122 protein-coding genes and 1 tRNA gene (2 of these 123 running past the window's edge) are annotated in these 110,712 nt (G+C 57.6%); 34 read left to right on the top strand and 89 right to left on the bottom strand.

Translation table 11 applies throughout. The features are described 5' to 3' along the window. On the top strand, positions 1–368 hold the 3' end of the coding sequence (locus J7412_RS09990) for a phytanoyl-CoA dioxygenase family protein (protein ID WP_209078510.1). Its footprint begins 814 nt before the window's first position; the window shows 368 of its 1,182 coding nt (coding positions 815–1,182); its start codon lies beyond the left edge, outside the window; the stop codon is at positions 366–368. 261 nt (positions 369–629) lie between these two features. Here J7412_RS09990 and J7412_RS09985 read toward each other — a convergent pair whose 3' ends face one another. From J7412_RS09985 to J7412_RS09960, 6 genes are all read right to left on the bottom strand, one after another. Further along, positions 630–2,816 carry a DUF87 domain-containing protein gene (locus tag J7412_RS09985; RefSeq protein WP_209078509.1) on the bottom strand — a complete coding sequence of 729 codons (2,187 nt, stop codon included), beginning with the start codon at positions 2,814–2,816 and terminating at the stop codon, positions 630–632. A 91-nt stretch (positions 2,817–2,907) separates the two neighbouring features. After that, positions 2,908–3,429, bottom strand: a complete 522-nt coding sequence (locus tag J7412_RS09980; protein WP_209078508.1) for a hypothetical protein — start codon at positions 3,427–3,429, stop codon at positions 2,908–2,910. A gap of 967 nt (positions 3,430–4,396) precedes the next feature. After that, positions 4,397–4,473, bottom strand: a tRNA-Arg gene (locus J7412_RS09975). 59 nt (positions 4,474–4,532) lie between these two features. Next, on the bottom strand, positions 4,533–5,921 hold the full coding sequence (locus J7412_RS09970; protein WP_209064914.1) for a HAMP domain-containing sensor histidine kinase: 1,389 nt from the start codon (positions 5,919–5,921) through the stop codon (positions 4,533–4,535). Positions 5,922–5,937: 16 nt separating this feature from the next. Next, positions 5,938–7,356, bottom strand: coding sequence for an FAD-dependent oxidoreductase (locus tag J7412_RS09965; protein ID WP_209078507.1), 1,419 nt, complete (start codon positions 7,354–7,356; stop codon positions 5,938–5,940). Further along, positions 7,356–8,111, bottom strand: coding sequence for a TVP38/TMEM64 family protein (locus tag J7412_RS09960; RefSeq protein WP_209078753.1), 756 nt, complete (start codon positions 8,109–8,111; stop codon positions 7,356–7,358). The genes J7412_RS09965 and J7412_RS09960 overlap by 1 nt, the downstream gene beginning before the upstream one ends. Before the next feature lie 318 nt (positions 8,112–8,429). Here J7412_RS09960 and rpmH point away from each other — a divergent pair, with 318 nt between their 5' ends. From rpmH to J7412_RS09930, 6 genes are all read left to right on the top strand, one after another. Beyond that, positions 8,430–8,564 carry a 50S ribosomal protein L34 gene (rpmH, locus tag J7412_RS09955; protein ID WP_005980833.1) on the top strand — a complete coding sequence of 45 codons (135 nt, stop codon included), beginning with the start codon at positions 8,430–8,432 and terminating at the stop codon, positions 8,562–8,564. 37 nt (positions 8,565–8,601) lie between these two features. Next, positions 8,602–9,051, top strand: a complete 450-nt coding sequence (gene rnpA / locus J7412_RS09950) for a ribonuclease P protein component (RefSeq protein ID WP_209078506.1) — start codon at positions 8,602–8,604, stop codon at positions 9,049–9,051. 211 nt (positions 9,052–9,262) lie between these two features. Next, complete coding sequence (locus tag J7412_RS09945; RefSeq protein WP_209078505.1) at positions 9,263–9,583, top strand: antibiotic biosynthesis monooxygenase; 321 nt, start codon at positions 9,263–9,265, stop codon at positions 9,581–9,583. A 192-nt stretch (positions 9,584–9,775) separates the two neighbouring features. Continuing rightward, a complete protein-coding gene (gene argB, locus J7412_RS09940) occupies positions 9,776–10,639 on the top strand; it encodes an acetylglutamate kinase (protein ID WP_209078504.1) in 864 nt (287 codons plus the stop codon). 169 nt (positions 10,640–10,808) lie between these two features. Beyond that, the gene (locus J7412_RS09935; RefSeq protein ID WP_209078503.1) at positions 10,809–11,459 is read left to right on the top strand and encodes a ferredoxin; all 651 of its coding nucleotides are present in this window, start codon (positions 10,809–10,811) and stop codon (positions 11,457–11,459) included. Further along, the gene (locus J7412_RS09930) at positions 11,456–11,971 is read left to right on the top strand and encodes a histidine phosphatase family protein (RefSeq protein WP_209078502.1); all 516 of its coding nucleotides are present in this window, start codon (positions 11,456–11,458) and stop codon (positions 11,969–11,971) included. The genes J7412_RS09935 and J7412_RS09930 overlap by 4 nt, the downstream gene beginning before the upstream one ends. 55 nt (positions 11,972–12,026) lie before the next feature. Here J7412_RS09930 and J7412_RS09925 read toward each other — a convergent pair whose 3' ends face one another. From J7412_RS09925 to J7412_RS09745, 37 genes are all read right to left on the bottom strand, one after another. Next, on the bottom strand, positions 12,027–12,818 hold the full coding sequence (locus J7412_RS09925; RefSeq protein WP_280637730.1) for an amino acid ABC transporter ATP-binding protein: 792 nt from the start codon (positions 12,816–12,818) through the stop codon (positions 12,027–12,029). Positions 12,819–12,829: 11 nt separating this feature from the next. Beyond that, complete coding sequence (locus J7412_RS09920; protein WP_209078501.1) at positions 12,830–14,179, bottom strand: amino acid ABC transporter permease; 1,350 nt, start codon at positions 14,177–14,179, stop codon at positions 12,830–12,832. Between the two features lies 1 nt (position 14,180). Next, complete coding sequence (locus tag J7412_RS09915) at positions 14,181–15,449, bottom strand: ABC transporter permease subunit (protein ID WP_209078500.1); 1,269 nt, start codon at positions 15,447–15,449, stop codon at positions 14,181–14,183. 127 nt (positions 15,450–15,576) lie between these two features. Next, positions 15,577–16,593 carry an amino acid ABC transporter substrate-binding protein gene (locus tag J7412_RS09910; RefSeq protein ID WP_209064896.1) on the bottom strand — a complete coding sequence of 339 codons (1,017 nt, stop codon included), beginning with the start codon at positions 16,591–16,593 and terminating at the stop codon, positions 15,577–15,579. A 199-nt stretch (positions 16,594–16,792) separates the two neighbouring features. Beyond that, on the bottom strand, positions 16,793–17,503 hold the full coding sequence (locus J7412_RS09905; protein ID WP_209078499.1) for an ATP12 family protein: 711 nt from the start codon (positions 17,501–17,503) through the stop codon (positions 16,793–16,795). After that, positions 17,500–18,171 carry an HAD-IA family hydrolase gene (locus J7412_RS09900; protein WP_209078498.1) on the bottom strand — a complete coding sequence of 224 codons (672 nt, stop codon included), beginning with the start codon at positions 18,169–18,171 and terminating at the stop codon, positions 17,500–17,502. Before J7412_RS09900 ends, J7412_RS09905 begins: the two co-directional genes overlap by 4 nt. A 55-nt stretch (positions 18,172–18,226) precedes the next feature. Next, a complete protein-coding gene (locus tag J7412_RS09895; RefSeq protein WP_209078497.1) occupies positions 18,227–18,730 on the bottom strand; it encodes a VOC family protein in 504 nt (167 codons plus the stop codon). A 103-nt stretch (positions 18,731–18,833) separates the two neighbouring features. Continuing rightward, complete coding sequence (locus tag J7412_RS09890; RefSeq protein WP_209078496.1) at positions 18,834–19,880, bottom strand: RluA family pseudouridine synthase; 1,047 nt, start codon at positions 19,878–19,880, stop codon at positions 18,834–18,836. Continuing rightward, the gene (gene crcB, locus J7412_RS09885) at positions 19,877–20,266 is read right to left on the bottom strand and encodes a fluoride efflux transporter CrcB (protein WP_209078495.1); all 390 of its coding nucleotides are present in this window, start codon (positions 20,264–20,266) and stop codon (positions 19,877–19,879) included. The genes J7412_RS09890 and crcB overlap by 4 nt, the downstream gene beginning before the upstream one ends. Positions 20,267–20,350: 84 nt before the next feature. Next, a complete protein-coding gene (locus J7412_RS09880) occupies positions 20,351–21,673 on the bottom strand; it encodes a replication-associated recombination protein A (RefSeq protein WP_209078494.1) in 1,323 nt (440 codons plus the stop codon). 17 nt (positions 21,674–21,690) lie between these two features. After that, positions 21,691–23,073 carry a trypsin-like peptidase domain-containing protein gene (locus J7412_RS09875; RefSeq protein ID WP_209078493.1) on the bottom strand — a complete coding sequence of 461 codons (1,383 nt, stop codon included), beginning with the start codon at positions 23,071–23,073 and terminating at the stop codon, positions 21,691–21,693. A 111-nt stretch (positions 23,074–23,184) separates the two neighbouring features. Next, positions 23,185–24,357 (bottom strand): FAD-dependent oxidoreductase, encoded by a 1,173-nt coding sequence (locus J7412_RS09870; protein WP_209078492.1) that lies wholly within the window; start codon positions 24,355–24,357, stop codon positions 23,185–23,187. A gap of 198 nt (positions 24,358–24,555) precedes the next feature. After that, positions 24,556–24,975, bottom strand: coding sequence for a 50S ribosomal protein L17 (gene rplQ / locus J7412_RS09865; protein ID WP_209064880.1), 420 nt, complete (start codon positions 24,973–24,975; stop codon positions 24,556–24,558). A 167-nt stretch (positions 24,976–25,142) separates the two neighbouring features. After that, complete coding sequence (locus tag J7412_RS09860) at positions 25,143–26,159, bottom strand: DNA-directed RNA polymerase subunit alpha (RefSeq protein ID WP_209078491.1); 1,017 nt, start codon at positions 26,157–26,159, stop codon at positions 25,143–25,145. A gap of 116 nt (positions 26,160–26,275) precedes the next feature. Then, positions 26,276–26,665 (bottom strand): 30S ribosomal protein S11, encoded by a 390-nt coding sequence (gene rpsK, locus J7412_RS09855; protein ID WP_209064875.1) that lies wholly within the window; start codon positions 26,663–26,665, stop codon positions 26,276–26,278. Between the two features lie 15 nt (positions 26,666–26,680). Next, positions 26,681–27,049: a 30S ribosomal protein S13 gene (gene rpsM / locus J7412_RS09850; RefSeq protein ID WP_209064873.1), complete on the bottom strand. Its 369-nt coding sequence runs from the start codon at positions 27,047–27,049 to the stop codon at positions 26,681–26,683. Between the two features lie 248 nt (positions 27,050–27,297). Next, positions 27,298–28,047, bottom strand: coding sequence for a hypothetical protein (locus J7412_RS09845; protein ID WP_209078490.1), 750 nt, complete (start codon positions 28,045–28,047; stop codon positions 27,298–27,300). Next, the gene (locus J7412_RS09840) at positions 28,037–28,573 is read right to left on the bottom strand and encodes an RNA polymerase sigma factor (protein WP_209078489.1); all 537 of its coding nucleotides are present in this window, start codon (positions 28,571–28,573) and stop codon (positions 28,037–28,039) included. Before J7412_RS09840 ends, J7412_RS09845 begins: the two co-directional genes overlap by 11 nt. Before the next feature lie 25 nt (positions 28,574–28,598). Next, the gene (locus J7412_RS09835; protein ID WP_209078488.1) at positions 28,599–28,973 is read right to left on the bottom strand and encodes a c-type cytochrome; all 375 of its coding nucleotides are present in this window, start codon (positions 28,971–28,973) and stop codon (positions 28,599–28,601) included. Positions 28,974–29,027: 54 nt separating this feature from the next. Then, positions 29,028–29,612, bottom strand: coding sequence for a YceI family protein (locus tag J7412_RS09830; RefSeq protein ID WP_209078487.1), 585 nt, complete (start codon positions 29,610–29,612; stop codon positions 29,028–29,030). A gap of 136 nt (positions 29,613–29,748) precedes the next feature. Continuing rightward, positions 29,749–30,324, bottom strand: coding sequence for an adenylate kinase (locus J7412_RS09825; protein ID WP_209078486.1), 576 nt, complete (start codon positions 30,322–30,324; stop codon positions 29,749–29,751). After that, positions 30,321–31,685: a preprotein translocase subunit SecY gene (gene secY, locus J7412_RS09820; protein ID WP_209064861.1), complete on the bottom strand. Its 1,365-nt coding sequence runs from the start codon at positions 31,683–31,685 to the stop codon at positions 30,321–30,323. Before secY ends, J7412_RS09825 begins: the two co-directional genes overlap by 4 nt. Before the next feature lie 108 nt (positions 31,686–31,793). After that, positions 31,794–32,267 (bottom strand): 50S ribosomal protein L15, encoded by a 474-nt coding sequence (gene rplO / locus J7412_RS09815; protein ID WP_209064859.1) that lies wholly within the window; start codon positions 32,265–32,267, stop codon positions 31,794–31,796. A 338-nt stretch (positions 32,268–32,605) separates the two neighbouring features. Next, the gene (locus J7412_RS09810; RefSeq protein ID WP_209064857.1) at positions 32,606–32,818 is read right to left on the bottom strand and encodes a DUF1127 domain-containing protein; all 213 of its coding nucleotides are present in this window, start codon (positions 32,816–32,818) and stop codon (positions 32,606–32,608) included. Positions 32,819–33,047: 229 nt separating this feature from the next. After that, positions 33,048–33,263, bottom strand: a complete 216-nt coding sequence (locus J7412_RS09805; protein WP_247738831.1) for a DUF1127 domain-containing protein — start codon at positions 33,261–33,263, stop codon at positions 33,048–33,050. Positions 33,264–33,594: 331 nt separating this feature from the next. Then, positions 33,595–33,783, bottom strand: a complete 189-nt coding sequence (gene rpmD, locus J7412_RS09800; RefSeq protein ID WP_209064855.1) for a 50S ribosomal protein L30 — start codon at positions 33,781–33,783, stop codon at positions 33,595–33,597. Between the two features lie 13 nt (positions 33,784–33,796). Beyond that, positions 33,797–34,363 (bottom strand): 30S ribosomal protein S5, encoded by a 567-nt coding sequence (rpsE, locus tag J7412_RS09795; protein ID WP_209064853.1) that lies wholly within the window; start codon positions 34,361–34,363, stop codon positions 33,797–33,799. A 117-nt stretch (positions 34,364–34,480) separates the two neighbouring features. Then, complete coding sequence (gene rplR, locus J7412_RS09790; RefSeq protein ID WP_209064851.1) at positions 34,481–34,843, bottom strand: 50S ribosomal protein L18; 363 nt, start codon at positions 34,841–34,843, stop codon at positions 34,481–34,483. An 11-nt stretch (positions 34,844–34,854) separates the two neighbouring features. Then, positions 34,855–35,388 carry a 50S ribosomal protein L6 gene (gene rplF / locus J7412_RS09785; protein WP_209078485.1) on the bottom strand — a complete coding sequence of 178 codons (534 nt, stop codon included), beginning with the start codon at positions 35,386–35,388 and terminating at the stop codon, positions 34,855–34,857. Positions 35,389–35,398: 10 nt separating this feature from the next. Beyond that, positions 35,399–35,788 (bottom strand): 30S ribosomal protein S8, encoded by a 390-nt coding sequence (gene rpsH / locus J7412_RS09780; protein ID WP_209064847.1) that lies wholly within the window; start codon positions 35,786–35,788, stop codon positions 35,399–35,401. 12 nt (positions 35,789–35,800) lie between these two features. Then, positions 35,801–36,106: a 30S ribosomal protein S14 gene (gene rpsN / locus J7412_RS09775; protein WP_010437098.1), complete on the bottom strand. Its 306-nt coding sequence runs from the start codon at positions 36,104–36,106 to the stop codon at positions 35,801–35,803. A gap of 18 nt (positions 36,107–36,124) precedes the next feature. After that, positions 36,125–36,685, bottom strand: coding sequence for a 50S ribosomal protein L5 (gene rplE, locus J7412_RS09770; RefSeq protein WP_209064845.1), 561 nt, complete (start codon positions 36,683–36,685; stop codon positions 36,125–36,127). Beyond that, positions 36,678–36,989 (bottom strand): 50S ribosomal protein L24, encoded by a 312-nt coding sequence (gene rplX / locus J7412_RS09765; protein WP_209064843.1) that lies wholly within the window; start codon positions 36,987–36,989, stop codon positions 36,678–36,680. The genes rplE and rplX overlap by 8 nt, the downstream gene beginning before the upstream one ends. A gap of 1 nt (position 36,990) precedes the next feature. Then, a complete protein-coding gene (gene rplN / locus J7412_RS09760) occupies positions 36,991–37,359 on the bottom strand; it encodes a 50S ribosomal protein L14 (RefSeq protein WP_005621870.1) in 369 nt (122 codons plus the stop codon). Positions 37,360–37,459: 100 nt separating this feature from the next. Next, on the bottom strand, positions 37,460–37,690 hold the full coding sequence (gene rpsQ, locus J7412_RS09755) for a 30S ribosomal protein S17 (RefSeq protein ID WP_209064841.1): 231 nt from the start codon (positions 37,688–37,690) through the stop codon (positions 37,460–37,462). A 14-nt stretch (positions 37,691–37,704) separates the two neighbouring features. Further along, on the bottom strand, positions 37,705–37,905 hold the full coding sequence (gene rpmC, locus J7412_RS09750; RefSeq protein WP_209064839.1) for a 50S ribosomal protein L29: 201 nt from the start codon (positions 37,903–37,905) through the stop codon (positions 37,705–37,707). Between the two features lie 159 nt (positions 37,906–38,064). Next, the gene (locus J7412_RS09745) at positions 38,065–38,607 is read right to left on the bottom strand and encodes a hypothetical protein (RefSeq protein ID WP_209078484.1); all 543 of its coding nucleotides are present in this window, start codon (positions 38,605–38,607) and stop codon (positions 38,065–38,067) included. Between the two features lie 159 nt (positions 38,608–38,766). Between J7412_RS09745 and J7412_RS09740 the strand changes: the two genes are divergently transcribed. Both J7412_RS09740 and J7412_RS09735 read left to right on the top strand, forming a co-directional pair. Then, positions 38,767–39,393 (top strand): LysE family translocator, encoded by a 627-nt coding sequence (locus tag J7412_RS09740; protein ID WP_209078483.1) that lies wholly within the window; start codon positions 38,767–38,769, stop codon positions 39,391–39,393. 218 nt (positions 39,394–39,611) lie between these two features. After that, positions 39,612–40,661 (top strand): cytochrome-c peroxidase, encoded by a 1,050-nt coding sequence (locus J7412_RS09735; protein ID WP_209078482.1) that lies wholly within the window; start codon positions 39,612–39,614, stop codon positions 40,659–40,661. A gap of 93 nt (positions 40,662–40,754) precedes the next feature. Here J7412_RS09735 and J7412_RS09730 read toward each other — a convergent pair whose 3' ends face one another. Beyond that, complete coding sequence (locus J7412_RS09730) at positions 40,755–42,335, bottom strand: BCCT family transporter (protein WP_209078481.1); 1,581 nt, start codon at positions 42,333–42,335, stop codon at positions 40,755–40,757. A gap of 321 nt (positions 42,336–42,656) precedes the next feature. Between J7412_RS09730 and J7412_RS09725 the strand changes: the two genes are divergently transcribed. Continuing rightward, entirely contained in the window at positions 42,657–43,847 is a 1,191-nt protein-coding gene (locus tag J7412_RS09725; RefSeq protein WP_209078480.1) for an MFS transporter, read from the top strand. A gap of 65 nt (positions 43,848–43,912) precedes the next feature. Here J7412_RS09725 and J7412_RS09720 read toward each other — a convergent pair whose 3' ends face one another. The 3 genes from J7412_RS09720 to J7412_RS09710 form a co-directional block, all read right to left on the bottom strand. Then, positions 43,913–44,527, bottom strand: a complete 615-nt coding sequence (locus tag J7412_RS09720) for a hypothetical protein (RefSeq protein WP_209078479.1) — start codon at positions 44,525–44,527, stop codon at positions 43,913–43,915. Positions 44,528–44,542: 15 nt separating this feature from the next. Beyond that, positions 44,543–44,824, bottom strand: coding sequence for a hypothetical protein (locus J7412_RS09715; protein ID WP_209078478.1), 282 nt, complete (start codon positions 44,822–44,824; stop codon positions 44,543–44,545). 278 nt (positions 44,825–45,102) lie between these two features. After that, positions 45,103–45,723: a 2OG-Fe(II) oxygenase family protein gene (locus J7412_RS09710; protein ID WP_209078477.1), complete on the bottom strand. Its 621-nt coding sequence runs from the start codon at positions 45,721–45,723 to the stop codon at positions 45,103–45,105. A 200-nt stretch (positions 45,724–45,923) separates the two neighbouring features. Here J7412_RS09710 and J7412_RS09705 point away from each other — a divergent pair, with 200 nt between their 5' ends. Continuing rightward, entirely contained in the window at positions 45,924–48,089 is a 2,166-nt protein-coding gene (locus J7412_RS09705; protein WP_209078476.1) for a methyl-accepting chemotaxis protein, read from the top strand. A 275-nt stretch (positions 48,090–48,364) separates the two neighbouring features. Here the strand turns inward: J7412_RS09705 and rplP are convergent, their stop codons facing one another. The 7 genes from rplP to J7412_RS09670 form a co-directional block, all read right to left on the bottom strand. Further along, positions 48,365–48,778 (bottom strand): 50S ribosomal protein L16, encoded by a 414-nt coding sequence (rplP, locus tag J7412_RS09700; protein WP_209064820.1) that lies wholly within the window; start codon positions 48,776–48,778, stop codon positions 48,365–48,367. Between the two features lie 13 nt (positions 48,779–48,791). After that, on the bottom strand, positions 48,792–49,499 hold the full coding sequence (rpsC, locus tag J7412_RS09695) for a 30S ribosomal protein S3 (RefSeq protein ID WP_209064818.1): 708 nt from the start codon (positions 49,497–49,499) through the stop codon (positions 48,792–48,794). Next, the gene (gene rplV / locus J7412_RS09690; protein WP_209064816.1) at positions 49,499–49,879 is read right to left on the bottom strand and encodes a 50S ribosomal protein L22; all 381 of its coding nucleotides are present in this window, start codon (positions 49,877–49,879) and stop codon (positions 49,499–49,501) included. The genes rpsC and rplV overlap by 1 nt, the downstream gene beginning before the upstream one ends. A 3-nt stretch (positions 49,880–49,882) precedes the next feature. Further along, positions 49,883–50,161: a 30S ribosomal protein S19 gene (rpsS, locus tag J7412_RS09685; protein ID WP_209064814.1), complete on the bottom strand. Its 279-nt coding sequence runs from the start codon at positions 50,159–50,161 to the stop codon at positions 49,883–49,885. Between the two features lie 3 nt (positions 50,162–50,164). Further along, complete coding sequence (rplB, locus tag J7412_RS09680; RefSeq protein ID WP_209078475.1) at positions 50,165–51,007, bottom strand: 50S ribosomal protein L2; 843 nt, start codon at positions 51,005–51,007, stop codon at positions 50,165–50,167. A gap of 260 nt (positions 51,008–51,267) precedes the next feature. Beyond that, the gene (gene rsmD, locus J7412_RS09675; RefSeq protein WP_209078474.1) at positions 51,268–51,834 is read right to left on the bottom strand and encodes a 16S rRNA (guanine(966)-N(2))-methyltransferase RsmD; all 567 of its coding nucleotides are present in this window, start codon (positions 51,832–51,834) and stop codon (positions 51,268–51,270) included. After that, a complete protein-coding gene (locus J7412_RS09670) occupies positions 51,831–53,039 on the bottom strand; it encodes an FAD-dependent oxidoreductase (RefSeq protein ID WP_209078473.1) in 1,209 nt (402 codons plus the stop codon). Before J7412_RS09670 ends, rsmD begins: the two co-directional genes overlap by 4 nt. A gap of 84 nt (positions 53,040–53,123) precedes the next feature. Between J7412_RS09670 and J7412_RS09665 the strand changes: the two genes are divergently transcribed. Continuing rightward, a complete protein-coding gene (locus tag J7412_RS09665) occupies positions 53,124–53,612 on the top strand; it encodes a peroxiredoxin (RefSeq protein ID WP_209078472.1) in 489 nt (162 codons plus the stop codon). Positions 53,613–53,662: 50 nt separating this feature from the next. Here J7412_RS09665 and J7412_RS09660 read toward each other — a convergent pair whose 3' ends face one another. The 5 genes from J7412_RS09660 to J7412_RS09640 all read right to left on the bottom strand — a co-directional run bounded on the left by J7412_RS09660 (position 53,663) and on the right by J7412_RS09640 (position 58,892). Further along, on the bottom strand, positions 53,663–53,953 hold the full coding sequence (locus J7412_RS09660; protein WP_209078471.1) for a 4a-hydroxytetrahydrobiopterin dehydratase: 291 nt from the start codon (positions 53,951–53,953) through the stop codon (positions 53,663–53,665). Continuing rightward, positions 53,950–55,137 carry a GNAT family N-acetyltransferase gene (locus J7412_RS09655; RefSeq protein ID WP_209078470.1) on the bottom strand — a complete coding sequence of 396 codons (1,188 nt, stop codon included), beginning with the start codon at positions 55,135–55,137 and terminating at the stop codon, positions 53,950–53,952. Before J7412_RS09655 ends, J7412_RS09660 begins: the two co-directional genes overlap by 4 nt. A gap of 186 nt (positions 55,138–55,323) precedes the next feature. Further along, the gene (locus J7412_RS09650) at positions 55,324–55,785 is read right to left on the bottom strand and encodes a RidA family protein (protein ID WP_209078469.1); all 462 of its coding nucleotides are present in this window, start codon (positions 55,783–55,785) and stop codon (positions 55,324–55,326) included. Positions 55,786–55,857: 72 nt separating this feature from the next. Further along, the gene (locus J7412_RS09645) at positions 55,858–57,162 is read right to left on the bottom strand and encodes an HlyD family type I secretion periplasmic adaptor subunit (RefSeq protein ID WP_209078468.1); all 1,305 of its coding nucleotides are present in this window, start codon (positions 57,160–57,162) and stop codon (positions 55,858–55,860) included. Further along, entirely contained in the window at positions 57,159–58,892 is a 1,734-nt protein-coding gene (locus J7412_RS09640) for a type I secretion system permease/ATPase (RefSeq protein WP_209078467.1), read from the bottom strand. Before J7412_RS09640 ends, J7412_RS09645 begins: the two co-directional genes overlap by 4 nt. 191 nt (positions 58,893–59,083) lie before the next feature. Between J7412_RS09640 and J7412_RS09635 the strand changes: the two genes are divergently transcribed. Both J7412_RS09635 and J7412_RS09630 read left to right on the top strand, forming a co-directional pair. Further along, a complete protein-coding gene (locus J7412_RS09635; protein WP_348539433.1) occupies positions 59,084–59,863 on the top strand; it encodes a VacJ family lipoprotein in 780 nt (259 codons plus the stop codon). After that, positions 59,850–60,458, top strand: a complete 609-nt coding sequence (locus tag J7412_RS09630; protein ID WP_209078466.1) for an ABC transporter substrate-binding protein — start codon at positions 59,850–59,852, stop codon at positions 60,456–60,458. Before J7412_RS09635 ends, J7412_RS09630 begins: the two co-directional genes overlap by 14 nt. Before the next feature lie 42 nt (positions 60,459–60,500). Here the strand turns inward: J7412_RS09630 and J7412_RS09625 are convergent, their stop codons facing one another. Next, positions 60,501–62,666, bottom strand: coding sequence for a transglycosylase domain-containing protein (locus J7412_RS09625; protein WP_209078465.1), 2,166 nt, complete (start codon positions 62,664–62,666; stop codon positions 60,501–60,503). Positions 62,667–62,923: 257 nt separating this feature from the next. On the opposite strand from J7412_RS09625, the gene J7412_RS09620 reads away from it, so the two are divergent. The 3 genes from J7412_RS09620 to J7412_RS09610 all read left to right on the top strand — a co-directional run bounded on the left by J7412_RS09620 (position 62,924) and on the right by J7412_RS09610 (position 65,052). Continuing rightward, positions 62,924–63,262: a P-II family nitrogen regulator gene (locus J7412_RS09620; protein WP_058238401.1), complete on the top strand. Its 339-nt coding sequence runs from the start codon at positions 62,924–62,926 to the stop codon at positions 63,260–63,262. Positions 63,263–63,287: 25 nt separating this feature from the next. After that, complete coding sequence (gene amt / locus J7412_RS09615) at positions 63,288–64,604, top strand: ammonium transporter (protein ID WP_209078464.1); 1,317 nt, start codon at positions 63,288–63,290, stop codon at positions 64,602–64,604. 94 nt (positions 64,605–64,698) lie between these two features. Continuing rightward, positions 64,699–65,052 (top strand): hypothetical protein, encoded by a 354-nt coding sequence (locus tag J7412_RS09610; RefSeq protein WP_209078463.1) that lies wholly within the window; start codon positions 64,699–64,701, stop codon positions 65,050–65,052. Positions 65,053–65,101: 49 nt separating this feature from the next. On the opposite strand, the gene J7412_RS09605 is transcribed toward J7412_RS09610, so the two are convergent. Together J7412_RS09605 and J7412_RS09600 are read right to left on the bottom strand one after the other, a co-directional pair. Continuing rightward, positions 65,102–65,326, bottom strand: coding sequence for a DUF1150 family protein (locus J7412_RS09605; RefSeq protein ID WP_209064788.1), 225 nt, complete (start codon positions 65,324–65,326; stop codon positions 65,102–65,104). 4 nt (positions 65,327–65,330) lie between these two features. Continuing rightward, positions 65,331–65,744, bottom strand: a complete 414-nt coding sequence (locus J7412_RS09600; RefSeq protein ID WP_209064786.1) for an Hsp20 family protein — start codon at positions 65,742–65,744, stop codon at positions 65,331–65,333. 199 nt (positions 65,745–65,943) lie between these two features. Between J7412_RS09600 and J7412_RS09595 the strand changes: the two genes are divergently transcribed. Continuing rightward, on the top strand, positions 65,944–66,168 hold the full coding sequence (locus J7412_RS09595) for a DUF465 domain-containing protein (protein WP_209065011.1): 225 nt from the start codon (positions 65,944–65,946) through the stop codon (positions 66,166–66,168). A 12-nt stretch (positions 66,169–66,180) separates the two neighbouring features. Here the strand turns inward: J7412_RS09595 and J7412_RS09590 are convergent, their stop codons facing one another. The 3 genes from J7412_RS09590 to J7412_RS09580 form a co-directional block, all read right to left on the bottom strand. Continuing rightward, a complete protein-coding gene (locus tag J7412_RS09590) occupies positions 66,181–66,777 on the bottom strand; it encodes an outer membrane lipoprotein carrier protein LolA (RefSeq protein ID WP_209078462.1) in 597 nt (198 codons plus the stop codon). A gap of 78 nt (positions 66,778–66,855) precedes the next feature. Continuing rightward, positions 66,856–69,780: a DNA translocase FtsK gene (locus J7412_RS09585; RefSeq protein WP_209078461.1), complete on the bottom strand. Its 2,925-nt coding sequence runs from the start codon at positions 69,778–69,780 to the stop codon at positions 66,856–66,858. Positions 69,781–69,794: 14 nt separating this feature from the next. After that, on the bottom strand, positions 69,795–70,982 hold the full coding sequence (locus J7412_RS09580) for an aminotransferase class I/II-fold pyridoxal phosphate-dependent enzyme (RefSeq protein WP_209078460.1): 1,188 nt from the start codon (positions 70,980–70,982) through the stop codon (positions 69,795–69,797). 184 nt (positions 70,983–71,166) lie between these two features. On the opposite strand from J7412_RS09580, the gene smpB reads away from it, so the two are divergent. Beyond that, positions 71,167–71,646 (top strand): SsrA-binding protein SmpB, encoded by a 480-nt coding sequence (gene smpB, locus J7412_RS09575; RefSeq protein WP_209065009.1) that lies wholly within the window; start codon positions 71,167–71,169, stop codon positions 71,644–71,646. Here the strand turns inward: smpB and J7412_RS09570 are convergent. Next, positions 71,634–72,356, bottom strand: coding sequence for a hypothetical protein (locus J7412_RS09570; protein ID WP_209078459.1), 723 nt, complete (start codon positions 72,354–72,356; stop codon positions 71,634–71,636). The genes smpB and J7412_RS09570 overlap by 13 nt on opposite strands. Positions 72,357–72,559: 203 nt before the next feature. Between J7412_RS09570 and sseA the strand changes: the two genes are divergently transcribed. The 3 genes from sseA (at position 72,560) to J7412_RS09555 (ending at position 75,119) form a co-directional block, all read left to right on the top strand. Next, positions 72,560–73,414 (top strand): 3-mercaptopyruvate sulfurtransferase, encoded by an 855-nt coding sequence (gene sseA, locus J7412_RS09565; RefSeq protein ID WP_209078458.1) that lies wholly within the window; start codon positions 72,560–72,562, stop codon positions 73,412–73,414. Further along, positions 73,414–74,598: an amino acid aminotransferase gene (locus J7412_RS09560; protein ID WP_209078457.1), complete on the top strand. Its 1,185-nt coding sequence runs from the start codon at positions 73,414–73,416 to the stop codon at positions 74,596–74,598. Before sseA ends, J7412_RS09560 begins: the two co-directional genes overlap by 1 nt. 62 nt (positions 74,599–74,660) lie before the next feature. Then, entirely contained in the window at positions 74,661–75,119 is a 459-nt protein-coding gene (locus J7412_RS09555) for a GAF domain-containing protein (RefSeq protein ID WP_209078456.1), read from the top strand. Positions 75,120–75,122: 3 nt separating this feature from the next. On the opposite strand, the gene J7412_RS09550 is transcribed toward J7412_RS09555, so the two are convergent. Continuing rightward, the gene (locus tag J7412_RS09550) at positions 75,123–75,776 is read right to left on the bottom strand and encodes an RluA family pseudouridine synthase (RefSeq protein WP_209078455.1); all 654 of its coding nucleotides are present in this window, start codon (positions 75,774–75,776) and stop codon (positions 75,123–75,125) included. A 106-nt stretch (positions 75,777–75,882) separates the two neighbouring features. Between J7412_RS09550 and J7412_RS09545 the strand changes: the two genes are divergently transcribed. Together J7412_RS09545 and J7412_RS09540 are read left to right on the top strand one after the other, a co-directional pair. Further along, complete coding sequence (locus J7412_RS09545; protein WP_209078454.1) at positions 75,883–76,293, top strand: nuclear transport factor 2 family protein; 411 nt, start codon at positions 75,883–75,885, stop codon at positions 76,291–76,293. A 3-nt stretch (positions 76,294–76,296) separates the two neighbouring features. Further along, complete coding sequence (locus J7412_RS09540; protein WP_209078453.1) at positions 76,297–77,010, top strand: SGNH/GDSL hydrolase family protein; 714 nt, start codon at positions 76,297–76,299, stop codon at positions 77,008–77,010. 3 nt (positions 77,011–77,013) lie between these two features. Here the strand turns inward: J7412_RS09540 and rarD are convergent, their stop codons facing one another. From rarD to J7412_RS09495, 9 genes are all read right to left on the bottom strand, one after another. After that, complete coding sequence (gene rarD, locus J7412_RS09535; protein ID WP_209078452.1) at positions 77,014–77,922, bottom strand: EamA family transporter RarD; 909 nt, start codon at positions 77,920–77,922, stop codon at positions 77,014–77,016. 110 nt (positions 77,923–78,032) lie between these two features. Further along, positions 78,033–80,483: an FAD-dependent oxidoreductase gene (locus J7412_RS09530; protein WP_209078451.1), complete on the bottom strand. Its 2,451-nt coding sequence runs from the start codon at positions 80,481–80,483 to the stop codon at positions 78,033–78,035. A 93-nt stretch (positions 80,484–80,576) separates the two neighbouring features. Next, positions 80,577–81,479, bottom strand: coding sequence for a homocysteine S-methyltransferase family protein (locus tag J7412_RS09525; RefSeq protein ID WP_209078450.1), 903 nt, complete (start codon positions 81,477–81,479; stop codon positions 80,577–80,579). Further along, positions 81,476–83,926 carry an FAD-dependent oxidoreductase gene (locus J7412_RS09520; RefSeq protein ID WP_209078449.1) on the bottom strand — a complete coding sequence of 817 codons (2,451 nt, stop codon included), beginning with the start codon at positions 83,924–83,926 and terminating at the stop codon, positions 81,476–81,478. Before J7412_RS09520 ends, J7412_RS09525 begins: the two co-directional genes overlap by 4 nt. 11 nt (positions 83,927–83,937) lie before the next feature. Then, complete coding sequence (locus J7412_RS09515) at positions 83,938–84,561, bottom strand: LysE family translocator (RefSeq protein ID WP_209078448.1); 624 nt, start codon at positions 84,559–84,561, stop codon at positions 83,938–83,940. A gap of 50 nt (positions 84,562–84,611) precedes the next feature. Then, a complete protein-coding gene (locus J7412_RS09510) occupies positions 84,612–85,184 on the bottom strand; it encodes an XRE family transcriptional regulator (RefSeq protein ID WP_209064755.1) in 573 nt (190 codons plus the stop codon). Positions 85,185–85,416: 232 nt separating this feature from the next. After that, positions 85,417–86,130, bottom strand: a complete 714-nt coding sequence (locus J7412_RS09505; RefSeq protein ID WP_209078447.1) for a phosphotransferase — start codon at positions 86,128–86,130, stop codon at positions 85,417–85,419. Positions 86,131–86,318: 188 nt separating this feature from the next. Continuing rightward, entirely contained in the window at positions 86,319–87,419 is a 1,101-nt protein-coding gene (locus tag J7412_RS09500) for a class I SAM-dependent RNA methyltransferase (protein WP_209078446.1), read from the bottom strand. Next, positions 87,416–88,792, bottom strand: coding sequence for an amidase family protein (locus J7412_RS09495; protein ID WP_209078445.1), 1,377 nt, complete (start codon positions 88,790–88,792; stop codon positions 87,416–87,418). Before J7412_RS09495 ends, J7412_RS09500 begins: the two co-directional genes overlap by 4 nt. A gap of 84 nt (positions 88,793–88,876) precedes the next feature. Here J7412_RS09495 and J7412_RS09490 point away from each other — a divergent pair, with 84 nt between their 5' ends. Beyond that, on the top strand, positions 88,877–90,091 hold the full coding sequence (locus J7412_RS09490) for an FAD-dependent monooxygenase (RefSeq protein WP_209078444.1): 1,215 nt from the start codon (positions 88,877–88,879) through the stop codon (positions 90,089–90,091). 102 nt (positions 90,092–90,193) lie between these two features. Here J7412_RS09490 and J7412_RS09485 read toward each other — a convergent pair whose 3' ends face one another. The 5 genes from J7412_RS09485 to J7412_RS09465 all read right to left on the bottom strand — a co-directional run bounded on the left by J7412_RS09485 (position 90,194) and on the right by J7412_RS09465 (position 93,873). After that, a complete protein-coding gene (locus J7412_RS09485; protein ID WP_209078751.1) occupies positions 90,194–90,394 on the bottom strand; it encodes a Trm112 family protein in 201 nt (66 codons plus the stop codon). Continuing rightward, positions 90,394–91,038 carry an LON peptidase substrate-binding domain-containing protein gene (locus J7412_RS09480; protein ID WP_209064744.1) on the bottom strand — a complete coding sequence of 215 codons (645 nt, stop codon included), beginning with the start codon at positions 91,036–91,038 and terminating at the stop codon, positions 90,394–90,396. Before J7412_RS09480 ends, J7412_RS09485 begins: the two co-directional genes overlap by 1 nt. Positions 91,039–91,079: 41 nt before the next feature. After that, a complete protein-coding gene (locus tag J7412_RS09475; protein WP_209078443.1) occupies positions 91,080–92,006 on the bottom strand; it encodes a co-chaperone YbbN in 927 nt (308 codons plus the stop codon). A 108-nt stretch (positions 92,007–92,114) separates the two neighbouring features. Continuing rightward, positions 92,115–92,903 carry an exodeoxyribonuclease III gene (gene xth, locus J7412_RS09470; RefSeq protein ID WP_209078442.1) on the bottom strand — a complete coding sequence of 263 codons (789 nt, stop codon included), beginning with the start codon at positions 92,901–92,903 and terminating at the stop codon, positions 92,115–92,117. A 283-nt stretch (positions 92,904–93,186) separates the two neighbouring features. Then, complete coding sequence (locus J7412_RS09465; protein ID WP_209064738.1) at positions 93,187–93,873, bottom strand: response regulator transcription factor; 687 nt, start codon at positions 93,871–93,873, stop codon at positions 93,187–93,189. Between the two features lie 164 nt (positions 93,874–94,037). On the opposite strand from J7412_RS09465, the gene ribA reads away from it, so the two are divergent. After that, positions 94,038–95,129, top strand: a complete 1,092-nt coding sequence (gene ribA / locus J7412_RS09460; RefSeq protein WP_209078441.1) for a GTP cyclohydrolase II — start codon at positions 94,038–94,040, stop codon at positions 95,127–95,129. Continuing rightward, positions 95,126–95,620 (top strand): L,D-transpeptidase family protein, encoded by a 495-nt coding sequence (locus tag J7412_RS09455; RefSeq protein ID WP_209078440.1) that lies wholly within the window; start codon positions 95,126–95,128, stop codon positions 95,618–95,620. Before ribA ends, J7412_RS09455 begins: the two co-directional genes overlap by 4 nt. Positions 95,621–95,686: 66 nt before the next feature. Here the strand turns inward: J7412_RS09455 and J7412_RS09450 are convergent, their stop codons facing one another. Together J7412_RS09450 and J7412_RS09445 are read right to left on the bottom strand one after the other, a co-directional pair. Further along, positions 95,687–96,337, bottom strand: coding sequence for a YggS family pyridoxal phosphate-dependent enzyme (locus tag J7412_RS09450; protein WP_209078439.1), 651 nt, complete (start codon positions 96,335–96,337; stop codon positions 95,687–95,689). A gap of 108 nt (positions 96,338–96,445) precedes the next feature. After that, entirely contained in the window at positions 96,446–97,360 is a 915-nt protein-coding gene (locus J7412_RS09445) for a porin (protein WP_209078438.1), read from the bottom strand. Between the two features lie 343 nt (positions 97,361–97,703). Between J7412_RS09445 and J7412_RS09440 the strand changes: the two genes are divergently transcribed. Further along, positions 97,704–98,177 carry a DUF3576 domain-containing protein gene (locus J7412_RS09440; protein ID WP_209064727.1) on the top strand — a complete coding sequence of 158 codons (474 nt, stop codon included), beginning with the start codon at positions 97,704–97,706 and terminating at the stop codon, positions 98,175–98,177. A gap of 101 nt (positions 98,178–98,278) precedes the next feature. On the opposite strand, the gene J7412_RS09435 is transcribed toward J7412_RS09440, so the two are convergent. Beyond that, positions 98,279–99,541, bottom strand: a complete 1,263-nt coding sequence (locus J7412_RS09435) for a glycosyltransferase family 4 protein (RefSeq protein ID WP_209078437.1) — start codon at positions 99,539–99,541, stop codon at positions 98,279–98,281. 185 nt (positions 99,542–99,726) lie between these two features. Between J7412_RS09435 and leuS the strand changes: the two genes are divergently transcribed. Genes leuS through holA form a run of 3 tightly spaced genes read left to right on the top strand, consistent with a single transcriptional unit; the run spans position 99,727 to position 103,809 of the window. Continuing rightward, the gene (gene leuS / locus J7412_RS09430) at positions 99,727–102,297 is read left to right on the top strand and encodes a leucine--tRNA ligase (protein WP_209078436.1); all 2,571 of its coding nucleotides are present in this window, start codon (positions 99,727–99,729) and stop codon (positions 102,295–102,297) included. Further along, entirely contained in the window at positions 102,284–102,787 is a 504-nt protein-coding gene (gene lptE, locus J7412_RS09425) for an LPS assembly lipoprotein LptE (RefSeq protein WP_247743856.1), read from the top strand. The genes leuS and lptE overlap by 14 nt, the downstream gene beginning before the upstream one ends. Beyond that, positions 102,784–103,809 (top strand): DNA polymerase III subunit delta, encoded by a 1,026-nt coding sequence (gene holA / locus J7412_RS09420; RefSeq protein ID WP_209078435.1) that lies wholly within the window; start codon positions 102,784–102,786, stop codon positions 103,807–103,809. Before lptE ends, holA begins: the two co-directional genes overlap by 4 nt. Before the next feature lie 40 nt (positions 103,810–103,849). Here the strand turns inward: holA and J7412_RS09415 are convergent, their stop codons facing one another. Further along, positions 103,850–104,224, bottom strand: coding sequence for a hypothetical protein (locus J7412_RS09415; protein ID WP_209078434.1), 375 nt, complete (start codon positions 104,222–104,224; stop codon positions 103,850–103,852). Between the two features lie 222 nt (positions 104,225–104,446). Between J7412_RS09415 and J7412_RS09410 the strand changes: the two genes are divergently transcribed. After that, entirely contained in the window at positions 104,447–105,037 is a 591-nt protein-coding gene (locus J7412_RS09410) for a glutathione S-transferase family protein (protein ID WP_209078433.1), read from the top strand. A 65-nt stretch (positions 105,038–105,102) separates the two neighbouring features. On the opposite strand, the gene J7412_RS09405 is transcribed toward J7412_RS09410, so the two are convergent. Beyond that, positions 105,103–106,257 (bottom strand): TIGR03862 family flavoprotein, encoded by a 1,155-nt coding sequence (locus J7412_RS09405; RefSeq protein ID WP_209078432.1) that lies wholly within the window; start codon positions 106,255–106,257, stop codon positions 105,103–105,105. Next, complete coding sequence (locus J7412_RS09400; protein WP_209078431.1) at positions 106,254–107,573, bottom strand: mechanosensitive ion channel domain-containing protein; 1,320 nt, start codon at positions 107,571–107,573, stop codon at positions 106,254–106,256. Before J7412_RS09400 ends, J7412_RS09405 begins: the two co-directional genes overlap by 4 nt. Before the next feature lie 99 nt (positions 107,574–107,672). Between J7412_RS09400 and J7412_RS09395 the strand changes: the two genes are divergently transcribed. Next, positions 107,673–107,990, top strand: a complete 318-nt coding sequence (locus J7412_RS09395) for an HNH endonuclease (RefSeq protein ID WP_247743855.1) — start codon at positions 107,673–107,675, stop codon at positions 107,988–107,990. An 82-nt stretch (positions 107,991–108,072) separates the two neighbouring features. Here J7412_RS09395 and J7412_RS09390 read toward each other — a convergent pair whose 3' ends face one another. Both J7412_RS09390 and J7412_RS09385 read right to left on the bottom strand, forming a co-directional pair. Continuing rightward, a complete protein-coding gene (locus J7412_RS09390; RefSeq protein ID WP_209078430.1) occupies positions 108,073–108,684 on the bottom strand; it encodes an enoyl-CoA hydratase/isomerase family protein in 612 nt (203 codons plus the stop codon). Beyond that, a complete protein-coding gene (locus tag J7412_RS09385; protein ID WP_209078429.1) occupies positions 108,681–109,433 on the bottom strand; it encodes an SDR family oxidoreductase in 753 nt (250 codons plus the stop codon). Before J7412_RS09385 ends, J7412_RS09390 begins: the two co-directional genes overlap by 4 nt. 164 nt (positions 109,434–109,597) lie before the next feature. Between J7412_RS09385 and J7412_RS09380 the strand changes: the two genes are divergently transcribed. Next, positions 109,598–110,712, top strand: partial view of a DUF2125 domain-containing protein gene (locus J7412_RS09380; RefSeq protein WP_209078428.1) — the 5' portion only. The gene runs 388 nt beyond the window's last position; the window shows 1,115 of its 1,503 coding nt (coding positions 1–1,115); it begins with the start codon at positions 109,598–109,600; its stop codon lies off the right edge, out of view.

The following is a 110,712-nucleotide window of genomic DNA, read 5'->3' as shown; positions in this document are numbered from 1 at the left end:
CCTTGTTTCACGCGGCCGGTGCCAACACCAGTCATGACATTCACCGCTTCGCCAACCTTTTGCAGGTGTCATCGGCCTTTGGTCGCGCAATGGAGACAGTCGACCGGGACAGAATGTGCAAACTGCTTTTCCCTCACGCGTTTCAGGCCAAGCAAACAAACAGGCTCAGCGCCGCCGAGTTGTCTGCGGCAATCGCTGCGACCGCCGAAGGGTACTCGTTTCCGACAAACCTGGATCGCGATCCGCCGACAAACGGTCTTGCACCGGAAACCCAAGCCGCCTTCTTTCGGCGCGCATTGGTGGAGGGGATCGAGGAGCATGCCTTCGCCGAGCGACTCGATCAGATGAGTAGTGCAAGAATGACCTAAGCATATGCGGATTAGCAGCCGCCCCCCTAAGCCGTCGCTCGCTGCGCGCATGGCCAAGGTCCGCTCTGGGCTCGGAGGGGTCATTTGTCAGGTTTGCAAGGATCGACCGCTCAGCGGACAAACCCTATCTCAGTACTTGAAACGCATAAGACGCCTCAGCAAAAGACATTGTAATTGTTGATTTCCCAGCCCCAATTTGGAAACAACAACAACAATGAAGACAACAAATCACCTGATATTGGGTGGTTTGTTAAACGAACTTCAGAACTGGGTAATTCGAGGGCCGACTGACAGCGCTTCCTCTGCTGCAGGCTCAGGTTCCTCACTTTGGCGAGAGTTGGATTGGATTGCTAAACTTGCCTCCTGCAAAGCCGGATCGAATTCTCGTTTGAGGACAATCGGTCTTTCTGCCTTTATCGCCTTTCCAAAGGCCAAAAACTCGAACCGCCCAAGGTTTGGAATAAGCCGTGTATGCTGGGCGCTATAAACGCTCTCGAGGAAGTTGAGGCTCGTTTGGTCGATCAAGCTGTGGGTCAAAAATGTATTGCACTGCGACAGAATAGTCTTGCTGACTAGTGCAGTGCGCTGGCTGATCACCATAAGCCCAACGCCATATTTTCGACCTTGCAAAGCAATTTGCCCGATGCGGCTAACTACAAACTGCGTATTTGCATCAAAGCCCGCCCCAAACACCTCAGGGACGATTGTGTGGGCCTCTTCCAAGACGATTAGGATCTGCCTTTCACGACGGTTCCTTTGAGCCCAATGCATAATCGTCGACAAGTACAACTCGGTCAGCCGGAGTGTGGCTTTTGTGTTGGCGATTTCTGCCAACTCGAAAATCCCAAGGTAGGTTTCTTCGGACCTCAGAAACTCATCAACTTGTGCTTCAGCGTGCGCTTTAAGCGCGTCTACGCCCTCCTGCAGAGCTTTCTTTTCTGCTGGTGCACCGTAGCTTCCAGTCTCAACCGCGAATAGTTTTTCCTCCAATTCGGCGGCCTGTGCAGGCGTAGGAGATGGAAAAGCTGGGTCCAATTCCGCGAGCCGCGCCCGATAGTCGCCGGTGAAATCGACGCAAAAGACTTTTGTGCCTCTCGCAACTGCCTGCCGAACTACATCGAGAGCCAGCTCAGTTTTCCCTGTACCAGTCACACCAAGTACGGCCGTGTGATACTCAACCAGTTCATCAATTCTCGCAACCGCTTGGACATTAGTGGATGGCACCGCACCAATAGGGAATTCGCGGTCGCCCACGACAGGATCGTCAAACTGCCTGCTGCCAGCGGAAAACAGCGGTGTATTCATGGAAGGCAGCCAAGTGTATTTGGTGAAACCGTCGTCGGGCGAATAAATGCCGAGTTGAGATGCCTTTACTATGTGAGTTCCGCGTGGATTTTGATCGAAGTTTTCTTCGTACGTCTCTGCGCCCACGATCTGATAAAAGATGTCTTGGCCTTCAACGTGCGCAAAAATCACATCACCTTCATGTAGCCCCGAACGGCTGGAAACTTCAAAATGCAGAGTTCCGATTGTTGAATTTTCCACAACGAAGCCGACCAGCTTGCCATCTTTCGCACCGCTGAGGTTCTCCAGGAATTCAACCGTCTTCGCTTCGTCGAGGCTGGCGCAGACGGAGCCCACAGGTAAGCGAGCAGGTTCAGCCAAAGTCGCTACGCACAGTCCTGTTCCAACCACGTCAGAACCCTGCGTCTGCGAAAACAATGAGATCACGTAACGCTGCGATCCATCGGGTAGGCTAGCTGTAAACAAGTGGTTCGGTTTCCACGCTCCCACCGAGTTTAGTTTGACGCGGACTATGTCTGGATGATCGACTCTTGCGATAGAGCCAACCGTCGGCTGTTTTTTTAGCTCATCGACGTCAGACGAAAGTTGTCTAACAGCAGAGAGCAGGCGTTCTATGGGTTTCCCAACCACAATCAGGATCCAATAGAGAATAAGCCAACTCATTTTTTCAAACGAGGCTTGATAGTACGCGATGATGCTAACAATTGCTGGAGCAGAGAACAGGATTTCGCCTCGCCCAAACACGCTGGTCAGCTTGAACGCAAAATGACCCGTTGGGGACCTTTGATCCTTATCATGTAAAATCAACGCTGTGACGGCCGAAAACACAACCGCACAGGCGAAAAAGACGGTTCCCCATCTCACATGTTCGAGTTGCGCTGAAAACAACTGAACGTTGGTGAGGTCCATCGTTGTAAGCACCAAGATGGCCCCTACAGAGCTGATGATTGCATCCCTTGGCGGGACAAACCAAGGCGCAGATAATAGCGCTAGGAACCAAAGTGAGATCGCACTTATCAGCCAAACAGACTCCAGCCCGCCAGTCGGCAACGTTTGACCAGTCGCCCAGAAAAAAACTACGTATGCAACAAGTGTGTTCAGCAGAAGCGCAAGAAAGCGTTCCTTAATAGATGGAAAAGACAAATCAATTCTCGTTCAATTCTTGGTTGTGGCTAATCCTAGTGCTTATCAGCCGGAGGGGGAAGCGCAGAACATCTTCTGGTTTTTTTTGCGTCTAGCGCCAACCACCATTGAATGCCTCATTGGGCTCTCGAAGACGTCGAGCAAGGGCGTCAATCGACGCAGCTGTCTGGCGGATTTCGGGAATACCACTTTCAAGATCATCGAGGTTCATCAGATCAATAGATTGAAACCTCTCATCAACTGAGCGCAGCAATCTGGCTCCTTGAGTACGAAGCGCACTGGTTTCCTGCTCTTCCTTCGTTGGTTCAAATGGATTGGAACCTATCATTATGCCCTTACCTAGTTCGTGCTGCCGCCACTTTTCGAGATTCAAATCGCAGTCCGATGCGAGCTTTTGATAGCTCCCTCGGACGTCAGCCAGCGCTGACCGGGCTTGAAGCCTAACGTCCCGCTCATGTGCCTTGTCAGCGGATAGGAATGATTGTCTTGCGACACCCAAAGCCAATACTGCAATACGCACGGCAATTATGCTCGATACCACTGCGAAGAGCGTGGCGGTTAGCATAATTGCTTCCATCCAGTTGTTCTGAAACCATGAGATCAAATTAGACACGACGGCACCTTATGTAGATATTCTTATTCAACTGTATCTACATATGGTGCCACAGATGCCTGATCACAAGCCAAACCCACTACGCATAGCGCGACCCTTGCAAAATCCTCGTACCGCTCAGCGCCCAGCATCCGCCTTGCCAGAAGAGCAAGGCAAAAAAGATAGTAGTCGAACAACGTCCGAATTTTCTCTAGCGCAAAGGCTGTGTCAGGTGCACCCAAAGAAAAGCTTCGAACATGTAGCTAAGTTTGGCGGCCGTAAAGCTGTCCATAGAGCTGTACATTCTCGGAATGCGGGGCCTTCATAAACTGCTGATATATAATAAATTATATTTATGAAGTGGTGCCCCGGGGGGGGAATCGAACTACCGGCACGAAGTTTCTCAAGCCCAGAACCAATAGATCGAGTGTAGCAAGTCTGCTGTGAATGGCAGCTTTTTAGAATCTCTCGACTAGGTTTCGCGCTTGCAGCGAATGACCGCTATCCGCCCTTCGGGACTGAGATGGCCGATTTTTTGGGCCTTTTGCAAATGCGGAGAATGATCGGAAAGTCCCGCCTCCCGTGACTTCAATCTCTAAAATCGAATGCCCGCTATGGAGCCGGGGCTTATGGCCCCGCCGCTCTTGTTTGTTGGGCCAGCGGGATTTGGACGAGCCAAACGCCCCTGGCCGACAGGGGGAAGACGCTGCCTTCCCCCTCGGGCAATCCAATTAGACAAAACCGTGTCCTCGGCTACGCCTGCGGGCCGCACCACCCCTGTCGAATAGCATTGCCTCGCCCCCTCCCGCGTTCGCCACGTGGCAGATCAGCAGGAGCAGGCGGCTTCGCCGACTGAACCTGCAAATCAGCCCTGATTTTCCGAAAGGGAAGTCAGATCAATCGAAACAGCCTGCGGGAGCAAAATGGAAATGTTGGGTCAGTTTATGACGCAAAGGTCAAAGTCATGTGACGTGCAACAGCTGGAAAATGGCGCTCTGGGGAGGATTCGAACCCCCGACCCCTTGATTCGTAGTCAAGTACTCTATCCAGCTGAGCTACCAGAGCGCGGTGTGGGGGAGTTAGAACCTTGCGCGCGGGAGCGCAAGAGCAAAAAGCCAAAAAAGTCAGCTCGCCCCCAAATCTCCTTTCGGAAGGGTGATGCCAAAGGTGGTTCCGGTGTCACCCGTGGCCGCCAATTGCAGCTGTCCGCCATGCCCGCGGATCAGCTCAGCTGAAATCGCCAGCCCAAGCCCGGTGCCGCCTTTGCGAATCCCGCCCTGAAACGGCGTGAACAGATGTTCCTGCGCTTTGGCGGGCAGGCCCGGCCCGGTGTCGCGCACCGAAATCATCCAGGCCTCATCGGTTTCCCAAGCCGAGATCGCGATCTCCCCGGGCTGGCCACTGGCCACAATCGCCTGACGGGCGTTGCGCACGAGGTTGGAAATCACGCGAAAGAGCTGTTCGGGATCCGCGCGCATCATCAGCCCCGCGGGAATGTCCTCGGCAAAGCTCAGATCAAACTCGCCCACCGCAAGCCGCTCGCTGGCAATCACATCGGCCACCAGCTCGCTGGGGGAAAACCGGGTCAGCGTCGGCGCGGGTTCTTCCGCCTTGCCAAAGGCCAGCGTGCTTTCACACAGGTGCACCGCGCGGGTGATGGAGTTCACAAGCTTGGGTGCCATCCGCGCCACCAGCGGGTCTTCGCTGCTTTCGATCCGGTCAGTGAAGAGCTGGGCGGAGGTCAGGATATTGCGCAGGTCGTGGCTCACCTTGGCCACCGCGCCGCCCAGCTGGGCCAGACGCTCTTTCTGGCGCAGGGCCGAGGTCAGTTCGGTCTGCAGCGTGTGCAGCGCTTCTTCGGCTTCGCGCAGCTCGGTGACGCCGGATTTCGGCGTGATCACGCTGCGCGCATCTTCCGGCGCTGCGGCATAGGTCTGCATATAGCGCACCACGCCTTCGATCGGGCGCACCAGAATCGCGCGCACCGCAAGGAAGAGCAGAAACGCCGTCATGATCGAGATCACCGCCGAAAGCGCCAGAACCCGCAGCCCGTAGTCAATCATCGAGGCGCGCAGATCCTGCGTGCCCATGGTGACCTCAATCAGCAACCCCGCATCCTGCACCGGCGCGCCGATCACGCGGATCACCCGCTCGCTGCGGTCCAGAAGCTGCATCATCGCGTCTTTGATCAGCACCCCGGCCGAGGCGCCGCGCATGTCATAGGTGTCGTTGATTGGCTCCGGAATGGGAGAGCTGAGAATCAGCTGCCGCATCTCATCGCGCCGCAGCACCACGTTGTAGACGCCTGCGTTCTTGAGCAGCTCGTCTTCCAGATCCATATCGATCATGTCATCCGCCAGCAGCGCGAGCGAGGCAATCTGTGCCCGCTCCAGACGCAGCAGCAGGTAATCCTCGCGATACCGCGCAACCGAAGGGACAAAGATCAAGACCTCGGCCAGCATCACAAAGATGACCGTGAGGATCAGGAACCGACCTGAAAGCGAATTGAGCATGCGCGTCCGCCCTTTGTTATGGCAGCCAGCGCTGTACGAAGCCGACCACCCGTTTGACCTTAGGATTATCAAACAGTTGCGGAGAGAAATAGGCCCCTGCGACACGCTTGTTGATTTCTCCCACCGTTGGATAGGGGGCAACCATGCCCGCCACGGCGCTCATCTTGAGCTTATTGGCAATCACCAGCGCCCATAGGTTGATAAGCTCACCCGCCTGCGGGCCTGCAATCGACACGCCCACGGGGCGGCCTTTCACGACCATCGCCTTGATCAAACCTTTGGCCTTGCGCTCCGCAATCAGCCGGTCGTTGTGGTCGATCTCAAACCGCGCCACGGTCAGCTTGTCGCCATAGATCTTGCGCGCCTCCGCTTCGGTGGGGCCGATCTGCGCCAGTTCGGGGTCAGTGTAGGTCGCATAAGGGATGTGATCCGTGCGCGCCTTCGCTGGCAGCCCGAACAGGGCGGAGCGGATGATCACTCCCGCATGATAGCCCGCCACATGGGTGAACTGCGCGCCGCCCGCCACATCGCCAATCGCATAGACCTTACGATTGGTGGTTTTCATACTGTCGTCCACCTTGATGCCGGTCTTGGTGGTCTCAATCCCCGCCGCCGCGAGGTTCAGCTTGTCGACATTGGCCTTGCGCCCCACGGCCACCAGAAGATGCGAGCCGGTAAAGCTGCGACCGTCCTGGGTGTCCACGGTGATGGCACCCGCCTGCCCGCTGATCTGCTTGGCCATGGCGTCTTCGGCAATCTCAAGCCCTTCGCTGCGCAGGTTATCGAGCACAATTGCCGCCATTTCCGGATCATCCCGGCCCAACGCCTTGGCGCCCTCAATTACGGTCACCTTGATGCCCAGACGCTGATGCGCCTGCGCCATCTCCATGCCGATGGGGCCCCCGCCAATGATCAGCAGATGATCTGGCGTTTCAGTCAGGTCAAACAGCGTCTCATTGGTCAGATAAGGCACAGTATCCAGCCCCGGGATCGGCGGCACCAGCGGGCTGGAGCCCGTGGCAATCACCACCCGGCGCGCGGTGATGCGGTGATCTCCGGCCTCAACCTCCTTCGGGCTGACAAAACGGCCAAATTCACGGATCACCCGCACCCCAAAGCCTTCAAAGCGTTCCTGGCTGTCTACCGGCGCAATCTGGGCAATCACGTCTTTCACGTGTGCCTTGGCGGCGGCATAATCCACCTGCGGCACCTGATCGGCCACGCCATAGATGCTGCTGTGCGCCTGTCCGTGGGCGGCCTTACCGCTCGCAATCAGCGCCTTGCTGGGGACACAGCCAAAGTTCAGGCAGTCCCCGCCCATTTCGTGCCCCTCAAGCAGGGTCACATCCGCGCCCATCTGCGCCGCCCCGGCTGCCACAGACAGCCCTCCAGAGCCGGCGCCAATGACCAGCACATCCGTCTTGATGTCTTGCATTATACTGTCTCCCGGCCCCGAATACGCTTGATCACCGCAGGCAGCAACGACAGTGCTGCCAGACCCAGCATCGGCAAGAGCACATGCGGCTCAAAGATGATGCCAAGGTTCGGTGTCTCACCGCGGGCAAAGACCTCGCCAAGGCCCGCCCCCACCGAGGTATAGACCAGACCACCGGGGATGATGCCAACGAAAGTGGAGACGACGTAACGCCACAGCGGCACCCCCACCAGCGCAGGGATCAGATTTGCCACAAAGAAAGGCACCACCGGCACCAGACGGATCAGAAACAGCATGGTCCACTGATTCTCATCAATCCCGTCTTTCAGGGCTTTGATCCGCCCCTCAGAGCTGTCCATCTTGGCCGACAGGCGCTCCCCGAGACCAAACTTGGCCGCCAGAAACACAACCGTTGCCCCCATGGTGGCCGCGCCCACGTTGAACAGCACGCCCGGAAAAGTGCCAAACAGAAAGCCGCCTGTGAGCGTGGCAATCGTTGCGCCAGGCAGGGAGAAGCCCGCGATGATCACGTAAAGGATCATGAACACAGCCACAGCTGCCCAGTAGTGCTGATCCCGGTAGGCAATCAGCGTCTCGCGATTGTCGCGCAGGGTTTCAAAGCTCAGGTAGTCCCCCAATGCATAGGCGCCGCCCACTGCGACACAGAGGATCACCGCCAAAGGCACCAGCCGTGCCCACTTTGATTTTGCCTCAGCGCGTTCGGTCTGGCCCGCGCCATCCGTTAGATCTGCCATCTTTTGGTCGTTACCCTTGGTCACAGTCTGTCTCTTTTCCTCAAAATGAGACAGTCCCCTTCTAAACAACAGAGGGTTCACGGCGGGTTGATCGCACTCGCACGGTTTCGTGATGAAATCCGCCCCTTTCCGCAGTTCTGAAACATTCTGTGCGCATATCGGCCTTCGGGGCTTGTGTTTTTGTAGCAAATCCGCGATCAGGCGTTTGACTTATCTCGCAGGCCCGTCTAAAGACCGGGCTTCGAATAGACAGGCTCCGCGAATCTATCGCTTGATCGACTTGCCGGCGCCTCCACACTTTGTAACGGAGACGGAGCGATGAAACGCACCTACCAACCTTCGAACCTGGTTCGTAAACGCCGCCACGGCTTCCGTGCGCGCATGGCCACCAAAGCTGGCCGCAAAATCCTGAACGCACGCCGCGCACGCGGTCGTAAGTCGCTGAGCGCATAAGCTCACCGACACCGTTTATACGGATCGTTCAAACAAAATGACACCGCCGGAGACCCCCACGGAAGGCCCTGCCAACCACGGGACGACGTCTCCGGCGGTTTCTCTTTGCGCGCAGGAAGCCTTGCTGGTTCTGAAAAACCGCAGCGAGTTTCTTGCCGCCGCCCGCGCCCGCAAACAGGGCACCAAGGCGATGATGATTCAGGCCCGCAAGCGCCGCGAATCGGAAGACGCTGATCCTGCGGTGATCCGCGTCGGCTACACCTGCTCCAAAAAAGTCGGCAATGCCGTGGCCCGCAACCGCGCCAAGCGCCGGATGCGCGAAGTCGCCCGCGCGGTGCTGCCAGCTTTTGGCAAACCCGGCTGGGATTACGTTCTGATCGGCCGCAAAGACGAGACCGCCGTGCGTGACATGCTGGCGCTGCAGGCCGATCTCAAATGGGCGCTGCGCAAATTGCACGCGCCAGCCAAGCCGCGCCCGCAGACATAAGCCCCCTGCCCTTCAAGGCCCGCGTTACAGGACACATCAAGTGAGCGCCTGACAGAGACCCGTCTCAAGGTCTTTCCGAGATCGTTAAAACACGTTCGACTTTGACGCAGTTCAGCATCAAAAAGCCTTTCCCTTTGGGGAAGCGTTAATGTTTCGGATGCACTTTCCGCTGGCTCAGAACCAAATGCCAACGAAATGATCCGTCGCCACGATGTCTGTCACAATCCTTCTCACCTTTGTTGTCACAACTGACGACACCTCCCACTTCCGCGAGACCATTTCTGTGCTAGCCAATCAGGTGCAACGCATGCCCGGCGCGCTGCGCTATGCGGTGTTTCAGGGCAAAGACGATCCGAATTATTTTCACGTGCATCAGGTCTGGGCCAACCGGGAATGCTATCAGGCCTACATCAACAGCGAAGAGGCCGACCGCGCGTTTGTCACGCTGCGCGGCATTGTTTCAGAGCTGCTGGTCAAAGAGCTGATTCCCGTTGCCAACAGCGACAGCACACCGGTGCTGGTTGCCGGCTGATCCCTGAATTTGTCGGTGCGTTAAGCTTTGCCCCCTTCCGAAACGGGCACCTCCGCGATACAGACGCAATACCGATGCGCCAAATCGGGTTAATTTTGCACTTTCTAGCCAAATCGGAACCCGACTCGTCCATTGCGCCTTGGCACCCTTGCTCATAGCCGTTAACAGGCTGTTTCAAAGAGGTCAGCGAAGATGAAGACACGAGATATGAACCGCGATTGGATCGCCACCGCCCGCACACTCTCCCAGGCTCTGCCTTACCTCCAGCGCTATGCTGGGGCGACGGTTGTGATCAAGCTCGGCGGCCACGCCATGGGCTCTGACGAGGCCATGGATGACTTTGCCCGCGACGTGGTTCTGATGCGTCAGGTCGGCATCAATCCGGTGGTCGTGCACGGCGGCGGCCCGATGATCAATGCGATGTTGGAACGGCTTGAAATCAAATCGGATTTTGTGAACGGCAAACGGGTGACAGATGCCGCCACCGTCGAGGTGGTGGAGATGGTCCTCTCCGGTGTTGTGAACAAACGCATCGTCTCCGCGATCAACCGTCAGGGCGGCAAGGCCGTGGGTCTTTCCGGCAAGGACGCCAACCTGATGATCTGCGATCAGACCAACGCGGATCTCGGCTTTGTTGGCACCCCGGCAGAGATGAACCCCGCGATTTTGCACGAACTTTTTGCCAATGACACCATCCCGGTGATTGCACCTTTGGGCGGTGGCCGTGATGGCGAGACCTACAACGTGAACGGCGACACCGCCGCTGGCGCCATCGCCGGTGCACTGGCTGCGGACCGCCTCCTGCTGCTCACCGATGTGGCAGGTGTCAAGAACAGCGAAGGCGAAGTCCTGACAGAACTGAAAGCCCAGCAAATTCGCGACCTTATCGCAGAAGGCGTGATCGCGGGCGGCATGATCCCCAAGACCGAAACAGCGCTGGCCGCCATTGATCTGGGCGTGCGCGCTGCGGTCATTCTGGATGGCCGCGCCCCCAACGCCTGCCTCCTGGAGCTGTTCACCGAACATGGTGCAGGCTCCATTATCCGCGCGGATTAAACTCGATTGGGGCGCAAATAACCGCGCCCCATTTCTCGGCTTGAGCCAACCAGACAGCCTGTGCATTCTGAACGGGAGCGAACGCCTTGCGCAAAGCCGCGCAACGGCCGCGAACCTGTGGTATTGTCATGCACAAGCTGAACATCTCTCGCACCAATCCCGCCGCCATATGAGCTATCGCGCGATTGAAAAAGCCGCACAAAAGACTGGCCTGCTCACAATGGGCGCAGCGCATGTCCTAAATCTGACGGGCGTTGCCAGTGATCCGGCAACTGCGGTGCTCTTAGGCACCGGCCCGGAGTTCTGGCCCATCTTCGCCGCCTCTCGCGAAGGTCAGGACGGGCATCCCCACCCCGTCGACCGATGGTCCAAGCGCATCGTCGGCGCACTCGCGGATCAGTGTGACGCCGCAACCGCCTATCCGTCAGATGGGCCGCCCTACCCGCCCTTCATTTCATGGGCCTTGAAGACAAACCGATTTTTCCTCAGCCCAGTGGGCATGATGGTGCACGACACGGTTGGCTTGATGATCTCCATTCGCGGCGCGCTGCTCTTTGACACGGAGCTTGCGATCCCTAGCGCCGATCTTGCCTCCCCCTGTACGGTTTGCGTGGCTCCCTGCACCACCGCCTGCCCTGTGGGTGCGCTCTCCGCTGAGGCCTCCTACGACGTCACTGCCTGCCACGGCTACCTCGACACGCCAGAGGGCCAGAGCTGCATGTCACAAGGCTGCCACGCCCGCCGCGCCTGCCCGGTCTCCGCCGGCGCTTCTCGCACAGACGCCCAATCGGCCCTTCATATGAAAGCGTTCCACCCATGAGCCGCACCCTGATCCTGATGCGCCACGCCAAATCGAGCTGGGATGACTTCAATCAGCCCGATCACGCACGCCCCCTCAACAAGCGCGGACGCGCCTCTGCTCATGCTCTAGGGAAATGGTTGGCCCTGCAAGCCCTGCTGCCTCAGGAAGTCCTCTGCTCCAGCTCAGAGCGCACCCGCGAAACGCTGGATCGCCTCACGCTGCCAAACAGCCCGCAAGTCAGCTATCTGGATGCGCTCTATCACGCACCTGCTGACACCATGCTGCACAGCCTGCGCGCCGCCAGTCAGCTCACGGTGCTTATGATCGGCCACAATCCGGGCATCGCCTATTTTGCAGATCAGCTTGCAGCAAGAGATCCGGACCATCCCCGCTTCCATGACTATCCCACGGCCGCGACTACGATCTTTCATTTTGACCTAAAGGAGTGGAAAGACGTGCAATACGGGGCTGGGGATGTGGTTGACTTCGTCATACCCCGCGAGTTGATGGCGCGCGATTCAGACCTCTAGGCATAGAAAAAGGCGGGGATGACCCCGCCTTTCCAATGTGTCGTTTGCGCAGAAATCAGTGGCCGAGAATCTGGCTCAGGAACAGTTTGGTCCGTTCGCTCTTCGGGTTGTTGAAGAACTCTTCCGGCTCGTTCTGCTCCACGATCTGGCCTTGGTCCATGAAGATCACGCGGTTCGCCACCTGACGGGCAAAGCCCATCTCGTGGGTCACGCACAGCATGGTCATGCCTTCTTCCGCGAGTTCGATCATGGTGTCGAGCACCTCTTTGATCATCTCAGGGTCAAGCGCTGAGGTCGGCTCGTCAAACAGCATGATGCGCGGCTTCATGCAGAGCGAGCGGGCAATCGCCACACGCTGCTGCTGACCACCGGACAGCTGGCCCGGATACTTCAGCGCCTGATCCGGAATCTTCACCTTCTCAAGGAAGTGCATCGCGATCTCTTCGGCTTCTTTCTTGGGTGTCTTGCGAACCCAGATTGGCGCCAGCGTGCAGTTCTCCAGGATGGTCAGATGCGGGAACAGGTTGAAGTGCTGAAAGCACATGCCAACTTCCGAGCGGATTTTGTCGATGTTTTTCAGATCGTTGGTCAGCTCGATCCCATCCACGACGATGTCGCCCGACTGGTGCTCTTCCAGACGGTTGATACAGCGGATCAAGGTCGATTTACCGGAGCCCGAAGGCCCCGCAATCACGATTCGCTCACCTTCGTTGACGGTTAGGTTGATGTCCCGCAACACGTGGAAACTGCCGTACCACTTGTTCATGTTGGAGATTTGAATCGCAACCTGATCACTCACATGCATCTTGGAGCGGTCGATCGCGCGGTCGGTCATAAGTTCAGACATGGGTGAACTCCTTATTTGTGCCCAGTATGAAGCTTACGCTCCAGATACATGGAATAGCGGGACATGCCGAAGCAGAAGATGAAGAACAGGAATGCAATGAAAGCAAAGAGCTCCCAATAGATACCGTTCCACGCAGAGTCGGCACGAATGGCGTTGGACAGCCCCAATGGATCAAGCAGGCCGATGATGGACACCAGCGTGGTATCTTTGAAGATACCAATGAAGGTGCTCACAATACCTGGGATCGAGATCTTCAGTGCCTGCGGCATGATGATCAGTCGCTGCGCCTGCCAATAGTTCAGCCCCAAAGAGTCAGCGCCTTCGTATTGACCTTTCGGCAATGCCGCAAGGCCACCACGGATCACCTCAGCCATATAGGCCGCGGCAAACAGGGTCACCATGATCAGCACCCGAAGGATGATGTCAAACTCCGTGCCCGGCGGCAGGAAGATGTTGAGCAACACAGAGGCCACAAACAGCAGTGTGATCAGCGGAACGCCACGGATGAACTCGATAAAGCCGACGCAGAGCGCCTTCAGGATCATCAGGTCAGACTGCCGTCCCAGCGCCAGGAAGATACCAATTGGCAGCGAGGCACCAATTGCCACAACACCGATCAGAATCGACAACATGAAGCCACCAAACTTACGGCTTTCCACTTCTGGGATGGAAATCGAAATCACAGATTCCAGACCTGCCGCAACGCTGCCAGCCAGGAACAGCCACCAGATCACCGGCACGGCAATCGCCGCGATGATCGCCACCAATTCCCCTGCAATAGGTGCGAGGATACGGTAAGCCAGATAGCCAATACCGAAACCGGCTGCGGCCATCAGAGGCCCCCAAATCGATCCACCCCACATCAGCCAAGGCATCAGGAAGGGATAAGCTGCTGTCACGATCAACAGCTGGCGCGGAACCTTGGTGAACAGCACAGGCGCAATCGCCAGAAGCAACAGCACAAACGCAAGGTTTGGACGGAAGTATGCTGGCAGTGCCCCCTCGGAGGCGCCAAACACCACATCCGGTGTCGCCGGATAAGGTGGGTAGAAACCATACAGAAGCTGGAGCCAGCGGTCGTTGATCACCGCCCAGCAGGCATGCCCGTGGGTCGACGCCCAGGTGGCTTCCATGATCTCACGGCATTCGGTCAGCGAGGAAGCATTCCAAACGGATTGGAACACCCACGGCAGTAGCCCGGACAGCACGTAGTAGATGAACGCCAGAGACAGCAGTGTCAGAGCGCTGTTGACGACACCGTCAAAAAGGTTAGCGCGTGCCCATCCAATGACCCCAACAGAGTTTGCTGGAGGCTCCTTTTCCGGGAGCATTTCGGTGCGGACAAAAGACATGTCACTCATTTTATCTCTCCACCAATTTCACGCGGTTGTTGTACCAGTTCATCACGGCGGAAATGCTCAGCGAGATGATGAGGTAACAGGCCATCAGCATCAGGACACATTCCAGCTCGCGGCCGGTCTGGTTCATAGTGATGCCACCCAGCGTGCCGGTGATGTCCATGTAACCCACCGCAATCGCCAAAGAGGAGTTCTTGGTGAGGTTCAGGTAGTTGGAAATCATTGGCGGAATGATCACACGCAGTGCCTGCGGCAAGATCACGAGACGCATCGTCTTACCGGGACGCAGCCCCAATGCATTCGCTGCCTCGGTCTGACCATGGCTGATCGCCATGATACCACCACGCACGATCTCTGCGATAAAGGCTGCGGTATAAAGGCTTAGCGCCAGCCACAGAGCAATCAGAGAGTTACGAAGGTGGGTGCCGCCCTGGAAGTTGAAGCCCTTCAGCGCAGGATAGCCAAGGTGAAAACCAAGCGCATAAAGCACGACAATGAGCGGGACGAAGAAGATGGCGAGGTTTTTCCAAAGCGTATTTGGACGGTCACCTGTGGATTCCTGAATACGCTTGGCCTGCGCATTCACGGTCCGAATGCCAAAGATAGAAGCCACAACGACCGCCAAGATCAGCATCAGATCCAGCGAGATGTCAAAGCGCATCGAGGAGGTGCCAAACAGATGGATGTTGCCCAGCGAATTGGAGAACAGCGGCTCCGGCACATAAACGCCCCGGTTTGTCACAGCAACGGTGTCAAACAGGTTCATTGTGGCGGAGGGATTCTCGCCGCGGAAAGCGCGTGGTGCAGGCAGGCTCTCAATCAGGATGGCCATCGCCAGCACGATCCAAAGCAGAACCGGCACGTTGCGGAACATCTCCACATAGATGGTCATGATTTTGGCAACGATCCAGTTTTTGGAGAGGCGCAACACCCCGACAAAAACACCGATGATCGTGGCTGTGATACAGCCAAGCAGCGCCACCAGTAGCGTGTTCAGCAGGCCCAGAAAGGATGCGCGCAAATGGGTGTCGCGACTGGAATATTCCAGCAGGCGTTGGTTGATGTCGTAGCTGGCTGGTTCCATGAGGAAACCGAACTCGGGCTGTTTGCCCAGGGTGTTCAGGTTCACCATTGTGTTGTTGATCAGCCATGCTGCCAAAAGCATGAAGCCAATCATCGCGACAGCCTGGATCGTCAAAGAGCGATACCGGGTGTCGTAGATCAACATCGACAGCCGGAACGACTCCTTGGGAGGGTCGGTCAAAGTGGTCATATGGGATCTTCCCGTTCCTCGGCCGATTATAAGGTGGCGTCGCTATGCGCCGTGGCCGATTATTGTTGTGGTTCACATAATGTGAGGAGGGCGCGGAATTCCTCCCGCGCCCTCTATGTTCGGTATCTTACCGGAATGGCGGGGAGTAGATCAGGCCGCCATCGGTCCACTGAGCGTTCAGGCCGCGGGCCAGACCGATCGGAGTGGCTTCACCGATGTTGGATTCAAACAGCTCACCGTAGTTGCCGCCCGCCATGATGGCGTTCTTGGCCCATGCCGCGTCCAGACCCAGCATCTCGCCGAGAGTACCTTCGGTACCCAGCAGACGGTTCACTTCAGGGTTGTTGGTGCCTGCCGCCATCTCTGCGATGTTTGCAGAGGTCACGCCCAGCTCTTCTGCAGTGATCAGAGCGTTCAGGGACCAGCGAACCACGTCACCCCAGTTGTCGTCGCCGTGACGAACCAGCGGGCCGAGAGGCTCTTTGGAGATGATTTCTGGCAGCAGAACGTGCGCAGATGGATCTTCAAAAGTTGCACGAGTCGCCGCGAGGCCGGATGCGTCGGTGGTGTACACGTCACATGCGCCAGCCAGATACTGCTGCTGTGCTTCTGCGTTGGTTTCGATTGGAACCGGCTCGTAGCTGATGTTGTTGGAACGGAAGAAGTCCGCCAGGTTCAGCTCGGTGGTGGTGCCGGTTTGGATACAAACGGTTGCGCCGTCCAGTTCCTTCGCGGAGGACACGCCCAGCTCTTTCGGAACCATGAAGCCCTGACCGTCATAGTAGTTCACACCTACGAAGGTGAACTTCAGGTCGACATCGCGGCTGAAGGTCCAGGTGGTGTTACGCGCCAGCATGTCGATCTCGCCGGACGCCAGAGCGGTGAAACGGGTTTTACCGGTGGTTGGTACGAATTCAACCGCGGTCGGGTCGCCCAGAACAGCACCAGCAACCGCACGGCATACGCCTACGTCAAAGCCCTTCCACTCACCGTTTGCATCTGGTGCAGCAAAGCCAACCAGACCAGTGGTAACGCCACAGTTCAGCTTGCCGCGCGCTTTCACATCGTCAAGCGTGCCAGCAGCTGCAGCACCGGCCGCCAGGCCAGCGACAGTCAGCGCACCAAAAACTACGGATTTTTTCATTTTTACCTCTTCCTGTTTACCCACCCTTTCACAGGTGGTTTTGGCCACTCCCGGCCTAGAATGATGTGTTGAGACAACACCCCCCTCACATCTGGGGTTAGTGTGGTCGCATTCATCGCCAAACGTCAAGAGGTCCATCACGCATTACAATCAATGCTTGCGCGAATGTTAATTCCGCCTTGTTTGCCGAGGTTTCTGACTAGGAATTACTCAGTTTGAAGAAGCGGTAAGCATTTTCAAATGCTTGGAATTTCTTCTCTGCTTCCAGGGCTGCGTCTTCATCGCGGCCCCATTGTTCTTCCTGCCAGATTTCGTCGATTCTGGAGAGTTTCCAAAGCGCTTCGATTTCCTGCAGATCGCGGGTTGCGGCGAATCCGATAATCAGCGATCCGGAGATGCCAACCAGATCGTGGAAAGCTGCCAGCTCAAAGTTATCAAAACGGTGGACCTGCTGGGACAGAGCGGCAAGCGCTGCCGGGTCTTGCGCTTCAAACATGACCCCTGCCACAGGCTTCAGGCGTGCGCCAAAAATCTCTGCCGCCCAATCAAGCAGCGGGTCCCATGCCTTTGCCTGCCGAGCGATCAACTCCTCAGGCGACGTGGCCCGGTAGCACAAAAGGTCACTACCGCCATATTCTGCCAACATATCAGCGACTTCCGCATGCTGGATGGCCACTTTGTCAATCGCTGCATTGGCCGAACGTGTCACGGGCATGGTGTTGGGATCAATCTCGCCGTCTTGCGCATCCCATTCGGCAACCATGGCCTGTGCCATCGCCTCTGTTGGCACCACCAAAGCCGCTTTCGCAGGCGTTTTGACGGCGCGCCCGTCCAAAAACACCCCGAAGCCACCTTCAACTGCCGCAACAGTTGTTTCTTTCCAAAACCGCTTTTTTGCCCATCCGCTCATGACTGAAGCTCCCAAACCTCTTCCAAGGCGCCATCCAAGGCGCCAAAATCCTCGATCAGCTGTCGTGCTGCGCCAAGCCGGGTCTCATCGTGGTATCCCCAGCGCACGCCAAGACCTGTCACGCCCGCTGCAGCGGCCATATCCATGTCAAAACTCGTGTCGCCAATCATCACCGTTTCCGCGGCTGCCACACCTGTTTCCAGCATTGCCGTCTCGATCATGGAGGGATGCGGTTTTGACGGATGATCATCAGCAACCTGTGTGGTCACGAAATATCCTTCCAGACCATGGCCTGCGATGAGCTTGTCGAGACCTCTGCGGGATTTCCCGGTGGCTACCCCCAACAGAACATCATCGCGGGCGCGCAGTCGTGTCAGAGCCTCATAAGCACCGGGATAGAAAGGCGATGACTGCGCTGCTCCCTGGCTGGCCCGCAGCTGCATATAAGCCGCCTTATAGCCATCAACCAGCCGAACACGCTGCGCAAGCGCACACTCCGGCACCAGCTTAAACACCGCAACATCCAATGACAGCCCAACGATGCCAAGTATGGCATCGCGTGCCGGTGCTTGCAGCCCCTCCTCCGCAAAGGCTTGGTACATCGAAGCCACTATGAGCCCCTGGCTGTCCACCAGCGTCCCATCCACGTCAAAAATCACAAGTTTCAAGCGCTCTGAGCCTCCTGCCTTGGTGCCTTTGCTTCACCACGGACCATGCAGAAGGTCAAGCATCCTCCGCATAGGCACCTGAGGAATAGGTCAGCTCGTAAGAGTGGCTGTAGAGCTCAACCAGATTGCCAAACGGATCCTCGCAATAGACCATGCGGTAAGGCTTCTGGTCGGGATAATAGTACCGCACCTGCTGCATGCGTTGCTTGCCGCCAAGGGCCTCGATCCGCTTCACCCGCTCTTCCAAATCGCTGTCCTGCAAGCAGAAGTGAAATATCCCTGGTTTCCAATAGTCAAACGGCGGGGGCGTATCGTCGGTCTTGGTGAATTCAAACAACTCGATTCCGACGCCACCACCGGTCGACAAATGCGCGATACGAAAGCGGCCCCAACCGGGGCCGAACACATCATCACACATCTCACCAATCGCGCTGCTATCCTGCAGCACCTCGCTGGGTGGCATCAGCAGATAGAGATCAAAGGCCTTGGTGTAAAACTCAACGGCGCGGTTAAGATCGGGCACAGTGATGCCAATATGGGAAAACGATACAGCCGGCATAGGCCTCTCCTTTCAAATAGATGCGTATCAAAAACGTCATGGAATGCCTCAAGCATGCCATGTCAGCTGATACGCATCATATCAAAGAGAGGATGAAACCGCCTTAGCGCAGGCTTTCAAACGGATCATCCGCGGCAAGGTCCTCAGACCAGCCAAAGGTGTCCCATGTGTGGGCCATATGCTCCGGCAACTCAGCCGTGACGGTGACCTGCTTGCGGGTCACAGGATGCTCAAACGTCATGCTGCGCGCATGCAGATGCAGTTTGTTGGAGATGATCCCACCAAGCTTCGCGCCCCAGCCATCGCCGAGGTTTTCCTGACCGGAGCCGCCATATTTCCCATCGCCAACAATGGGATGGCCGATCTCCGCCATATGGGCGCGCAGCTGGTGTGTCCGCCCGGTGATGGGCTCCATCGCCACCCAGGCGGCGCGGCCCGCGACACGATACAAAGTGGCGTATTGGGTGATAGCGCGTTTGGCACCCGGGGTGCGCTCGACTTCGCGCGGATGCACCGCGATCATCTTCTCGCCTTCGCCACGTGCGCCATGACCACCGGCTTTGACCAACCCATATTTGATTTCACCGAGATACGGCGTTGGAACCCCAGCCACGACCGCCCAGTAGATTTTGCGGGTCTGTTTGTGCCGCATCGCCTCTGTCAGAGCCTGCGCCACTTGCCGTGTGCGCGCCAGCAGCAAGACACCGGAGGTGTCTTTGTCCAGACGGTGCACCAGCCGTGGTTTTTCCTCAAAGCCGAACTTCAGCGCCTCTGACAGGCCATCCACATGGCGGGTCTGCTTGCTGCCGCCCTGTGTTGGCAGCCCTGGCGGTTTGTTGAGCGCGATGATCTGATCGTCACGGTAAATGACGCAGTTCTGGACCAGCATCTCGTCAGCAGGTGACACGCGCGTTTTTGCGGGTGCTGCAGGTTTCTCCCCCGGAGCTGGCAGCGGCGGCACTCGCACGGACTGCCCCTCTTCCAGACGGGTATTGGCCTTCACACGCCCGCCATCCACGCGGATCTCACCTTTGCGGCACATCTTTTCGATCTGCCCCTGCCCAACATGGGCAAACTTGCGCTTGAACCAGCGGTCCAGCCGTTGATCCCCTTCGCCCGCTTCCACGGTCACAGTCTGCACCCGGCTCATGCCAAAAGCCCTCTCGTCAAAATCATACCCAGCATCAGCGCGCCCACCGCGCCGATCACCGAAACCGCCACATAGATTGCAGCCGCGCCATAGTCCCCGCGTTCCACCAGCGTAACTGTCTCAAGCGAGAACGCCGAAAACGTGGTGAAACCGCCCAGCAGCCCGGTCATCACCAGAGGCGAATAATGCGTCAGGCCACGCTGCGCCGCCACCACGACAAAAGCCCCCATCAAAAAGGAGCCAATGACGTTTACCGTGATAATCGCCAGCGGAAAGCCATTCCAAAACCCCTGCCCGACCAGGCGCACAACGCCCAGCCCGACCAGATAGCGCAGGGCGGCACCAATCGCGCCACCGACAGCCACATATGTGAGGTTCAAAATCATCCGGCGTCTCTCTGCCCTTCCACGCCCAATGTCAAGAAAACAAGCCTTTTTCCCGCGTGAAATATCCCGCGCTCAAATGGTGCCTCAGCCGCCTCGCTGGCTGCGCAGTTTCGCAAAATAGTCGAGACGCCTTTTTAACTCGCGCTCATAACCGCGCTCTACCGGCGTATAGAGCACCGGCCGCTTCAGCCCTTCCGGGAAGTAATTCTGCCCGGAAAACCCATCCTCGGCATCGTGATCATACTGGTAGCCCGCTCCATAGCCCTGATCTGCCATCAGCGAGGTAGGCGCGTTCAAAATGTGCTTGGGCGGCGGCTCAGAGCCCGTCTGTTTCGCCAATGCTCGCGCCGCCTTGTAGGCCGCATACCCCGCGTTGGTTTTTGGCGCGAGGGCCAGATAGATCACGGCCTGCGCCAGCGCCAGCTCCCCCTCGGGACTGCCCAAACGCTCATAAGTCTCCCAGGCATTCAAACAGACACCCTGCGCCTGTGGGTCCGCCAAAGCGATGTCTTCGCACGCCATGCGTGTGATGCGCCGGGCCAGAAACCGAGGATCTTCGCCCCCCTCCAGCATCCGCGCAAACCAATAAAGCGCGGCATCTGGGTCAGATCCCCGCACCGATTTATGCAGCGCGGATATAAGGTTGTAATGCTCGTCACCGGACTTGTCGTATTTCGCAGCCCGTCGCATCAGCCGCGTCGCCAAAGCCTCGCTGTCCAGCTTCCCATTCACGGACCAGGCTGCCACCTGCTCAACCAGATTGAGAAGCGCGCGACCGTCTCCATCGGCCATCTCAAGCAGCGCCTCGCGCGCCAGCCCGTCCAGAGGCAGTGCTTTGCCGAGCTCTTGTTCCGCTCTCTGCGCCAGCCGCTCCAGATCTGCGAGGCTCAGACGTTCCAGCACAAGAACCTGCGAGCGGCTCAAAAGCGCGGCGTTGAGTTCAAAAGACGGGTTTTCCGTGGTGGCGCCGACCAGCAGGATTGTGCCGTCTTCCATATGCGGCAAAAAACCGTCCTGCTGAGCTTTGTTGAAGCGATGGATCTCATCAACAAACAACAGGGTGCCCTGCCCGTTTTGGCGACGTATCTTGGCGGCCTCAAAGACTTTGCGCAGCTCCGGAACACCCGTGAATATTGCGCTAATCTGCACAAAATGCAGGTCCGTCTCATCCGCAAGAAGCCGCGCGATCGTGGTCTTTCCGACGCCGGGGGGGCCCCAGAACACCAGCGATGACAAAGAGCCAGAGGACAGCATCACGCCCAATGGCGCCTCTGCCCCCAAAACCTGCGCCTGCCCGATCACCTCAGAGAGCGCTTGCGGACGCAACCGGTCCGCCAAAGGCCGGGGCGCGTCAGCAACAGGTGCCGCGGGGATATCCGCCGCTGGAGTATCAAAAAGATCGGCCATCAGATGCCCTTGCGCCTTTAGAGTCGGAACCGCATCACCAACCGCTGGGTGCCGCGTTGAACTTCCAGCGTAAGCCTGTTGCGCACAGCGCGCAAAGCCTTGTCGGCATCTGAGGTGGTGAGAATATCTTTGCCGTCAATCACTCGCAGCACATCACCCGGGCGCAAACCCAAACGCGCACCAATTTCGCCGGGGTTCTCAACGATCACTCCCTCCGCGCTCAATGGCAGACCAAAGCTGCTAAGAACCGCCGGGTTGATATTGGAAATCACCAGATCCGGGATCGCAGCCCTACGGCCTGTGGTCAGTTGATCGCGCGGCGGGGTTTCCGGGGCGATCGCCATTTTGACCTTGCGAGTCTGCTCGGCTCCTTCCCGCACCATTAAAACATCAACTTCACTGCCCAATCCAGCGACCGACATGCGGAAGATCATTTCCGCAGGCGTGTTCACAGGTTGGCCGTCCAGTTCCAAAATCACGTCTCCCGGCTCGAACTCGGCCTCCAGAAACGGGCTGACGGCATGCAGATCGGTGATCACGATACCGCCGGCGCGGTCCAGACCAAGCCCTTCGGCCATATCCGCGTCAACAGGTTGGCCAAACATGCCAGCCCAGGGGCGCTGAAAGCTCTCAAACCCTTCGCGGGCCTGATCCACAAACTGCGCCACGAGGCGCGCGGGTATTGCAAAGCCAATGCCATTGGAGCCGCCAGAACGTGTCAGAATGGAGGTGTTGATGCCGATAAGGTCGCCATTCACATCAACCAACGCGCCCCCGGAGTTACCCGGGTTGATGGCTGCATCGGTCTGAATGAAATATCCGCGCGCATTTCCGGTTGCCACACCAGAGCGCGCAAGGCCCGACACAATCCCGCTGGTCACAGTCTGCCCGACACCAAAGGGGTTGCCAATCGCCATGACCAGCTCGCCGACATCCACGCTGTCGCTGTCTCTCAGGCGCAGAAACGGCAGGCCTTCAGCGTCGTTCAACTTCAGGATCGCAAGGTCGCTCTCCTCATCCGCAAGCAACACCTCTGCGGTGTATTCGCTGCGGTCATTGAGTTGCACGCGAATATCCGTGGACATGCCCACCACGTGATAGTTGGACACCACAATGCCGTCTTCTGAGAGGATCACACCGGAGCCAAGCGAGTTCTCCACGCGCGGCTGGGGGTTGCTGAAGTTGCGGAAAAACTGATCAAAAAACGGGTCGCCCGAAAACGGACTTTGCCGCGCCTGCACGACCCGCTTGGCAAAAATATTCACGACGGCCGGTGCCGCCTGCTTCACCAAGGGCGCAAATCCGAAGGCGATGTCACTCTGCGTTTGCGGAATTTTCGTTTCGGCGAATGCGGTGGTTGAGAGACCAACTGCAAGCGCGATCACAGCAGCGCGGATCATGCGTCTTCCTTTGTTTGTAATGTGCCCAAGATATGGCCAGCGCCTCTTGAAAATGCAAGGCAGGAAGGCCGCCGCATTTGCGACGGATTACGCTCACTAAGCTCCGCGTTTTTAAGGGCGAAAGTCGCTTTGATATTGCCCAGTTGGTAGCCCATGACCGGACACCAGCAAAGCACCAAGGCGCCCAACCTCATCTGCACATTTCGCCCCCGCACCGTTGCCGCCCGTCAGGGCAAACACGCGATCTGTTTGCGGATAGACCAACGGAGCCCCCTTTGGCGTAAAACAAGTCACACAGCTGCCGTGCGACACGCTTTCAACCCGCAACCCCGGCATCAAGTCTCGCAACAGATCAGCTAGCAGCGCTGCAACATCTGTGTCCCCCCCGCTGCGGAACCATGCCTTCATGTCGCCAACAGTGTGAAGCTCATGATCCTCCGGATCTCCCCCAATTTTGAGGTAGGTTTTGCCATCAGGATAGCGCACCGGTGGCAAAACATAGGTGTCCCGATCCGTTCCTGGCGGCACGTAGACAAAAGACGGCATATCCTGCAGCCGCTGTGTTTCTGCAGCCTCGAGTTCAAGAAAGGCAACTGTACGCGCATAGACCCGCAGCGGCACCGGGGCTGGCAGCAGGTCCGCTGCCTTGGAAAATGCGCCACAGGCCACCACAACTTTCTGCCCCGTGACTTCCGTACTGTCCGCGCAGTGAACGGTGACCGCATCAGCACTTTCGGAAATACGCACAGCTTCACTGCGTATCAGCTGCGCGCCACTTTGCGTTGCAAGCGCGATTTCTGCCAAGACGTGTTGGCGCGGATTGATCCAGCCGCCGCCATCCTCCTCATAGAGCGCTGAGACCCCTTCCGGAAAAGACAAGAAGGGAAATCTTTCCGCGAGAGTCTCGCCGGAGAAGCCCTGAAAGGCAAACCCTTCGCTCTGTGCCACCTCCAGCGTTTTTGTCATGAACTCCGATCCAAAACCGCTGCTCGCACCAACCATAAGCGCCCCAACAGGGGCGTGAAACCGATGCCCGCTGCGCGCCTCCATGTCTGCATAACGCGCCATGGAGGCCTGCGCCAATCGGGACCAATCCGCATCACTCGCCAGACGGCGGGTGATCCGTGCCTCATCATAATGGCTGGCAAAGACGCCGGTGTGGCTTGAAGCGTCCTGCGGCTCATCCGGCCCGACAAGGACGGTAGCAAGGCCCAATTCACTCAGGTGACGCGCACATGCAGTGCCCCAAACGCCTGCGCCAACCACAATCACATCTGCGCTCATCCCGCCGCCCCTTCCTGTTCCGTGATCTTTCCATCCGATCACTCAGTCTTTGGCGCACCATGCCGCCACAGGCAGCGGAAGACCATCGCATAATTCAAATCCAGCGTCGGCAGCAAACGGACAAAAAAAAGACCCCCACCAAAAAAAGACCCCCACCAAAATGGCGGGGGTCCAGTCATTCGGTTGTTCCGAATGGATTTATTCTTCGGCGGCTTCTTCAGCTGCCACGCGAGCCTTGTCGGCCGCGCCTTTTGCATCAACGTCACGATCCACGAATTCGATGATCGCCATCGGTGCCATGTCGCCATAGCGGAAGCCGGCTTTCATGATGCGGATGTAACCACCTTTACGCTCTGCGTAGCGTGGGCCCAGAACGTCGAACAGTTTTGCAACATACTGGTCTTCTTTCAGACGAGCAGCTGCCTGACGACGCGCGTGCAGGTCGCCGCGCTTTGCAAGGGTGATCAGTTTTTCAACGATCGGACGCAGTTCTTTTGCCTTTGGCAGGGTGGTCTTGATCTGTTCGTGTTCGATCAAAGAGCCCGCCATGTTGGCAAACAGAGCTTTACGGTGTTCGTGAGTACGGTTCAGGCGGCGATAGCCACGAGCATGACGCATTTGATTTCTCCTAATTCGCGTTTTGCTTTGTCAGACCAGTGATGCGTGTCACCGGTTCACCTTGGGGCCTTTGGCCCAGCTTTCCCCGGCAGTTCCGGGCATTTGTCTGTGTGAAGGTGCGCAATAAATGCGCACCCTACGTAGGGTGTGCCCTCAGGGCGCACCTATTAGAAGTTGTCTTCGAACTTCTTGGCCAGATCTTCGATGTTGTCTGGTGGCCAGTCCTCGACGTCCATGCCGAGGTGCAGCCCCATGCCGGACAGCACTTCTTTGATCTCGTTCAGAGACTTGCGACCGAAGTTCGGTGTGCGCAGCATCTCTGCTTCGGTTTTCTGGATCAGATCGCCGATGTAAACGATGTTGTCGTTCTTCAGGCAGTTTGCAGAACGCACAGACAGTTCCAGCTCGTCCACTTTCTTCAGCAGAAGCGGGTTGAACTCCAGACCATCATCTTCTTCCTGACGACCCGCAGATTCAGGCTCATCAAAGTTCACGAAGATGGACAGCTGATCCTGAAGGATACGCGCAGCATAAGCCACGGCGTCTTCCGGTGTGATCGACCCATCGGTGTCGATTTTCATGGTCAGCTTGTCATAGTCCAGAACCTGACCTTCACGGGTTGGCTGAACGTCGTAGGACACTTTTTTGACCGGGGAATAGATCGCATCGATCGGCATCAGGCCGATTGGCGCGTCTTCCGGCTTGTTTTTGTCCGCAGACACATAGCCTTTGCCAGTGTTCACAGTCAGTTCCACGTAGAGGTCCGCACCATCGTCGAGGTGGCAGATCACGTGGTCTTTGTTCAGAACTTCGATGCCAGCGCTGTCGCTGATGTCGCCAGCCGTTACAACACCTGGACCTTTTGCATTGATGGACAGACGCTTAGGGCCTTCCACTTCCATGCGCAGGGACACGCCCTTCAGGTTCAGGATGATGTCGGTCACGTCTTCACGCACACCGGCAACGCTGGAGAATTCATGCAGAACATTGTCGATCTGTACGCTGGTGATGGCGGCGCCTTGCAGGCTGCTCATCAGAACGCGGCGCAGCGCGTTGCCCAGTGTCAAACCAAAACCACGCTCCAGCGGCTCTGCCACTACAGTGGCCTGGCGCGCAGGGTCGTTGCCCGGCTTTACTTCAAGCTGGGTAGGCTTGATCAATTCTGCCCAATTCTTGTGGATCATGCGTCCCTCCATTCTTGTCTAGCTCCCATGTTCCAAAAAGAACCAGACGCCCGAGGTTTAAAAATGACGAATGGGGCCGTGCGGAAACACGCGGCCCCAAGGTAATTCACTGTCGCTTAGACGCGGCGACGCTTTGGTGGGCGGCAGCCGTTGTGAGCGATCGGGGTTACATCACGGATAGAGGTGATGTTGAAGCCGATTGCGGCCAGAGCGCGCAGAGCGGATTCACGACCAGAACCTGGGCCCTGAACTTCCACTTCCAGCGTCTTAACGCCGTGCTCTTGAGCTTTTTTGCCCGCATCTTCTGCAGCCATCTGAGCAGCATAAGGCGTGGACTTACGGGAGCCCTTAAAGCCCATGGTGCCAGCAGAGGACCAGGAGATCGCGTTGCCCTGAACGTCAGAGATCAGGATCTTGGTGTTGTTGAAAGAGCTGTTCACGTGCGCAACGCCGGAGGCGATGTTCTTACGCTCTTTTTTCTTCGTACGAGTCTTATCGCGTGCCATTGATCAAACCCTCCCTTACTTCTTCTTGCCGGCGATCGGCTTCGCAGGACCTTTACGGGTGCGTGCGTTGGTGTGGGTACGCTGACCGCGGACCGGGAGGTTACGACGATGGCGCAGACCGCGGTAGCAGCCCAGGTCCATCAGACGCTTGATGTTCATCTGCACTTCACGACGCAGGTCACCTTCAACGGTGTAGGTCGCATCGATATGCTCACGGATTGCCAGAACTTCTGCGTCAGACAGTTCGTTCACACGACGGGTTACGTCGATGTTTACGGATTCGCAGATTTCTTTGGCGGATGCTGGGCCAATGCCAGTGATATAAGTCAGGGCGATCGGGACCCGTTTGTGGGTCGGGATGTTAACGCCGGCGATACGTGCCACGTGTCACTTTCCTTTTTCGTTGCGGTTCCGTGGTTCCAGAACCTTTTTTCACAACGTAAGCCCGACGCAATAAGCGGCCGGGCCTCAGCTGATCAGGTGATCTTGCATATCGGGTGCGACCCAAAAGCAAAGAATTGATTCTCGGTTAAGAGATGAGGTGACATAGGGGGGAAAAGACCCGCGGTCAATAGCGGATCAGAGCAAAGGCGCTAGGGCGCGGAAATTCCTTGCGTCCCAGCGTTTCTCCTTCAAATCTGCATCGACTGCAAGGCCTGCCCCATACGCCGTACAAGGCCATCTTCTTTGCCGCCGATCAGCACATAGTCATGCACCCCATCTGACCACACAGCCGAACTCAATCCTTCAAGCCGCATGGTCGCCATCGCCTCTTCGGTTTTGGCGACATCTTCACTTCGGATGATGCACAGAGCGATCGGCACGCCACTGGGAGTCGCAAACGCCAGTTGGATCAACGGCCGCCCCTCAAAGCTGAGAACCTGCCCGCGCTTATATTCCACATCAGGCAAGGCCGTGAGCTGTTCTAGGGCGATGTCTTTGCCCACCGCTGCCGACACCCGCCCCAGCTCCTCACGCAGTTGCTCAGGGCTTTGGGAGATATGATCGAGCGTCGCATGGGTATAGAGCGCTTGGTAGGCGGCCACATATTCCACCCACCCCGAAGGGCTCTGATTGGTGTTCCAGCTTCCCAGACCAAATCCAACGGCCAGCGCTATACATGCCGCCATGCCAACGGCAAACACAGGCCGCTTCACAGGTGCCTTTGCCCCCACAGGCAATGACGCAATGGCCTCTTGGGATGGCTGCAGGAGCTCAAAACTGTCTTGCAGCGCGCCAATATCAATCCGCAGAGCATCCAGGCGCGTGTTGAGCGCCGCATCATCCTGAAGCGCTGCCTCGATCTGGTCCACCGCAGCGAACTCACTTTCGCCATCGAGATAGGCGACAAGCTCCTCATCTGAGAAACGTCTATCTTGCACGGCTCACGTCCTTCTGATCTCTGAATTTGCGCCCCAAATTGGCGCGCGCAGTGGCAAGTCGGCTCATCACGGTGGCCAGCGGAATGTCCAGGATCTCTGCCGCGGCCTTATAGGAGTAGCCCTCAATATACACCAAAAACACAGTTGCGCGTTGTGCCTCCGGCAGATCCAACACTGATTTCAAAACCTCCTGGCGATCATAGTCCCGCTCCGGGTCCTGCTTTGGGTCCGGGATGTCGGCGGCATCCACCATCGGCATCCCGCCCTTCTTGCGCACGCGCTCTTTGCGGATCTCACTGATCCAGAGGTTATGCGTGATACGAAACAGCCAGCGATCCAGATGTGTTCCAGACCTGAACTTGCTGGCCTGTTCCATCGCACGCAGACAGGCCGCCTGCGCCAGATCATCTGCACCGTCCCTGGAGCCGGTCAGCGAAAACGCATAGCGCCAGATGCGGGGGAAGACCTCAGGAAGGCCCGCCTCCACCTCTTCTTCGGCGCTTTGTTTTCTCCAACGGCTCAGCATGGGGCACTATTCGCAGTTTCAGCCATCATTCCTCCGTCAGCTCACTCTGCAAATAGGCCAACAGATCCTCAATCTGCTCTGGCTTTTTCAGCCCCGGGAAGGCCATGGTTGTGCCCGGCACCACGTCTTTGGGCTTGGCCAAAAACGCTGCGAGGGTCTCCGTATCCCAGACGATGCCCGCTTCCGTCATCGGGCCAGAGTAGCGAAATCCTTCCACCGATCCGGAAGTCGCCCCGAAGACTCCATATAGCGTCGGGCCAACGCGGTTGTCCTCAGGCTTCAGACTGTGACAGGCCTTACATTTCTTGAAGACCTTTTTCCCTTTTTTGACATCCCCGTCCGCCAATGTGGCGGTGGCAAAAAGCGCGAGTGCGGTCGCCAGTATTGCTGTATTGCGCATTTCCATCTCCCTGCTGGAGATGTGGGGCACTCCCCACATCTCTGGCTATTGTGATCACTTCTCAAACACCATGCGCACAGACACAGGCGTTACGCGGGTAATGCCCGGCAAACTGGCAAGCTCCATCAGCTTGTCCACGCCAGCATCGATCCCCAGATCTGCAGTGGACAGCATAATCATGTCAGAAGTGGTAACGAGTACGCGATCTTCTGACAGACGCGCAACAAACAGCTCTGCTTCAACATCCGCTGACACGCCTGCGAGACCAAGGGTGCCTTCAAAGTCCACAACGGTTGTCGCGCCAATTTCGAGATCATGGACCTCGTCAAAATCGATCTCGCCCTTCAGCTCAGCAACAGCATCCGCCGCCTTGAAGACGTGCTCCATCATGCGCTCGTTACGGATATCGATGTTGGTTTCAACGGAGGAGAGTTCGATTGCCAGCGAGACGGCACCCTTCTCGTTCACCGATCCCGACAAGCCCTCAAAGGTGTGGACCTCACCAACCGTATTTTTCTTGATCGAGCCAAAAGCAATCAGGCTCTCGTCGTCCACGGTTTTCCAGGTTTCGTGCCCACCGGCAAAGGCCGGCCCTGCAAATGCCATCACAACAGCTGCGGTTTTCAAAAATGCTTTCATCGGTTCCTCCAAGCCGGGCAAAATCGCCCATTCCTAAGGTCAACGCTTGAGGAGGGAAAACTATTCAGAAAAAATTTCAAAAAAAGAAAAGGCCCCCAATGAGCGTGGAGGCCTTCGACAGTCTGGAGCTTAGATTTTAGCCCAGCACTTTTACAATCGATGCTTCGACTTCATCCATGGATGCCAAGCCATCAATCGAACTCAGGTCACCTTTAGCATGGTAGTAGCCGATCAGCGGGCTCGTCTTTTTGTAGTATTCCATCAGACGGATGCGCAGGCTGTCTTCGTTGTCGTCCGCGCGGGCAGTGCCGCCAGCAGCGACAGCTTCCTTCGCACGGTTGACGATACGATGCACCAGCACCTCATCATCCACCTGCATCTCGATCACCGCATCGAGCTTCTCACCAACTTCCGCCAGCAGCTCTGCCAGAGCGTCAGCTTGCGCCAGCGTGCGTGGGAAGCCGTCAAAGATGAAACCACCCTTTTTGTCGCCTTCCAGCTGCTCACGGATCAGGCCGATCACGATCTCGTCGGTCACGAGTTCGCCGCGGTCCATCACGTCGGCAACGATCTTGCCCATTTCAGTCCCAGAGGTCTTTGCTGCGCGCAGCATATCCCCGGTGGACAGTTGGATCATGTCGCGGCTCTCTACGAGACGACTTGCTTGTGTCCCCTTACCCGCACCTGGCGGGCCAAGCAAAATAATGTTCATCGACGAGCAGCTCCCTTACGTGCGCCGCGCTTTTTACCTTTTCCGCGCAGCTGCGATTTTTCGATCAGCCCTTCGTACTGATGGGCCAGCAGATGGTTCTGAACTTGTTGAATGGTGTCCATGGTCACGGAAACCACAATCAGAACCGAAGTGCCGCCAAAATAGAAGGGGATCGCAAACTGGCCACGCAGAATCTCAGGAAGGAGACAAACTGCCGCAAGATAAGCCGATCCGAGCACCAAAATACGGTTCACAACATATTCCAGATATTCCGCGGTGCGTTTGCCGGGGCGGATACCGGGAACAAAGCCGTTCTGATTCTTCAGGTTGTCGGCCACATCATCGGGTTTGAAGCTGACGTTGAAGGTATAGAAATACGCAAAGAACACGATCATGCCGACGAAGAACAGCAGATAAAGCGGCTGTCCGGGACCGAAGTAGGCCAGGAGCGTGGACATGATCGGGCCGGTCTGGCTGCCGGAGAATGTCGAGATCGTGGTCGGCAACAGCAGCAGAGAGCTTGCAAAGATCGCCGGGATCACGCCCGCTGGGTTCACCTTGACAGGCAGGTGGCTGGAGCCACCGTCATAGACTTTCATGCCCACCTGGCGACGCGGATACTGAATGTGGATCTTACGAAGAGCTCGCTCCATGAAGACCACGAAAGCAATCGTCGCAATGACCATCACAATCACGCCTACGATTACAGCTTCGCTGATGGCGCCGGTGCGGCCGGACACGAAGAACTGCGCCAGCGCGGCTGGCAGCTCTGCCACGATGCCCACAAAGATGATCAGAGAGATACCGTTGCCGATGCCGCGTGCGGTGATCTGCTCACCCAGCCACATCAGGAACATGGTGCCGCCCACCAGCGTGATCAGACAGCTGAAGCGGAAGAAAAGGCCCGGATCGGTCGCCAGATCACCTGCCTCAAGGCTGACCGCGAGGCCGTAGGCTTGCAAAGTTGCCAATGCCACCGTGCCGTAGCGGGTGTATTGGTTCATCTTCTTGCGGCCCTGCTCACCCTCTTTCTTGAGCTGCTCAAGCGCAGGCACCATGGAGCCCAGAAGCTGCACGATGATAGAGGCCGAAATGTAAGGCATGATGCCCAGAGCAAAGATCCCCATGCGGCCCAATGCGCCACCGGTGAACATTGATAGGATACCGCCGATCCCTGCGCCTGCGCTCTCCATGAATTCACGAAGCGCCACACCGTCGATGCCGGGAACCGGAATCCAGGTGCCAAGACGATAGACAATCAGCAATGCCAGCGTGAACAGGATGCGATTGCGCAGATCGGTCGCTTTTCCAAGCGCGGCCCAGCTCGTGTTGGCCGCCATTTGCTCTGCTGCAGATACCATTTAGGCTCTCTCTTAGACTGGAAACGCCGCCAGAACCGTTCTCCGGTTTGGCGGCGTTAGGAAAACTTGGAAGATTATGTAAGCGGGTAATGCCCCGCTCACAACCTCTTATTCAGCCGCTGGCGCGGTTTTGACCGTCAGGGAGCCGCCTGCTTTTTCGACAGCTTCAACGGCTGCTTTGGAAGCACCGGTCACTTCGATGTTCAGCTTGGCGGTCACTTCGCCTTTTGCCAGAACGCGGATGCCGTCCAGCTTACGACGTACCAGACCGGATTCGATCAGCGCATCTTCGGTGATCGCTGCGGATGCGTCCAGTTTCTTGGCGTCTACGAATTTCTGGATCAGACCCAGGTTTACAACAGCAAATGCCTTGCGGTTTGGCTTGTTGAAGCCGCGCTTAGGCAGACGCTGGTACAATGGCATCTGACCGCCTTCGTAACCGTTGATCGCCACACCCGAACGGGATTTCTGACCTTTGATACCACGACCACCCATTTTACCTTTACCGGAACCGGGGCCACGGCCAACGCGCATGCGTTTCTTAGTTGCGCCAGGATTGTCGCGCAGTTCGTGCAGTTTCATATCGCTTCTCCTTGCCGGAACTGACCCACGAAGCGTATCGGGCCAAACACGGCTTTTCTTGGTTTTGATTCTATGACGCGTAATACGCCACCGGGCGGCTATAGACGCTGCATCTCGGCAATGCAAGTCTTGCACCGCTTTGGCGCTGTACTTGCGCATTTGCCGGTTAAACACACAGAGCAAGACCGTAAGGAACCTAGTGTACCAATCACGCACAAGATTGAAGACGCCAACGTGTTCGACCGACCTTCCGGGTCATAGATGGTGCGTTGGTGCGACCGTAAAAAACAAAACGCCCCCGCAAATTGCGAGGGCGTCACCTGACAGACTTTCCGACCTTAACCGTAGACGTGCTTTTCAGCCAACTCAGCGATGTCGTGGCGAAGGATGCCGATATCGGCGAGATCACGATCGGTCATGCCGGACAGCTCGCGCACAGTCGCGTGGTATTTCTGGCGCAAAATGCGGGCCTCTTTGAAAGCTTCAACGGCCGCTTGAATGCGCGCAGTGAAGGAAGAACCAGAGGTAAGAGTAATGTTCGCGTTTGCCATGGAGGTGGCTCCTTTTGATCAATGCCGAAACGTATTTTTCGGCGGGCTGTTTTGGTTTCTTTGGTTGTGACTGCGATATAGATCGCGGCGGTAACGCTAACAATTGACGGTTTGATCTGGCCGATATGCACCTTTGACATGGCGCATTGCCGAGGTGTTAAGAAGCGTTAAAACGACAAAGGCCCCGGACATTTGGTCCGAGGCCAGTATCACGGGGAAGCGTATCCGCTTAGAGAGTCGCGGCACCGCGGCGGGCGACATATTCGATATCGCCGCGGGTCAGGCCCACATCTGCAAGCTCACGGGCCGTCAGCTTGTTCAGCTCTTTGACGGTCTTTTTATAAGACGCTGCGCGCTTCTGGTTCAGGCGCCAAGATTCGACCATACGGGCGAAACGGCCAACGAAATCAACAGCTTCAATATGCAAGGATGGTGCATGTTGCATGGAACTTATCCTTTGACTGCCGGTGCGCCACTTCGGCCATTGCGCGTTTCTGTTTAAGTACGCGCTTCACATAGAGCTCATAATTTAATCGAGGTAGGCCCAAGATAGCATTTCAGATATGCAGTTTACGAATATCGATCAATGAGATGTTAACCATTCAGTTTCGAGATGGGTATTCAGTGCCGGCGAAGACACCCGCCACAATATCTTGAGGCGATCGTTGCAGGTCACAGTTTTTGCCGAATTCTCTACCGGTCAAAAAACCAAAGTTTAACGAAAAACGCCCCCGGCGTGAGCCGAGGGCGCTTTCAATTTTCAGATCGAAAAGGGCTTAGTCGCGCTCTTCGATGATTTCCACCATGTGGGAAACCTTGCGGATCATGCCCCGCACAGAGGGAGTGTCTTCCAGCTCACGTGTGCGGTTCATCTTGTTCAGACCCAGACCGATCAGCGTAGCACGCTGGTCTTGAGGGCGACGGATCGGCGAACCGACCTGCTTTACAACGATGGTTTTTGCCATGTCTCGTTACTCCTTACGCGTCTGCGGCTTCGGCAGGTGCTTCATCCTTGCGCAGGATGTCAGCAACTTTCTTGCCACGACGTGCCGCAACCTGACGTGGGCTGGCTTCTTTTTTCAGCCCGTCGATGGTGGCGCGGATCATGTTGTATGGGTTCTGCGAACCGATGGATTTCGAAACAACGTCTTTGACGCCGAGCATTTCGAAAACGGCACGCATTGGACCACCGGCGATGATACCAGTACCTTCAGGTGCGGTACGCATAACCACTTTACCGGCGCCGTGACGGCCTTCCATGTCGTGGTGCAGAGTACGACCTTCGCGCAGAGGCACGCGGATCATTTGACGCTTGGCTTGCTCGGTGGCTTTGCGGATGGCCTCAGGGACCTCTTTCGCTTTGCCTTTGCCGAAACCAACGCGGCCTTTTTGGTCGCCAACAACTACCAGAGCAGCGAAGCCAAAGTTCTTACCGCCTTTGGTGGTTTTGGACACGCGGTTGATCGCAACCAGACGATCTGCGAATTCCGGGGTTTCTTCTTCGCGGTTGCGACCGCGGCCCCGGCGGTTTTCACGTTCTGCCATTTGGCATTCCTTTATCTACTGGCGCGAGGCGCCTGTTAACTCCGATCCCAGTGAAATCAGACACAAGTGCCTGGCCTCCCGGATCATCGGGAGGACGCGAACGTCCCCCACAAGTTCTTATACTTTCAGGCCACCTTCACGCGCAGCTTCGGCCAGAGCCTTCACTTTGCCGTGGAAGAGGAAACCGCCGCGGTCGAAATAAGCTTCGGTCACGCCAGCTTTGACAGCGCGCTCGGCAATCAAAGAACCAACCTTGGTGGCTGCTTCGATGTTGTTTTTGCCAACCAGGCCCAGATCTTTTTCCAGGCTGGATGCGGATGCCACAGTCACGCCAGCACGGTCGTCGATCAGCTGAACGCTGATATTCTTGTTGCTGCGGTGAACGGACAGGCGCAGTTTGCTGTCGCCATTGACCTTGCGAAGTTTGTTCCGGACGCGCAGGCGGCGCTTGAGGAACAGTTCCCGTTTGCTGTTTGCCATCTGTCTGGTCCTTACTTCTTCTTACCTTCCTTGCGGAAGATATATTCGTCTTTGTACTTGATGCCCTTGCCTTTGTATGGCTCCGGCTTACGCCATTCGCGGATGTTTGCCGCAACCTGGCCAACCAGCTGGCTGTCAGTACCTTCAACGATGATTTGTGTCGGCTTCGGCGCGGTCACAGTGATGCCCGCTGGAACTTCGAAGTTCACTTCGTGAGAGAGACCGAGAGACAGTTTCAGGACAGTGCCCTGCATCTGCGCACGATAACCAACACCGTTGATTTCGAGTTCTTTTTTGAAGCCAGTGGTCACACCGGTCACCATGTTGGCGATCACGGTACGGGACATGCCCCACTGCTGACGTGCGCGCTTGGACATGCCACGCGGCGTCACGGTCACAGCGTTGTCTTCAACTGCAAGGGTGACATCGTCAGTTGCAGTGAAAGACTGGGTGTCCTTCGGACCTTTGATTTCGATGGTCTGGCCGGAGACAGTGGCAGTTACGCCGCTGGGCAGCTCGACCGGTTTTTTACCAATACGAGACATTGCGTTCTCCTTAGAAGACCGTGCAGAGCACTTCGCCGCCAACATTGTTGGAGCGTGCGCTTGCATCCGACATCACACCTTTGGAGGTGGAGACAATCGACACACCCAGGCCCTGACGGACGGTTGGGATGTCATTGACGCTCATGTAAACGCGACGGCCTGGCGTGGAAACACGCTTCAGCTCGCGGATAACAGGAGTGCCTTCGTAGTACTTCAGGCTGATTTCAAACGCCGGGTGGCCGTTCTCTTCAGATGCTTCGTAACCGCGGATGTAGCCTTCATCAGCCAGCACATCCAGAACCCAGCCACGCAGCTTGGACGCCGGGGTGGACACCACGGACTTGCCACGCATCTGGCCGTTACGGATACGGGTCAGCATATCACCGATAGGATCGTTCATATCGTTCTCTCCTTACCAGCTGGATTTGACCATGCCGGGGATCTGACCAGCAGAACCCAGCTCGCGCAGCGCAATACGGCTAACCTTCAGCTTACGGTAGTAAGCGTGAGGACGGCCGGTGAGCTGGCAACGGTTGTGAAGACGGGTCGCCGAGCTGTTGCGCGGCAGTTTCGCCAGTTTCAGACGCGCTTTGAAACGCTCTTCCATTGGCTTGGACTCATCGTTTGCGATCTCTTTGAGCTCGGCGCGCTTAGCGGCGTATTTTGCCACCAGACGCTCGCGCTTCTTTTCGCGCTCGATCATTGCTTTTTTAGCCATGTCGTAATCCTCTCAGCCTTACGCGATGAACGGCATGTTGAAATGCTTCAACAGGCTCTGCGCTTCGGCGTCGGTTTCAGCATTGGTGGCGATGACGATATCCATGCCCCAGTTTTCGTCGACTTTATCAAAGTCGATTTCTGGGAACACGATGTGCTCTTTCAGACCGGTGGCGAAGTTGCCACGGCCGTCAAAGCTCGGCTTCACACCACGGAAGTCGCGGATGCGTGGCATCGCAACGGTGATCAGACGATCGAGGAATTCGTACATACGGTCGCCACGCAGGGTCACCTTGGCACCCATCGGCATGCCTTCACGTACACGGAAGCCAGCGATAGAGTTTTTTGCCACGGTGGTCAGAGCTTTCTGGCCTGCGATTGCAGTCAGGTCTGCCTGTGCCGACTTGGCTTTTTTGCTGTCCTTAACGGCTGCACGGCCACAGCCGATGTTCAGCACGATTTTTTCCAGCTTCGGGATCTGCATGTCGTTCTTGTAGCCGAACTCTTCTTTCAGAGCGGCGCGGATGGAATCCTTATAGAGCGACTTCAGACGTGGGGTGTAGTCTGCGGAATCAAGCATCGATCACGTCCCCTGTGGATTTGGCGAAACGCACCTTCTTGTCGCCTTCCATGCGGAAGCCAACGCGGGTTGCTTTGCCATTTGCGTCCAGGAATGCCAGGTTGGACAGTTCGATCGGCATCGCCTGAGGGATGCGGCCGCCCTGTGCGGTTTGGCTCTGTTTGGTGTGGCGGATGGCGATGTTGATGCCTTCCACGACGGCTTTACCGGCTTTGGGGTCAACAGAGGAGATAGTGCCCTCTTTGCCTTTGTCCTTACCGGCCAGAACGACGACCTTGTCGCCTTTTTTCAGCTTAGCAGCCATCTTACAGCACCTCCGGCGCGAGCGAGATGATCTTCATGAAGTTCTTGGCGCGCAGCTCACGAACAACTGGGCCGAAGATACGTGTACCCACTGGCTCGTTGTTGTTGTTCAGAATAACAGCTGCGTTGCGATCAAAACGGATCGCGGTGCCATCTTCACGACGGACTTCTTTAGCGGTGCGCACGACAACGGCCTTACGGACGTCACCTTTTTTAACGCGACCACGTGGAATGGCTTCCTTAACCGAGACAACAATGATGTCGCCTACGGATGCGTATTTACGCTTGGAGCCACCCAGAACCTTGATGCACTGAACTCGGCGTGCGCCGGAGTTGTCAGCAACATCCAGATTGGTTTGCATCTGGATCATGTGGTTTCTCCCGACCTATGGGGCAGCGATGCGTGCTGGTATCCCCCAGGGTTTCGACTAACTGTTAAGTCTAGTCGCCAGGAGTCTCGAAACGAGACTCTTAGGCTTCCAGAACTTCCCAGCGTTTGGTTTTCGAACGCGGTGCGCATTCGATAATGCGAACAGAGTCACCTACTTTGTAGGCGTTGTTCTCATCGTGAGCCCGGTATTTTTTGGACTTACGAATGGTCTTCTTCAGAACCGGGTGTGTGAAGCGGCGCTCTACAGACACGGTAATGGTTTGTGCGTTGGCATCGGAGGTCACGGTGCCAGTCAGGATACGTTTGGGCATCTATCTAGCTCCTCTTACTCTGCTGCCGACTTGGCTTTTTCGTTCAGGATCGTCTTCACGCGTGCTGCGTTGCGACGCGCGGCACGGATCTGAGCGGAGTTCTCCAGCTGGCCGGTGGCCTGTTGGAAACGCAGGTTGAACGATTCTTTCTTAAGATTGGACAGCTCCTCGCGCAGCTGATCCGGCGTCTTATCACGCAGTTCTTTGGCGTTCATCGCCTTTTCCTTTCTCATACATCAGAGGGCTCCCGAGTATGTGCGGGGTGACCCTTTTGCCTGATGGACAAATGACAAACACACGAATCCCGTAAGCACGGAATCCGCGAGATGGCGCTCTATACGGGGGTGTAAGGGTGAAGGCAAGGGAAAGTTGAGCTAGGAGGTTGGGCGCTTGCGCAGATACGCCAATATCAGCGAAGTCGTATGATCAAATTCTGCGCTAAACCGCAAATGCAGAACGCCCCATCGGCGCAGGTCATTGCGATCAAATTGCGGGGTCATCCATGAATTGAAATACTCGAAGCTCTCAATGGGCTCGGGCGTTTCCTGCGCAAGCATTGGCATGCGGCTCCCCATCCAGCCTACCACTTGCTTCTCAAAAGCCTGACGCTCCGCCGGAGACAAAACTTGGCCTTTATCAGTGATCTCACACTTAATTAGCCCGCCGGGGTAGTCGGTCACTTCTACAGAAAAGCCCGATGGTAGGTGCGGCCAATACCACTTTGTTGACTTGAGAACGCCCTCAGAGAACTCTTCTTGCCCTTTGGTCTCTTTCAGTACAGGCGGAAGTGTTTCATAAACAATCGGCAGACAGACGTCCTCAAACAAACGTACTGCAGCAGATGGTCTGTCCATAGCCGATGCAGTTTGCGCAACTGCAATCAACGCCATGCTCAAAATCACCTTTTGGCGCAGCATCCCTTACTCCCGTTACCCTCACCTACCCCTAAGGGATTCCTAGAGCAGCGGAGAATGATTGGACAACACCCTACTTCCCTCCTCTGATCATCTACCCTACACATTTCCAACCAACGCAACCGTGAGCCGCCCGCGCGCCACACTTTGGGAGGAGTGAGCATGATACCCGTAGACATAGCAATCCTGTTCATGGGCGCAGCCATTGCGCTGGCGCTGGTGCCAGGCCCGGATAATATCTTTGTGCTGACCCAATCAGCTCTGCACGGCCGCGTCGCCGGCCTTACCGTTACGCTCGGGCTTGCCAGCGGGCTGATCTTTCACACCACGGCCGTTGCGCTTGGTGTCGCTGTGATCTTTCAGACCTCTCAGGTCGCCTTTGCCATCCTGAAGTATATTGGCGCCGCCTATCTGATCTATCTCGCCTACAAGGCCTTTACCGCCTCACAGGCCAACCTCGAAGAGGGCGCCCCCTCGCCGGAGACATCTGCGAAGCAGTACACCCGCGGCCTGATCATGAACATCGCCAACCCAAAGGTGACGATCTTCTTCCTCGCTTTCTTGCCGCAGTTCGTTGATCCAGCAAACGGACCGATGGTCTGGCAATTTTACCAGCTCGGTTTTTTGATGATCATCGCGACACTGCTGGTGTTCGGCTCTGTCGCTTTGGCTGCCGGCTGGCTGGGTGACTGGCTGAAAAACTCACCAATGGCGCAGACGTGGCTCAATCGCTTGGCAAGCGTTGTGTTCTTGGCACTGGCTGTCAAACTCGTCACAGCCCAGCGGTAATACCTTGTGAGGCGGCGCTTAGGCGCTGCCTTCGTGCGCCCTGATCCATCACGAGCTGATAGCCGAGATGGCTACGCGCCATGTTAGACGCGCGCTTACCACAGCCGACCCAACGCATCTCATCCATTTTGGAATTAGAATTGATCTAAGTCAAAGCTTCACTTGTTATCTTTCTGCAAATTGCGTCTTAGGGAGCGAGCCAGTTTACGGAGCGAACAATGAAACTGAAAGCCAGCCTCATCCAAGCCACAGCCCTCGCCCTCGTTGCCGCCTCTGCCCAGGCCAATGAGCTGCGCGAAGAAGCTCTTGATACTTTCCTGCCGCTGCCCTCCACGGTGCCTGCGGTAAAAGACAACCCGATCACACCTGAAAAAATCGCGCTTGGCAAAGCGCTGTTCTTTGATCCGCGCATGTCGGCGTCCGGTGTTTTCTCCTGTAACTCCTGCCACAACCTCGCCACCGGCGGGGATGACAACCTTGAGACCTCTATCGGCCACGGCTGGCAGCGCGGCCCGCGCAACTCGCCAACCGCCCTGAACTCAGTATTCAACGAAGCGCAGTTCTGGGATGGGCGCGCCGCAGATCTCGCGGAGCAGGCCAAAGGTCCGGTGCAGGCTGGCGTTGAAATGGCCAACACGCAAGAAAACCTCCTCGCGACCCTGAACTCAATGCCGCAATATGTGGAGTGGTTTGGCGATGCCTTTGAGGGGGAAGGCGATCCTGTCACCTTCGACAACTTCGCCAAAGCCATTGAGGCGTTTGAGGCAACTCTGATCACCCCTGCCCCGTTTGATGCGTGGCTGAACGGGGATGATGACGCCATGACACCAGAGCAGCTCGCCGGCCTTAGCCAGTTCATGGATCTCGGCTGTGCAGCCTGCCACTCCGGCATCAACGTCGGCGGCAGCGGCTACTATCCATTCGGTCTGATCGAGAAACCCGGTGCAGATGTTTTGCCGGTAGGGGACAAAGGGCGCTTTGCTGTTACGGCGACAGTGGACGATGAATACGTATTCCGCGCGGCACCACTGCGCAACGTGGCGCAAACGGCTCCATACTTCCACTCCGGCAAAGTTTGGGATCTGAAAGTGGCCGTACAGATCATGGCAGAATCCCAGCTTGGCGAAGAGCTGACTGATGAAGACGCCACGCAGATCGTGGCCTTTCTCGACAGCCTTACAGGTGCGCTGCCACCTGTCACCTATCCGGTGTTGCCAGCCGAAACAGCGGCCACTCCGCGCCCCTCCGGCGAGATCATTGCCGAATAACCAGTCGCTCCCTGTCGAGGCTTCTCTCTTGTCCCCGACAAAAAACGCCGCCCATCCGGGCGGCGTTTTCTTTTTGCTTTGTATGGTGTTCGCTCAGCGACGGCGCTCGCGGATGAGGCCGATCATCACGGACACACACATCAGCATTAGAACGATGGCGAAGGGGAAGCCCGTGGCAATTGATGCCGCCTGAAGCGCACCAAGGCCGCCACCCAACAGCAACACAATCGCGATTGCGCCTTCCAGCACACACCAGAATACACGTTGTGCGGTTGGCGCGTCGGTCTTGCCGCCAGCGGTGATGGTATCAATCACCAAGGAACCGGAGTCTGAGGAGGTCACAAAGAAGACCACCACCAGAATGATGCCGATGAAAGACAGCAGCCCGGTCATTGGGAAGGCTTCAAACATCTTGAACATCTTCAGTTCCAGAGCCGCATCCTGCAGCGCCTGACCGGCACCGGAGGTCACCTGATCCAGCGCAGCACCGCCAAACACGTGCATCCAAAGCGCACCAACAACAGTTGGGATGATCAGAACGCACACGATGAACTCGCGAATGGTCCGACCGCGAGAGATGCGCGCGATGAACATGCCCACGAAAGGTGACCAGGAGATCCACCAAGCCCAGTAGAAGGCAGTCCAGCCCTGCATGAAGTTGGTGTCTTCACGGCCAACCCAGTTGGACAGCGCAGGCAGTGCTACAACGTAGTCAACCAGACCGGAGAAGAAACCAGTGAGGATGGCAACAGTTGGACCCACCAGAAGAACCAGCAGCAAGAGGCCAGCGGCCAGGATCATGTTGGCTTCGGACAGACGCTTCACGCCCTTGTCCAGACCGGCCACAACCGAGATCAGAGCAAAGATGGTGATCGCAATGATCAGAGCCACTTTCATCCCGTCGCTTACAGGCACGCCGAAAAGATAGTTCAGACCCGCCAGCGCCTGGCTTGCACCAAGACCCAGCGAAGTGGCCAGACCAAAGATGGTCGCGAACACGGCAAGGATATCGATGATATGACCCAGCGGACCCCATGTGCGCTCACCCAGCAGCGGATAGAACACCGACCGCATCGTCAGCGGCAGGCCACGGTTGAAGCTGAAGAATGCCAGCGCCAGCGCCACAACGGCATAGATCGCCCATGGGTGCAGGCCCCAGTGGAACACAGTCGCAGCCATCGCGAGGTCACGGGAAGCCGCGATGTCGCCCGCAGCAGCGCCAAGCGGCGCCCAGTCGGTGCGCAGACCGTTTTCGTCAGTGGCGATACCGCCAAACGAAGATCCGTAGTGGGAGATCGGCTCAGCCACCCCCCAGAAAACCAGACCAATGCCCATGCCTGCGGCAAACAGCATCGCGATCCAGCCTGCGTAGCTGTAATCAGGTTTCGCATCATCGCCCCCGAGGCGGATCTTGCCGTAGGGCGAAACCACCAAGAACAGAGAAAACACAACAAACAGGTTACAGGCGATCATGAAGACCCAGTCAAAATTGCTGGTCAGCGCCGGACGCAACCAGCCAAAGAAGGCTGAGGCTTGCTCATGAAACACCAATGAGAAAAAAACGAAGGCAACGATCGTTAAACCTGAAATGGCAAATACGGGGTTGTGAACATCCAACCCCAATACCTGCACATTGTCCTGACCGACCTCATAGTCGGTTTCTTGTTCTGACATGAAACTCCCCTTTCTGGATAAACTGCCCTAAGCCTCTCTTAGCGACGGAACGTCAACCCTCAAAAACCGACCCTTCAGACGGTTGAACCGTCGCTCTCACGCCTTATTCATGCTCTTTGTTAACCAATTAGAGAGCGACGACTCTGTGTCACTCCTGGGCCATCCCAGATGTGAGCCCTAACATTTCTGCATACACATTCTCCAGAACCTCGCTGAGTCGCGGCTTCGCATTCTCGTCTCAGTCCGAAAACTGCAAAGAACCTGGCGCCTCAAACAGAAGTAGTTCTCGCCCACTCTCAACCCATGGGTTAACAATTCAGAATGCTTCGCAATGTTCAGATTTTTCCGTGGTACAAATTTATCCAGTCCCTGATTTTCTGGCAGGCCACTTGGTTTCTCTATTTCGAAAGTCGACTGTCCGCCCCCGAGGCCATTTTGCTCTATGTGGTCTACGATCTGGCCACAACTTTGTTTGAAGTCCCCTCCGGCTATATGTCCGACCGACTGGGCCGCAAACGCACGCTCCTTGCCGCAGCACTAAGTTACGTTGCCGCCACCATTCTGCTGGTGTTGGCGGACGGGTTCACGCTCTTTGCAATCGCAAACGTATTGCTGGGCGCGGGCTGGGCCTTTGCTTCTGGAACTGACAGCGCGCTTCTATTTGAAAGCCTAAAGGCAGAAGGCCACGAAAAGGATCTGGAACATCATGAACTTAAGGCATGGCGGTTCAGTTTCGTAGCGCTTGCATTCTCTGCCTTCAGCGGAGGTATTTTTGCGCTCTGGGATGCGATCATCCCCTATGTGGCGACCGCCTGTGCAGCCATCGCCACAATTGGCCTCACCTGCCTGTTCAAAGAGACGCCCCATCTGACCACGCCGCCGCACCGCGAAAGTCTGCGCGCGCTGGCCAACAGCTTATCGCATCCAACGCTGCTCTGGTTGCTTGGCCTCGCGCTCGCGATGTATGCCTTCGGTCATATCCCCTTTGTGCTCGGGCAACCCTTTATCCGCGAGGCTCTGGACGCACGTGGGTTCGCCGCTCAAACCCCGCTGATTTCCAGCGGCGTGACATTCTCAATGATGCTGGTTTCTGTCCTGACCTCGCTTGTTGCGCTGAAGCTCCGCACACGTTTGGGTTTGGCTAGAACACTGCTTCTGGCCTTTGGCATACAGCTCGCCCTCACCGCAGCCTTGGCGATCTCCAACAGCCTGTTTGTCATCGCCCTGCTGCTCTTTCGTATGGTGCCGGACTCGCTGTCAGACCCATTCATCCGTGCGCGCATTCAGCCACTGCTGAGCAACGACATCCGTGCCACCTATCTGTCGGTGCAAAGTCTGGCTGGGCGCGTCCTATTTGGCATCATGCTCAGCTTTACCGCCACCCAAACCGAAAGCGGCGCACAATTGCCTTATGCGGAAATGCAGGTGATTTTCGCCGCCTACACGTTCCTCGGCTTGCTGCTCTTCGCAGCTCTCGCGCTAAGCGCCCGCCATGCGCAGCTCGACATGTGATCTCTGAGCCCCTCTGCGCTTGCCTCCAACCAAACGCAGAGGGGCGCATCCGAGGGGCTGTCAGATCAGTCAACAATAGGCGTAAGCATTTGCGCAAACGTCGTGTCAGGGGCCGCTGCCACACGCAGAGCACGTGGTGTCTTTGAACCACCAAAGGTGATTTGAACGCCGACATAGGCCTTCACCGAGTCGATGGTAACATCGCTGCCGTTGAACTGCTCTGTCAAAGACAGGTAATCGATGCCGGCATTCAGCATCACATCGCGCCCTTCGCCAATTGCCCCAATTTTATGGCGCACGTACAGGCCCGCGCCCGGCCCGTTCACAACATCAATGCCAAAGCCGGAGTCGATATCATTCTTGCCATCAGCATAAAGCGCATAGGCTCCAAAGAATGTGTTTCCAGAGGCCAACGCATACTCCGCTTGCAGCTTTGCAATCACAGCCTCATCCAGCGTTTCAGGATCTTCGGCGGCATTCACATCCATGAACAGCAATGAGCCGCCATAGGCCCAGCTGCCCCGTTCGACGCCAGCCCCTGCCCCCAGCAAGCGATAGGTCACATCCTGATCCGTGCTGTCGCCCAGAAAGTCGACCTGCCCCACCCCGGCGATACCGCCGACATAGAGACCTTCAGACAAATGCCCAAACTGCGCGGTCAGTTGTGCGGCAGTGTCCACGCCCTCATTGGTTTCTTATCCGGGCGCCACAAAATCCTCAAGCGACGTATTGCGGTAGTCCCCATCGATCCCAAACGTCAAACCGTTGTCCAACGTGGCTCCAAATCGGCCATTCAGAAAACCAGCTCGGAAGTCTTCCGGCTCATCCGGAAAGGACGACTGATTGAGAGCACTCCCGCCTTGATCAAAGACCTCCACGCCAGCGCCCACTTCGCTGAATGTGGTGATCTCTGCGTGCAAAGGTGCCCCTGCCGCGGTTGCAAGAACAACCACCGCCATTTGTATATTTTTGTTCATGTCGGTCTTGCCAGTTTAATTCCCCATGACCCAAAGGGCTGGTTCAAGACCCAAGCCGCTTGAGTAAAAATTTAACTATTGGGGTCGTCGCAGGCGAACAAGTTAACGCTGCGCCATAAGTTAACCTCAAGGCGACCTGTTGCCATTCCGCACTTAGATTCCACCTTGAATTGCACCTCAAAAAGCAAATCGCGGAGACCGACAAAGGCACCTCCGCGATACAGTCGCGATACAGCTGCAATACCGACGCGATACAGACGTAGATTTTGCGCCTTCAACTACTCCCAAACGTAGTTGAAGCTCACGCTGACACGCTCTTCTTCCGACATGTTCATCGGCACTTCATGGCGCAACCAGCTTTCCCACAGGAGGACATCGCCAACCTCTGGTTTTACATAGATAAAGGGCTGCAAATCCCGCCGCGCATCCTTCTGACGCACTGGCGCGGCCATCATCCGCCCGGACCGTGGATCTTCCAGTTTCAACGCGCTCGCTCCTTCGGGCATGGAGACATAAGTGGTGCCACTGATCACCGAATGCGGATGAATATGAGACGCATGCATCCCGCCCTCTGGAAGAATGTTGATCCAGATATCTTCCAGCCTCAGCGCACGCCCATCGAGGTTGAATTCCAGGTCCTTTGCGAAAGCTGCCACATGCAGGTCCAGCGCTTTGACCACATCCGCAAAGATTGGGAACCGCCAAGGCAAATCGGTGAGCGATGCATAAGAGGTGTAGCCCGGATAGGCATTGTTCTCGCACCATTCCTGCCCCGCTTCATCGTCTTCAGCGATCGAGAAACAAGAGGCTTCAAGCTCTGCGGTATCCACGGCAGGGCCTTGTTCAGACAAACGCGCCCGATAGAGCCGCGTCACAAAAAGAGATTCGATTGTAGACATGAGTCTTTCCTAGCGGTCGTCGCGACCAATGGCGAGACACTGAGTGAAACAAGGAATTACCGCTCTGAAAACATTAGATTTAAAATGGCAATTAGAATGCCAATTCGCCACCATATTCGCTGCTACGTTAAATTAACCCGTGGTTGCTACCTCTTTAGTCACATTGGCCATTAGCAATTTGCTAGTGAGGGGAAGAGAGCATGAAATCCAAGGTTACAGTCAATTTCGCGATCCTAACAATCATCGTTATGGCACTCACCGTAATGGGAGGTCTTGCGGGGATCTCGCTCTATTCTCATAAGATGCGCGATGACATGCAGCATCGGGTGCATAATATCGAAGAGGCAATGATTGCCGCTGAGAATATTAAGATCGAATTCCTTATGGCGCGGCGCGCGGAAAAGGATTTCCTTCTGCGACTGGATAGAAAGTATGTCGATCGCCACGCTGCGGTGATGACTGACCTCAACGGTTATATAGAGGAGTTGGAGGCACTTGTGGCAGAGCTGCCAGAGCTCCAAAGTGCTTCCGAACCGCTTTCCCATTTGAAAGAGCATATCTCTCTCTATGAGGAGAGTTTCCAAGAAATTGCGGCCAGTAATCAGCGCCTCGGCCTCACTCAATCTGACGGTCTCAAAGGCGAACTGAGCGAAGCCGTGGCCGCCATGGAGACAAGCCTCGAAGGCGTTGCGATCCCAGTCCTTCGGGTCAAAGTGCTGACCATGCGCCAACATGAGAAAGACTTTCTCCTCGACCCAAGCGCACATTGGCTGGGCGAAGTGTCCAAACGCATAGAAGAGTTCCGTGGCTTCCCTGTCTTCTTTTATGACAGCGCGGCACAGCGAGAAGGCATCCTGCCCCATCTAGATGCGTATCAGGCCTCTTTCACCGCCCTGGTGCAGGAAACTCTGACTGAGCTCGGCCAACGCAGCGATGCATCTGCCCATTTTGCAAATGCTGAACCGCTCATGGATCAACTGCTGAATGAGGTTCGAGGGGCGGCCAACAATATCCTGCTCGAAAGCGAGATCCTCAGCCAGCAGGCGCAAATGAGCTCCCGTTGGGCTGCCATTATAGGCGGCGGGCTCTTTGCCATTCTGGCGATCCTGCTTGCACGCGGCATCTCCCGACCGCTTCGAAAAATTGACAGTGTCCTGAAAAAAGTTATGGCGGAAGACTTCTCTAGCGACCTTCCGAAATCCCGCATTCGCGAGATGGCTGATATTTCAGAGGCTGTCGCAGTATTCCGAAATTCCGAAAAAACGCGCATCCACCTCACTCGGGAAATATCGAAAGTCATTGATGCTTGTGGCGAAGGCGACTTCTCCCGTCGGATAGACATCGGTAATTCCGACGGCGCCTTTGCGGAATTGGGACGCGGGGTGAACGCGATTGGTGAAGTGACTGAAAGAGGCCTTGGAGACGTAAAGGAAGCCCTCGAAATCCTAGGAACAGGAGACCTTTCTCACAATATGCCATCCGGACAGAAGGGTATCTTCAAAGATATCTCTGATACGCTTGATGATCTGGTCGGCAATCTTGATGGGATGGTGCGCCAGCTTTCCTCTTCGTCCAATGTCCTCAATCGCACATCGAAGGAAATCTCATCGTCGGTCGATGACGCCTCACGCCGCGGAGAAATTTCTGCCGCCTCCTTGGAAGAGACATCCTCTTCACTTCAAACCGTTGCGCAAACTGTCAACAGCACAGCCCAAAGCGCGCAAGAAGCACGGACACACGTCAACAACGCCCAAGAGAAGGCAGAAGCCACACGCACCGTTGCCGACCAAACGGTGGCGGCCATCCAGCGCATCAAAGAAAGCTCTGATGCGATTTCTCAGATCTCAGGTCTGATCGAAGATGTGGCCTTCCAGACCAACCTGCTGGCGTTGAATGCCGGCGTTGAGGCCGCCCGCGCAGGCGACGCAGGACGTGGCTTTGCAGTTGTCGCCTCCGAGGTGCGCGCTCTAGCCCAACGCTCGTCTGATGCGGCACATGAAATCAACACGCTTATCTCCAGCTCGCAGGCTGAGGTGGTGAACGGGGTTGAGCTGATGGATGAAACCGGAGACTCTCTCGGCGAGATCCTTCAAGCAGTGGAACAGGTGGTCGGCAAAGTGAATGAGATCGCGGAAAACGCCGCCGATCAATCCTCCGGCCTCGCGGAAGTCAACGCGGCGGTGGAAAGCCTGGATCACGACAGCCAGAAGAGCGCCGCAATGCTTGAGGAAACAGCAGCCTCCGGGCAAGTGCTGCTTGGAGAAGCTGAGAGCCTTGTACGGGCCATCTCTGGCTTTAAGCTCAAAGACCAAGCCACCGCAGACAGCGATGAAGATACGCTTGATGAGGAATGGGCCGCAGCCTGAACCATTAATGACAGAACAAATCAGAAAGCCCCGCAGCTCATGTGGGGCTTTTTTGCTTTAAGCGCACCATTGACGGCTCCGCGAAAAGGTGTCCTGTCTTTAAGGCTCTTTGCACAGTTGAATGAAACATGCAGAGCCGGGTTTTCTAAGACAAACTGCGAGCCACTTTGCGGTTAGACCTCGCGCAAAATCTTTCATGCCTCAAAAAGAAACCCCCCGCTGTTTCCAGCGAGGGGTCAATTCTCTGAAGATGGTGAGCGTCGCTCACCAACCTCTTACCAGTCTTCGCGAACGACGACGCGGGTTTTGACAGGAAGTTTCATCGCGGCAAGGCGCAGAGCCTCACGTGCGATGTCTTCGTCAACACCGTCGATTTCGAACATAACGCGGCCCGGCTTCACTTTGCAGGCCCAATAGTCCACGGAACCTTTACCTTTACCCATACGGACTTCGGTAGGCTTCGAGGTCACTGGGGTGTCTGGGAAGATACGGATCCAAACACGGCCCTGACGTTTCATGTGACGGGTCATTGCACGACGTGCTGCCTCGATCTGGCGAGCGGTCACGCGTTCCGGTGTGGTTGCCTTCAGGCCGAAAGAGCCGAAGTTCAGGGTGGAGCCACCCTTGGCTTCGCCTTTGATGCGGCCTTTGTGCATCTTGCGGAATTTAGTACGCTTTGGTTGAAGCATTGATCAGTCTCCCTTAGCGACGACCACCTGCACCACGTGGTGCAGGGCCATCCTGGACTTCTTGTGCACGGCGGTCACGCGCCTGCGGATCATGCTCCATGATCTCGCCTTTGAAGATCCAGGTTTTGATACCAATGATCCCGTAAGCGGTGGTCGCTTCCACATGTGCGTAATCGATGTCAGCACGCAGGGTGTGCAGAGGCACACGGCCTTCGCGGTACCATTCGGTACGTGCGATTTCGGCACCACCCAGACGACCTGCGACGTTCACCCGGATACCCAGGGCGCCCATGCGCATTGCGTTCTGAACGGCACGCTTCATCGCGCGACGGAAAGACACACGGCGTTCCAGCTGCTGAGCGATGGACTCGCCAACCAGCTGAGCGTCGAGTTCCGGCTTACGCACTTCAACGATGTTGAGGTGCAGCTCGGAGTCAGTCATCGTCGCGATCTTCTTGCGAAGAGTCTCGATGTCTGCGCCTTTCTTACCGATGATCACGCCAGGACGTGCGGTGTGAACGGTCACGCGGCACTTCTTGTGCGGACGCTCGATGATCACACGTGCAACACCAGCTTGCTTGCACTCTTTCTTGATGAACTCACGGATCTTGAGGTCTTCCAGAAGAAGATCACCGTAGTCCTTGGTGTCAGCATACCAGCGGCTGTCCCAGGTGCGGTTCACCTGAAGGCGCATGCCAATCGGATTGACTTTGTTACCCATTAGGCTTGCTCCTCAACTTGACGCACCTTGATGGTGAGCTCAGAGAACGGCTTGATGATCTTGCCGAAACGACCACGGGCGCGCGGACGACCGCGTTTCATGGTCAGGTTCTTGCCCACATAGGCTTCGGCAACGATCAGGCTGTCGACGTCCAGGTTGTGGTTGTTCTCGGCGTTGGCAATCGCGGACTGAAGGCATTTCTTCACGTCCTGCGCGATACGCTTGTTGGAGAAAGTCAGGTCGGTCAGAGCCTTCTCAACTTTCTTGCCGCGGATCATGCCGGCCACCAGGTTCAGTTTCTGCGGGCTGGTGCGAAGCATGCGAGTTTTCGCCATTGCTTCGTTTTCAGCCACGCGGCGGGGGTTCTTTGCCTTGCCCATGACTTACTTCCGTTTCGCTTTTTTGTCGGCCGCGTGCCCGTAGTAGGTACGGGTAGGCGAATATTCACCGAATTTCTGACCGATCATGTCTTCGGTTACCAGCACAGGAACGTGCTTTTTACCGTTGTACACACCAAAAGTCAGACCCACGAACTGGGGCAGGATGGTGGAACGACGGGACCAAATCTTGATCACTTCATTACGACCGGATTCGCGAACTGCTTCGGCTTTCTTAAGCACGTAAGCATCCACAAAAGGGCCTTTCCATACAGAGCGAGACATCTATTAACGCCCCTTCTTCTTGGCGTGACGCGAGCGGATGATAAGCTTTTGCGACGCTTTGTTTTTGTTGCGGGTACGCGCACCCTTGGTCGGCTTACCCCATGGTGTCACTGGGTGACGACCACCGGAGGTACGACCTTCACCACCACCGTGAGGGTGATCGATCGGGTTCATGACCACACCACGAACGCTCGGACGCTTGCCTTTGTGGCGCATACGGCCGGCTTTACCGAAGTTCTGGTTGGAGTTGTCAGGGTTGGACACGGCACCAACGGTGGCCATGCATTCCTGACGTACGAGGCGCAGTTCGCCAGAGGACAGGCGGATCTGAGCGTAACCACCGTCACGACCAACAAACTGAGCATAGGTACCAGCTGCACGGGCGATCTGGCCGCCTTTGCCTGGTTTCAGTTCGATGTTGTGAACGATCGTACCGATCGGCATGCCCGAGAACGGCATTGCGTTGCCCGGCTTGATGTCGGCCTTTGCAGACGCGATCACTTGATCGCCAACTGCCAGACGCTGCGGTGCAAGGATATATGCCTGCTCGCCGTCGTCATATTTGACCAATGCGATGAATGCGGTCCGGTTCGGGTCGTATTCGATCCGCTCAACGGTTGCCGTTACATCAAATTTGTTCCGTTTGAAGTCAACGATCCGGTAAAGGCGTTTCGCCCCACCACCACGACGACGCGAGGTGATCCGTCCGGTGTTGTTCCGGCCGCCCGATTTTGTCAGACCCTCAGTGAGGGCTTTGACAGGACGTCCTTTCCAAAGCTCCGAACGGTCGATCAGCACCAGCCCACGCTGGCCCGGCGTCGTCGGCTTGTACGACTTGAGTGCCATGCTTTCTGTCTTCCGTATAGCGCGCCAGACCTTAGGTTCTTGTCTTTGGTCCGGCTATGTTAAAGCCCCCCGAAGGTGGCCAAGTTTATAGGGCCCCGAAGGTCCCCGGTTCAAAAACGGTGCAGCCCCAGAACGAATCTGAGGCCACACGACTGGCGCGATTTAACAGGGATCGGAAAGGCTGTCTATAGCAGCGTCAAGATTTATTGGGGTTTGACGCACTGCACCGATGCCTACGCCCCAAGACGGCTATCGCGCCTTTAGGTATTGACCCAACGCAGGATTGTCACATGCGTGTCGCCGTACTTTCGGGCATCGATCATCTCGAACCCCTCTGGCGCCAGCTGGGGTGCATTCTCCTCCCAGACAATAAGCGCATCTTCGGCCAGCCAACCATGTTTAACCGCCTCAGCAAGCGCCTTTTGTCCGAGCGCCTTTCCATATGGCGGATCCAGGAACACCAAATCACAAGGGTCTGCTTCATTAGCGCGCAGTCGAGTGGCGTCCATTTTCAAAAGTAGCGTGCTAGCCTTAGCGTTGAGCCTTTGAATGTTGCTCTTGATGAGTTGTCCGGAGACGCGTCCGTCATCGACAAAGATCACATACTCAGCCCCACGAGACAGTGCCTCAAGGCCAAGCGCGCCCGTACCGGCAAAGAGATCCAGTACACGTGCCCCAGTTATAGGATCGCCAAACTTGCCGCCCATAAGCACGTTGAAAAGGCTTTCACGCACGCGATCCGCCGTAGGACGCAGATGTTTGCCCGCATCCCCTTTGCCCACAGCAGCCAGCGCTGTTCCGCGCCATGTTCCGGCAATGATCCTCACAGGCGCATCAAATCCTTGATCTCGATCGTCATGTCCGCAACCGCCTCAGCACTTGGCGACTTGCCGCCCTCGATCAGGCGTTTGCCGACCATATAGTCGCGTGCTGAATTCATCGCATCAACGGCAAGAAGCGTCTCGCCCTGATAGTACCAGAAGGACTTCGCACCATCGCCATTGTCACGGGACACGATGCGATCATAGCCCGAATTCAGCCCCGCAATCTGAAGTTTGACATCGTATTGATCTGACCAGAACCAAGGCTTCGCGACATAAGGTTTCTCGGCGCCCATGATGTTTTCCGCAACCACCTCAGCTTGATCAATGGCGTTTGGAACGCTCTCAAGACGGATTTGCTCCGCTTTGTAGGGGAAAGAGGCGCAATCCCCTGCTGACCACACAGCCTCAACATCCGTGCGCCCCAGCGCGTCCGTCTTGATGCCATTGTCCAGCGCGATGCCTGCGCTTTCCGCCAGTGCCGTATTCGGGTTCACGCCGACACCGACGATGACAAAATCCACATCAAGCTGGGTGCCATCCGTCAGCTCAGCACATACAACGCGCCCCTCGCCCTGCAAGCCTTTAAGGCCAAGGTTTTCCAGCACCTCTACACCATGAGCTGCATGCAGGTCGCGGAAGTAATTTGACGTTTCCGGCGCTGCCACACGTTGCAGAATACGCTCTGACATCTCAACAAGTGTCACTTTCAATCCCTTGGACGCAGCCACCGCTGCAGCCTCCAAACCGATATAACCACCGCCAACAATCAAAACACGGCGACCTTCGACAAATTCCGGGGCCATCGCATCGACATCTGCCAGATCCCGCACGACATAGACTCCGCCGAGATCGCCACCAATGGAGGCAGGCAATCTGTTTGGCGCAGCGCCCGTCGCAAGAACCAGATGATCATAGGCCAGCTCTTCTGCCCCAGTGATCACCTTTCGCGCAACTGTATCAATTGCCGTTACACGGGTACCAAGGCGCAGATTGATGTTCTGCTCCTCATAAAAGCTCTCAGGCCTTAAGAACAAACGCTCCAGCGCCATTTCCCCGAGCAAGTATTTTTTAGAGAGCGGAGGCCGCTGATATGGAAGCACATTTTCCGCCCCGATAAGCGTGATTTGCCCTTCAAAACCAAGTGCGCGCAGTTTCGCCACACAGGCCGCACCGGCCTGACCAGCGCCTATCACAACAACGTGCGTCACGTTACACTCTCCTCGCGGCCATTGCGTCAATCGCATCGGAGCCTATATCCGCATTTCAGGGAAACGCAACGAAGAGTATAATCAATGACAATTTCTGTAGGTGATAACATCCCAGAGGGCACACTGATGAAGGTTGGGGCAGAAGGCCCGGAACCCGTCAGCGTTGAGAGCCTGACCAAAGGGCGCAAAGTTATTCTGTTTGGTCTGCCCGGCGCCTTTACGGGTACATGTTCTTCAGCCCATCTGCCAAGCTTCATGCGCAACATGGACGCGTTCAAAGAAAAGGGCGTTGAGGAAGTGATCTGCTTGTCGGTGAACGACCCGTTCGTAATGGACGCGTGGGACAAGAACACTCAGGCCGCCGAAGCTGGCGTAACATTGCTGGCCGACCCAAGCGGCGCTTTGACCGTAGCCATGGGGCTGGAATTCTCTGTGCCCGAGATCGGCTTTTTGAACCGCTCCAAGCGTTACGCCGCACTGCTGGAAGATGGCGTGGTGAAAGTGCTGAACGTTGAAGAGTCCCCAGGTGTTTGCGAGGTCAGCGCTGGCGAAACCATGCTGTCGGCCCTCTAAGCCAACCAGTTCTGGCGGCCGTTCCGGAATTCAGATCGGGCCGCCACACTTTAAAGCGAATCCATCTTCCGTGCGAGCTTGGCGTCCAACGCCGAAATCCCACCGACATCATGGGTCGTGAGCACCACTTCCACACGGTTATAGACGTTGAACCACTCAGGGTGGTGGTTCCATTTCTCCGCCCAAATTGCGGCGCGTGTCATCCAGCCAAATGCCTCGACAAAATTGTCAAACTTGAATGATTTCTGGAGCGCATCCCGCTCCGTATCTAGGGTCCAGCCGTTCTCGAGAAGCGGCTCTAATACCGCGTCTCTCGCAGCTTCGCTTAGTCGCTCTGTCATTGATGGTCCTCCTCCGATGTCTTCTTAAACGGCCCCCAAGCCGTAAGCACTTCAACGTCTTGCGACACGGCCCGACGTTCAGCCTCCAGGAATTTGTCAACGGCCTCCCGAAATCCTGCATCTCTTATCCAATGCAGCGAGTGGGTTGTGACCGGCAAGTAACCTCTTGCCAGTTTGTGCTCCCCCTGCGCGCCCGCCTCAACCGAAGACAGGCCGTTTGAAATGGCCCAGTCCATCGCCTGATAATAACACAACTCAAAATGCAGGCAGGGGTGGTCTTCAACGCACCCCCAGTAACGGCCGAAAAGTGCGTCGCGTCCGATGAAGTTCATGGCCCCTGCGACGGCTTGCCCCCCGCGCATTGCGAACACGAGAAGCACATCCTCCCGCATGGTCTCATGAATGATGTCAAAGAAAGTACGGGTCAGATAGGGCGAGCCCCACTTGCGGGCGCCTGTATCTTGATAAAAGCGCCACATCGCATCCCAGTGCTCAGGCTGGATTTCCCCGCCAGTAAGAGCGACAATTTCACCGCCAAACTGCTGGGCCTTGGCACGCTCTTTCTTGATGTTCTTGCGCTTGCGTGATGACAGCCTGGCAAGGAAATCATCGAAATTGTCATAGCCGTCATTCAGCCAGTGAAACTGCTGGCCGGTGCGATAGGACAGGCCCAGCTGTTTGCCGATCTCTGCCTCTTCAGGCGTGCAAAACGTGATATGTGCGCTGCTGAGGTCGTTGTCATCCGCGATCTGAACCATGGCCTGCGTGAGCGCCGCTTGCGCACGTCCCTCCCAGTCTTTACGTCCTAGAAACCGAGGGCCAGTCACCGGCGTAAACGGCACCGCAGACTGCAGCTTGGGATAGTAGCGCCCGCCCGCCTGCTCATATGCATGCGCCCAATTGTGATCAAAGACATACTCGCCCTGTGAATGCTCTTTGACATACATCGGCGCAGCGGCGGTCAATCCCTCATCACTGCGGACCGTCAGGTAACGCGGGTACCACCCTGTGCCGGCTCCCACAGATCCGCTTTCCTCAAGAGCTGATAAAAACCGATGCGAAACAAATGGATTGGCGCACCTCTGACCTGCCAGCCCGTCAGCATCTGCACAGGCATCCCACTCGGCAGCGGGAATGTCGCGCAGCGTATTGTGGACTTCGATCTCAATTTGCTTACCGTCCATGCCCGTTCTCCGAATGCCCAAGGCTACTCAGCGCTTAGTGCCGAGCAGCGCTCCGTTCCAGCTTTGATCACAATACGCAATAAGGGCAAATCCGGACGTCACTTTTTGGTGGTGCTCTCCGAAATGCCTACCAAGAAAATGGCGCGGTGCATTTGCCATGCACCGCGCCACTAAAAGGCAAACCGTTTACGCGATCTGGAAAATCGCTTCGATTTCCACCGCAACGCCCAGCGGAAGCGCACCAGCGGACACCGCGGAACGGGCATGACGGCCTTTGTCGCCCAGCGCCTCAACAAGGAAATCGGAGGCCCCGTTGATGACCTTTGGCTGATCTGTGAACTCAGGCGTTGAGTTTACAAAACCCACCAGCTTCACAACACGCACCAGCCGGTCGATATCGCCACCACAAGCCGCTTTCAGCGCTGCCAGCAGACTGATTGCGCAAGTCTTGGCGGCATCTGCACCAGCTTGCGTATCCAAATCCGCACCAACTTTACCGACAATGAGCCCATCTTCATTCATGGAAATCTGGCCGGAAACATAGACCATGTCCCCAACAACCACATAAGGCACATAGTTTGCTGCCGGTGCGGCCACATCCGGCAAAGTGACACCAAGCTCGCTCAGTCTCGCTTCGATCTTGCTCATTTTATTTGCTCCCAAAAGCCAAGGTGCCGCGACGCTAGACCCAACAATCTGATTTGGAAAGCAGCTTTCCGGTCAGCTTTCGCGGAAGGCTTTCACGAAATAGTCTGTGAGCGGCTTCGTCAAATACGCAAGCGGTGTACGATCCGTTGTGCGCAAGAACGCATCTACGGGCATGCCCGGTATCAGCGTCACATCAGATGGCAATTTTTCCACTTCGCCTTCAGACAGCTCAATCTCGGCTTCGTAGTAGGACTCGCCCGTTTGGTCGTCTTCAAACGCATCCGGTGAAATACGCACCACATTGCCCTCAAGCTCCGGCGTCGTACGCTGATCAAACGCCGAAAACCGCAACGCAACCTCTTGCCCCGGATAGACCTGATCGACGTGAATGGTGGGAACCTGCACAGCCGCCACCAGCGGGCGGTCCTGCGGCACGATAAACATCAAGGGGTCCGCGGGCCTGATCACCGATTGGAGCGTGAACACGTTAAGCCCATAGACAACACCCGACACCGGCGCCCGAATGGCGAGGCGGTCAAGTTTCTGGCTCAGCTGACGCCGACGCTCTGCCAATTCAAGTTCCCGATATCTCAGATCGCGCAAAGTCGCGATCGCTTCTTCACGACGCGTGGTCTGCAACTTGAGCAGTTCGATTTCAATTTCCGTGATACGGCCATCGGCCTGCGCGCGTTGCGCCAGCAGTTCTCCGACTTGCCCAGCGAGGGACGCCTCTTCCCGTTGCAGCGCCAGCACCCGTGTGGCCTGCGCCAACCCCTTTTCCAGTAGCTGTTGCTGGTCCGCCAATTCAGCCCTGATCAAATCAAGCTGCTGGCTGAGCGCATTTCTTTGGGCATCAATCCCTTCGATTTGGCTCTGAATCTGCGCGATGCGCTTTCCGAGCTGTTCCGTATTGCGATCCAAAGATTCCGAACGCGCCATGAACAAGCGTACTTGGCCGTCCATAAACCCGGACACGTCGGGGTTTTCAAAACCTGCCTTGATCAGCTCTCCGTCAAACAACACAACTTCGGCGTCATCACGCTCCGCTTCAAGGCGTCCACGGCGCGCCATGATCTCCCAGAGCTCACCTTCAGTCACAATCAGCTCAGACATGAGGTCCGCTTCATCAAGCCTGAGCAGCAATTGCCCCTGCTCCACCTGATCACCTTCGTCGACCCCGATTTCAGTAATTACACCACCGTCAATGTGCTGAACCACCTGCCGGTTGCGATCCACCTCAACGCGGCCTGAAGCCACAATCGCCCCCGCAATTTGTGATCCGACGGCCCAGGCGCCAAACCCACCAACCAAAATCAGAAGTGCAATGCCGCCGTAAATGAGGGGCGCGCGTGCCGTCCAACGGTTGTTCGTATTCATTGTACCCCTCCTGGAGTGGTTGCACCTTTGACCTCAGAGTAGTTCTGCAGAACTTCTTTGAGCACCTCGTCGCGAGGCCCAAACGCCCGTCGTGCGCCCTGCTCCAAAACCAAGAGTTTGTTGCATTCCTGAATAGCCGCAGGGCGGTGCGCCATGATCAAGACCGCCTTGCCCGAAGCTTTCATGTTCCGAATCGCGGTATTGAGCGCGTTGGATCCTTCATTGTCCAGATTGGAGTTCGGCTCATCCAAAACAAGGAGCACCGGATTGTCATACATCGCGCGCGCAAGTCCGATCCGTTGAATTTGCCCGCCCGAAAGGCGCCCGCCATGAGAGGCTACTTGTGTGTCGTAGCCTTCCGGCAGTTTCAGGATCATCTCATGCGCGTCGGCTTTTTGTGCGGCCTCTACAACCTTTTCCGGATCAGGCGTTTCTGCGAGACGCGCGATGTTGTCCGCAATTGTGCCGTCAAACAGCTCGACCCGCTGTGGCAGATAGCCGATATAGCGCCCAAGGTCCGTTGGATCATATTGATCAAGTGTCGCGCCATCTAGCCGCACTTTACCACCGGCAGTCTTCCAAACCCCAGTGATCGCTTTCGCCAAAGTCGACTTCCCCGCTCCGGAAGAGCCGATAACCCCGACGGCCTCGCCCGGTGCTACGTCAAATGTGATCATACGCAAGGACGCCTGACTCTCACCCGGAGGCACCACAGTCACCTGCTGCAGGCGGAGGCGTGCCGCAGGCACCGGCAGTTTCGTACGAGGCGCTTCCGGCGGCACTTCGCCAAGGAGTACAGAAAGGTTTTGCCAACCGTTGCGGGCACGCTGCACAACCGCCCATTGGTTCACGGCCATTTCAATTGGCGCCAGTGCGCGGCCCAAGAGAATGGAACCTGCGATCATGGCCCCCGGCGTGACCAGGCCCTTCAGCGCAAGATAGGCCCCAAGACCGAGCATCGCAGACTGCAGAAAAAGACGGAACGTTTTGGTGCTGGTGGAAAACAGACCGCCGACATCGGCAGCAGCAACTGTGGCTTGCAACGACTCGCTGCGCGCTTTGCGCCAACGGCGAAACGCGGCTTCGCGCATCCCCAGCGCACTGACCATCTCCGCCTCAGCTTGCAGCTGCGATGACATCTGATTGGCCACATGCGTTGACATATTCACCCGCTGCAGAGGTCTGCGTGAGGCAAGCTGATTAAGCACCGCCGCAATAATCAGAATGCCACCACCAACAACGGCCAGCATACCAAGCCAGGGATGGAAAAGCGTGATCCCAATCAGAAACACAGGCGTCCAAGGAATATCGAAAACGGCCGTCAGCACCGGCGACGTAAGAAGGCGTTGAATGGACTCCAGATCCGACAAAGCGGTTTGCGATTCACGAGACTTTTCGATTGTCGACCGGCGGATTGCGGCATCAAAAACGCGTTGATCCAAATCCTCTTGGAACCGCGCCCCCACGCGCGCCATCACGCGCCCGCGCACGAAATCAAGCACGCCCATGAGTGTGAAAAGAAATGCGACCAACAGCGACAGTGCAATCAACGTCTCTTCAGATCCGCTGCCCAGAACCCGATCGTAGACCTGCAGCATATACAGGGGGCCGGTGAGCATCAGCAGGTTCACAAAGAAGCTGAATAAGCCAACTGCCCAATAAAGAGCACGGCTGCGCTTTCGGACACTTCTGAGTTCTTCTTCGCCTTGTTTTACAGCAGGTGATGCCATCAACTTTACTCTTGTCACTTAGTCTTGGGTCGCAGTCCATCTTCGTTTGCTATATGGAACGCTAAAGAATCAACCTAAGCGACCAATATGGCCGAAACCAAAACAGCGGTTTCAATTCGTCTTTATGCTGCTTAGGTAGACTATATCTAAATGTGAACGTGCCATAGTTGGTGAGTAGAAGAGAATACGACGTGACCCTCCTGCCACAATTCTTGCTTAATAAACAGCGCAATCTGCTTTGCCTCCTGTTGGCCTTGACCGTCAGCGCCTGCGCGAGCACCTCAAGCCAGCCGCCTTCGGGGATCAATGATCCGAACGAGGCTGCGAACCGCCGTATCCACGGCTTCAACAAATCGGTCGATAAAGTCCTGCTCTCACCTGCGGCTACCGGCTATGGCACGATCGTGCCGCCAGTTGCGCGCAGAGGCTTCTCGAATTTTGCAGATCATCTGTCGCTGCCAAATGACTTCATCAACAACTCCCTGCAAGGCAATGTGGGCGAAGCAACCACCAACCTTGCGCGCTTTACCGTGAACACATTGTTTGGCCTGTTCGGGTTTATCGACGTCGCCAGCGCCGGCGGAATGGAAAGGCACGACACTGACTTCGGCGAAACGCTTCATGTTTGGGGCAAAGGCGAAGGCGCCTATACCGAGCTTCCATTCTTTGGTCCTTCAACAACCCGCGACGCCTACGGCCTGCTTGTCGACATCATCTTGGACCCCTTCTTTGTGGTGACACGCGAGCCCACGCGATACATCGGTGCAGGCGCCTATGTCGTGAATGTGATGGGCAACCGTTATGACTACGACGAGACCATCGATTCCATTCTCTACGAGAGTGCCGACAGCTACGCCCAAGCACGTATTCTTTACCTGCAGAACCGCCGCTTCGAACTTGGAAACGGTGATGCAAGCACTTATGTCGATCCCGAATTCGACCCCTATGAGGATCCGTATGCCGATTTCTAAGCTGTCCCGCCGTTCGTTTATTTCCTTTGTTGGCGCGTCCCTCGTGGCAGGCGCCGCAGCCGGACCTGCACTTGCGACCAACGAAGCACAAGCGACTGCACTCATCGAGAAGGCCGTCGCGGACATCAACAAGGTGATTTCTTCGGGTAAGCCCGTGAACGCAATGATCAAAGATTTCGAGCGGATCTTTGTAAAATATGCGGATGTGAACATCCTCGCGCGCTCTGCGCTTGGCCCTGATGCGCGCAGCGCAAGCAATAGCCAGCTGAAATCCTACACCAAGGCATTCCAAGGCTATATCGCCCGCAAGTACGGCAAACGCTTCAATGAGTTTGTCGGCGGCAAGGTGGATGTTGTCAGCGGTCGTCCTGTAAAAAGCTTCTATGAAGTCAAAACCCAGGTCACCCTGCGCGGTCAGGCACCTTTTGAGGTGAACTTCCTGGTGTCTGACAAATCAGGCCAAAACCGCTTCTTTGACATGATCATCGAAGGCATCAGCCTGCGTCTGTCGGAAAAGTCGGAAATCGGTGCATTGCTGGACCGCAACAATGGCAACATCGACGGCCTTATTCGCGACCTGAACAAAGCTGGCTGATCTCCGCTTTCTAGCATGTAGACAATTTTGACGGCGGCGATATCAATTGCCGCCGAAAATGTCTCTCAGGATGCCATTCACCACATCTTCGATGCCGGAACGCTTAGGTCGGTCGGGTGTCCAAACCTTTTTGGGCTGCGGCTTGGGCACAAAGGCAGGCAGGGGTTTTGGCTCAACGCCCTCGTGAATGCGAACCATGGCTTCGCGCCAAATTTCAGCTGGTAAGCCACCGCCCGTCACACCAGTCAAAGGTGTGTTGTCATCATAGCCCATCCACACCCCAGCAACGTACTCGCTGGTAAAGCCAATGAACCACGCATCCCGTGCGGCTTGCGTGGTGCCGGTTTTACCTGCCACCTGCCAGCCTGGCATTTGCGCCCGCGCGCCCGTGCCCTCGCTCACCACCTTCTCCATCATCCAGATAAGTTCGCGCGCCGCAGCATCCGAGATCACACGCTCGCCAATGCCGCCACCTGAGCCCATCAAAGAACTTTCATCCCCAAGCAGCCGCAGCTCGACCAGCCCGTAAGGCGTAACAGACGAGCCACCATTGAGGATACCGGCATACGCCCCGGTCATTTCTAGCAAGCTGCTTTCAGACGCTCCGAGCGCGAGCGCGGGACCCGCCGCCAGATCGCTTTCGATGCCAAACATACTTGCCACGGTACGCACATTTTCGCGCCCCGCCTGCTCTGACACTTTCACCGCCGGAATGTTCAACGAGTTCTGCAGAGCAAAGGTCAGTGAGACATCTCCATAATATTTGCCGGTGTAGTTCTTTGGACACCACTGACCTGATCCGGGGATATTCTGGCAATAAGGCTCATCCAGAACCTTGTCGTCATAATGAGCGCCGCGCTCCAATGCGGTGGCATAGACAAATGGCTTGAAGGCACTGCCAGTTTGACGCTTCGCTTGCGTCGCACGGTTAAAGGCACCTGACACCTGAGTCTCGCGACCACCTACCATAGCGCGTACCGCCCCATCAGCCGACATAACAACAATGGCGGCTTGCGCTTTTGAGCCTTCGCGAACCTTGTTCTCAAAAACCCAGCGAAGCCCTTCTTCAGCAGCAGCCTGAATAACCGGATCCAACGTGGTTTTTAGGATCACATCTTCCGTGGTGTTACGAGTAAAGAATTCAGGCCCGGACGCCATGACCCAATCCGCGAAATACCCACCCGCATTCGCCTTGGCAGCCTCTGACAATGTCGCCGGGTTCGCTTGATAAAAGGCCGTATCTTTTTCCGACAGATAATCCTGCTCGTTCATGAGCCGCAGGACAGTCGCCGCGCGATCTTGAGAACGCTGCAGATTGGCCGTTGGTGCCAAAGAGGACGGCGCAGTCAGCAGACCCGCAAGCATGGCCCCCTCTGCTGGCGTCAAATTCGCGGCGGGCTTGCCGAAATAACGTTGAGCCGCAGCCTCGGCACCGTAAGCACCGCCCCCCATGTAGGCGCGGTTCAAATAGACCGACAGGATTTCGTCTTTGGTATATTTGACCTCCATCGCCATAGCATAGATTGCTTCCTTGGCTTTCCGCCCCAGCGATCCTCGCCGACAATCCCGCACGTAGGCAGCTTCACTTTCCCAGTCATCGGGATCGTAGGCCACGCCGAGACACAGAAGCTTTGCAGTCTGTTGAGTGAGTGTGGAGCCACCGTGACCTGAGAGCGGGCCACGCCCTTCCCGCAGGTTGATCCGAACGGCACTCGCCACACCACGCGGGCTGATCCCGAAATGGCGGTAGAATCTTTTGTCCTCCGTCGCCACCACCGCATTTTTGAGATGCTTGGAAACCGTATCGGCGGTCACAACACCACCAAATTGGTCTCCACGCCACGCAAAAACTCTGTCGTCACGGTCAAGAAGCGTGACAGACCCTCGCGCCCGTCCATCCAGCAGCTCATCAACATCGGGCAGAGTCAGGTACACATAGCCGACAGCGAATGAGACGATCAGAGCGACCACAAAGCTTGTGCGCCAAACCAGCGACCAGACAAGGCGCAGCACCCATCCAATGATCCGGCGAAAAAACGCGACAATCGGATTCTGTTTGCGCGCTGGCTTGCGAGCCGTAGTGCGTTTCTTTTTTGCCGCTGCCGGCTTGGCTTTGGGTTTCGCAGACTTGCGAGCGGACTTTGTCGCTGTGCGACCGTAGCGCTTCTCTGCCACCAACAGAGGCTTTTTTCGTCTTGAATCACTCATGGATACCCAGCTGCTCAGTTCGCTTTTCGCCTATTTTACCCCGTTGCTGACTGCTTGTAAGGCCGAAGTACAGTCGGATTCAGTTATCATTAAGCTCATTTTTTGTGCATCAGCTATTTTTAGCACTTTTTTTGAGCATGTGCCTTCGAAATTAGCCAATTGACGCGGCTTCAGCCTTCGTTTTCGGCGCTCTGCTGCGGTTTTCTGCAGACGCAAAATTCGCGGGGCGCCCCCCGCATCGCCAAAAGGGGAACAAGGTGAAACTGATTATCGCAACGATCAAACCGTTCAAGCTTGAGGAGGTCCGCGAGGCGCTGACCGACATCGGCGTGCGCGGCATGATGGTCACTGAAATCAAGGGCTTCGGCTCCCAATCCGGACACACTGAAATTTATCGCGGCGCTGAATACGCTGTGAACTTTGTGCCGAAAGTCAAACTCGAGCTCGTGGTCGCAGCCAACATGGCAGACCAAGTTGTCGAAACCATCACTAAGACCGCCCAGACCGGCAAAATTGGCGACGGCAAAATCTTTGTATTGGACGTGCAGCAAGCAATCCGCGTGCGCACCGGCGAAACGGATGCAGACGCCATCTAAGGCGTCGCAAGGAAGGAATACACGCATGAAAACTCTGACGAAAATTGCTCTGACCGGTGCGCTGACAGCGCTTCCGACTCTGAGCTTTGCTCAGGAAGCCGCTGCGGCTCCGGGCTTTGACGAAATTGGGCCATACATCATGACCACCCTGCTGTTCTTGGTGGGTGGTTTCCTTGTTTTCTGGATGGCAGCCGGTTTTGCGATGCTTGAGGCAGGCCTCGTTCGCTCCAAGAACGTGACCATGCAGTTGACCAAAAACATGGCGCTCTTTTCGATTGCGGCCATCATGTATTGGCTGGTTGGTTTCAACCTGATGTATCCTGGCGACTTTAACGGCTACTTCGCGTTCAACTTTGTTCCAACCTCTCTGGAACCAGTTGGCCTCGACGCAGCTGATGCCGCGCTGGACTACGCGTCCGTTGGCTCTGACTTCTTCTTCCAGTTGATGTTCGTTGCCGCGACCGCATCCATCGTTTCCGGTGCGCTGGCAGAACGTATCAAGCTGTGGCCGTTCCTCGCATTCGTTGTTGTCCTGACCGGCATCCTGTACCCGATCTCCGGCTCCTGGCAGTGGGGCGGCGGCTGGTTGTCTGAACTCGGCTTCTCCGACTTTGCAGGCTCCACCATTGTGCACTCCGTAGGCGGCTGGGCTGCTCTCGCTGGTGCCATCGTACTTGGCCCACGTATCGGCAAATACAAAGACGGCCGCACCGTACCTATGCCAGGTTCCAACCTTGCTCTGGCAACTCTGGGCACATTCATCCTGTGGCTCGGCTGGTTCGGCTTCAACGGCGGCTCTCAGCTGGCAATGGGCACTGTGGGTGATGTCACCGACGTATCGCGCATCTTTGCCAACACCAACATGGCCGCAGCAGCTGGCGCAGTTGCCGCACTGATCCTGACACAGATCCTCTACAAGAAACCTGACCTGACCATGATCCTGAACGGCGCACTGGCAGGCCTCGTTTCCATCACTGCAGAACCTCTCGCACCTTCGCTGGCAGGCTCTCTGGTGATCGGCGCAGTGGGTGGCGTGATCGTGGTAATCACTGTTCCGCTGCTGGACAAGCTGAAGATCGACGACGTTGTTGGTGCGATCCCGGTTCACCTCTTCGCAGGCATCTGGGGCACCATCGCAGTGGCTTTCTCCGGTTCCGCAACCATCGGTGCACAGCTGACCGGTATCGTTGCCTACGGTGCGTTCACCTTCGTAGCTTCCCTGATCCTCTGGGTCATCCTGAAAGCCGTGATGGGCATCCGGGTTTCTGAGGAAGACGAGATCAACGGTCTGGACATGTCTGAACTGGGCATGGAAGCCTATCCAGATTTCTCCAAAGGCTAAGCAAAGCCGCTACAAACGAAATCGTGAAGCCCGGGCAGCCGCCCGGGCTTTTCAATTGCGAGACAGTATAGAGCGCTCATGATACTTTGTCCCCATGAGACATTTGATTTTATTCCTGAGCTTTTTTTGGGCGAGCAGCGCACTTGCTGATTCACCGCAGATTACAGGCATCAAAGCAAACTCAAGCACAAACGGCTGGCGCTTTGATGTCACCATCCTACATCCTGACACCGGCTGGGACGATTATGCAGATGGCTGGCGCGTAGAGCTTTCTGACGGCTCTATTTTAGGGACCCGTGAATTGCTCCATCCCCATGTGAATGAGCAGCCTTTTACCCGCAGCCTTAACTCTGTGGCCATTCCTGAAGGAACAACCACTGTCTACCTGCGCGCCAGGGACAATGTCGGTGGCTGGGCGGGGCAGACCACAGCTTACGAGTTGCCATAAAACAAAAGCGCGCCCGAAGGCGCGCCGATTTCATCGCGAATGGTTTTTGTCAGTGCACGGTTACCGGTGAGTAATTGTGCTGCCGCGCCAAGATAAACGCGAGATTACGCTCTTTCACAAGCGCGAGGCGCTCGCCGTCGGTGGTGTGCACAGCAAAGAGTGTTTCCGCACCTTCAGCTTGCTCCTGAACCTCTTCGGGCAACTCCGCAACCAAAACCTCCCGAACATAGACAACGCGATCATCCAGTGACTGGGTGTCAAATTCTGCCTGCATAATCTTATCCTTTCTTGATCTGGATGGTTTGAACAATCGTCTCAGGACGCGCCTGGGTCAGGTCTACATGCAGCAGACCGTTCTCCATAATGGCTTCACCTACCTCCACTCCATCCGCGAGTACGAAGCTGCGCTGAAACTGCCGCGCTGCGATGCCCCGATGCAGAAAAACACGCTCGCCGCTGTCTTCCGCCTGCCGCCCGCGTACCACGAGCTGACGGTCTTCAACGGTGATGCTCAGATCCTGCTCTCGGAAACCGGCAACCGCGAGTGTGATGCGATAGGAGTAATCCGAGGTCTGCTCAATATTGAACGGAGGATAGCCTTCGCCACCAGATTTTGCCGTCCTCTCCAAGAGGCGCTCGAGCTGCTCAAAGCCCAGAAGATGGGGATAGGACCCCAAAGTAAGTTTGGTCATTGACACGTCCTTTTCAAAGCGACCGTCTGCGCGCCGATCCCTTTCTGGCAACCGGCTGCCTAACAAATATGGGGGAGGCTCTGGCATCCCGCAAGTCACCAACTATCTCAACTGTCATAAATTCCGCGTGGTTGCTGTGCTTTTCAGCAGCGCACAAAGAGAGTATTCTATGACTCTCGCCAAGATTGAGGACAGCCAAATGAATGCCACGACCGATTTGTCCATGAAGACAGACGATGTTTTGCGAGTCGAATTGGAAGTTTTCAAACAGGAACACCGCGATCTCGATGATGCAATCAACGCACTTGTCGACCGTGGCACCGGCGACCAGCTGACCATTCAGCGCTTTAAAAAGCAGAAACTGCGCCTGAAAGACATCATCGCACGGATCGAAGACCGGCTTACGCCTGACATCATTGCCTGATTGGCACTCTACTTATTGACCTCGATTGCGTCTCTCGGTGTCGATGTCAAACAAGCTGCGCGGAAAGCTCATATCAGTTGTGACATCATCCAGCCGCACCGTTGTTTGCGAGCCATAGGCATCCAGAATCACCCACTCTTGTAGAGCGACAGGCGAATCAGAAAACTTGAGCTGAATCTGACCGCTTTCCGGACTCTTTGGGTCTTGGGCTGTCACCACAGTATGCGTGCCATCAAAGCTGTGCCCAACCACCATGTTGGCGGATCCCAGATCGACGTTTCTCGCCAAGATCAATGACAGCGGCGTGCGGCGCAACGGGTAGGTCTCCGGCGCACCGTTGGCGCGGTCATCAAAAATCGCAACGGCATTGTTGCTCGCTAGAACGAGCGCCTTTTGAGGCGGCGCGTATTCGAAACGCATTTTGCCCGGCCGCTGAATGAACAGACGTCCGGTTTGGACAGAACCATCATCAGAGGTCTGAACAAATGCGGCCTCAGCCGTTTTCAGACTGTTCAGATATGTGCTCAACGCATTCAGGGAGAGCTTTTCGGCAAACGCAGGTGCCGCAGTGGTCACAGCGACAAGGGCTGCAAATGTGAATCTAACCATTTTCATAAAACCAATATAGGCAGGCCCTATCGGGTTGCGCAGAGGCTGAGCACACTTTCTCGTGCACTCAGCGAAAAATCACTGCTCCGGCACCAGAATCTCACGCTTGCCAACGTGATTGGCCGGGCTGACAAGGCCTTCATCCTCCATCTGTTCCACAAGACGCGCAGCCTTGTTGTAGCCGATTGCCAGCTTGCGCTGGATGTAAGAAGTGGAGCATTTGCGGTCTTGAATGACGATCGCAACGGCAGAGTCATAGAGCGCGTCTTCACCATTGGTGTTGCCACCGGTGTTCAGTCCGAGCACGGCATCAATGTCGTCAGCCTTGCCATCTTCCGGCCCCTCAACAACGCCACCAATGTAGTCCGGCGGACCAAAGCTCTTGAGATGGTTCACAATCTCTTCGACCTCTTCGTCGCTCACAAACGGACCATGGCAGCGGGTGATTTTCGCACCACCAGCCATGTAGAGCATGTCCCCCATGCCAAGGAGCTGTTCAGCCCCCATCTCACCAAGGATCGTGCGGCTGTCCACTTTCGACGTGACCTGGAAAGAAATCCGCGTCGGAAAGTTCGCCTTGATCGTACCCGTGATCACGTCCACCGATGGGCGCTGCGTGGCCATGATCAGGTGAATACCCGAGGCACGCGCCATCTGTGCCAGACGTTGAATGCAGGCTTCGATCTCCTTGCCCGCCACCATCATAAGGTCCGCCATCTCGTCGACGATGACCACGATGTAGGGCATCTTTTCAGGCACGATCTCTTCGGTCTCAAACACGGGTTCGCCGGTCTCATCATCAAACCCGGTTTGCACTGTCCGGCTGAATGTCTCGCCCTTGGAGAGCGCATCATTCACGCGGCTGTTGTAGCCATCAATGTTGCGCACACCCATTTTGGACATCTTGCGGTAGCGATCTTCCATCTCGCCCACGACCCACTTCAATGCCACTACAGCTTTCTTCGGGTCGGTCACAACAGGCGACAGCAGATGCGGAATGCCGTCATACACAGACAATTCCAGCATCTTCGGGTCGATCATGATCAAACGGCAGTCTTCCGGCGTCAGGCGATAAAGCAGGGACAGGATCATGGTGTTGATCGCAACCGACTTACCCGAACCGGTGGTCCCCGCGATCAGCAGGTGAGGCATCTTCGCGAGATTGGCGACAATGGGATCGCCGCCGATATCTTTGCCGAGCGCAAGCGGCAGCTTCATATTGCTGTCGCCAAAGTCACGCGCAGCGAGGATCTCGCGCAGCACCACCTTTTCCCGGTTTTCATTTGGCAATTCGATGCCAATCACGCTGCGACCCGGCACAGTCGACACACGCGCAGACAGCGCAGACATCGAGCGCGCGATGTCATCTGCCAGACCAATCACACGGCTCGCCTTCAGACCCGGTGCCGGCTCAAGTTCATACATGGTGACAACAGGCCCGGGGCGCACGCTCACGATCTCGCCTTTGACACCGTAGTCATCCAAAACGGTTTCCAGCATACGCGCGTTTTCTTCTAACGCTTCATCACTCAAATGATGGCGCTTGATGTCGAGCGGATTCTCCAGAAGGCCAAGCGGCGGCAATTCGTAATGTGAGCTTTCCTCTTCAAAGGCCAAGGAAGGCTGTGCTTCTGCCTGCGCCCGAGTTGAGGGTTGAACCACCTTGTTCTGGCGCGGCTGCACAACTTTCTTCGGTTCGGCAACCGGAATTGGGGCGATTGGTGCGACCGGCGCTGGGGTGGGTGCTGGGGCGTCAGACACAATCTCAAACCCCGCAACGGTGCCCTCTTCCAGCTGTGGCTCAGGTGCGGCAACGCTTGGCTCTGGGGGGTAAGGGGCAGACTGATGCATGGAAAGCGGCGGTTCTGCCCGCAGACCGGCCAGGGGTGCAGCAACCACCTCAGGCTCAGGCACAGCGGTCAATGTCGGCTCATTGTCGCCCAACAACAGCGGGTCCGGGCCTCTGCCACGTCCCTTGGTCAGCGGTTTGTCTTTGTGCAACTCCGGTGGCGCCACAGGAACGCCGCGCCGTGCGCGCGAACGCATCACATCGGCAATTTTGGCGCTGATACGGGCCTCTTCCGGACGCTCGCCAAAATCTTCGGCAAAGAGATTTTCGACGAGTTCCTGCTCAGGCAAATCCTCGGGCGTCGGCTCTGCGCGCTTGATCAACCCTGGAATGCGCAGTCGGGGCTTTGGTTTTGCCTCAACCACCGCGTCTTGGAAATCGTCAGCATCCTCAAGAACATCGTCTTGCCATCCAGCCTCGGCAGCCATGTGATCACGCTGTGCGGCAAGCTCACGGCGCTCATTCCGACGCTCTTGTGCGGCCTTAGCAGCCTGCACCGCACCGGTTGCTCCACGCCCCAACAACCGCATCAAGGCATCATAGGCCAGCACCAAGCCAACAACGAGCCCTTGCGCCAAACGGCTGAGTTCCAGTTTGGTGAAACCAAGCACGAAGCCCGTGACAGCCACAAAGGCAATCCCGGTCAGCAGCGACATGAATTTCACACCCGACTGGGCTCCGATCGGCAAAATGGTCAGCAGAGCGCCCATGACCGTGTCGCCAAACAGGCCGCCAAGGCCAAATGCGTGAATCCAGTCCGAACCTGGCGTCAGGGTCGAGGCGTAAATTGCGCCCAATGCCAGCATAATCGGCGCAAAGATAATACGGCTCTGCACGCGCTCTTCGCCAACGTGAAAGGCAAAGCGCGCACCCCACGCGCCAAAAATCAAAGCGAGCCCAAGACTGCCCCAGCCGACAATGATAAACAGTGGTGCAGCGATCGAAGCCCCAAATCGCCCCAGCATATTCTGCACCGGTGCATCGGTGACGGACAGCCAGCTGGGATCGGATGGGGAGTAGGACAGGATCATGGCGGCCGACATAATCGCCAGCCCCAACAGCACGATACCAATCAGCTCTTTACCACGTTTTTCGACCGCCGCCTGTGTGTTGCTATCCAACAAAGGCCCACGTCCTCTCGCCTGATACGCCATACTCCACCTCTTTATTATTCTTGCCCGTAGAGACAGTCGCGCAGCTTCACCAGCGCCTCTGCCACCTCGGTTTTTGGAGCCACCAGTGCAGCCCTAATATACCCCTTCCCAGGGTTTTCTCCGTCTGCATCGCGGCTCAGATAAGCCCCCGGCAACACGCGCACGCCGGTTTCAGTCCAAAGTTTGACCGTTGCGGCCTCACCGTCTTCAACGGGCAGCCAGAGGAAAAAACCTGCGTTGGGGCTCTGATATCCTTCAATGCCCGCAAAAATCTCATCGGCGAGCTCAAATTTTTCCGCATAGAGTCTGCGATTCTCAATCACATGCTCTTCATCCTGCCAAACCTTGACCGCAGCCATTTGCAACGGAAGCGGCAAAGGCGCACCTGAGTAGGATCGCAATTGTTTGATCCGGCGAATGCTCTCCGGGCCGCCGCAAACAAATCCGGAGCGCAGGCCAGCGAGGTTGCTGCGTTTGCTCAGAGAGTGGAAAATCAGCACACGTTCGGGATCTGCCCCCATATCGCGTGCCACCTGAATGGCGCCGGTAGGTGCTTCGCCACGGTAGATTTCCGAATAGCACTCATCCGCGAAAATCTTGAAATCATATTTTTCGGCCAAGCCGATCAACTGTTCCCAATAGGCGCGATCCGCCACTGCACCCTGCGGGTTTGCAGGAGAGCAGACATAGGCAACTGCCGTGCGTTGGAGTTGCGCTTCAGAAAGGCCAGCAAAGTCCGGCAGATGGCCGCTTGCGTCGGTCGCGGGAACAAACAGCGCTTCCGCACCCACGGAGATCGCCGCCACCGCATAGACCTGATAAAACGGATTCGGTGTCAGAATGAGCGGCTGTTCGCCATTCTTGGTTTCCGGGCACAGCGCCATGGCGGAATTGTAAAGCCCTTCACGGGTGCCGTTAAGTGCCATAACTTCGGTGTCGGCATCCACAGGGACCCCATACCGGCGTTCCACCCACCCTGCGATGGCCTCAAGCAGTTCGGGCGCACCCTCGTTTGGAGGGTAGCGATTGAAGGTCGCGGCATGCGCAACAATTTCATCTGTCACCCAATCAGGGAAAGCATGCTTTGGCTCACCAATGGTCATATGGACAACTGGGCCACCTGGTTCCAGGTGATCCAATAGCGCACGCAGACGCGGGAATGCATAAGCCGGTAGGTTCGAAAACCGCTCGGGGAAAATCATATTCAACTGCCTCAAGTTCGGGATCATAGCGCCCCGTTTGTGCCCAAACTATCCAAAGCCTGAGTCTGCGTCCACTAAAATGCCGGGGACATTTGAGCTTGTGGCCTTCGCGCCACCACATCGTAAACGCCAAAGCACGCTCAGGATGGACACTGCCTAAGGAGCGCGCTATGCCACGCGGGTTATGGCCAAGAAGCAAAAGAACTCAGATCCGAATTACAAGGTGATCGCCGAGAACCGGCGGGCGCGGTATGACTATGCCATCGATGATGACATCGAAGTTGGCATTGTTTTGTCGGGATCAGAAGTGAAGTCTTTGCGCGAGAAGTCCGGCAATATTGCAGAAAGCTATGCTGCTGTGGAAGATGGCGAACTGTGGCTGGTGAACTCCTATATCGCGCCATATGAGCGCGCGATGTTCCCGCACCTCGAGCGGCGCAAACGTAAGCTGCTTGTCAGCAAGAAACAGCTTTCTGACCTGTGGAGTGCGACCCAGCGCAAAGGCATGACGTTGGTTCCCATGGTGATGTACTTCAATCACAAAGGCTTTGTGAAAATGAAGATCGGCATCGCCAAAGGTAAGAAAAACCACGACAAACGTGCGACGGAAGCCAAGCGCGACTGGGGCCGCCAAAAGCAGCGCCTACTGCGTCACGGCGATTGAACCCGCCTAAATAGCGCAAGCCATTCTGCGTCAATTTCGGCGAGTTTTTTGGGATCAATCTGATCAAGAATCTCCCAATAGCGTCCACTTGGTGCCGCATAGCCCAGCGCGGCTTCCGCACGGCGTAACTCGGCAACTTCTGCATGTGTTGCGACAACTTCGGGCTGGATGTCCCGCAGGTCGCTCAGCTCAGCGCGCGGAAATACCATGCGACTGTCCTCAACAGACAAATTCACACAGGCACAGCCCTCCTGCGCCGCAAGCAGCGCGAGGCGCGCAGACTTACCTTCAAGGTTCTGAAGCGACACATCTTCGCGCAGCGGGTCCGCCGCACCTGTCCCATAAAAATGCGTATTGCCCTGCTTGGGATAGACCATATCACATCCGATAAACGCCATGACGTCAGGCTTCAGCGCTCCCAGAGCCCAATACCCAGCCGTAAAGGCCATAGTGCCTCCCGCAAACAACACGCCGCCAAATGCATTGTTCTGCGGCACATATTCCGTATACCGCACCACGCTCTGCGCGTTGCTGATCTCAGACGGGTGTCGATCTTTGGGAAAGTCCTCAGGAAAGATCACATGTGTCCAATCGGGGCGCACGCGCCATGCGTTGTTGATGACAACGATGTGGTCAAACTGTTCCCTTGGCCAATCGGCGGCCAACGGTGCGTTGGGACCGCTGCCAATTATCAGGACCTTTCCCGCCATCACAATTTGCTCCCTCATCTTTAAATGCAGCTCCTAAATAGAACCGAGGAAGATTACGACATTCAACCAAAAGTGGTTCACTCATCGAAATTAGATTTACGCCCGACTTTTGGACGCCAGAATAGCCCTACGCTACCCCGCCACTTGCCTCTTGCGGGTGCGGGATGTAGGCAGTGTTTCTAGTGTTGCTGGAAAGGGATAAGATGAGCGACGATCCCAAGACATTGGTGTCCACCGAATGGCTGGCCGCCCACCTGAAAGACCCAGATCTCCGCATTCTGGATGGCTCTATGTCACCCGTTGGCATGGAGAACACGGCGGGCGCTGAATATCTGGAGCGCCACATCCCTGGTGCGCGCTATTTTGATATCGACGATATCTCAGATGGGCGCAGCAACCTCCCTCACATGGTACCGCCGGTCGAAAAATTCATGTCACGGCTGCGCGCGATGGGCGTCGGAGACGGCCATCAAGTGGTTGTCTATGACAGTGCAGGCCTGTTCTCTGCAGCGCGGGTTTGGTGGCTCTTCAAACTGATGGGTCAAAACAACATCGCGGTGCTGGACGGTGGGCTTCCCAAATGGATCGCCGAAGGCCGCCCTGTTGAGGATCTGCCGCCCATTATCCGCGACCGCCACATGACCGTGCGCCGCCAAAACCACATAGTGCGCGACGTGACGCAAGTTTCTCATGCGGCCAAACTTGGGGATCACGAAATCATTGATGCCCGCGCCGCAGCACGTTTCCGCGGCGACGCGCCAGAGCCCCGCGAAGGCCTGCGCTCAGGCCATATCCCGGGCTCCAAAAACGTACCGTTCACAGACACGCTGAATTCAGATGGCACGATGAAAACCGCAGAGGAGCTGCGCGGCGTCTTTGAAGGCGCAGGCGTCGATCTCAGCAAACCGGCCATCACCACCTGTGGTTCCGGTGTGACTGCGGCTGTTTTGTGCCTCGCGATGGAACGGTTCGGAAAGACCGATCACTCCCTTTATGATGGATCATGGGCCGAATGGGGGGCGTTCCCCACTGTGCCCGTAGCAACCGGAGAAGCCTGATGCTCACCAACCTGAAAGAGCAGCCCAAAGATAAGATCCTCGGCCTCATGGCCATGTATCGCGAAGATCCCCGTGCCACCAAGGTGGACTTGGGTGTTGGCGTTTACAAAAACGCCGAAGGTGTGACCCCGGTCATGCGTGCTGTAAAAGCGGCGGAGCAGAAGATTGTCGAGGAGCAGATCACCAAGGCGTATACCGGTTTGGCGGGTGATCCGGCCTATGCGGACGCCATGATCGACATGCTGCTCTCTGCCACCGTGGCGCGCGACCGTCTGGCTGCCGTGGCCACACCTGGCGGCACCGGTGCCATTCGTCAAGCTTTTGAGCTTGTCAAGACAGCAAGCCCCAAAGCCCGTGTTTTTGTGTCTGATCCAACTTGGCCCAACCACGTCAGCATCCTGAACCACCTCGGCATCGAAATGGTGAAATACCGCTATTTTGACGCCGAGACCCGTGGCGTGAACTTTGACGGCATGATGGAAGATCTTGCCGGCGTGACCCGTGATGATGTGGTTCTGTTGCATGGCTGCTGCCACAACCCGACCGGCGCCAACCTGAACCTGACGCAGTGGCAGACAGTGATCGACCTGATCACCGACAAAGGCTGCACGCCGATGATCGACATCGCCTATCAGGGCTTTGGCGACGGTCTGGAAGAAGACGCTGCTGCAACACGTCTGGTAGCCGCCTCCGTTCCGGAACTGCTGATCGCGGCTTCCTGCTCCAAGAACTTCGGCATCTATCGCGAGCGCACCGGTCTGCTGATTGCCATGAGCGAAAAAGCGGAGAACACCGCCATCGCCCAAGGCAACCTCAACCACCTCAACCGTCAGAACTTCTCCTTCCCGCCTGATCATGGCGCACGGGTGGTGACCACGATTCTGACTGATCCGGAGCTCAAAGCAGACTGGATGGCAGAGCTTGAAGAAACGCGCCTCGGCATGCTCGCGCTGCGCGAACAGCTCGCCAGCGAACTTCAGCGCCTGTCCGGCTCGGATCGCTTTGGCTTCCTTGCGCAACACCGCGGGATGTTCAGCCAGCTGGGCACCACGCCGGAGATGGTCGAGAAGCTGCGCGTGGACAATGCCATCTATATGGTTGGCGACAGCCGCATGAACATCGCAGGCCTGAACAAGAATTCTGTGCCGGTTCTGGCCAAAGCCATCATCGACGCTGGCATCTAAACTCACACCACAACCGCGCCTTGGCCCATCGCTGAGGCGCGGTTTCTTTTTGGAGTACGCTCATGTCTCTGGATTACACCACCCTTGCAGCCACAATCGCCTCCCTCACCGAAGGCGAAACCGACGCCGTCGCCCTCATGGCCACAGTGACTTGCGAAGTGCACCACGCCGATGACCGCTTTGACTGGACAGGTTTTTACCGCGTCGTCGCGCCTGAACTGCTCAAGATCGGTCCCTATCAAGGTGGTCACGGCTGTCTGGTGATCCCTTTCTCTCGCGGCGTCTGTGGCGCAGCTGCGCGCACCGGTGAAACACAGCTCGTCCCAGACGTAGATGCCTTCCCCGGCCACATCGCTTGCGCGAGCAGCACCCGCTCAGAACTGGTTTTGCCAGTCTGGAACGGCAATGGCGATTTGCTTGGCGTGTTTGACATCGACAGCAATCAGCCCGACGCTTTCACCCAAGAAGACGCCGATCAACTGAGCGCCATTCTCGCAGCCGCGTTCAAGAATGCAGCTTAAATTCTAGAAGGGCGCCTTGGCGCGAAACGCCATGCCCTTCCCACTCTCAGGATGGCTGATCCGCAGCTCTTCTGAGTGCAGCATCAGGCGGGGGAACGCCAAGGCTTCCCCCTCCGCATAAAGCGGATCTCCCAAAATCACATGTCCCAGCGCCAGCATATGCACCCGCAGTTGGTGGCTGCGGCCGGTTTTGGGGCTCAGGCGCACGCGCGTCTCGGTCTCACAGACCTTAAGCGCCCGCCAATCGGTGATCGCTGGCTTGCCATTCTCATGATCTACCATCTGACGTGGCCGATTGGGCCAATCTACGATCAGCGGCAGGTCGACCGTGCCAGATTTCTCCGCCATCTGTCCCCAAACCCGCGCCACATAGGTCTTCTTGGTTTTGCGCTTTTCAAACTGCATCGACAGGTTACGCTGCGCGTGCGGGGTCAAGGCAAACACCATCACACCGGATGTGTCCCGATCCAAACGGTGCACCAGCAAAGCTGTTGGAAAAGCTGTCTGAACACGACTGATCAGGCAATCAGAAAGATGCTCCCCCCGCCCTGGCACCGACAGCAGGCCAGAAGGTTTGTCGACCACAACAATGTCGCTGTCTTCATGCAAGATCGCCAGTGGATCTTGGGGCGGATCATAGGGGGTGATTTCAGTCATGGAGCCGGACATAGGGCTTTGAGGCAGGTTGGGCAACCCGACGTCAGGCTTGAGATGCCCCTATAGATGCGCAGGCTACACGTGGGAGAGTAAGGGAGGACCACAGATGCACCCCACAATCACACGCATGCAAGAGGTTGTCGCCAAGGGCAACGAAGACGACATCAAATCGCTGCTGGCTGAAGATGTAACATTTCAACCGCCAACTTACTGGGCCACTTGGACCGGACGGGACCCGGTGGCCGCAGTACTTGGACACGTGGGGAATGTCTTCACCGATTTTCGCTATCGCCGCGTGATGGGAGACGGCAAAGACTGGGCGCTCGAGTTTCAGTGCAAAGTGGGTGAGTTTGACTGTGTGGGTGTTGATCTGATCACCCTTGATGATGCGGGTGACATTAAGCATTTCGAAGTGGTGATGCGCCCATATAAGACCATTGGGGCGCTGCGCGATGCGATGAACAAGCGTGTCATGACGGACCCGCGTTTCCTGAAATTCAAAGAGGCTTTAAGCTAACTCATGTTGCCCGCTGCTGACCAAATTGCCCGTATTCCTTTGACCCCGGTTTTGGTGGCACAGGGACTGGGTGTGCGCCAGCGGGCCAACACGCTGAGTGAACCGCCGGGTGCGCGCGAAGGGCAAAGCGGCTCCGGCAAGCCGCTCAGACTGCTGATCGTCGGAGACAGCTCCGCCGCTGGTGTGGGGGCCACCTCACAGGAAAAAGCCCTGTCCGGCCGATTGGTGCAAAACCTTGCGCAAGATCATCAGGTGACTTGGAAACTGATTGGTGAAAGCAGCATCACCACCACGGGTATGCTGAAACGCCTGAACGCCCTGCCAGCGGCCTCTTTTGATCTGGCGATCACCGCCCTCGGTGTGAACGACGTAACCCGCGGCAGCAGCCGACGCAAATGGGTGAAGCGACAGACAGAGCTTGCGGATCTGCTGTCCACGAAGTTTGGCGCGCGGTTCATCGTGGCATCAGGCCTGCCGCCAATGGGCGCCTACCCGCAGGTGCCTCAACCCTTGCGGTGGGTGCTGGGGGCGCAGGCCACGCGCCTTGACGACGCGCTGGCAGGTTTGGCGGCCACACACCCGATACTCAGCCATCTGCCCATCGATCTGCCCTTTGAAACCCGCTATCAGGCGTCTGACGGGTATCATCCCTCCGAAGAGGCCTACACGCTCTGGGCATCATTGTTTGCAGACCACATCCGCACGCGACTTGGCTGACCCTCAGCCGCGCTTGCCAAGCAGATCTCTCAGCATCGGGATCGAATACACCACCAGTGCCAGCCAGATCATCGGGAATGCAATCATCCTTGCCTGCCCAAAGGGCTCATCAAACACAAACACCGCAACGAGGAAGATCATTGTCGGGGCGATGTACTGCATGATGCCAATGGTCGACAGCCGCATGAGCTTGGCGCCATTGGCGTAAAACAGCAGCGGCACCGCCGTGACCACGCCACATCCCAGCAACAGCCAGGTATCGTATGCGTTCTGCATAAAATGCCCTTGCCCGCTTGATATCAGCCAGGCCAGATATCCCGTTGCAGGCACGGACAGGATCAAAATTTCCAGCAAAAACCCTTGGTTGGGCCCAATCGGCAGCGATTTCTTGAAAAAAGCGTAAAAGCCCCAGGACACGGTAAGTGCCAATGCAGGCCAGGGCAGTTTGCCCGCATCTGCCCAAAGCACGGCCACAGCGCCAGCGGCCAAGGCCACGGCAATCCACTGCAGACGCGAAAGCCGCTCTCCCAGCAGACAGGCGGCGAGGGCAATGCTGAACAGCGGATTGATGTAATAGCCCAGCGCCGCATCAAGCGCGCGGTCGTTGGCAATCGACCAAACATAGATCCCCCAATTCACCGTGATCAGCGCCGCAGTGATGCAGCCCATGGCCAGCGTGCGGGGATTGCGCAACGCCGCGATCAAATCGCTCGTGCGCCGCAGAATGATCAAAACAGCCCCGGCAATCGGCACAGACCAAATGACCCGATGCGCCACAACTTCCAGCGCCGGCATATGCGCGAGAAGCTTCATGTAAAGCGGTAGGAACCCCCAAAGCAGATAAGCCGCCATCGCAAAGGCAAAACCTCTGGGCGTATCCACATTCTCGGGTGTGTTGCTGGTTGCCGCCATGGGTGTCTCCTTCAGCCGCGACGTGCCTTGATACCGCCCGGCCCATCGGAAGGAAACGCCCGATTTTGTGAGGGGGGCCATCACCATTCTTGATGATGGCCCCGCCGCTCTCAGACTTTGACCCGCTCGGACTTGGGATCATACATGGGCTTCAAAGAGGCCTCGGCGCGGATTCTGGTGCCCATCACATCGATTTCGTAGGTCGATGCCAATACATCCGCGGCCTTTTCTCCTTCGCACGGCACATAGCCCAGTCCAACGGCAGCACCTAGTGTGTGGCCGTAGTTCCCGGAGCTCAGGTACCCGACATATTCGCCATCACGCAGGATCGGCTCATTGTGAAACAGCAGAGGCTCAGCCTCTGTGAGCTTGAACTGCAAAAGCCGATTTTTGGGGCCGCTCTCTTTGCGTGCGATCACCGCCTCTTTGCCGATGAAGTCTGCTTTGTCCGTCTTCACAGCAAACCCGAGACCCGCATCCACCACGTGATCTTCGCAGGTGATGTCATGCCCAAAGTGGCGGAAGCCTTTTTCGATCCGGCAGCTGTCCATCATATGCATGCCGCAAAGCTTCAGCCCCATGTCCTGTCCTGCGTCCCAGAGCGTTTCAAAGGCATGTCCTGCCATATCTGAGGACACATAGATCTCCCAGCCAAGCTCCCCCACATAGGTCACACGATGTGCCCGCGCGAGGCCCATGCCCAGCTCAATCTCCTGCGCTGTACCAAACGGATTGGTCGCATTGGAGAAGTCCGCCGGAGACACTTTCTCAAGAAGCGTGCGCGCGTTTGGCCCCATGATGGCCAGTACACCCTCGCCCGCGGTGACATCTGTGATCACCACATTAAAGTTGCCCTTGTGACGCTGCATCCAGGTCTGATCCGCGAGCCGCGTTGCGGCAGGCGTGACCACCAGGTAGGCGGTTTCCGTCAGCCGCGTTACGGTCACATCCGCCTCAATCCCGCCGCTGCGGTTGAGGAACTGGGTGTAGACGATCTTGCCATTTGGCACCGAATAATCGCCGCCGCCAACGTAGTTCATGAAGGCTTCGGCATCCGGGCCGTCCACGCGGATTTTGCCAAAGGACGACATGTCATACATGCCGACATTCTCACGCACGGCGCGGTGCTCAGCGGCGGAGTTCTCAAACCAATTCTGGCGTTTCCAAGTGTACTGGTATTCGCGCTCTTGGCCTTCATTCGCAAACCAATTGGCCCGCTCCCAACCCGCAAGCTCTCCAAAAACGGCGCCCTGCTCTTTCAGGTGATGATGGAACGGTGTGCGCCGCACCCCGCGTGCTGTGGCCTTTTGGCGATAGGGGAAGTGATCCGCATAGAGCAGCCCGAGCGTCTCTTTGGAACGCTCAAACAGATAGGTTTTGTTGCCTTGAAACGGCTGCATGCGGCTGATGTCCACATCCCCAAGATCAAAAGGCCTGTCGCCATCATTCATCCATTGCGCCAGCGCCATGCCTGCGCCGCCCGCAGACTGAATGCCAATCGAGTTAAAGCCAGCCGCCACCCAGACATTGTCCATCTCAGGTGCCAGCCCAAGATGGTAGGCATCATCCGGAGTGAAGCTTTCCGGCCCGTTGAAGAAGGTGTGGATGCCCGCCTCAGCCAGCATAGGAAGACGGTTGCAAGCCGCTTCCAGGATCGGCTCAAAGTGGTCAAAATCTTCCGGCAGCTGGTCAAACTCAAAGCTGTCGGGAATGCCGTTCATGCCCCAAGGCTTGGCGTTGGGTTCAAAGGCGCCGAGCAGGATTTTTCCTGCGTCTTCCTTGTAGTAGGCGCATTCATCGGGAACGCGCAGCACCGGCATCTGAGTGAGGCCCTGAATGCCTTCGGTCACGATGTAGAAGTGTTCACAGGCGTGCAGAGGCACATTAGCACCCGCCATGCGGCCCACTTCATGGCCCCACATACCCGCGCAGTTCACAATCATATCGCAGGCAATGTGGCCTTGGGCGTTGCCGTCATCAGAGACCCAATCTACGCCCGTCACCTTGCGACCGGATTTGGCGATATTGGTGACTTTGATACGCTCCTTGACGATGGCGCCGCCCTGCCGCGCACCTTTGGCCAAAGCCAACGCAATATTGGCCGGGTCTCCCTGACCGTCCAGCGGCAACCAGACGCCAGCTTTCACATCCTCGATGTTGAGATGCTCATAACGCGCCTTCACCTCAGCCGGGGAGATCTCTTCGACCTCAACCCCAAAGGCACGTGCCATGGCCGCTTGGCGGTAGATCTCTTCCTTGCGCTCTTCGGTCAAAGCCACCGTGATCGAGCCGCATCGCTTAAAGCCTGTGGCCACACCCGTTTCGGCTTCAAGGTTTCCGTAGAGCTCTTGGGAATATTTCGCGAGCTTGGTCATATTTGCCGTAGCGCGCAACTGCGCGATCAGGCCTGCGGCATGCCACGTGGTGCCCGAAGTCAGCTGCTTGCGCTCCAAAAGCACAACATCTTTCCAGCCCAATTTGGTCAGGTGGTACGCCACAGAACAGCCCACCACACCGCCGCCAATAATCACCACGCGTGCTTTGTTTGGAAGATCAGCCATTACGATGTCCTTTCAGGTATTTCACAGGCTTAGGCCCAAGGCCGGCCAAGGGCGCTGCCCCCGGACACCCGGCGTAATTTCAGCAAGATGAAGTCAGGCCCCGACCAAGTCATAACCTGCCTCTTTCAAACGGTTTGCCAGTTCGGCGATATGACCCGGGCCGACCTCGCAGCAGCCGCCAACAAAGCGAGCGCCATCCGCGACCCATTGCATGGCAAAGTCCGCGTAGCGTGCGGGCGTCACATCATCGCGGGCGCGCAGCCCGTCAACGGTACCGCCGATTTCAAGCGGATCGATGCCCGTGAAAGCATTGGCGTAGGCACCGGTTGCACCTGCGGACGCCAACACGGCCGGAAGCCCGCCGGACACAACTTCGGGTTTGGAACAATTCAGGCCAATGCCCGCGACTTTGATGCCCTTGAGCGCGTCCAACGCGGCCTCAAGCGGCTCTCCGGAACGCAAGGTCTGGCTGTTGTCGTCCTTGAGCGTGACAAACACCCATGTTGGCTTGCCTGTTTCGACACCAGCCTGAGCTGCAGCAGTTGCCTCGGCAATGCTGGACAAGGTCTCGCAGAGGATGACGTCACACGCCGCTTCCTGCGCCGCGACTATTTCCTGATAGGCTGGCAGCAAATCAGCGTGGCCGAGTGACATATCCGGGCGATAAGACCCGTGCAGCGGTGGCAGGCAGGCGGCCAGTTTGACGCCGTCCGCTTCAACTTCATCCCGTGCAGCATTGGCAAGGTCAATCGCCCGCTTCTGAAGCGTTTCAAACATATCGCCGACACCCTCCCGCGTCAGCCGCTCAGGCGTCGCGGAATAGGTGTTGAGCGTGATCAGGCGCGCGCCAGCCCGGATAAAATCCGCATGCACTGCCTGCACGGTCTCCGGCTCTTCCATCATCACCTTGGTGGACCAAAGCGGATGGGCCGACATGGATGACCGGGCCAGGAGCTCCTGACCCGATCCACCATCTTTCAAGATTACCTGCGTCATGCCCGCAGGCGTTCGTTGGCCGGATCCCAGAGCGGCTGATCCTCTTGCACCACGGCGCGGTATTTCTCGCCGTAGATCTCAACCTCTAGCTCGGTGCCGGGCTTCGCCAGATCCGCCTGCACCATGCCCAGCGCGATGGACGCATTCACCCGATGCCCCCAGCCGCCAGAAGTGGTTTCACCCACAATCTGATCGCCGTGCCAGATGCAAGACATGTAAGGCGCGTCAGCATCACCGGCCTCTACAACCAAGGTAACAAAGGATTTTTTGACGCCTTGCTGCAGCTCGTTCTGGATCGCGGCTTTGCCCGGGAACGCCTGCGGCTTGTCAAGCTTCACAAAACGGCCAAGGCCCCCTTCGAGCAGAGAGTAATCCGTGGAGAGATCGCCTTTCCACGCGCGGTAGCCTTTCTCAAGGCGCAGCGAGTTCAGCGCATACATGCCAAACGGTGTCGCTCCAGCGGCGATGATGGCATCGTAGATTGCTGGCATATGCTCATTCAGCGCATGCACTTCCCAACCCAGCTCACCCGCAAAAGACACACGGATCAGATAGGCAGGTTGCCCTGCGACGGTCGCGCTTTGGTGGGTGAGCCAACCGCTCTGCAGATCCGCATCGGTCAGGTTTGCCAGAATCTCACGCGATTTTGGACCTGTGACAATCAGCGTGTCGCGGGTGGTGGTCACATCCTCAACCGTCACACCCGCTGGCATGACTCTGGTCAGAATATCGCGGTCGTGCCATTGCGCAGTGGCCGCTGTGATCATCACAAATTCATCCTCACCCAAACGAATGCAAGACATCTCTGTCAGGATGCGGCCGCGGTCATCTGAGACATAAACAAGGTTCATCCGACCGACCTTTGGAAGGCCACCTGTCACGAGGCCACGCAGTGCTTCGGCCGCGCCCTCGCCTTTGACCATGAAGCGGGAAAAGCCCGGCAAATCAAGCACACCGCAGTGATCGCGCACCGCTTCGCACTCTTCTTTTATGCGCTGCTCCCAAGGGCCGGAGCGTCCCCAGGTGTGGGTCGCATCCAGCGAGGTGTCGTCGCCATCTTTGGCGAACCAGTTGGCCCGCTCCCAGCCGTTGTAGGCCCCCATAACACCGCCTTGTGCAACCACCCGGTCATGGACGGGGGAGAGCTTCTTGTCGCGCGCGGCGGGCCATTCGTGATGCGGGAAATGCATGGCGTATTCGTTGCCGTAAACTTCCATGCCTTTCTTCACGCAGTAATCATGATCGGTGTAATCGGTGTAGCGACGCGGATCGACGGCCCACATATCCCACTCGGTGTGGCCATCCACGATCCACTCTGCGAGCACTTTGCCAGCCCCGCCGCCCTGAGCGATGCCGAAGGTGAACACACAGTTTTCAAAGGCATTTTCCACGCCCGGCATGGGGCCGATCAGTGGCAAACCGTCTGGAGCATAGGGGATCGGGCCGTTGATCACACGGCTGATGCCGGAGGTGGCCATCAGCGGCACACGCTCCATGGCGTCGGTCACGATGTCCTCAATCCGGTCCAGATCGTCAGACCAGAGCTGGAAGGAGAAATCATCCGGCATCGGGTCGGCGTCTGTGTCCCAATGCGCCTTACAGTTGGGCTCGTAAGGGCCGAGGTTGTAGCCGTGTTTCTCCTGACGGAGGTAGTAGGAGATATCCACGTCGCGCAGCAGTGGGAGCTTCACACCGCCGTTGGCTTTGGACCATTCTTCGACCTCTGGGATTTCTTCGGTCAGCAAATACTGGTGGCTCATCACCATCATCGGCACAGAACGGCCGCCGTAAGGCTTGAACCATTCGCCCACGCGCTGCGCATAGTAACCTGCTGCATTCACAACATAATCACAGGCGATGTCGCCTTTTTCCGTGTGCACAATCCAGCTTTTGTCTTCCTGCTGGGTCACGCCGGTCGCCGGGCAGAAACGGATGATCTTTTGCCCCATGTCCCGCGCGCCTTTGGCAAGCGCCTGGGTCAGCTGGGCCGGGTCGATGTCGCCATCGGTGGGATCATAGAGCACACCCATGAGGTCGTGGGTCTCAAGGAAAGGATAGCGCTCCTTGGCCTCTTCCGGGGTCCACATCTCCATCGGGATACCCTGATACCGCGCCATGGACATGGCCCGTTCAAACTCCTGCACACGCTCTTTGGTATGCGCCAGCCGGATCGAGCCGGACTGGTGATAGTTCATCGGGTAGTCCACCTCTTCACCCAAGCGGGCGTAAAGCTCGGTGGAGTAGCGCTGCATATTCATGATGGCCCAAGAGTTTGAAAACGTGGGCACATTCCCGGCCGCGTGCCATGTGGATCCGGCGGTCAGCTCGTTCTTTTCCAGCAGAACACAATCGGTCCAGCCCTTCTTGGCGAGGTGGTAAAGGCTTGAGGTGCCAACGACCCCACCGCCGATGATGACCACGCGGGCCTTGGTTGGAAAATCGGACATGTTGGTCTCCCTTAGTCAAAAACCAGTTTGGCAGCGAGGCCGCCAAAAATGATGGATGCGCATTTGTTTAGAACCCCGGTGGCCTTCTTGAGCTTGGCTCCGACCAAGCCTGCGGAGAGGCCGATCATGGAGACCACGACAAAGCCACCAGCGGAAAACATGAGGCCCAAGATGGCGATCTGGTGCCAAATGGGGCCGGCCTCAGGTGTGGTGAACTGGGGCAAGAAGGCGAGGATGAAGAGGATGATCTTGGGGTTCATCATATTGGTCAGGAACCCGCGACGCAGCGCGCGCGCGACGTTTGCGCGGCCGTCAGCTTCCTCTGAAGGTGGCAAGGCACGCCAGGATTGCCAAGCCAAAACAACAAGATAAGCCGCTCCTGCATAACGGGTCACCAGCAGGGCCGTGGGGGATGCAGCGATCACAACGGCAAGACCTGCGGCGGCCAAGGTGATGTGCATCAGCAAGCCCAGCGTCACGCCAACAGTGGCGGCAAACCCAGCTTTGGGTCCGCCCGCAATACCCGAGGCAATGGTGAACATCATATCCGCGCCGGGGGTCAGATACATCACCAGCGAGGCCGCCATGAAGGCCCAGAGCGTGACGCTTTCCATATTTGCGAATGTTTCAAGCATGGCCTTCCTCCTTGTTTTTAAAGCGTTTCTCAGATTGGTGTGTCAGAACATCAATAGACCGGCGGGGCGATCACCCAGATCGCGACACAGGGGTCGTCGTGCGGGTTGGACCAGTGGTATTCCTCACCGCGGATGCGGAAGCTGTCGCCTGGACCGACCGAGAATTCCTGTGTCCCGATCCGTAAATTCAGTTTGCCTTCAACCACATAGCCAACCTCCTGCGTGGGGCGCGTGGCGGGCACTTGCATCTCGGAGCGGGGCGCGAAGGTGGAATGCACCATCTCAAAATCATCGGTCAGATCTGGTGAAAGCAGCTCTTCGATCAGCCCTTCCTCGCTGCCACCCATCGGACGGCGGGCGCCTGCGCGGACGATATAGCCCTGTTCATGGGCCAGCGCGGAGGACTGACCGAACAGCATAGACATAGGAACTTCAAGGACTTGCGCGATTTGACGGAGATCGGAAATGGTCGGTTCGGACTTGTCGCGCTCGACCTGACTGAGCCACCCCACAGACCGTTCCAGCGCCTCTGCCATATCCGTCAATGTCAGGCCGCGCGCCTTGCGCAGCGCGCGCAGATCGGCGCCAAGCGTCTGGGGGTTTTGGGGCACATCGTGCAGCATATAGCGCGAATCCAGTCGTGAAATTTTTCCCTCGAATTTCACGGTGCCTCAGTTTGGTGAAATTTCAAAGCACTTTTTCACGCGATCTTCACATTTGTTGCGCGCGCCAAAAGCCGCGTTAACCATAAAAAACAACGTCGGTATCGCGTCTGTATTGCGGCTGTATCGCGTAGGTGCGAAATTTCGGTCCGAAAAAAGGTTACCCCAGCGCGCGTTGCGTGAATTTCACAGCTCAAAATCCGCGCAGGTCTCGAGCAAGTTGACGGGCGTGTTCCGGCTCCCGCTGCCAGCCGCAGGCCACCTCCCATGCGAGATGGGCAAGACGCGCCTCCGGCCCCAACGGCTCAAGCATCACCCGATCAAAAAGCGGCAGGTCGCGGCGGCATTCATCCCAATCAATCAGCCAGAGATGCCCCAGCGGATCACGCAGCAGATTGCCCGGCGCAAGGTCGCCATGCACCACACAGAGCGGCGCGGTTTGCACGGCACTCCAAGCGGCCCGGCACAGGGCCACAAGATCGGCGGGCATGCGTGTGAGGTCGACGTCGCCGCCCGCCGCGCGGGTCAGCAGGTCGGCGGTGGCACAAAACCCGGGCCGTTGAGACAAAGCGCGGCTCATTTCGTGAAACCGGTTGAGCGGGGCGGAAAGGTCAGAAGCCGCAGCAGGCGGTATCGCCGCCCCCTCGACAAGCTCCTCACATATCCAGCCTTCAGCGATCCAATCGCCGGACAGGCTGCGGCGCATGTGCGGCACATTTAGCCCTGCGGCACGGGCAATGGTCTGCACCTCCGAAAGCCAAGCTATGGCCGCCTCTGACCGTTGGGTGGATTTGAACACCAGTTCCTTGGGCAGGCCGCGCGTGCGCCAGACCGTATTGCGATGCCCCCCTCTGAGCTCTTCAAGCGGCGCATGGATGCCCCAGAGATGCAGAGGTGGATGGCTCATCGCGTTGCGGCTCCTGTCCTAGGCGGCGTCTGCATTTAGACATGCCACCGGTTTCAGACCAAAATCTGGGTTTGCAAGGCGCTTTCGCGCAGGAAGGGTGGCTCTTTTTCAAGCGAAAACAACGCAGCAAGGGCAGATTTTGGCCAAATCCGTCTCGCGCCGGTGACATGTCTAAATGCAGACGCCGCCTAAGGCACCTCACAAGTGTAGAGCTGCACCTTCAACCCGCCATGCGCCACGGTGGCAAAAGGTGTTTCTAGCGGCAGACCGGTGGCGCCGGCGAGCCCTGTGTCGGTGGTGACGATGCCCACGGTCCAGCCGGAGAAATGCTGCGAGAGCGCTTTGCCAAAGCTTGCGTAAAGCGCAAACAGCCCTTTTTTGTCGCCGATCCGCGCGCCGTAAGGCGGGTTCACCACAACGATACCGGGAGGGCCATCTGGCGGCGTGATCTCGCCTGCGCTTTTCTGGGCAAAGCTGGCCCAATCCGCCACCTCTGCGCGGCTGGCATTTTCGCCTGCCATGCGGATCGCACCGGCGTCTTTGTCGGAGCCAAAGAAGCGTGCGTTGGGCGCTGTTGCCTCGCCATTGCGCAGCGCTTGGAACGCCTCGATGTCAAAATTGGCGAGCTGCTGAAAAGCAAAGCTGCGGGAGCGCCCCGGCAGAAGCCCGGCGGCGATCTCGGCCGCTTCGATCACAAAGGTGCCAGAGCCGCACATCGGGTCATAGACCGGCTGGCTGCCATCAAAGCCAAGCTGGCGCAGGAACATGGCAGCCATGTTTTCGCGCATGGGGGCCTTGGCGACGGCGGATTTGTGGCCGCGCTTGTGCAGGCTTTCGCCCGTGGTGTCGAGCGAGAGGGTGACCATATTGTTGTCGATCCGCGCTTTCACCACCACGTCGGCCTCTGCCGAAATGGGCGCGCCAACGGCGGTGGCCAAGCCCCGCTCGATGCGCTCTTTGGCAGCACCTGCGTGGTAGATCTTGGATTTCTGCGTGGCGACATCCACCTTCAACGGCACATCCGTGCGCAGATATTGCCGCCATGGCATATCAGCGATCAGACGCTCCAGCTGATTGAGGTGCATGGCCTGAAAATTGTCGATCCGCGCCAGCACGCGCACCGCGCCGCGCAGGCTCAGATTGGCGCGCCAGACATCCTGCCAGTTGCCGCGAAAGCGCACGCCGCCGGGCATCATTTTGGGCTTTTTGAAGCCCAGATCCGCCATTTCCGCCGCCAGAGGCTTTTCCAGCCCCGGCGCGGTCACCACAAAGATTTCAAATTTTTTCATGCGCCGCTTGTAGCGGGCTTTGTCAGATGACGCGAGGCGTAGTCTGCATGAAAAAGCGGCTCCACAGCGGCGGCCAAGCGCAAGAGGCGCGCTTCATCGCCGCCTTTGACCAAGAGCATGACGCCACAGGAAGGCACATCCGTGGGCAGGGTGATGCCTGCGCTGCCCATGAGGTTGCCGATGCGGGTGTTGCGCAGGGCAAGCAGGTTTTCCGTGATGTAATAGTCCTGATCGGTCATCAGGCGTTCCACATTGGGCGGCAGGATCGGGGCAGTGGGCAGGACCACAGCGTCATAGTTGGCAATGCGGGCCTCCCAGATCTCGCGCAATTCATGCAAGCGCTGCCAAGCGGCGACGTAATCCGGCCCGGTGATGGTGGCCCCGGCGCGGAACCGCTCCAGGATCTGGTCAAACATCTTATCCGGTGCCGCCTCGATGATGTCTTTCCACTCGCCGTAAGCCTCCGCCGTGTAAAGCGGCGCAGTGAGGCTCATGGCCTCCGCGATCTCCGGCGCTTGGATGAACTCAAGCGACGCGCCAGCGACTTCGATGCGGTGGATGGCGCGCTCAAAACCCGCCATAGGGGCCTCGCGCACGCCCTCAAGCGCGATGGTTTCCAGCACAGCGAACCTTTTGCCAGCAAGCGATGCACCGCGCAGATCGACCGGCGCGCTGCCATCCAGCATGGCAAAGAGCAGCGCGGCGTCCTCTACTGTGCGGGTGATCGGGCCGATGGTGTCAAAGCTGCGGCACAGCGGCACCACGCCTTTGCACGAAATCCGCCCCGGCGTGGTTTTCAGACCGACAAGATCATTCCACGCCGCCGGAATGCGCACCGAGCCGCCGGTGTCAGAGCCGATGCCCGCAGGCGCAAGGTCAAACGCCACGCTGGTGGCCGCCCCGGACGAGGAGCCGCCGGGCACTGCGCCTGCGTCATTCACGCAGGGCGGTGTGGCGGTGATCGGGTTGAGGCCAAGGCCGGAGAACGCCAGCTCGCTCATATGGGTTTTGCCAAGGCAGATCAGACCCATGGCGGTGGCATTGGAGAGCACCTCAGCGTCTTCCTGCGGCACACGGCCCTTGAGCAGGGCAGATCCGGCTTCCGTCACCACACCGGCGCTGTCAAACAGGTCTTTCCAGCTGATCGGCACGCCATCAAGTGGCGAGAGGCGCAGCCCCAGACGGGCGCGTTCGGAGGCGGCGGCGGCCTCCGCCAAAGCGCGCTCGCGGGTGATCGCAGAATAGATGCGATCACGCAGTGAATGGCCTTCAATGGCGGTCAGATAGGTTTCGGTCAGCGCCACCGGATCGATTGCCCCGGCCTCGATCCCGCGCCCCAGATCCGCAACGCCCATTTTCAGCCATTCCAACATTTTGCTCTCCAAACCTCTGATCAGCGCGACGGTAGCGGCGCAATCGCGCATGGACAATCCCGAACCGACACCCATATTGGCGTCATGAGTTTTGACACTGATATTCTGATCGCTGGTGGCGGGCTGAACGGCCCTGCCCTGGCGCTGGCGCTCGCGCAGGCGGGCTTTGATGTGACCGTTGTGGATGCGCGCCCTGCACCCGCACGGGCGGCAGGCAACTTTGACGGGCGTGGCTATGCGCTGGCGCTGGCTTCCAAGCGGCTGCTGAGTGCGATTGGTGTCTGGGAGCAGGTGGCGGATCAGGCCGAGCCGATGCGCGACATCAAGGTCTCAGACGGGCGCGCGGGCGAAGGGCCGGCACCGTTCTTCATGCATTTTGACCACCGCGAGCTCGAAGAAGGCCCGATGGGGTTCATGCTGGAGGACCGCTTTCTTTACCGCGCCTTCCTGGCGGCAATGGAAGCCGAGCCGAAAATCACGCTGATATCCGGCACAGAGGTTACCGATCAAGCGGTTGATGTCAGCGGTGTCACGGTCACGCTGAGTGATGACACAACACGGCGCGCAAGGCTGCTGGTGGGCTGTGACGGGCGGCAGACCGGTGTTGGCAAACGCGCGCGTATCAAGCGCACCGGCTGGGGCTATGGGCAGACCGCGCTGGTCTGCGCGATCAAACATGAAAAGCCTCACCATGGCGTGGCGCATCAGTTCTTTATGCCCCCCGGCCCACTGGCGATCCTGCCGCTGCCAAACAATATGAGCTCCATTGTCTGGTCAGAAACCGACGAGGCCGCTGCTGCCATCCATGCGCTGTCTGACGAGGACTATATGGCGGTGCTGCGTCCGCGCTTTGGCGATTTCCTTGGAGAGATCGAACTGGCGGGCAACCGCTTTACCTATCCGCTGAGCCTGTCGGTGGCCAACAGCTTCATCGCAGAGCGCGTGGCGCTGGTGGGGGATGCGGCCCATGGCATGCACCCGATTGCCGGGCAAGGGCTCAACGCTGGTCTGCGCGATGTGGCCGCGCTGGCGCAAATCCTGACGGAGGCACAGCAGCGCGGCGAAGACATCGCTTCTCCGCTGGTGCTGGGCCGCTATCAGGAATGGCGGCGTTTTGACACCGCCACGCTGGTGGCCGCAACCGATCTGACCAACAAGCTTTTCTCCAACGACAACCCACTGCTGCGCGCCGCGCGAGATGTGGGCATGGGGCTTGTGGGGGCAATGCCGGGCCTGCGCCGCACCTTCATGCGTGAGGCTGCGGGCCTCAATGGTGAATTGCCCAAGCTGATGCAGTAGCCTCCCGGCCCGCGTTTCTCATTCGTCAAATATCCCGGGGGTGAGCGCAAAGCGCGAGGGGGCTGGCCCCCTCAGCCTTCTTTCAATGGCTTAACTTTGAGTTCACTCGATCACGCGGGCTTCGTCGATCAGCATCACAGGGATGCCTGCGCGGATCGGAAAGGCAAGACCGGCGGCGCGGGAGATCAGCTCCTGCTTGTCCGCGTCATATTCCAACGTCCGGCCGGTCTGCGGGCAGACCAGCGCCTCCAGCATCCGGCGGTCAAATTTCGGGTCAAGCTGCGGCTCGCTTTGCGCATCCATCATTGTATCAAGTCCTCTCCGTCACCGCTGCGCAGTGCAAATTCCAAAAGTGTCACAAGGGTTTCGCGGCGCGTGGTCAACGAAGGCGCTTCCAGCAGCGCCTGTTTGTCCTCTGCGCCAAACTCCAAAAGCATCGACAGCGAGTTGATCAGCAACTCGTCATCGGCATCTTTGAGCGTGTCCCAGTCGGTCGACAGCTCGCGTTGGTCAAAATACCGCTTGAGCAGATCCATGAAGGCCGGGCGCTGAAAGCCCGGATCATTTTCCGTGCCGCCCAGATCGCGCTCAAAACCGTCCCATAGCACCTGACAGCGGCGGTAAGGCGCAAACCCTTCGACCTCCTGCAACACGCGAAAGCGGGAGACGCCCGAGAGGGTGATCAGATAGCGATTGTCATCGGTCTCTGAAAACTGGGTGATGCGCCCGGCGCAGCCGATGGTGTGCAGGCCGGAGCCGTCCCGCCCCGGCACCTCATTGGGCTGGATCATCCCGATCAGGCGCTCCGAGGTCTTGAGCGCGTCATCCAGCATCGCCAGATAGCGCGGTTCAAAGATATGCAGCGGAAGGCGCGCGCGGGGCAACATCAGCGCCCCGGGCAAAGGAAACACCGCCAGCGTTTCCGGAAGGTCAGCGGCTTTGAACATGGCAGAAGCCTACTCTGGAACGCCTGATCCGCAAAGCGAGATCATGCAAAGATCAGCGAGCTCAGTTTACGACGCCCATTGAGCACCACCGGATCATTGGCCGGAAGCGCCTCAAAAATGGTGAAGAGCTGGGCCTTGGCTGCGCCGTCGTTCCATTCGCGATCGCGGCGGAAGAGCTCCAGAAGCTCGGTCACGGCCTCTTCGACCTGATCGGCGGCATGCAGGGCCTGCGCCAGATCGAGACGCGCCTGATGGTTGTCGGGATCCGCCTCCACAGCCGCGCGCAGCTCGGCCACGGGCCCAGCATTCTCCGCCTGACGGGCCAACTCGATCTGCGCGCGCACCGCTTCGATTTCGGCGGCTTCGGAAATGGCCTCCGGCGCGCCGTTGATAACTGCTTCAGCCTGATCGGTCTGACCAAGCGCCAGATAGGCGCGCGCCATGCCCGCAAATGCGGCTGCGTTTTCAGGATCTTGCTCGGCAATGGCGGCAAAGGTTTCCGCCGCAGAGGTGGCATCGCCCTCGCCCAGCATCTCTTCCGCTGCGGCCAGCGCATCCGCCAGACCGCCATCCGGCATGGCGCCGCCACCGGCCTCAACCACGCGCGCCACAAAAGCGTCGATCTCGCTGGGCGGCAGCGCGCCCTGGAAACCGTCAACCGGCTGGCCCTGCCAGAAGGCATAGACGGTCGGGATGGATTGCACGCGCATCTGGCCTGCGATCATCTGGTTTTCATCCACATTGACCTTGGCCATTTTCACCGCGCCGCCCGCTGCGGTCACAGCCGCCTCAAGTGCCGGGCCGAGGGTCTTGCAGGGGCCGCACCATGGCGCCCAGAAGTCCACGATCACCGGCACAGTCATAGAGGCATCCACAACATCGGCCATAAAAGTGGCTTCAGATACGTCTTTGATCAGATCACCATTTGCGGGCGCGGTCTGTGCGCCTCCGCCAAGAATATCCATCATCTTTTGTCTCCGTCTGGACCTTGCCCCCTATATGGCGAGATGCGGCGCAGAAACCAAGGGAGGAGTTGGTTTTGGCGCGCAGCAAAAGCGGGCAAAGCCGCGGGTGTTTTACAGGTCGAAGGTGGCAAAGATCGGCGCGTGGTCTGACGGCTTTTCCCAGCCACGGGCGGCGCGCAGCACGCGGCTGGAATGCGCGGCGTTGGAAATATCAGGCGTGGCCCAGATATGATCGAGCCTGCGGCCCTTATCCGCCGCGTCCCAATCGCGCGCGCGATAAGACCACCAGCTATAGAGCTTGCCCTCGGGGATGTCCTGCCGGGTGATATCGACCCAACCGCCCGCCTCCTGGGTTTCGGCAAGTTTTTCGACCTCAATCGGGGTGTGGCTCACCACTTTCAGCAGTTTCTTGTGATCCCAGACGTCATCTTCGCGCGGGGCGATGTTGAGATCGCCGACCATGATGGATTTGCTCATGTCTTCGCGTTTGAAGTAGTCCCGCATGTCCGCCAGATAATCGAGCTTCTGGCCAAACTTCTCGTTTTGCTCGCGATCCGGCACGTCGCCGCCCGCGGGTACGTAGAAATTGTGCACTGTCACACCGTTCTCCAGCCGACCTGCGATGTGGCGGGCATGGCCGAGATCGGCAAAATCTTCACTGCCTGCTTCCTCCATGGGGATCTTTGAGAAGATCGCCACGCCGTTGTAGCCCTTCTGGCCGCGCGCCACCATGTGGGTGTAGCCAAGGGCGGCAAAGCTTTCCATCGGGATCTTGTCCACGGGGCTTTTACATTCCTGAAGGCAGAGCACATCAGGCGCTTCTTCCTGCATCAGCTTTTGCACAATCGGCTCGCGCAGACGCACGGAGTTGATGTTCCAGGTGGCAAGCGTGAATGACATGGAGCTCTCCCTCAGATGTTTGACGCGACCCTACGCGGGCGGGCGGGTGCTGCCAATCCGAAAGCTGCGCCAAGACAGAGGCGTCCAGACCCTAGGCACAAAAAAAGGCCCGAGCCGGAGCCCGGGCCAGTCCAACAGGGAGGTTCATGTCATAACCCGGACATGGGCGGGAACTCTTTGGTCTTTGCAAATGGTGCGCGTTTCAAATTTGTCACCGCACCATTGTAACATATTTAGGGGCTGCCGTGGTTGTGCAAAGTCCCACAGCAATCCATCGGCGGTTTTATGCCACCAGCCGGTAACCGCCGCTTTCGGTGATCAGCAGCCGTGCGTTGGAGGGATCGGGCTCGATCTTCTGACGCAGACGGTAGATGTGGGTTTCCAGCGTGTGGGTGGTGACACCGGCATTATACCCCCAGACCTCGTGGAGCAGCACGTCGCGCGCCACAACACCTTCGGTTGCCCGGTAGAGGAACTTCAGGATGTTTGTCTCTTTCTCGGTCAGGCGGATCTTGCGGTCATCTTCGGTGGTCAAGAGCTTCATGGACGGCTTGAACGTATATGGCCCAAGCTGGAAGACCGCGTCTTCAGATTGCTCATGCTGGCGCAGCTGCGCACGAATCCGCGCAAGCAGCACCGGGAACTTAAACGGCTTGGTCACATAGTCGTTTGCGCCCGAATCAAGGCCCAGAATGGTGTCTGCGTCGCTGTCATGACCGGTCAGCATCAGGATCGGGCTTTTCACGCCCTGCTTGCGCATCAGACGGCAAAGCTCGCGGCCGTCGGTATCCGGCAGACCCACATCCAGAATGATGATGTCATACAGGCCTTCTTTGACACGGCTCATGGCATCTGCGCCGTTGGCCGCTTCAAACACGTCAAAGTCTTCGGTCATCACCAACTGCTCAGACAGCGCCTCGCGCAGATCGTCATCATCGTCTACCAGCAGGATTTTTTTCAATTGCGCCATGTGCCGCCTCCTCGTTTGAATTGCTTGGTAGACGATTTGAGGCACCAATTCATTTACAACAAGATTTGCTGCAAAACTCTCACGCCCTCGTGTTTCAGCAGCGGCAAATGTTTCATATTGCTGCAAGGGACGCTACATGTGTGGCCCAACCAATTGAGAATCTCATGAGTTTTGCACCTGACATCATCGAACGACTGGCCCGCGCGCGTGCAGATCTGCGGATGGGGGTGCCGATTGTTTTGACCGGAGGCGCTGTGCCTTTGCTGGTGCTGGCGGCAGAAACCCTGACCGACGCACGGCTTGACGATGTGCGCATGCTTGGCGAAGAGCCGCATCTGGTGATCACCGCGCGGCGCGCCGAAACCCTAAAGGCCCGGGCCTATGACGGCGATGTGGCGCGGATTTCGCTGCCCAAAGATGCAGGGCTGAAATGGGTTCAGAGCATTGCGGCGCCGGAAGATGATCTCAAAAGCCCAATGAAAGGGCCGCTGGCCACAGCACGTGACGGGGATGCCGACCTGCACCGTGCCGCGGTGAAACTGGTGAAATCCGCGCAACTTCTGCCCGCAGCTCTCACGGTGTCTTTGCCCGATGCGGCGCAATTCGCGCTCGATCATGGCCTCACGGTGATACCGACGCCCCTTGCCGCGCCCCATCTCGCAGCCACAAGCCCGCTGCATCCGGTGGTGCATGCGCGCTTGCCCATGGCGGCGGCCGAGGCTGGGCGGCTGCATATTTTCCGCCCCGAAGACGGTGGCGCAGAACATTACGCGATTGAGATCGGACGTCCTTCCAGAGACAAGCCAGTGCTTGCCCGCCTGCATTCAGCCTGTTTCACCGGTGATGTGCTCGGCAGCCTGAAATGTGACTGCGGCCCGCAGCTGCACGCGGCACTGGATCAGATGGGCATCGAGGGCGAAGGCGTCCTGCTGTACCTCAATCAAGAGGGCCGTGGCATTGGGCTCGCCAATAAAATGCGCGCCTATTCGCTTCAGGATCAGGGGTTTGACACGGTTGAGGCCAATCACCGGCTGGGCTTTGAGGATGATGAGCGCGATTTCCGCATTGGCGCCAAAATCCTGCAAGAGATGGGATTTGCCCAGGTGCGTCTGCTGACCAACAACCCGCGCAAGATTGACATGATGGAAAAGGCTGGTGTTTCCGTGGCCGAGCGCGTGGCGCTTAAAGTGGGCCAAAACGCCCACAACCAAGCCTATCTCGCCACCAAAGCCCATAAATCCGGCCATATGTTATGACCCCAAATGATCTGGTGCTGACCCCGCGCGGGGTGCGCTTCAAAGGCCGGTATTTCCCCTGCAGCATCGGCAAAGGCGGCATCAGTGACACCAAGCGCGAAGGTGACGGGGCCACGCCCCGCGGGGTGCACAAAATCGTCGGCATGCTCTATCGCGCTGATCGCCTTGCGGAACCGCGCCCATGGGCGCTCCCGATTGGCAAAGACGATCTGTGGTGTGATGCACCGGATCACGCAGACTACAACCAGCAGGTGCGCGGACCATTTGCCGCCAGCCATGAGGTGATGCGCCGCGCGGATCCGCTGTATGATCTGATCCTGATCACCGACTGGAACTGGCAGGAGGCCGTTTCGGGGCGCGGGTCAGCCATTTTCCTGCATCAATGGCGCCGCCCCGGCTATGCCACAGAGGGCTGCATCGCCTTCAGCCGCGCCGATCTTCACTGGATCGCTGCGCGGGTCGTCCCCGGCACACGGGTGATTGTGCCCTAAGCACGCGCATTCTCATTCCTGAAATATCCCCGCCGGAGGCATCCGACCTTATCGGACGGTCGTGCCTTATGTGGTCCGCGCGCCAAAGATGGCAGATCCCACGCGCACATGGGTCGCCCCGAGCGCCACCGCGCGCTCATAATCGCCGCTCATCCCCATGGACAGGCCTGCCAGATCATTGCGCTTGGCCAATTTGGCGAGCAGCGCGAAATGCAGCGCTGGCTCTTCATCCACCGGTGGGATGCACATCAGCCCTACGATGGGCAGATCCAACGCGCGGCATTCGGCAACAAAGGCATCCGTGTCGGCCGGCAGAATGCCCGATTTCTGAGACTCGTCGCCGGTGTTGACCTGAATAAACAGATCAGGGCAGCGCCCTTCCTCCTGCGCCAGCCGCGCCAGCGTATTGGCCAGCTTGGGACGATCGAGCGAATGGATGGCGTCAAAAAGACCCATCGCCTGTCGGGCTTTGTTGGTTTGCAGAGGCCCCAGCAGATGCACTTTGGCATCCGGGTAGGTTTCCCGAAACGCGGGCCATTTGCCTGCCGCTTCCTGCACCTGATTTTCTCCAAAAAGGCGGTGGCCTTGGGCCAACACCTCGGCGACGCGCTCGTCCGGCTGGCGTTTGCTCACGGCAATCAGCTGGGTTGCGCCAGAAGCCCGCCCTGCAGAGGCTTCAGCTTTGACGATACGTTGGGAAATTTCGGTCAGCGACATGGGCGGCCTCTATCAATGGTATTGGGGCGCGACAAATCATGCTTTGGCACAAAAAGAAAGGGGCAGGCTCTTGCGAGCCCGCCCCAAAGACTTGGTGTCTATCAACTATTAGAAGTTGAAGACCACACCCAGGTCGCCAACGGTGTTGCCGGAAGCGTTGGATGCAACACCTGCGCCCAGGGAAACGCCGCCACCCAGGGAGTGGGAAACGCCAACACCGTATGCGGTGTCGTTTGCGTCGTTACCACCGGTGGAGATGTGCGCGTTCACGGAAGTTGCCGCGGAGATGGTGTAGGAACCGGAAGCACCGAATGCTACGTCGTCCATGTTGTCGTTGTCAGCAACCAGTACGGAGTAACCGAAGTCGCCGAAGGAACCGTCAACACCGATTGCCCACTGAGTGTTGTCTTGATCGCTATCGCCCCACATCACACCAACGTTGTGTGCGCCGAAGTTGTAGCCGCCACCGATCTGCCAGTATGCGTCACCGTCGCCAGAACCGTTGGAACCAGATTCCTGAGAGTAGGAAGCAGAACCGGTGAAGTCACCTGCGGTGTAACGCAGTTTGATGGTCTGGTTGTCGTCGTCGCCGGAGCCCGCGAAACCGTTACGGTCGAAGCCGGAGAAGTTGGAGGTCTGACCGGAGATCGCGGTGTAACCGATTTCGAAGCCGGACCAGTTCAGAACGTCGCCGGAGTCGAATACGTCGGATACGGAACCAACGTCAACACGGATGCCGCCGGTGGACACTGCGAAGCCAACGCCGCCAGGGCCGGTGCCTTCAGAGCCGAAGCCGTCATCTTCTTGTGCTTGAAGACGGATACGGCCTTCGAACTTAACGCCACCATCGGTTTCGGTCAGACCGGTGATGTTCACACGGATACGGTGATCCAGGATGGTTTCGTCTGTCAGACCTTCGTCGTAAACCAGACCGAAGCGGCCTGCACCGCCGAAAGTTACGTCTGCTGCTGCAACGGATGCGGTTGCAACCAGAGCAGTCGAAGCGAAGAGAATCTTTTTCATGATTTTTCCCTCGGATTTCCAATTCATGCGCCCAACCCGGAGAATCCGTAATTGGGTATGCGGTAGTCTCTCGCTCTTTTGGGGGTATTTTGGCAAGCATAGCGCAAAGCTTTAAGAGATTGTAAGTCGACATGGTGCAGACATGCCACAGTCCTGCCACAACGCTAGATACTTCCTATATCGCATCGTTATTTCTCACCGCTGAAAAGCCCCTTACGCAAAGGCAAGTTTCACAGGAACGTACCAAGATACTAGACCATAACAGGCACTTTACCCCCAAGAGCCTTGCTCAACAGGCACAGCTTGGCTAGGACGGTTACAAACCACGTCTTGAGGCAGTTTTATGGAACTTCTACGTCGCCCCGTGCTTTTGGTTGCTCTTGTGGCGGCCACCACCCTGACCGCTTGCGGAAACCGCAATAATGGATCCGGCCTGTTGGGAGAAGTGCGTCCCGCAGATACTACGGCGGAAGAAGATACGCTCTGGGATGCCTTTGGACCGGACAATGCGGATCAGACGGTGCGCGTGAACAAGTATATTTGGGCGGCGTCGCTTGAGGTTCTGGATTTTCTGCCGGTGCAGACGGTTGACCCCTTCAGCGGTGTGATTTCAACCGGCTATGGCACACCTCCGGGTGGCGGGCGTTCTTACCGTGCCACTGTGTTTGTGCGCGATGCGGCGCTTGATGCGCGGTCGCTGAATGTGGCGCTGCAATCCAATGGCGGCCGCGCGGTACCTGAGAGCACGGCACGTGCGGTGGAGGATGCGATTCTGACACGGGCACGCCAGTTGCGGATCGAAGATAAGAAGATCTGATCCGAAGCGAGATCTGAAAAACAAGAGCCGCAGTTTTCGCTGCGGCTTTTTTGATTGAGAGACGACTGCCTTGATAACGGATCGTGGCGAACGCCCCGGCCTTAGCTGCGCAGGGCGCCGGGGGGCATGGCGTGAAGCTTGTCGATCCAGGCCAGTTGCTCGGGCAGGCATTGGGTCTGCAGATCATAATGCGTGACGGCAAACTCTCTAGAGGCCTTCCCCATCTGCGCGCGCATTTCGGGATCCTCAAGCACAGTGCAGATTTCATCCACCATCTGTTCCTTCTCAAAGAAGGGGAATAGCCGGCCGGTTTCGCCGTGGGTGATGACTTCGGCCACAGGGGCGGTGTCACTGGCCACAATCGGTGCGCCGATGGCCATGGCTTCCAGCAGCGACCAGCTGAGCACGAAGGGGTAGGTCAGATAGACATGTGCCCGGCTGATCTGCAGCATCGACAGGAACTGGTCATAAGGCACTTTGCCGAGGAAATGTACACGCTCCCAATTGGGGGTCGGAATCTGGCCGCGCACTTCATCAATGTAGATTTGTTTCCATGTCTGGCCTTTCGGCGGAGCTGAGCCGTAGCTCACCTCATCCCCGCCGACGATCACGACTTGCGCCTTGGGGCGGCGTTTCAGCAGCTCCGGCAGCGCGCGCATAAAGACGTGGTAGCCGCGATAAGGTTCCAGATTGCGGTTCACAAAAGTGATCACCTCATCCTCGCGGGACAATACGCTGCCGTCCGGAAGCGTGAGCTGCGCATCTGGATTGGGCCGCACGACCTCGGTGTCGATGCCATCGTGGATCACGCTGATGATCCCTTGATACTCCTCCGGGAAGGTCGAGGCCTGAAAACGGGTCGGGCTGATGCAGAGGTCGACAGATTGCCGGTGCATCATATTGTTGAGGTTCTTCAGGCGCAGGCGGATGGAATCTGTGTCCGCATTGGCCTTGGGAAACTCCGGATCAAAGTCGGTGTCCTGATCGTTGAGCGAATAATAGAGCTCGCTGTAGAGACCGATGCGCGCGGTTGGCCAGAGATCGCGCAGAAACATCGGCTCGCCCCAGCCGGGATGCGCCACAATCACATCGGGCACATAGCCTTCCTGATCGCGCAGATTGCGCGCCGCAGCAAAACAGGCCTCTGCCCGCAGCACCTTGGTTTCAAAATCCACGAGCCACGGGTGCAACCCCTGAGAGGGTTTGCGCTTGATCCCATAAGGGTAGATTTGAACACCCTTCCAATTTCCCGGCTCCGTGACACGTAGGGTGATGCAGCGCACGTCATAGCCACGCGCGGCCAGCTCTGGTGCAAGATGCTTAAACTGCCCAGGGAAATTCTGGTGAATGAAAAGGATCTTCAAACGAATGTACCTGTCAAAATTTTCTGTTTTGAACTGTATAACGTAGAAATCGGCGCTGAGAAGCCAAGCAGACGCCTAAAATGCGCCGCTTCTTGCTGGACCAAGGGCGCAGAGCGGCCTATCACCTTCCAAAACCCGCGCCACGTGTTTGGTGGCAGAGACCAGAATCAAAAAGGTGACACCCTATGTCGCGCTACAGCCCCGCCGAGATTGAAGCCCGCTGGCAGGAAGCCTGGGCCAAGACCGAGACTTTCAAAGCCGTTCGGGATGAAAGCAAACCCAAGTATTATGTGCTTGAGATGTTCCCCTACCCGTCGGGCAAGCTGCATATGGGGCATGTGCGCAACTACACCATGGGTGATGTGATCGCGCGTTACAAAATCTCCACCGGGCACAATGTGCTGCATCCGATGGGCTTTGACGCCTTTGGTATGCCTGCGGAAAACGCGGCGATGGCGAGCGGCGGCCACCCCAAGGACTGGACCTATTCCAACATCGACACGATGGTGGAGCAGATGAAACCGCTGGGCCTGTCGCTGGACTGGTCGCGCATGTTTGCCACCTGTGATGAGGATTATTACGGCCAGCAACAGGCGCTGTTCCTGGATTTCCTCGAAAAAGGCCTCGTCTACCGTAAGAACGCTGTGGTGAACTGGGACCCGGTCGACATGACCGTTCTGGCCAATGAGCAGGTGGAAAACGGCCGTGGCTGGCGCTCTGGTGCGCTGGTGGAGCGGCGCGAGCTGACTCAGTGGTTCTTCAAGATTTCGGACTACTCCGATGAGCTGCTGACCGCGCTGGACGGGCTGGAGAACTGGCCTGCCAAAGTGCGTCTGATGCAGGAGAACTGGATCGGCAAGTCACGCGGTCTGGAATTTGGCTTCGAGCGTGTGGATGGCGGTGAGGCGATCACTGTATACACCACCCGCCCCGACACGCTGATGGGCGCGTCTTTTGTTGGTATTTCCCCGGATCACCCGATTGCCAAAGAACTTGAGACCTCAAACCCCGAGGTTGCAGCCTTTGTGGCGGAGTGCCGCAAGGGCGGCACCACGGAAGAGGCGATCGAAACCGCAGAGAAGCTGGGCTATGACACCGGCATTCGGGTGAAACACCCACTGAACCCGGAGTGGGAGCTGCCGGTCTGGATCGCGAACTTCATTCTGATGGATTACGGCACCGGCGCGATTTTTGCCTGCCCGGCGCATGACCAGCGCGACCTTGATTTCTGCCGCAAGTATGACCTGCCGGTCACAGACACCTTCTTTGCGCTTGGCAACGAAGTGCCGGTGGAGAACACCGCCTTTGTGCCCGGCAAAGACGAAAAGGTGAAATGGGTGAACCATTTTGCCGGTCTGGATGAGGCCACCGGCCAAGAGGCCATCGACACCACCATCGACTTCGCCGAGAGCGCAGGCTGGGGCAAAGGTGTGACCAACTTCCGTCTGCGTGACTGGGGCCTGTCCCGTCAGCGCTATTGGGGTTGCCCGATTCCGGTTGTGCATTGCGAAAACTGTGGCGTGGTGCCCGAAAAGAAAGAGAACCTGCCGATTGCGCTGCCTTATGATGAGGACGGCAAGGCGATTGATTTCTCCGTGCCCGGCAATCCGCTCGACCGTCACCCAAGCTGGCGCAACTGCAGCTGCCCGAACTGTGGCGCGCCTGCCCAGCGTGAAACAGACACCATGGACACCTTTGTGGACAGCTCCTGGTATTTTGCGCGTTTCACCGCGCCACAGGCGGACACGCCGACTTCCATGGAGGACGCGGCTTATTGGATGAACGTCGATCAGTATATCGGTGGCATTGAGCACGCGATTTTGCACCTGCTTTATTCGCGCTTCTTTGCGCGGGCGATGCACATCTGTGGCCACCTGCCCGAAAGCGCCAAAGAGCCGTTTGATGCGCTCTTCACCCAAGGCATGGTGACCCACGCGATCTATAAGAACGCCGAGCGCACCGATGACAATGGCCGCACGATCTATCACTACCCTGCGGAAGTGGAAGAGCGCGACGGCGGCACATTTGTGAAAGAGACCGGCGAGGCGGTGGAGGTGATCCCTTCTGCCAAAATGTCCAAATCCAAAAACAACGTGGTGGATCCGGTGGACATCATCACGTCCTTTGGGGCCGATACAGCGCGTTGGTTTGTGCTTTCTGACAGCCCGCCCGAGCGCGATGTGGAATGGACGGCGTCTGGCGCGGAAGCGGCCTATAAGCACCTGAGCCGAGTCTATCGCATTGCCACTATGGGCATGAACAATGGCGGCGTCCCTACCCACGATGCAGCGCTAGATAGAGAAACTCACAGATGTGTCCGTGACGTTACTAATTCCATAGAGAATTTTGCATTTAATGCTGCAATTGCTCGTTTGTATGCGTTTACAAATGCTATCGCAAAGTCAGACGCTGATGCTCCCGCAAAAAATCGTGCGATGAAAACGCTTGCCCAGTTGATGTCTCCTATAACCCCCCATCTCTCACAAGAGATTTGGCAAATTCTGGGCGGCGAAGGACTGGTGGTGAATGCGGCCTGGCCTGTGGCGGATGAGGCGATGCTGGTTGAGGCAAATGTGACCCTGCCGATCCAGATCAACGGCAAACGCCGTGGCGAAATCACCGTGGCCAAAGACCTCGCAAAAGAAGAGGTTGAAAAACTGGCGCTGGCCCATGAAGCTGTGGCACGTGCGCTGGATGGGGCCCAGCCCAAGAAATTGATCGTTGTCCCCGGTCGGATCGTGAATGTCGTCGTTTAACCGCCGCTCTTTTCTCCTGTCAGCCGCCGCCCTTGGCATCCCCTTGGGCGGCTGTGGCTTCACGCCGGTCTATGGGCCGGGGGGTGGCGGGCAGAACCTGCTCAACAATGTGTTGGTGGATGAGCCCAACGCCAATGAGAGCTTTCTTCTGGTGCGAGAGCTGGAAGACCGGCTGGGTCAGCCCGGAGTGAATGCCGAATACGGCCTGTCGCTGGCGCTTGATCTGTCAGAACGCGCGGTGGGGCGTACCGTGGCGCAGGAAACCGACCGCTTTGATGTGATCGGATCCGCCACCTATGCCTTGCGCGGGATCGACAGCAAAGAGGTGCGCACCTCGGGCAAGGTCTCCTCTTTTGTGAGCTATTCCGCAAGCGGCAGCACCGTATCAGAACTGGCGGCGCGTCAGGATGCCTATGAGCGCCTGAGCGTTATTCTGGCGGACCGGATTGTGGCGGAACTTCAGGCGTTTGAGGCGGCTGCAGCCACATGAAAATGAGCGCGCGCGAGGCCAACCGGTATTTTGGCAAGCCGGAGCCGGATCGCACCGGTGTGCTGATTTTCGGGCCAGATGCGATGCGCGTGGCGCTGAAGCGCCAGGAGCTGATTGCCGCGCTGATTGGCCCGCAGGGCGAAGAAGAAATGCGCCTCACGCGCATTCCCGGCGCGGAGCTGCGCAAAGACAAGGCGCGGCTGAATGATGCCATCAAGGAGGTGAGCTTCTTTCCCGGCCCGCGCGTGGCCTTTGTGGAGGATGCCACCGATGCCACCGCCCCCGCTATTCTGTCCGCGTTGGAAGACTGGGCGCCGGGGGATGCGCAGATTGTGATCACCGCGGGGCAGCTCAAGGCGAGCTCCAAAATCCGCAAGGCCTTTGAGGGGCACAACAATGCCTATGCGGTGGGGATCTATAATGATCCGCCCAGCCGCGAAGAGATTGAAGCCGACCTAAAAGCCGCCGGATTGCGTGACATTCAAGGCGAGGCAATGACCGATCTGGCCAACCTCGCCAAGGAGCTGGATCCGGGTGACTTCCGCCAGACCTGTGAAAAGCTCGCGCTCTACAAATTCAAAGATGACACCCCTGTCACCTCAGAAGATGTGATGGCCTGCGCGCCGGTCTCGACTGAGGCGGCGCTGGATGATGTGCTCAACATCGTGGCGGAGGGGCGCGCGCAGGAACTGGGGCCGGTGTTGCGCAAGCTGGAGGCGCAGGGGGTGAACCCGGTTTTGCTGATCATCTCCGCAACCCGCCATTTTCGCGCGCTTTACAGCGCAGCCGCTGACCCCGGTGGGGCCTCGGCGGGCATTGCCAAGATGCGCCCGCCGATCTTTGGCCCGCGCCGCGACCGGATGACCCGTCAGGCCTCAGGCTGGGGGGCGGCAAAACTCGAGCAGGCTCTGACCGGATTGACAGACACCGACTTGCAGCTGCGCTCCGCCGGGCAACGCGCCCCGGAGATGGCGCTGGTTGAGCGGCTGTTCCTGCGTCTTGCGATGCTGGCCCGGCGCTAGAACGGAAGCCTAAACTGAGAACCGGTCAACAGCGTGCGCTCTAAGACACCGTATAGGTGAAGGACGCGCCCTCACCGCGATTTCTTGTACCCATGAGTTGATTGCCGTCGAGCACAAATAGCTGGCAGTCTTCCGCTGAAGGACCGCTCGGTCCCTGGCTGAGTGTGCGACAGAAGAAACCATCTTTCATCACATAGGTTCCTACAATGGGCGTTCCGTCCCAGCTCCCACTCAGTGTCCCGTCTTCCAATATCACGATTGATTGCCCAGCATTGAGCGTAAGTGTTTTGCCAAAAACAGCACTCATGTCTTCTTGTGTGGCAAGTTGTTTTGCCTTGCCTTTACCGCTGCTTGGCACATCCTGGCAGGCGGCAAGCGCAGTGCAAAATATTGCTGTGGAAAACAAAAATCTCATAAATCTACCCTCAAAATCATTACGAACACAGTGGCTCGAGTATCGCCGAAAGAGGTCAAAAATTCAATATTACTGACCTTCGCAAGGAGCTCTCGAGCCAGACCTTCCGGTGTTTTGGTAGTGCATCCTAAGTGATGTCGACCGAACGTCATTTCTGCGCGCGCTGACTTGATTGCCACCGCACGCGGATGCAGCATTTACTCAAGCAGAGGGAGAGCAGCCATGTATGAAGTGATCGGGAGCCCGACGAGCCGCGCCATTCGCGTGCTCTGGATGCTGGAGGAGCTGGGCCAGCCTTATAAGCTCCATCCGGAGCAGCCGCAGACCGAGCTGGTGAAATCCCACAATCCGAGCGGGAAAATTCCGATCCTGATTGAGGGGGCTGAAAAGATCACCGACAGCACCGCCATTCTGACCTATCTGGCGGACAAACACGGGGCGCTGACCGCGCCCAAGGGCACAGTGGCGCGGGCGCATCAGGACAGTCTCACCCAGCAAATTCTGGATGAGGTGGAGGCGGGATTATGGACCGCGAGCCGCCACAACTTCATTTTGCCCGAGGCGCGCAGGGTGCCTGCGATCAAAGAGACGCTGATCTGGGAGTACAACCGCGGCATCAACAATGTGATGGCGCGGCGCAAGGGGGCCTATCTGATGGGGGAGGAGATCACGATCCCCGACATCATCCTGACCCATTGCGCGACCTGGGCGAAATTTGAAGGGTTCAGCACCGACAATGCGGAGCTGGTGCCTTATATCAAACACACCCGCGCCCGGGCGGCGTTTCAACGGTTATTGCCAAAGAAAGGCTAAGGGGCCAGCCCCTCTTGGCCCTGACGGGCCAATTCACCCCGGGATACTTCAGGAATGAGAAGCCCTTAGGAGTTGGCGAGCCATTCGGCCGCGGCCAGACCCGCCCAGCGACCGGTGGCGAGGCAGGCGGTCAGCAGATAGCCTCCTGTGGGGGCCTCCCAGTCCAGCATTTCGCCAGCGGCAAAGACCCCCGGGCGGGTTTTGAGCATCAGATCGGCAGTAAGATCCTGAAAACGCAGGCCGCCAGCGGTGCTGATGGCTTCATCCATCGGGCGGGGGCCGGCATGGGTGATCGGCAGCGCCTTGATCAGGGGGGCGAGGTCTTGGGGCAAGGGTTGGCCAAACTCCATCAGCAGCGCCTGTTTTTCCGGGCTTAGTTTCAGGGTTTTGCGCAGGTGATTGGCTCGGCTGGCTTTGCCGCGCGGTTTGGCGAGGCGTGTGCGGATGTCTTCAAGGGACATGTCTGGCAGCAGATCCAGCGCGAGCTGTGCCCCTTCGCGCATGGGGCGGGAGAGCGCATAGATGCCGCCACCTTCCAAACCGCGCTCTGAGATCACAAATTCCGCGCGCAGTGCCTGATCCCCGGCGCGCAGGATCACGTTTTTGACAGGGGTGCCAAAATGGCGGCTCATATGCGGCGACCACGGCACCACAAAACCCATATTGGCGGGCTGAAACGGGACCAGAGGCAGGTCCAGCCAATCGGCCCAAGCGCCGTCAGAGCCGAGCCGCGCCCAGCTTGCGCCACCGCAGGCCAGAACGCAGACTTTGGGTGACAGGCTCTGCGGCCCTTCTGGAGTGTCAAAGACAAAAGCCCCGCCGGTCCAACGCCAGCGGGTGCGGATCTCCACCCCTTGTGCAGAGAGCCGGTGCAGCCAAGCGCGCAGCAGCGGGGAGGCTTTCATAACGTTGGGAAAGACACGGCCGGAGGAGCCGGTGAACATCTCCTGCCCCAGATCTTCTGCCCATGAAATGGCCTGTTGCGGGCCAAAGGCCTTCAACATCGGCAGGAGAGGCTGCGCGGCCTCTGCATAGTGGGCAAGGAAAGGCGCGAAAGGCTCGTCTTTGGTGAGGTTGAGACCGGATTTCCCCGCCATCAGGAATTTGCGCGCCACAGAGGGTTTGGCCTCCGCAACCAGCACGCTGTGGCCTTGGGCAGAGAGCATATCTGCGGCCATCAACCCGGCAGGGCCTGCTCCGATGATCAGCGCGTCGCTCATGCGGTCTGTTCCGGCAGGGGTGTTTTAAGCTCCACCACGCGGTGCGGATACGGAATGGTGATGCCTTCGGCCTTCAGCGCGTTCCAGATCAGGAAGAGCACATCGGACATGAATTTGTTTTTGCCGTCATCAATGCCTTCGACCCAGAATTCGACGGCAAAATCCACGCCACTGTCGCCAAAGCCGCGCAGCTCGCAATCGGGCGGAAACGGGGTGGTGAGCACGCCGGGGTGTTTGGCCACGGCGGCCTCGATGATGGCGGGGACCTTGTTGATGTCAGTGTCGTAGCTGACGGAAAACGGCGCCTCATAGCGGTTGGCGGAACCGCTGTCTGAGTAGTTGACCACGCGGGTGGTGATGAAATCCTCGTTGGGCACCACGATCCAGCGGCCATCGTAGGTTTCCAGAATGGTGGCGCGGGCGGTCATCTTGATGATGGTGCCTGCCTCGCCGCCGTCCAGCTCCACATAGTCGCCCACGGTGGCCTGCCCCTCAAGCAGCAGGATCACGCCGGAGATGAAGTTTGAGGCAATCTTTTGCAGGCCAAAGCCAAGGCCGACACCAATCACACCGGTCAGCACCGCCAGAGAGGTGAGCGAGATGCCCATGATGTTCATCACCAGAAGGAAGGCGACGCCGAAGATGGCGATCTCGATCGTTTTGGCGATCAGCTCGCGCATGGCGGGGCGCATCTCTTCCTGTTTCTTGATGAACTGGCTGGACTGGTCGTTGGACCAGCGCCCGAGCCAGAAGATCGCGCCTGCGACCACCACAAAGCGGATCGCAAAGAGCACGGAGAACGACAGGTTGCCCAGCGGCACCACCGTGGCGTCCAGATAGGCCATCGCAGGGTCCAGCAGCCCTAGCGCATAGAGCGCGGCCACAGGCACAAGGATGTAGCGGCCCAGCACCTGCATCACCGGATCAGAGATCACCTCTCGCACAAGAATGCGCACGGCGAGGAAAAGAAACACCCGTTTGCCAAAGGCGATCACCGCGCCGGAGCCAAAGAGCGAGCGGGTGACGCTTTCCCCCAGACCGGTGAAGACATAGGCGAGCAGAGGCAGCAGGAGCGGCAGAAACAGCGCCACAAAGCGGCGGGCGCGGGCGATGTAGCTGTCCTGCCCTTCAGGCGGGGTCAGCAGACGGCCCAGCAGCGGGTGCAGTTTACGGCTGGTATAAAGCGCGACCAGATAGGCGATGAGCAGAAGCGCAAATTGCGACCAGGCGGCGGGGCTGAGAAGCCAGCCTTCTGCGATGCCCCAAAGGCGTGTGGCCTCTTGCAACGCGGTGTCCAGAATCTCCGCTTGGTTCATGAGATGCCTGCTTGCTGTGTGATTTCCATGGCTTATCCTCTTGCCTGCCTGTTGCAGGCAACTCAATCAAAAACCGCGCCGGGACGGAGGGGGAAAATTATGTCAGAAGGCGCATCGGATAACAGCGGGATGCCGATCTGTCCGCTGTGTGGCCGCCCAATCCCTCCTGAGGCGCGCCAGAGCAGGCATCATCTGATCCCCAGATTGCGCGGCGGCAAGGGCGGGGAGACGGTGCTGTTGCATCAGATTTGCCACAATGAAATCCACGCCACCCTGTCAGAAACCGAGCTGGCGCAGAGCTTTCACACCATCGCCGCGCTGCAGGCGCATCCACGGCTCGCAAAGTTCATTCGCTGGGTGGGAAAGCGCCCGCCAACGTTTCATTCCAAAACCCCGGGCGGGCGGCGAAAGCGGTAAAGGGCTTACGGCGGCCCCGATGGCGGGAAGATTTGGCTGCGCGGGCAAGAGCGGATGCCCCCTCCTGCCCGCTGCAAAAGTGTCAGATGCACATCGCCTTGATGCCCGCGGCGATCTTTGGATCGGCGGCCAGCGTGTCTGCTGCCAGAGTGCGCGCGGCGGCCACCACGTCGCCGTCTTCCACCAGCTGATCGACCAGACCAAACTGATAAGCATCAGGCGCGGTGATTTTGGCGCCGCCCATCAGGATGAGCTTGGCGCGTGCCGGACCCACCAGTGCGGCGAGACGGGCCGGATCAGAAGGCTGTGGCAGAAAGCCCAACTTCATGACCGGGTAGAAGAATTTGGCAGCGGGCACAGCCAGACGCAGATCGCAGGCCAGCGCCATACCGTTGGCCCCGCCCGCAAGCGTGCCGTTCAGGGCAGCGATGGTCAGCCCCGGCAACGCGGCAATGGCGCTGGAGAGACGCTCCCACACAGGGCTGGTGGCGAGGCCGGTGCGGGCCTCCTCCAGATCAGCCCCGGCGGAGAAAACGCGGCCTTCGCCGGTCAGGATCAGCACACGCGCTTCTTGGGCGGCTTCGGCGATCTCCGCCAGTTCGGTCAGCATCGCCTCGGTCAGGGAATTGGCCTTGTCCGGGCGGTTGATGGTGACAATCCACAGCCCGGAGTCTTCTTTGGTCAGTTCAATCATATCAGTCCAACTTTGCGGCGGATGTCTTCGGCGCGCAGGGAGATCTCATCGCCGAGCCATTCGTCGGCCTCGGCCCCGCACATCCACATCAGGCAGCGCGCAGGCCACTCTGGCGGGATGTGGTCAGACCAGTCCAGCTTGCTGACCGGGTTGATGCCGCTGGCCTTGATCTCGCGTTGCATCTGGGTGGCCACGGTGCCGGGGCTGAGGCCAATGGCGCGGATGCCGTTGTGGCGCGCTTCTTTGTCGATACAGCGGGTCAGCATGTTCACCGCCGCTTTGGAGGCACAATAATGGCTCCAGGCCTCAACCGGGCCGTGCGCCGCGCCGGAGGAAATGGTCAGGATGGTGCCGCCGCCAGCGGCCTCCATGATCGGCATGGCTGCGCGCATGCCGTGATAGACACCTTTGAGATTGATATCGATGACTTTGCCCCAAGCCGCAGGATCGGAGGACGCCAGATGAGAGATCGGCTCCACGACACCGGCGTTGTTGATCAGAACGTCCAGGCTGCCGAAGATTTCAACCGTGGAGTTCAGGGCCGCTTCAACCTCGGCGTAATCCGCCACGTCACACTGAATGGCGCGGGCTTTCTCGCCAATCTCGGCCGCAATGGCCTCAATGTCACCGGTGCTGCGGGCCAGAAGCACAACATTTGCGCCTGCCTCGGCAAAAAGCCGCGCAGCAGACGCGCCAATACCACGGCTCGCTCCGGTGATCGCAACAGTTTTTCCGGAAAAATCACTCATAAAAACACTCCTTATGGTGTCGTCTTGGTCAACTCGTAAGGGGCTGGTGCGGATCCGTCCAGCCCTATGGCACTCGGAAAATTGATTTGGAGGCGCTTGGGCCTTGACCCTCCTTAATCTTCATCAGAGGTTAGGCCAAATGCTTTGAAAAGGTAGACTAAGTTATGCATATTTCAGCCTCTGGCGTCTTTTCGACCACAGCTTTGGCGACGGTCCTTTTTGCCCAGTCTGCAGTGGCGGATGTCAGCGCGCGCGACGTCTGGCAACATTGGCAAGACTATATGGCCGCTTCCGGCTATTCGATTGAGGCCACCGAAGCCGAAGACGGGAACACCCTGTCGATTTCGGACATGAAGGTCCTGATGGCTTTCCCAGAAGACGAAGCCGAGGCGGTTGTCGACTTTGGCGATATGGCGCTGGTGGAGAACGGCGATGGCACCGTGTCGGTTGTGCTGCCGGAGAACAAGGCGGTGTCGGTGAGCTCTGACGCCACGGAAGAGTCCTTTGCGATCACACTGACGCTGAATGGCGATCTGAGCACCGTTGTGTCCGGCAAGCCTGAGGCGCTGACCTACACCTATGGGGCCAGCGAAGCGACAATCGACGTCACCGAGCTGGTGGTGGACGATGAGGCGGTCGAAGGGATCGACATTGGCATGGTGTTGGCGGGTGTGACCGGCATGTCGGAGCTGATCCTTGGGGAGGACACCACCAACCGTGGGACCTCCGAGATCGAGAGCTTCACATTGAATGTGATGGCGCGCGAGCCGGAAGGCGATGAGGCGCTGGATGCGGTTGTGACGCTGAGCGGGTTGAAAGCACAGGCGGAAAGCACCCTGCCGGATGTGGATTTTGATGATGATGCGGCAGCCCTGTTCACCGACACGTTCAGCGTCACCGGCGGCTACACCTATGACGGCATGACCGCTGAGCTGACCTATAACGACGGGCGTGCGCCGGGCAAATTCGCGCTGAGCAGCGGCAAAGGTGATCTCACCTTGGATATGAACAGCAAGCATGTCTCTTACGAAGGCAGCGCCACGGACACGAACTTCAGCGGTGCAGGCGGCGAGCTGCCGATCCCGGTGGATGTGACCTTTGGCGAATTTTCCTATGGGTTTGATGTGCCGCTGTCCGCCTCTGAGGAGGCGCAGGATTTTGGCCTGAAGCTTGCGCTCAAGGACTTCTCGGTCTCCGAGCTGCTATGGAGCATGTTTGACCCGACCCAAGCGCTGCCGCGTGATCCGGCGACGCTGATTGTGGACATCGCTGGCAAGGG

Origin of the sequence: Shimia sp. R9_3, assembly GCF_017743755.1 — a bacterium.
Classification (GTDB): domain Bacteria; phylum Pseudomonadota; class Alphaproteobacteria; order Rhodobacterales; family Rhodobacteraceae; genus Shimia.
Note: the sequence above shows the minus strand (reverse complement) of the source record. Positions and strands in the feature narration are given on the sequence as shown.

What these genes read in the sequence shown, in the direction of transcription:
- J7412_RS09970 (WP_209064914.1), bottom strand. Translation starts at nt 5,921, where the DNA reads ATGCTCAATTCGCTTTCAGGTCGGTTCCTGATCCTCACGGTCATCTTT.
- J7412_RS09965 (WP_209078507.1), bottom strand. Translation starts at nt 7,356, where the DNA reads ATGCAAGACATCAAGACGGATGTGCTGGTCATTGGCGCCGGCTCTGGA.
- J7412_RS09960 (WP_209078753.1), bottom strand. Translation starts at nt 8,111, where the DNA reads ATGGCAGATCTAACGGATGGCGCGGGCCAGACCGAACGCGCTGAGGCA.
- rpmH (WP_005980833.1), top strand. Translation starts at nt 8,430, where the DNA reads ATGAAACGCACCTACCAACCTTCGAACCTGGTTCGTAAACGCCGCCAC.
- rnpA (WP_209078506.1), top strand. Translation starts at nt 8,602, where the DNA reads ATGACACCGCCGGAGACCCCCACGGAAGGCCCTGCCAACCACGGGACG.
- J7412_RS09945 (WP_209078505.1), top strand. Translation starts at nt 9,263, where the DNA reads ATGTCTGTCACAATCCTTCTCACCTTTGTTGTCACAACTGACGACACC.
- argB (WP_209078504.1), top strand. Translation starts at nt 9,776, where the DNA reads ATGAAGACACGAGATATGAACCGCGATTGGATCGCCACCGCCCGCACA.
- J7412_RS09935 (WP_209078503.1), top strand. Translation starts at nt 10,809, where the DNA reads ATGAGCTATCGCGCGATTGAAAAAGCCGCACAAAAGACTGGCCTGCTC.
- J7412_RS09930 (WP_209078502.1), top strand. Translation starts at nt 11,456, where the DNA reads ATGAGCCGCACCCTGATCCTGATGCGCCACGCCAAATCGAGCTGGGAT.
- J7412_RS09925 (WP_280637730.1), bottom strand. Translation starts at nt 12,818, where the DNA reads ATGTCTGAACTTATGACCGACCGCGCGATCGACCGCTCCAAGATGCAT.
- J7412_RS09920 (WP_209078501.1), bottom strand. Translation starts at nt 14,179, where the DNA reads ATGAGTGACATGTCTTTTGTCCGCACCGAAATGCTCCCGGAAAAGGAG.
- J7412_RS09915 (WP_209078500.1), bottom strand. Translation starts at nt 15,449, where the DNA reads ATGACCACTTTGACCGACCCTCCCAAGGAGTCGTTCCGGCTGTCGATG.
- J7412_RS09910 (WP_209064896.1), bottom strand. Translation starts at nt 16,593, where the DNA reads ATGAAAAAATCCGTAGTTTTTGGTGCGCTGACTGTCGCTGGCCTGGCG.
- J7412_RS09905 (WP_209078499.1), bottom strand. Translation starts at nt 17,503, where the DNA reads ATGAGCGGATGGGCAAAAAAGCGGTTTTGGAAAGAAACAACTGTTGCG.
- J7412_RS09895 (WP_209078497.1), bottom strand. Translation starts at nt 18,730, where the DNA reads ATGCCGGCTGTATCGTTTTCCCATATTGGCATCACTGTGCCCGATCTT.
- J7412_RS09890 (WP_209078496.1), bottom strand. Translation starts at nt 19,880, where the DNA reads ATGAGCCGGGTGCAGACTGTGACCGTGGAAGCGGGCGAAGGGGATCAA.
- crcB (WP_209078495.1), bottom strand. Translation starts at nt 20,266, where the DNA reads ATGATTTTGAACCTCACATATGTGGCTGTCGGTGGCGCGATTGGTGCC.
- J7412_RS09880 (WP_209078494.1), bottom strand. Translation starts at nt 21,673, where the DNA reads ATGGCCGATCTTTTTGATACTCCAGCGGCGGATATCCCCGCGGCACCT.
- J7412_RS09875 (WP_209078493.1), bottom strand. Translation starts at nt 23,073, where the DNA reads ATGATCCGCGCTGCTGTGATCGCGCTTGCAGTTGGTCTCTCAACCACC.
- J7412_RS09870 (WP_209078492.1), bottom strand. Translation starts at nt 24,357, where the DNA reads ATGAGCGCAGATGTGATTGTGGTTGGCGCAGGCGTTTGGGGCACTGCA.
- rplQ (WP_209064880.1), bottom strand. Translation starts at nt 24,975, where the DNA reads ATGCGTCATGCTCGTGGCTATCGCCGCCTGAACCGTACTCACGAACAC.
- J7412_RS09860 (WP_209078491.1), bottom strand. Translation starts at nt 26,159, where the DNA reads ATGATCCACAAGAATTGGGCAGAATTGATCAAGCCTACCCAGCTTGAA.
- rpsK (WP_209064875.1), bottom strand. Translation starts at nt 26,665, where the DNA reads ATGGCACGCGATAAGACTCGTACGAAGAAAAAAGAGCGTAAGAACATC.
- J7412_RS09840 (WP_209078489.1), bottom strand. Translation starts at nt 28,573, where the DNA reads ATGCTGAGCCGTTGGAGAAAACAAAGCGCCGAAGAAGAGGTGGAGGCG.
- J7412_RS09835 (WP_209078488.1), bottom strand. Translation starts at nt 28,973, where the DNA reads ATGCGCAATACAGCAATACTGGCGACCGCACTCGCGCTTTTTGCCACC.
- J7412_RS09830 (WP_209078487.1), bottom strand. Translation starts at nt 29,612, where the DNA reads ATGAAAGCATTTTTGAAAACCGCAGCTGTTGTGATGGCATTTGCAGGG.
- J7412_RS09825 (WP_209078486.1), bottom strand. Translation starts at nt 30,324, where the DNA reads ATGAACATTATTTTGCTTGGCCCGCCAGGTGCGGGTAAGGGGACACAA.
- secY (WP_209064861.1), bottom strand. Translation starts at nt 31,685, where the DNA reads ATGGTATCTGCAGCAGAGCAAATGGCGGCCAACACGAGCTGGGCCGCG.
- rplO (WP_209064859.1), bottom strand. Translation starts at nt 32,267, where the DNA reads ATGAAACTGCACGAACTGCGCGACAATCCTGGCGCAACTAAGAAACGC.
- J7412_RS09810 (WP_209064857.1), bottom strand. Translation starts at nt 32,818, where the DNA reads ATGGCAAACGCGAACATTACTCTTACCTCTGGTTCTTCCTTCACTGCG.
- J7412_RS09805 (WP_247738831.1), bottom strand. Translation starts at nt 33,263, where the DNA reads ATGCAACATGCACCATCCTTGCATATTGAAGCTGTTGATTTCGTTGGC.
- rpmD (WP_209064855.1), bottom strand. Translation starts at nt 33,783, where the DNA reads ATGGCAAAAACCATCGTTGTAAAGCAGGTCGGTTCGCCGATCCGTCGC.
- rpsE (WP_209064853.1), bottom strand. Translation starts at nt 34,363, where the DNA reads ATGGCAGAACGTGAAAACCGCCGGGGCCGCGGTCGCAACCGCGAAGAA.
- rplR (WP_209064851.1), bottom strand. Translation starts at nt 34,843, where the DNA reads ATGGCAAACAGCAAACGGGAACTGTTCCTCAAGCGCCGCCTGCGCGTC.
- rplF (WP_209078485.1), bottom strand. Translation starts at nt 35,388, where the DNA reads ATGTCTCGTATTGGTAAAAAACCGGTCGAGCTGCCCAGCGGCGTAACT.
- rpsH (WP_209064847.1), bottom strand. Translation starts at nt 35,788, where the DNA reads ATGAACGATCCTATCGGTGATATGCTGACCCGTATCCGTAACGGCCAG.
- rpsN (WP_010437098.1), bottom strand. Translation starts at nt 36,106, where the DNA reads ATGGCTAAAAAAGCAATGATCGAGCGCGAAAAGAAGCGCGAGCGTCTG.
- rplE (WP_209064845.1), bottom strand. Translation starts at nt 36,685, where the DNA reads ATGCTTGATTCCGCAGACTACACCCCACGTCTGAAGTCGCTCTATAAG.
- rplX (WP_209064843.1), bottom strand. Translation starts at nt 36,989, where the DNA reads ATGGCTGCTAAGCTGAAAAAAGGCGACAAGGTCGTCGTTCTGGCCGGT.
- rplN (WP_005621870.1), bottom strand. Translation starts at nt 37,359, where the DNA reads ATGATCCAGATGCAAACCAATCTGGATGTTGCTGACAACTCCGGCGCA.
- rpsQ (WP_209064841.1), bottom strand. Translation starts at nt 37,690, where the DNA reads ATGCCCAAACGTATCCTGACTGGCACCGTGACCTCCGATGCCAACGCA.
- rpmC (WP_209064839.1), bottom strand. Translation starts at nt 37,905, where the DNA reads ATGAACGCCAAAGAACTGCGTGATAAGACGCCGGATCAGCTGCGCGAG.
- J7412_RS09745 (WP_209078484.1), bottom strand. Translation starts at nt 38,607, where the DNA reads ATGCTGCGCCAAAAGGTGATTTTGAGCATGGCGTTGATTGCAGTTGCG.
- J7412_RS09740 (WP_209078483.1), top strand. Translation starts at nt 38,767, where the DNA reads ATGATACCCGTAGACATAGCAATCCTGTTCATGGGCGCAGCCATTGCG.
- J7412_RS09735 (WP_209078482.1), top strand. Translation starts at nt 39,612, where the DNA reads ATGAAACTGAAAGCCAGCCTCATCCAAGCCACAGCCCTCGCCCTCGTT.
- J7412_RS09730 (WP_209078481.1), bottom strand. Translation starts at nt 42,335, where the DNA reads ATGTCAGAACAAGAAACCGACTATGAGGTCGGTCAGGACAATGTGCAG.
- J7412_RS09725 (WP_209078480.1), top strand. Translation starts at nt 42,657, where the DNA reads ATGCTTCGCAATGTTCAGATTTTTCCGTGGTACAAATTTATCCAGTCC.
- J7412_RS09715 (WP_209078478.1), bottom strand. Translation starts at nt 44,824, where the DNA reads ATGAACAAAAATATACAAATGGCGGTGGTTGTTCTTGCAACCGCGGCA.
- J7412_RS09710 (WP_209078477.1), bottom strand. Translation starts at nt 45,723, where the DNA reads ATGTCTACAATCGAATCTCTTTTTGTGACGCGGCTCTATCGGGCGCGT.
- J7412_RS09705 (WP_209078476.1), top strand. Translation starts at nt 45,924, where the DNA reads ATGAAATCCAAGGTTACAGTCAATTTCGCGATCCTAACAATCATCGTT.
- rplP (WP_209064820.1), bottom strand. Translation starts at nt 48,778, where the DNA reads ATGCTTCAACCAAAGCGTACTAAATTCCGCAAGATGCACAAAGGCCGC.
- rpsC (WP_209064818.1), bottom strand. Translation starts at nt 49,499, where the DNA reads ATGGGTAACAAAGTCAATCCGATTGGCATGCGCCTTCAGGTGAACCGC.
- rplV (WP_209064816.1), bottom strand. Translation starts at nt 49,879, where the DNA reads ATGGGCAAGGCAAAGAACCCCCGCCGCGTGGCTGAAAACGAAGCAATG.
- rpsS (WP_209064814.1), bottom strand. Translation starts at nt 50,161, where the DNA reads ATGTCTCGCTCTGTATGGAAAGGCCCTTTTGTGGATGCTTACGTGCTT.
- rplB (WP_209078475.1), bottom strand. Translation starts at nt 51,007, where the DNA reads ATGGCACTCAAGTCGTACAAGCCGACGACGCCGGGCCAGCGTGGGCTG.
- J7412_RS09665 (WP_209078472.1), top strand. Translation starts at nt 53,124, where the DNA reads ATGACAATTTCTGTAGGTGATAACATCCCAGAGGGCACACTGATGAAG.
- J7412_RS09660 (WP_209078471.1), bottom strand. Translation starts at nt 53,953, where the DNA reads ATGACAGAGCGACTAAGCGAAGCTGCGAGAGACGCGGTATTAGAGCCG.
- J7412_RS09655 (WP_209078470.1), bottom strand. Translation starts at nt 55,137, where the DNA reads ATGGACGGTAAGCAAATTGAGATCGAAGTCCACAATACGCTGCGCGAC.
- J7412_RS09650 (WP_209078469.1), bottom strand. Translation starts at nt 55,785, where the DNA reads ATGAGCAAGATCGAAGCGAGACTGAGCGAGCTTGGTGTCACTTTGCCG.
- J7412_RS09645 (WP_209078468.1), bottom strand. Translation starts at nt 57,162, where the DNA reads ATGAATACGAACAACCGTTGGACGGCACGCGCGCCCCTCATTTACGGC.
- J7412_RS09640 (WP_209078467.1), bottom strand. Translation starts at nt 58,892, where the DNA reads ATGGCATCACCTGCTGTAAAACAAGGCGAAGAAGAACTCAGAAGTGTC.
- J7412_RS09630 (WP_209078466.1), top strand. Translation starts at nt 59,850, where the DNA reads ATGCCGATTTCTAAGCTGTCCCGCCGTTCGTTTATTTCCTTTGTTGGC.
- J7412_RS09625 (WP_209078465.1), bottom strand. Translation starts at nt 62,666, where the DNA reads ATGAGTGATTCAAGACGAAAAAAGCCTCTGTTGGTGGCAGAGAAGCGC.
- amt (WP_209078464.1), top strand. Translation starts at nt 63,288, where the DNA reads ATGAAAACTCTGACGAAAATTGCTCTGACCGGTGCGCTGACAGCGCTT.
- J7412_RS09610 (WP_209078463.1), top strand. Translation starts at nt 64,699, where the DNA reads ATGAGACATTTGATTTTATTCCTGAGCTTTTTTTGGGCGAGCAGCGCA.
- J7412_RS09605 (WP_209064788.1), bottom strand. Translation starts at nt 65,326, where the DNA reads ATGCAGGCAGAATTTGACACCCAGTCACTGGATGATCGCGTTGTCTAT.
- J7412_RS09600 (WP_209064786.1), bottom strand. Translation starts at nt 65,744, where the DNA reads ATGACCAAACTTACTTTGGGGTCCTATCCCCATCTTCTGGGCTTTGAG.
- J7412_RS09595 (WP_209065011.1), top strand. Translation starts at nt 65,944, where the DNA reads ATGAATGCCACGACCGATTTGTCCATGAAGACAGACGATGTTTTGCGA.
- J7412_RS09590 (WP_209078462.1), bottom strand. Translation starts at nt 66,777, where the DNA reads ATGGTTAGATTCACATTTGCAGCCCTTGTCGCTGTGACCACTGCGGCA.
- J7412_RS09585 (WP_209078461.1), bottom strand. Translation starts at nt 69,780, where the DNA reads ATGGCGTATCAGGCGAGAGGACGTGGGCCTTTGTTGGATAGCAACACA.
- J7412_RS09580 (WP_209078460.1), bottom strand. Translation starts at nt 70,982, where the DNA reads ATGATTTTCCCCGAGCGGTTTTCGAACCTACCGGCTTATGCATTCCCG.
- smpB (WP_209065009.1), top strand. Translation starts at nt 71,167, where the DNA reads ATGGCCAAGAAGCAAAAGAACTCAGATCCGAATTACAAGGTGATCGCC.
- J7412_RS09570 (WP_209078459.1), bottom strand. Translation starts at nt 72,356, where the DNA reads ATGGCGGGAAAGGTCCTGATAATTGGCAGCGGTCCCAACGCACCGTTG.
- sseA (WP_209078458.1), top strand. Translation starts at nt 72,560, where the DNA reads ATGAGCGACGATCCCAAGACATTGGTGTCCACCGAATGGCTGGCCGCC.
- J7412_RS09560 (WP_209078457.1), top strand. Translation starts at nt 73,414, where the DNA reads ATGCTCACCAACCTGAAAGAGCAGCCCAAAGATAAGATCCTCGGCCTC.
- J7412_RS09555 (WP_209078456.1), top strand. Translation starts at nt 74,661, where the DNA reads ATGTCTCTGGATTACACCACCCTTGCAGCCACAATCGCCTCCCTCACC.
- J7412_RS09550 (WP_209078455.1), bottom strand. Translation starts at nt 75,776, where the DNA reads ATGACTGAAATCACCCCCTATGATCCGCCCCAAGATCCACTGGCGATC.
- J7412_RS09545 (WP_209078454.1), top strand. Translation starts at nt 75,883, where the DNA reads ATGCACCCCACAATCACACGCATGCAAGAGGTTGTCGCCAAGGGCAAC.
- J7412_RS09540 (WP_209078453.1), top strand. Translation starts at nt 76,297, where the DNA reads ATGTTGCCCGCTGCTGACCAAATTGCCCGTATTCCTTTGACCCCGGTT.
- rarD (WP_209078452.1), bottom strand. Translation starts at nt 77,922, where the DNA reads ATGGCGGCAACCAGCAACACACCCGAGAATGTGGATACGCCCAGAGGT.
- J7412_RS09530 (WP_209078451.1), bottom strand. Translation starts at nt 80,483, where the DNA reads ATGGCTGATCTTCCAAACAAAGCACGCGTGGTGATTATTGGCGGCGGT.
- J7412_RS09525 (WP_209078450.1), bottom strand. Translation starts at nt 81,479, where the DNA reads ATGACGCAGGTAATCTTGAAAGATGGTGGATCGGGTCAGGAGCTCCTG.
- J7412_RS09520 (WP_209078449.1), bottom strand. Translation starts at nt 83,926, where the DNA reads ATGTCCGATTTTCCAACCAAGGCCCGCGTGGTCATCATCGGCGGTGGG.
- J7412_RS09515 (WP_209078448.1), bottom strand. Translation starts at nt 84,561, where the DNA reads ATGCTTGAAACATTCGCAAATATGGAAAGCGTCACGCTCTGGGCCTTC.
- J7412_RS09510 (WP_209064755.1), bottom strand. Translation starts at nt 85,184, where the DNA reads ATGCTGCACGATGTGCCCCAAAACCCCCAGACGCTTGGCGCCGATCTG.
- J7412_RS09505 (WP_209078447.1), bottom strand. Translation starts at nt 86,130, where the DNA reads ATGAGCCATCCACCTCTGCATCTCTGGGGCATCCATGCGCCGCTTGAA.
- J7412_RS09500 (WP_209078446.1), bottom strand. Translation starts at nt 87,419, where the DNA reads ATGAAAAAATTTGAAATCTTTGTGGTGACCGCGCCGGGGCTGGAAAAG.
- J7412_RS09495 (WP_209078445.1), bottom strand. Translation starts at nt 88,792, where the DNA reads ATGTTGGAATGGCTGAAAATGGGCGTTGCGGATCTGGGGCGCGGGATC.
- J7412_RS09490 (WP_209078444.1), top strand. Translation starts at nt 88,877, where the DNA reads ATGAGTTTTGACACTGATATTCTGATCGCTGGTGGCGGGCTGAACGGC.
- J7412_RS09485 (WP_209078751.1), bottom strand. Translation starts at nt 90,394, where the DNA reads ATGGATGCGCAAAGCGAGCCGCAGCTTGACCCGAAATTTGACCGCCGG.
- J7412_RS09480 (WP_209064744.1), bottom strand. Translation starts at nt 91,038, where the DNA reads ATGTTCAAAGCCGCTGACCTTCCGGAAACGCTGGCGGTGTTTCCTTTG.
- J7412_RS09475 (WP_209078443.1), bottom strand. Translation starts at nt 92,006, where the DNA reads ATGATGGATATTCTTGGCGGAGGCGCACAGACCGCGCCCGCAAATGGT.
- xth (WP_209078442.1), bottom strand. Translation starts at nt 92,903, where the DNA reads ATGTCATTCACGCTTGCCACCTGGAACATCAACTCCGTGCGTCTGCGC.
- J7412_RS09465 (WP_209064738.1), bottom strand. Translation starts at nt 93,873, where the DNA reads ATGGCGCAATTGAAAAAAATCCTGCTGGTAGACGATGATGACGATCTG.
- ribA (WP_209078441.1), top strand. Translation starts at nt 94,038, where the DNA reads ATGAGTTTTGCACCTGACATCATCGAACGACTGGCCCGCGCGCGTGCA.
- J7412_RS09455 (WP_209078440.1), top strand. Translation starts at nt 95,126, where the DNA reads ATGACCCCAAATGATCTGGTGCTGACCCCGCGCGGGGTGCGCTTCAAA.
- J7412_RS09450 (WP_209078439.1), bottom strand. Translation starts at nt 96,337, where the DNA reads ATGTCGCTGACCGAAATTTCCCAACGTATCGTCAAAGCTGAAGCCTCT.
- J7412_RS09445 (WP_209078438.1), bottom strand. Translation starts at nt 97,360, where the DNA reads ATGAAAAAGATTCTCTTCGCTTCGACTGCTCTGGTTGCAACCGCATCC.
- J7412_RS09440 (WP_209064727.1), top strand. Translation starts at nt 97,704, where the DNA reads ATGGAACTTCTACGTCGCCCCGTGCTTTTGGTTGCTCTTGTGGCGGCC.
- leuS (WP_209078436.1), top strand. Translation starts at nt 99,727, where the DNA reads ATGTCGCGCTACAGCCCCGCCGAGATTGAAGCCCGCTGGCAGGAAGCC.
- lptE (WP_247743856.1), top strand. Translation starts at nt 102,284, where the DNA reads ATGTCGTCGTTTAACCGCCGCTCTTTTCTCCTGTCAGCCGCCGCCCTT.
- holA (WP_209078435.1), top strand. Translation starts at nt 102,784, where the DNA reads ATGAAAATGAGCGCGCGCGAGGCCAACCGGTATTTTGGCAAGCCGGAG.
- J7412_RS09415 (WP_209078434.1), bottom strand. Translation starts at nt 104,224, where the DNA reads ATGAGATTTTTGTTTTCCACAGCAATATTTTGCACTGCGCTTGCCGCC.
- J7412_RS09410 (WP_209078433.1), top strand. Translation starts at nt 104,447, where the DNA reads ATGTATGAAGTGATCGGGAGCCCGACGAGCCGCGCCATTCGCGTGCTC.
- J7412_RS09405 (WP_209078432.1), bottom strand. Translation starts at nt 106,257, where the DNA reads ATGAGCGACGCGCTGATCATCGGAGCAGGCCCTGCCGGGTTGATGGCC.
- J7412_RS09400 (WP_209078431.1), bottom strand. Translation starts at nt 107,573, where the DNA reads ATGAACCAAGCGGAGATTCTGGACACCGCGTTGCAAGAGGCCACACGC.
- J7412_RS09395 (WP_247743855.1), top strand. Translation starts at nt 107,673, where the DNA reads ATGTCAGAAGGCGCATCGGATAACAGCGGGATGCCGATCTGTCCGCTG.
- J7412_RS09390 (WP_209078430.1), bottom strand. Translation starts at nt 108,684, where the DNA reads ATGATTGAACTGACCAAAGAAGACTCCGGGCTGTGGATTGTCACCATC.
- J7412_RS09385 (WP_209078429.1), bottom strand. Translation starts at nt 109,433, where the DNA reads ATGAGTGATTTTTCCGGAAAAACTGTTGCGATCACCGGAGCGAGCCGT.